This is a genomic window from Streptomyces roseoverticillatus, assembly GCF_000719265.1.
Lineage (GTDB): Bacteria > Actinomycetota > Actinomycetes > Streptomycetales > Streptomycetaceae > Streptomyces > Streptomyces roseoverticillatus.
Genome location: NZ_JOFL01000017.1, coordinates 1 through 114,615, shown reverse-complemented (window position 1 = coordinate 114,615; position 114,615 = coordinate 1). Strand labels below are relative to the sequence as shown.

Genomic DNA, 114,615 nt, shown 5'->3' with positions numbered 1-114,615 from the left:
CGCCCCTACCGGGCCGCGCTGCGCGGCGCCTACGACGACCTGGCCGCGCTCGGCCGGGCCGGGCGCACGTGGCGCGCCCAGCGCATCCACGGCGACCTCCACCTCGGGCAGGCCCTGCGCACGGCCGAGGACGGGCGCTGGGCGCTCATCGACTTCGAGGGCGAGCCCGCCCGCCCGCTGGCCGAGCGCACCCGCCCGCAGCCGACCGCCCGCGATGTCGCCGGGATGCTGCGCTCCTTCGACTACGCGGCGGCGGTCGGCCGGGCGGCCGGCACCAGCTGGCCGGAGCGCGCCCGCGCCGCGTTCTGCGAGGGCTACGGCGCGGTGCACGGCGACCCGCGCGAGGAGCCGCAGCTGCTGCGCGCCCACGAGACGGACAAGGCCGTCTACGAGGTCCTCTACGAGGCCCGCCACCGGCCGGACTGGCTGGTGGTCCCGATGGCGGCCATCCGCCGCCTGGCGGAACCGGCCGCCTCTGCCGAGGCGGCCGAGGCGTCCGAGGCGGCCGAGCCGGTGAACGCGGCCCCGCCCGCGCCGGAGGTTTCCGCCGGCACCACCGATTCCGCTCCCCGCGCCACCGGCCGGGAGCTCCCGAGGAGGACCGCACCGTGACCGCTCGACCGCCGTCCCGCCGAACGCCCCATGACGCCGAAGCCGGCCTTCCCGGTGCCGGGCCGGGCATCCCGGCCACGTTCCTGCCGGGGCGGGGCGGGAAGGCGGGCGGGGAGCCCGGAGCCGGGCCCGGAGCGGCGGCGCCCGGGCCCGCGGCGGCGGGGCGCGCGGAGCGCGTGCCCGGCCGGCGCGGGGTGCGGCCCGCGGAGCCGCTGGGGGCGGAGGACCGGGAGCGGCTGCTGCACGGCGCGCACCACGACCCGCACGGCCTGCTGGGGGCGCACCCGGTGCCCGGCGGCGTGCGCTTGCGCACCCTGCGCCCCTTCGCACGCTCCGTGGCGGTCAGCGCGAAGGGCCTGCGCGTGGAGCTGTACGACGAGGGGGACGGCTTCTTCGCGGCGGTGCTGCCGCTGAGCGAGCCGCCCGGCTACCGCCTGCTGGTGAACTACGAGGGCACGGAGCGGGAGACCCACGACCCGTACCGCTTCCTGCCCGCGCTCGGCGACCTGGACCTGCACCTCATCAGCGAGGGCCGCCACGAGCAGCTGTGGCGGGCGCTGGGGGCGCAGCCGATGGAGCACGAGGGCGTGGCGGGCACCCGCTTCACGGTGTGGGCGCCGAACGCCCGGGGCGTGCGCGTCGTCGGCGACTTCAACTACTGGGACGGCACGGGGTACCCGATGCGTTCGCTGGGCGCGTCCGGGGTGTGGGAGCTGTTCCTGCCGGGCATCGGCGAGGGCGCGCTGTACAAGTTCGAGATCACGCGCCCGGACGGCTCGCACACGATGCGCGCGGACCCCATGGCGCGGCGCACGGAGGCCCCTCCGGCGAACGCGTCCGTCGTGCACGCCTCGCACCACGCCTGGCAGGACGCGGAGTGGATGGCGGCACGCACGGGGCGGCCGGTGCACGAGCACCCGTTCTCGGTCTACGAGGTGCACCTGCCCTCCTGGCGGCCCGGGCTGACGTACCGGCAGCTGGCCGACCAGCTGCCCGCGTACGTCAAGGACCTCGGCTTCACGCACGTGGAGCTGATGCCGATCGCCGAGCACCCCTTCGGCGGTTCGTGGGGTTATCAGATCACCGGCTTCTACGCTCCCACCGCCCGTCTGGGCACCCCGGACGACTTCAAGCACTTGGTGGACGCGCTGCACGCGGCGGGCATCGGCGTCCTCATGGACTGGGTGCCCGCGCACTTCCCGCGCGACGACTGGGCGCTGGCCGAGTTCGACGGTCGCCCGCTGTACGAGCACGCGGACCCGCTGCGCGCCGCGCACCCCGACTGGGGCACGCTGGAGTTCGACTACGGACGTACGGAAGTGCGCAACTTCCTGGTGGCCAACGCCGTGTACTGGTGCGAGGAGTTCCACATCGACGGCCTGCGCGTGGACGCCGTCGCCTCCATGCTCTACCTCGACTACTCCCGCGAGGAGGGCCAGTGGACGCCGAACGTCCACGGCGGCCGGGAGAACCTGGACGCGGTGGCGTTCCTCCAGGAGATGAACGCGACCGTCTACCGCCGCTGCCCCGGCGTCGTCACGGTGGCGGAGGAGTCCACGGCCTGGGACGGCGTCACCCGCGCCACGCACCACGTCGGCGCGGGCGGCTTCGGCGGCCTCGGCTTCGGCCTGAAGTGGAACATGGGCTGGATGCACGACTCCCTGGTCTACGTCTCCAAGGAGCCGGTGCACCGCAAGTACCACCACGGCGAGATGACGTTCTCGATGATCTACGCGTACAGCGAGAACTACGTGCTGCCGATCTCGCACGACGAGGTCGTCCACGGCAAGCGGTCGCTGGTCTCGAAGATGCCGGGCGACTGGTGGCAGCAGCGCGCGAACCACCGCGCGTACCTGGGCTTCATGTGGGCGCACCCGGGCAAGCAGCTGCTCTTCATGGGGCAGGAGTTCGCTCAGGGCGCCGAGTGGTCCGAGGCGCACGGCCCGGACTGGTGGCTGCTGGACCCCTCGTACTCCGCCGAGGCGGACCACCGCGGCGTCCGCGACCTGGTCCGCGACCTGAACGCGGCCTACCTGTCGACGCCCGCCCTGTGGCAGCGGGACACGGCGCCCGAGGGCTTCGAGTGGGTGGTGAGCGACGCCTCGGAGGACAACGTCTTCGCGTTCCTGCGCTTCGACGCCCAGGGCGCGCCCCTGCTGGCCGTCAGCAACTTCTCCCCCGTGGTGCGGCACGGCTACGCGCTGGGCGTGCCCGGCCGGTTCACGGCGTGGCAGGAGATCCTCAACACGGACGGCGGCCGCTACGGAGGGAGCGGCGTCACCACGCCCGACCCGGTCAAAACGGAGGCCGCGCGCCACCACGGGCGGCCGGCGAGCATCACGGTGACGCTGCCGCCGCTGGCGACGGTGTGGTGGCGGGCGGTGTAGGGCGCGGCGCCCGGCGGCGCGGGTGAGGGAGCCGGCGGGGCTCCCCGGGCTGCCGCGTGAGCGCCGGGGAACGACGGTGCCCCGCACCTCGTGGAGAGGGTGCGGGGCACCGGTGCGTGTGCGCCGTGCGGCGGCGGGCAGGTCCCGCGCCGTGCGGCTGCGTCAGACCTTCTCGCCCACGCGCTCCTGGGAGCCCGCCTCCGCAGGGGCGGACGCGGCGGCCGCCTGCGCCTTGCGGCCCGGCAGCAGGAGGGCGACCAGCACCGTGCCGACGCCGAGCACGATCGCGCCGACGACGCTGGTGTGGGCGACGGCGTCCGCGAACGACTTGTGCACGGCCTCGGCCACGGACTGCGCCTGCTGCGCGCCCAGGACGGCGGCCTTCTCCGGCCCGACCTTCGGCGCGGCGCCGGCCGCGACCTGCTTGCCGACCTCCTTGGCCACGGCCAGGCCCGCGCCGACCGAGTCCTGCGCGACGCCGAGCGCCTTCTCCGGCAGCTTCGGGCCGCCGGCGGCGGCGGCCTCGGCCGCGGCGTCACCGAGGTTGGACGAGTAGGTCTTGGCGAGCACGGTGCCGAGGATGGCGATGCCCAGGGAGCCGCCCATCTCGATGGAGGTGCTGTTGACGGCGCCGCCGACGCCCAGCTGGTCCTCCGGGAAGGAGCCCATGATGGCGTTGGTGCACGGCGACAGGGACAGGCCGATGGCCAGACCCAGGATGATCAGCGGCAGGACGAAGTCGTCGTACGTGGAGGACTCGTCGACGCGGGCGAGCAGCGCTATGGCGACCGTGCCGACGGTCATGCCGCACGCCACGGTGACCTTCATGCCCACCTTGGGGGTGAGGATCGCGGTCAGGGCACCGCCCACGAACACCGCGCCGGCCAGCGGCAGCATCCGCACGCCGGTGTCCAGCGGCGAGTAGCCGAGGACGAACTGCAGGTGCTGGGTGAGGTAGTAGAAGGCGCCGAAGACGGCGAGGAAGAACAGCGCTACGGCCATGGTCGAGCCGGCGAACGCGCGCTTGGCGAAGCGGCGGACGTCCAGGACCGGGTGCGGGTGACGCAGCTCCCAGAAGACGAAGAGGACCAGGCCGGCGCCCGCGATGACGGCGGCGGCGATCGCCTTGGCGCCCCAGCCGAAGTGCGGGCCCTCGATGATCATGTAGATGAGGGAGCCGACCCAGACGACGGACAGCAGGCCGCCCACGTAGTCGATCTTGTCGACACCGGTGGCCTTGGACGGCGGGACGAGCGCCAGCGCGCCGATGATGCCGAGGGCGGCGATCGGCACGTTGATGAGGAAGGTGGAGGCCCAGCCGTGGTCCTCCAGCAGCGCACCGGCCACGAGCGGGCCGACGGCGATGGCGAGGCCGGCGGTGGCCGTCCAGATGGTGATGGCCTTGGCGCGCTCCTCGCGCGGGAAGGTCGCGGCGAGCAGCGACAGCGTGGCCGGCATGATCATGGCTGCGCCGATGCCCATGACGGCGCGCGCGGCGATGACGCCGGCCGAGCTGTCGACCAGCGAGCCCGCGACGGAGGCCGCGCCGAAGACGAAGAGGCCGAGCACGAGCGCGCCGCGGCGGCTGTACTTGTCGCCGACGGCGCCGAGGATCAGCATCAGCGCGGCGTACGGGACGGTGTAGCCGTCGATGACCCACTGCAGGTCGGAGCTGCCGAGGCCGAGGTCCTTGACCATGTCGGGGGCGGCGACCGTCAGGGACGTGTTCGCCATGACGATGATCAGCAGGCTGATGCAGAGCACGCCCAGCGCGGCCCAGCGCCTCTTGTACGGACCGTCCATCTCGTCGACCGGTGTCGACATCGCGAGGCCCATCGGCCACTCCTTCCAGACACTTGCACACAGTTGTGCAATTACACAGCAGTGTGCAAATTACGGGATGGCGCGGCCGCGTGCAAAATGAGGGGCGGGATGTCGGCCACGGAGGGCCGCGCCCGCAGCCCCCTCCTCAGCACGGTCCCCGTCCGGAGTCGTTCAGGGACCCGGGCCACAGACCCGACAGACAGAGAAGAGACCAATGGCCGGCAGAGCGGACGCCAATCGCCGCCGCATCATGGACATCGCGCTCGTGGAGCTGCTGCGCGACGCGGACGCGAGCATGGACCAGATCGCGCGGGCCGCGGGCGTCGTCCGGCGCACGGTCTACGGCCACTTCCCGAGCCGCGAGGCGCTGATGAGCGCCCTCGTCGACGACGCCGCGAGCGCGGTGGAGGTCGCCCAGGCCGAAGCCCTGCGCGACGTCGCCGACCCCGCCGAGGCGCTCGCCCTCTCCATGCTCGCCGCCTGGGAGATCGCCGACGGCTACCGGCTCCTGATCTCCATGGCCCAGCGCAGCGTCACGGTCGAGGGCATCCACCGCCGCCTGGAGCCGGTGCGCCGCGAGTGCGCGGCGATGCTGCAACGCGGCCTGGACGAGGGCCGCTTCGTCTCGCCGCTGCCCGCGATCGCCCTCGCGTACGTCCGGGAACAGGTCCTCTTCGGCCTCATGCAGGCGGTCAACGACGGCGTCCTCGCCCCGGCGGACGCCGGCCGCTCGGCCGCCGTGACCGCGCTCACCGCGGCAGGAGTCCCTGCGGTGGAGGCTGAGGAACTGGTGGCCGGCCTGACAGCAGCGCCATAGAGCCGGGCGGTGCCATAGAGCCGGGCGGTGCCATGTGCGGCTCCGGCGACTTCCCGTCGCCACGTCCACCGTCGACGCCCTCGCCGTCGCCGTCGTGGCCGGAACCGGGGCTGCTCCGGCCTGGGCGGCGGATGATGGGGCCCTTGCTACGGCTCGGGCTGGTGCTGACGCTGGGGCTCTTGCTGACGCTGGGGCTCCTACTGGCGCTGGGGCTCTTGCTGACGCTGGGACTCCTGCTGCTGCAGCAGGGACTGGAGCTGGAACTTGAGCTGGAGCTGGAACTTGAGCCTGGAATGATCACGACGCTGCGGCCGGGGCTCGGACCGGTCCGAGAGCTCGTCACCCCGCTGGGGCTGGTGACGGGTCCGGGGCCGGGGCTGAAACTGCGCCGAGGGCCGCTCGCCCCGCCCGAAGGGCCGTCGGGGGCCGGGCTGCCGCCGGCCACGGGCCCCGAGGAAACCGGCTGCGGCCCCGGGGACGGATCGTCGCCGCCTCTGCCTGCAACCGCCGCACGCACGGCAGCGATCACCACGACGAGGGCCGCCAGCCCGGCGAGCCAGAGCAGCCCGCGCCGGAGCAGGTTCGGCCGGGCCGGATCGGGGCCGTCTCCCCGGCCCGGGCCGGAGGCCTCCACGTAGGCGAGGTTCGCCCTGGTCAGCTCAGCCCCGGCGGTGTCGCCCAGGGCCACCCGCAGCTGCAGCGCGTGCCGCAGCCGGGCGGCGGCCTCCTCGGGCCGGTCCTCGGTGTAGGCCACGGTGCCCAGCTGGTGGGAGAACAGCGCCTCCGAGGCCCGGTCGCCGATCCGCCGGGCCGCGTCCTCGCCCTGCTCCAGCACGTCCTTCCACTGCTGCCAGCGGCGTCCGGCGAACAGCGCGGCCTCGGCGATCTTCGCCAGCCGGATCACGGCCCGCCATTCGGCCCGCTCGGCGGCGAAGGCGAGCAGCCCGACGATGCCCTCCGCGCCTTCGAGCGCGCCCGTGAGGCCGTGCGCTCCTCCGTCGAGGGCGTCGTCCAGCCAGTCGGCGAGCCCGTTGACGGTCGCGCTCAGCGAGACCGCGTCGAGCAGCAGGTCCCGGACGCTGTCCTGCAGGCACACCGGCAGCCCGAAGCGGTCGTCCTCCGGCCGCTCGACGAGCCCCCGCTCGTGCAGGGACAGCAGGGTCTGGGCCGCGTAGGCGATGTCGCCGGCGGCCGCCACCCAGCTCCCCGGCACCAGGGCCCCGGCCACGATCGCCAGGACCGCGAGGGCCTTGCGCTCCTGCCCCGACAGCCGTCCCGCACTCATCCGTTCCAGCTCGCGCACGCCCCGTGCGGCGCGCTCCGCCACCGCCTCGACCGGGTATCCGGCCCGCACCAGTGCCGCGGCCTGCCGGACGGACAGCGGCCGCCCCCGTACGACCTCCAGCAGCCTCCGCACGACGGGCAGTTCGGCGTCCCGCACGGTGCGGCCGAGGGACTGGACGAACAGCTCGAACGCCGCGTCCTGCGGCAGCCCCGTCAGCAACCGCGACGCCGCCGCGCCGCCGCCCAGCACCGGCTGCTCCCCGCCCACGAGCAGGACGCAGCCGGGCAGGGCGTCCGCCAGTTGACGCGGGATCCGCGAACCGGGCGGCACCTCGTCCAGCACGATCAGCGCGCGGGCGTGCCGGACGAGTTGCCGGCACACCGGCCCGGAGTACTTCACCGGTTCCGCTCCCGCGGACACGTACAACTCGTCCACGAGCAGCTGGAGAACGTCCTCCCGCGGGTTCCGGCCCACGCGCACGAACGCGCTGCGCCTCCCGCCCGAGGCGATGTTCCGGAGCAGGCTGCTCTTCCCGAACCCGCAAGGGCCGTGGAATTCCACCGACCGCCCGTCCAGGATCTCCCGCCAGGCGCCGGCCAGCACCTCCTCCCGGCCGAGCAGCACGGGCGCCGGCGCGGTCCACCGGTGCCGCGGCCCGGGATCGCGGAGAAGCAGTTCCGACCGCTGGAGCCGGGTACCGCTGCGGGAAGTGAGGGTGATGCGGGAACTGCCGTAGAGAACGCTGTACACATATCCCCCTGGGCACGAAGGACGCGCCGTCGAACGGCAGCGTCTGCCTCGCACGGGCCCTCGTCCAGCACCCGGTACGCCCCATGCACCCGCGCGCCCCCTGGATGCACTGCGCGCCCTCACGGAGCGCGGACTCGTACACCCGGCGTACCGCGCGGTGGCCGTCTCCGGGCGCTGGGGGGCAGCACTGTCCGGAGGGGGCGTCCGCAGTGCGGCGTAGACAACCGAGTAGCGCCGCGCAGGCCCTCCTCCGGTAAAATGTAGGGGCCTTAATGGCCCAATATTTCCCTGAATGTCATGGTGGCACACGGCGAGCGGAGAGAGGGAGAGGCGCCCCGGCGGGATCCGCCGGGGGGCGGGGTGCCGCGGTCGGCGAGCCGGGCGGACGGGGTGCTGACGTGCGCCGGGGACGACGGATCGGCCCGGTGGCGGGACGGCGAGCGGCTGGAGTGCCTGTTCGAGGAGCGGTGCGACCGGCTGCGGGCGCAGGGGCGGGAGGACCGGCTCGCGGTGGACGCCGGTGAGGTCACGCTGACCTACGCGCAGCTGGACGACAGGGCGAATCAGCTCGCCCGCTTCCTGCTGGCGCGGGGCACGCGCCCCGGCGACCGGGTAGGGCTGCTCCTCGACGACGCGGTGGACGCCTACACCGGCATGCTGGGCGTGCTGAAGGCGCACGCCGTGTACGTGCCACTGGACGCGGGTTTCCCGGCGGACCGGTTGTCGTACATCGTCTCCGACGCCTCCGTGCGGACGGTCCTGTCGCTCTCCCGCCTCGCCGGCCGGGCGGGGCATCTCGCCGCCGGCGCCGACCTGTTGTACCTGGACCGGCTGCGGGCCGAGGTGGCGGTGCAGCCCCGCCGGCGCCCGGGCACCGCCGCCGGGCAGCAGCCCGACGACCTCTGCTACGTCATCTACACCTCGGGCACCACCGGCCGCCCCAAGGGAGTGGCGATCGGCCACCCGGCCATCTGCAACTTCGTCCGCGTGGCGGCGGAGGTCTACGGCATCACCGGCGAGGACCGGGTGTACCAGGGGATGACGCTCGCCTTCGACTTCTCCGTCGAGGAGACGTGGGTGCCGTGGATGGCCGGTGCGACGCTGGTGCCCCGGCCGGCCGGGCCGGGCCTGCTCGGGGCGGAGCTGGACGCGTTCCTGCGGGAGCGGCGGGTCACCGCGCTGTGCTGCGTTCCCACGCTGCTGGCCACGCTGGACGAGGAGCGGTCCGGGCTGCGGTTCCTGCTGGTGTCCGGGGAGTCGTGCCCGCAGGACCTGATCAGCCGCTGGCACCGGCCGGGCCGGCGGTTCCTCAACGTCTACGGCCCGACGGAGGCGACCGTCACCGCGACCTGGACCCTGCTGGACCCGGACCGTCCGGTGACAATCGGCGTCCCGCTGCCGACGTACGCGGTGGTCCTGCTCGATCCCCAGGAGGACGCGGCCCTCCCGCCGGGCACGATGGGCGAGATCGGCATCGCCGGCATGGGGCTCGCCAGTGGCTACGTCAACAGGCCGGACCTGACCGACCGCGCCTTCGTCCCGGACTTCCTCGGCGTCCCCGGCAACCCGTCCGGCAGGATCTACCGCACCGGGGACCTGGGCAGGGTCAACCCCCGCGGCGAGATCGAGCACCACGGCCGCATCGACACCCAGGTCAAGATCCGCGGCTACCGCGTGGAACCGGCCGAAATCGAATCCGTGCTGCTCCGCGTCCCCGGCATCGCCCAGGCCGTGGTCACCCGGCACGAGCCCGCCCCGGGCACCGCGGAACTGTGCGCCTTCTACACGACCCGCGAAGGCGCCGCCGTGGACCCCGACCGCGTCGTCGCGCAGCTGCGGGAGCGGCTGCCCGCCTACATGGTCCCCGCCTATCTCGAACCCGTCGCGTCGATACCGGTGCTGCCCAGCGGCAAGGCGGACCGCAGCCGTCTGCCCGCGCCGGGCGGGCCGCGCCGGCTCGCCGCGCGGCACGGCTACGCGGCGCCGGAGACCGGCACCGAACGGGCGCTGGCCGAGCTGCTGGCGGGCGTCCTGCAGGTCGAACGGGTCTCCGTGGACAGCCACTTCTTCGACGAGCTCGGCGCCAACTCCCTGCTGATGGCGCACTTCAACGCGGCCGTCCGCGGCCGCCCCGACCTGCCCGGCGTGTCGATGAAGGACGTCTACCTGCATCCCACCGTCCGCGACCTCGCCACGGCCTTGGACCGGACGGCGCCGGCCGCACCGGAGCGCGTACGGGGCCGCGTACCCGCACAGCGCCCGGCACCGCCGCGAACGCCGGCGGTGAGCACTCCGCGGTACGTCCTGTGCGCGGCGATGCAACTCCTGGTGTTCCTGGTGTACGTGTCCCTCGGATCGGTGGCGCTGGACGCCGGCACCGCCTGGGTGATGCAGGCGAGCGGATGGGAAGCCGTCTACGGGCGCGCGGTCGCCTTCGCCGCCGCCCTGCTGGGCGGGATGGCCCTGGTACCGATCGCCGCGAAGTGGGCCCTGGTCGGCCGGTGGCCGGCGCGGCGCATCCCCCTGTGGAGCATGGCCTACGTCCGCTTCTGGTGCGTCAAGACCCTGGTCGTCGCCAACCCGCTCGTCCGGATGTGCGTCGGTACGCCGCTGTACCCGCTGTACCTGCGGGCGCTGGGCGCCAAGGTCGGCCCCCGCGCCCTGATCCTGACCACCCATGTGCCGGTGTGCACCGACCTGCTCGCCATCGGCGCCGACAGCGTGATCCGCAAGGACACCTACCTCAACGGCTACCGGGCCCACGACGGAGCCGTCGAAACGGGCGCCGTCACCATCGGCGACCGCGCCTTCGCCGGGGAGCACAGCACCCTCGACATCGGCGCGCGCCTCGGTGACGGCGCCGAGCTCGGCCACGCCTCCTCGCTGCACTCCGGCCAGTCCGTACCGGCCGGGCAGTGCTGGCACGGCTCACCGGCCGTCCCGGCACCGGCCGGCTGCCGGTACCTCACGGTCCCGCCGGCCCGCTGCGGCACCCTGCGCCGCGCCTGCCACAGCGCCTTCCGGCTGCTGATCGCGGTCGCCACCGTCGGGGCGGCCGACGTGGCCGTCGCCGCGCTGCTGGAGTCCAGGCCCTCCCTCCTGGCCCGTACGGTCACGGGGGAGACGGGCCCGGACAGCTGGGCGTACTACGCCGGCGGCCTGCAGATCTCGGCGGCCGCGGTGTTCGGCCTCGCGATCGCCGGGCCGGTCCTGATCACATGCCTGTCGCGGGCGCTGTGCCGCCTCGTGCGGCCGGGCGCGGTCCATCCGCTGTACGGGGTGCAGTTCGCGCTGCAGCGCGCCGCCGCCCGGCTCACCAACATCGTCTTCTGCAACGCGCTGTTCGGCGACACCTCGGCCGTCGTGCACTACCTGCACGCCCTCGGCTACCGGCTGAGGCCGGTCGAGCAGACCGGCTCCAACTTCGGCATGACCCTCAAGCACGAGGTCCCCACGCTCAGCCGCATCGGCACCGGGACCATGGTCTCGGACGGGCTGTCCCTGATGAACGCCGAGTTCTCCAGCACGTCCTTCCGTGCCGTCCCCGCCACGATCGGCCGGCGCAACTTCCTGGGCAACGACATCGCCTACCCGGCCGGGGGCCGGACCGGCGACGACTGCCTGCTGGCGACCAAGGTCATGATCCCGGTCAGCGGCCCGCTCAAGGAGGCCACCGGCCTGCTCGGCTCGCCGCCCTTCGAGATCCCCCGCTCGGTGGAGCGCGACCAGGACTTCGGCGCCCTGGGCACGGGGGCCGAACGCCGGCGGCGGCTCGCGGCCAAGAACCGCCACAACGCGGTCACCGTCACCCTGTTCCTGACCGTCCGCTGCCTGTACGTCTTCGGACTGGTGCTGATCGCCATGCTCCCCCTGGGAGAGGACGCCACGCTGCACTGGCTGGAGACGGCCTGCTCCATCGTCGCCGGGCTCGCCTTCACCGTCGTCTGGTTCGCGCTGGTCGAACGGGCCGTGGTCGGCCCGCACGGGCTGCGGCCCCGCTTCTGCTCCCTCTACGACAAGGCGTTCTGGAGACACGAGCGGTACTGGAAGGTGCCCTCCACGGCCTACCACGCCGTCTTCAACGGCACCCCGTTCAAGCCGGCCGTCTGGCGGCTCCTCGGCGTCCGCATGGGCCGCCGGGTCTACGACGACGGCTGCGGCATCATCGAACGCACCCTCACCCGGGTCGGCGACGGCTGCGCCCTCAACGCGGGCAGCACCCTCCAGGCCCACTCCCTGGAGGACGGGGTCTTCAAGTCCCGCCCCATCGCCATCGGCAACGGCTGCACCATCGGCCCCAGCGCGTTCGTGCACTACGGCGTCGTCATCGACGACGGCGCCCGCATCGACGCCGACTCCTTCCTGATGAAGGGCGAACACGTACCGGCCCGTACGGCCTGGCGGGGAAACCCCGCGGCCGAGCTGCCCGCCGGCGGCTGCTAGGCGCCGGGCACGGTCACCCGGCGGGCTCCAGCCGCCACCACTGCCCGGCACTGTCCGTGTCCTCGCCCTGCTGGACGTTGCCCCCCGGCTCCTTCGACCCGCCGGCGACCTCCAGCACGAGGCCGCTGATGTGGGCGACGAGGGTGACGGTGCCCGGGGCGTCGAGGTGCTGCTCGATGAGCCATTCCTGGGCGCCGAAGTTGTTGGCCTTCCACTGCTGGACGTTCGCGCCGTTCTCGGTGCTGGCGTTGGCGACGTCGAGCCGCTTGCCGCTGGCGGCGTTCACGAAGTGGTGGAGGCCGCTGCCCTCGTGGACCGGGCTCACGTGCCACAGCTGGGCCTCGCCGCCGCCCTCCGCGCCCTGCTGGACGTTGGCACCGCTGCCCTTGCGGCCGCCCTCGACCTCCAGCAGCAAACAGCTGCCGGCGTTGCGTACGCGGTACGTGCCTTCCATGCCCGGAACCCCAGCCGTAGTCGATCATGCGTTCGAGATGTGATCGTAATGCGCGCCGGCTGTCCGGCGGTGGGAAAGATATTGAACTTTTTACCTGCTCATGACTATATGTGGGGTTGCTTGTCGATCCAGTCAGAGGAAAACGTTTCATGCGCCGCACCACCGTCCGCCGTACCGCCGTCGCCGCCTCCGCGGTCTCCCTCGCTCTGCTCATGAGCGCCTGCGGCGGCTCGGGCAAGTCCGAGGCGAAGAAGGACGAGCCCAAGGACAAGGCGTCCTCCAGCGCTCCGGCGCAGTCCGCCGCGGGCGGTGCGGGCGCGCTGCCGAAGGAGCAGCTGACCAAGCTCCTGCTCGCCGACGGCGAGCTCGCCGACCACAAGGTCTCCGAGATCGGCGCGTCCGACCTGGCCATGGCCAAGACGATGACCAGCGACAAGGCCGAGTGCAAGCCGCTGTCCGACGTGATGATGCTGCAGGGTGCCGGATCGCCCGCCGCGACCGCCGCCCGCAAGATCATGGCGAAGCCGAAGGGCCCGGCCGTGGGCGCGGACGCCTCGCCCGAGGAGAAGACCGCGGCCGCCATGAAGGGGCTGGGTGCCCTGATCACCAGTGACACGCTGGCCTCGTACGCCGGCCAGGGCGCCACGGAGGCGTTCGCCGCGATCAAGAAGGCGGGCGCCGACTGCGCCGGCGGCTTCGCCATGGGCGGCGGCAGCGACAAGACGAAGATCAAGAAGGTCGCGCCGGCCACGTACAGCGCGGGTGACGAGGCGGTCGCCTTCACCCTCTCCATGGAGGTCGAGGGCGGCAGCGACAACCCCACCCACCTGGTGGTCGTCCGCAAGGGCAACACGGTCGCCGGCTTCTACGCCATCAGCCTCACGGGTCAGAGCGAGCAGCCGAAGGCGATCGCCGACGCCCAGGTGAAGAAGCTCGGCTGACGAGCCGGCACCGGCTTCCGGTGCGGGAGGAGACGGGCGACAGCCTCACACCTCCTCCCTCATCAGCCGCAGGTACACCACCGAGAACAACGCCCCCACCAGCAGCAGAAGCAGCGCGACGGCCGTCCCGTAGCCGATCAGCGACTTCTGGAACGCCTGGTCGTACATGAACACCGGGAGCGTCGTGCTCCGGTCTCCCGGTCCACCGCGCGTCATCGCCCAGATCAGGCCGAACACCGACAGTGTTTGCAGGGTGTTGAGCATGAGGTTGGTGGCGATCGAGCGGCGGATCATGGGCAGGGTGACGTGCCACAGGCGGCGCGGCCCGCTCACGCCGTCCACCTCCGCCGCCTCGGTGATCTCCTGCGGGATCCCGGCGAGCGCCGCGGAGTAGACGAGCATGGAGAAGGCCGTGCCGCGCCACACGTTGGCGAAGGAGACGGCCAGGATCGGCAGGCTGAACAGCCAGTTCTGGGTGGGCAGGTGGAGCCACTCCAGGACGGCGTTCAGCGTGCCGCGCCGGTTGAAGAACGTGTAGAGCAGAAAGCCCGCCACGATCTCCGGCAAGACCCACGCGGCGATCACGACCGCGCCCGTGAGCGTCCGTACGGGCCGGGAGGCGCGCCGCATGAGGCCGGCGAGGGCCAGGCCGAGGGTGTTCTGGCCGACGAGCGACGACAGCACCGTGAAGACGAGCGTCAGCACCACCGCGTTGCGGAAGCCGTCGTCGGCGAAGGCGCGGCGGAAGTTGGCGAGGCCGACGAACGAGGCGGACGCCTGGCCGGTCAGCTGCGTGTCGGTGAAGGCGATCGCCACGCAGTACGCGACCGGCCCCGCGAGGAAGAGCAGCAGGAGGGCGGTCGCGGGCGCGAGGGGCAGCAGGCGCACGGCCTTCCCCTCGGGCCGCCGCCGGCGCCGGGCCGCGTGCCGGCCGGCCACCGTCACCGCTCCCGCGCCGTCACACCCGAAGCCCCGGCCACGGACTTGAGCTCCTCGTCGTAGCGCTTCGCCGCCTGCACCACGGTCGCGTCACCCGTCGTCACCGCCTCCATCGCGTCCCTGATGGCGCTGGAGACCTGCGGGTAGAGCGGCAGGGCCGGCCGGTAGTGGGTGTACGGGACGAGCCCGGTGAAGAAGTCGACGCCGGGCATCGACGACAAGTACTTGTGCGAGGCCACCACGTCGTCCCGTACCGCGATCTGCCCGTCGCTCACCGTCCACCGGGTGGCGTTCTCCGTCGTCTGCAGCGTCTCGATCACCTGCCACGCCAGGCCGGCCTTCCCGGACCGGGCGCTCACCGCCCACGCCCAGCCGCCGGACATGCTGACCGCTCCGGGCGCCGCGCCGCTCTGCGTGGGGAAGGGCACCCGGCCCATCACGGACGTCCACCGCGGCCAGGGCCTCGTGCCGTCCGGCTGCCAGTACTTGCCCATCCAGGAGCCGTCGAGGTCGATCGCGAGCTTGCCGGACGGCAGCCAGTCCGTGGCGACGCGGCCGTCCACGTTGGGGGCGAGGGCGTCCGCCGGATCCGGGCCGAGCTTCTCCGCGTAGACGGTCCGCACGAACTCCAGCGCGTCGCGGAAGCCGCGGCTCGACGTCACCCACTTGCGCGCCGCCGGGTCGTACAGCGGGTCCTTCCCCGTGCCGTACAGCAGCATCTCGAAGCCCTGCATGGCGGCGGCCTCGCCGGGCGCCTTGCCGGTGTAGACGTTGAGCGGCGTGACGCCGGGGACCTTCTTCCTGACCGTGCGGGCGGCGTCCAGGACGTCGTTCCAGGTGCGCGGGTGCCAGTCGGCGGGCAGCCCGGCCCGCGCGAAGACCTCCTTGTTGAACCACAGGGCGCGGGTGTCGGTGCCGTCCGGCACCCCGTACGTCTTCCCGTCCTCGCCCTGCGCCGACGCCTTCGCGGCCGGCGCGAACCGCGCCCAGTCCTTCCAGCCCGCCAGTTCGTCGTCCAGCGGGCGCAGGTAGCCCGCCTTGATGTCGGACTTGATGAGGAAGGTGTCCTCGCGGACGACGTCCGGCGCGGTCTTCGTCGACCGCATCATCTGCTGCAGCTTGGCGTAGTAGTCCGCCTGGGCGGCCTGGATCGGCACCAATTCCAGCTTCTTGCCCTCGTGCGCGCGCTCGAACTGTCTCTTGATCCCGGCCAGGTAGTCGTCCACGATCCGGTTCTTGTTGTCGGTGTTGCGCTGGTAGGCGATCCGGACGGTGTCCGGATCACCGCCGCCGGAGCCCTCGCCGCAGGCGGTGAGGGAGGCCGCCGCGAGGGCGGCGACGGCGAGCAGAGCAGCAGGCGTGGCAGGGCGCACGGACGACCTCCTGGGGGCGGGCCTTAAGCGCCGTGGCCGGCGCTTCGGCGGGTGCTGCGCCTTCCTGCAGTCGTACGTTCCCGTTCCGTGCGGACCGCACGCGTCGTGCCGCCTGCGGGCGGCGGCCGCGGGGGCCGGGTCAGGCCCTGCGCTGCCAGTGGTAGCGCAGTTCGGGGCGGCCGATCTGGCCGTAGCGGGGCGAACGGGCCGCGCGCCCCGTCGTCACCAGGTGCTCGAGGTAGCGGCGGGCGGTGATGCGGGAGATGCCGACGGCGCCGGCCGCCGAGCCGGACGACAGGCCGTCGTCCCCGGCGCCCCGCAGGGCCTCGGTGATCGACTGGAGGGTGGCCTGGCTCAGCCCCTTGGGGAGCGCGGCCGGCTGGGGGGCGCGCAGGGCGGCGAACGCGCGGTCCACCTCCTCCTGCCCGCTGGCCTCGCCCGCGACCGAGCGGAACTCGGCGTAGCGCGTGAGCCGGTCCCGCAGGGTGGCGAACGTGAACGGCTTCAGGACGTACTGCACGACGCCCAGCGACACCCCTTCCCGTACGACCGTGAGGTCGCGCGCCGAGGTCACGGCTATGACGTCGGCGGTGTGCCCGGCCGTGCGCAGGGAGCGCAGCAGCTGCAGGCCGTGCCCGTCGGGGAGGAAGAGGTCGAGCAGCAGCAGGTCGACGGGCGTGCGCTTGAGGAAGTGCGAGGCGTCGCCCAGGGAGTGCGCGATCCCGGCCACGGCGAAGCCGGGCACGCGGCCGACGTAGAGGGCGTGCGCGTCGGCGGCGACGGGGTCGTCCTCGACGACGAGGACGCGGATGGGCCGCGGGGCGGTGTCGGGTCTGCTCATGAGGGCGCTCCGGTCCGTACGGCGGGGGTCGGCGGCGGGTCCGCGGAATGGGCGGGGTGGGTGGCGTGCAGGGGGAGCCGTACGGTGAACTCCGCGCCGCCGCCCTGCGAGCCGGTGACGGAGACCGTACCGCCGTTGCGGCGCACGGCCTGCCGGACGAGCGCGAGCCCGAGCCCGCGGCCGTGGGGCGCGCTGCCGGGCGACTTGGTCGACCAGCCGCGCCGGAACACCTCCTCCATGGCCTCGGGCGCCACGCCCGCCCCGGTGTCCGTGACACGCAGCAGCAGCTCGCCGCGGCCGCCGGGTGCGTCGTCCGTGCGCAGGGTGACGGTGACCTGCGCGTGCCGGATCTCCGCCGCGCTGCGGTTGGCCTCCTCGGCGGCGGCGTCGACGGCGTTGTCGACGAGGTTGCCGAGGATGGTGACGAGGTCGCGGGCGGGCAGGCGGGGCGGCAGCAGGCCGTCGTCCACGTGCGTGTCGGGCGCGAGGACGAGCTCGACGCCGCGCTCGTTGGCCTGGGCGGCCTTGCCGAGCAGCAGGGCCGCGAGGACGGGTTCCGCGACGGCGCCGACCACCTCGTCGGTGAGGGCCTGGGCGAGTTCGAGCTCGGCGGTGACGAACTCGACGGCCTCGTCCGCGCGCCCCAGCTCGATCAGGGACACCACGGCGTGCAGCCGGTTCGCCGCCTCGTGCGCCTGCGAGCGCAGCGCCTCGGCGAAGCCGCGCACGGAGTCCAGCTCGCCGGAGAGCGCCTGGAGTTCGGTGTGGTCGCGCAAGGTGACGACGGTGCCGTGGCGCTCGCCGCCGGAGACGGGCGAGGTGTTGAGGACGACGATGCGGTCGGCGGTCGCGTGGACCTCGTCGACGCGCGGCTCGGCGGCCAGCAGGGCGTCCGTGAGGGTGGGCGGCAGACCCAGGGCGTCGATCCGACGGCCCATCACCTCCTCGGTGAGGCCGAGGAGTTCGCGTCCTCCGTCGTTGATGAGGGCGATACGGTGCTGCCCGTCGAGCATCAGCAGGCCCTCACGGACGGCATGGAGCGTCGCCTCGTGGTAATCGTGCATCCGGCTCAGCTCGGTGGCGTTCATGCCGTGGGTGTGGCGGCGCAGCCGGGCGTTGAGGAGGTACGTGCCCGCGCCGCCGAGGCCGAGCGCGCCCAGGGCGACGAGCAGCAGACCGAGCAGCTGGCGGCGTATCTCGGCGCTGATCGCGTCGACGGTGATGCCCGCGCTGACGAGAGCGACGCTCCGGCCGCCGTCCATGACCGGCACGACCACCCGGACCGACGGGCCGAGGGTGCCCGTGTACGTCTCGGAGAACGTCTCGCCGCGCAGGGCCGGACCGGTGTGGCCGAGGTAGCGCTCGCCTATGCGGGCGGGGTCCGGGTGGGTCCAGCGGATGCCGTCCGGATTCATGATCGTCACGAAGTCGACGCCGGTGTCGCGGCGGACGCGCTCGGCGTACGGCTGGAGGCCGGCGGCCGGGTCGGGCGAGCGGACCGCGTCCCGGACGGAGGAGGACGCGGCCACGGCGACGGCCGCCGTGGTCACCTCGCGGCGCGCGGCCTCCTCGGCCTGGCCGCGGTCGGCGACGTACGCGAAGGCCGCGCAGCCGGCCACCACGACGGTGACCAGCACGATCTGCATCGCGAAGAGCTGGCCGGCCAGACTGCGGGGGCGGCGGAGGCGGGGTCTGCGCATGGCGGACAGTGTGCACCGGGCCGCTCCCGTGAACGTAATGCACATAAGGGTGACCACGGTCACAGAGCCGTGCATAGTCGCCGGAGCCCCACTCGTCGGGAGAGCGGGGCACCCGGAACACACCTGGACGCATCCAGACCTCTCCGGACCTATGTGGACAAACCATCCAGGCCTGTTCAGACCTGAGCAGGCGCACTCAGGCGTACCCAGCCGTACCCAGAGCCGCGACGACGAGGAGACCCCCGTGACGGCACAGGCAGCACCACCACCGGCCCGGCGGGCGCCCCGGCGACCGGACCGGACCCACTACCTCTACCTGGCCGTGATCGCGGCCGTCATCGTCGGCATCGTCGTCGGCCTCGCGGCGCCGGGCGTCGCGGTCGAGCTCAAGCCGCTCGGCACCGGCTTCGTCAACCTGATCAAGATGATGATCTCGCCGGTCATCTTCTGCACGATCGTGCTCGGCATCGGCTCCGTGCGGAAGGCCGCGAAGGTCGGCGCGGTCGGTGGCCTGGCGCTCGGCTACTTCCTGGTCATGTCGACCGTCGCGCTGGCCATCGGCCTCGTCGTGGGCAACATCCTGGAGCCCGGCAGCGGGCTGCACCTGACGGACGCGGTGCGCCACGCGGGGGAGGCGCAGGCGAAGGGCGGCAGCGAGTCCACGACCCAGTTCCTGCTCGGCATCATCCCCACCACGATGATCTCCGCCTTCACCGGCGGCCAGGTGCTGCAGACCCTGCTGGTCGCCCTGCTCGCGGGCTTCGCGCTGCAGGCGATGGGCACGGCGGGCGAGCCGGTGCTGCGCGGCATCGGGCACATCCAGAAGCTGGTCTTCCGCATCCTCGCCATGATCATGTGGGCGGCGCCGGTGGGCGCGTTCGGCGCCATGGCGGCGGTCGTCGGCGCGACGGGCACCGACGCCCTGAAGTCCCTCGCCGTCATCATGATCGGCTTCTACGTGACGTGCCTGCTGTTCGTGATCGTGGTGCTGGGCACGCTGCTGCGGCTGGTGGCCGGGGTCAGCATCTTCGCGCTGCTGAAGTACCTGGGCCGGGAGTTCCTGCTGATCCTCTCGACGTCGTCGTCGGAGTCGGCCCTGCCGCGGCTGATCGCCAAGATGGAGCACCTGGGGGTCAGCAAGCCGGTCGTCGGCATCACCGTGCCCACCGGCTACTCCTTCAACCTCGACGGCACGGCGATCTACCTGACGATGTCGTCGCTGTTCATCGCCGAGGCGATGGGCGAGCCGCTCGCCCTGGGCCAGCAGATCTCCCTGCTCCTGTTCATGATCGTCGCCTCCAAGGGCGCGGCCGGCGTCACCGGCGCGGGCCTCGCCACGCTCGCGGGCGGCCTGCAGTCCCACCGCCCCGAACTCGTCGACGGCGTCGGCCTGATCGTCGGCATCGACCGCTTCATGAGCGAGGCGCGGGCGCTGACGAACTTCGCGGGCAACGCGGTCGCGACCGTCCTCGTCGGCACGTGGACGAAGGAGATCGACAAGGAGCGGGTGAGCGAAGTCCTTGCCGGGCGGGCACCGTTCGACGAGACGACGCTGACGGCGGACGGGCACGGGGGCGCGGACGGAGACGGGGACAGTTCTCTGCCGGAGCCGCCGAAGGAGGCGGCGGGGGTGGCGGCCTGAGGGCGGTGCGGGCGCGGGACAGGGCCGGGGCGGATCCCCGTCCGTCCGGCGCCCGGCAGCCCGGCCCCGTGGCGGTGCCCGGAGCCGGCTGCGGCCCCGGGCACGCGGGCGCTCCCTCTACGGGAGCCGGCCCGGCCTGAGGGAAACCGGCCGGCCTGAGGGAAACGGCCCGGCCTGAGGGAGACCGGCCGGTCCGCCTCCCGCTCGGCCGGTGCGGCCCCACCCGGCGGGCCGGGGAGGCCCCAGGCAGGGCCGGGCCCGGTGGGCCCGGTGGGGCCCTACCCCGCCGGGTCGATGGCGAGAGCCGCCTTGCACGCCGAGGTGAGGAAGGACTCCGTGCCGAACCCCGCGACCGCGCCGCCCGCGACCGCCCCGGGGCCCGTCTCCGACAGGAGCAGGGTGACCGCCGCCCCGGCAAGAGCCCCCGCGCCCTTGCCGGTGGTGTCGCAGGCGCCGTTCTTGACCTTGTCGTAGAGGTTCGGCGCCCGGTTCTCCTTCGCCGGCGGCTCGATGACCCACACCCGCTGCTGCACGACGGGCGGCGGGGCCTCGGCGACCAGCGACGCCCGGGTCCTGGGGCCCGCGATCCCGTCGACGGCGAGTCCGTGGGCCCGCTGGTAGTCCTGGATCGCCGCCTTGGTCTTCGGGCCGACGATGCCGTCGACGACCAGGCCCGCGCCGTGGTCGTTCAGCTGCTTCTGCAGGACGGCCGCGCAGACCCCGGCCGACCCGTACGCCAGGTCGGGGCACTGGACGTCCGCGCCCGGCGCCGTCCCGGCCCCCGCCGGCTGCTCCGCGCGGGCTGTGGCCGCGCCGCCCACGGCGATCCCGCCCGCCAGCAGGGCAGCGGCGGCCGTTCGTATCAGCTTGCGTATGTGCACGGTTGCCCCCCGTACGGCGGTCGTGAGCCCCCGACGGGCTTGCCCGGACGCCGCCACGCGCTATGCCTACCCGCCTCGCGCACCGGGCAGCGCCCCGGCGCGAACCCCTCTGAGCAGCCCGGACCCCCGTGTCCCGGAGGCCCCTCCCAGTCAGGCCGCAGGCCTCTGTCAGGCTGCGGGGCATGGAGCCGACACTGCAGCTGACGATCGACTGCGCGGACCCGCGCAGGATGGTGGACTTCTGGACGCAGGCGCTGGGTTACGTCCCCGAGCCCCCGCCGGAGGGCCACGCCACGTGGCGGGAGTACTGGTCGGCCATGGGCGTGCCGGAGGCCGAGCCGGCGGACGGCGCCGGGGAGACCCCGGAGTCGATCGTCGACCCCGCGGGGCGCGGACGGTGATCCGCGTGCTGGACGAGCCGGGAACGGACCACTACGCGGTGGTCCTGCAGGACCCGGAGGGCAACGAATTCTGCGTGGCATGAGCGCGGTCGTGGCTTGAGCGCGGTCGTGACGTGACATGCTCACCGCGCGGCAAAGCCCCGGTCGGCGCTCGGAGGAAAGCGCCGACCGGGACTGACGGAGGACGCGGCTACGCGCTCCGGTGCGGTACCGGGTTGTCCGGGGAGTCGAGCCAGACCCGTTCGCCGTCGCCGTCCACGGTGAGCCCGAAGCGGTCGAAGCCGGGGCGGCCGTTCTCCTCCCACCAGCGGTACGCGGCTTCCGCTTCGTGCCAGAGCCGGCGCGGCCCGGACTGCTGAACAGGGAACGCCGCTCCCTCCGGCATGTACCGGACCGAGGCGACGGATTCCCCGTCCGTGAGCCACAGCGTGCAGTCGGCCCCGTCCGGGTCGTCTCCCCAGTCCACGCTGTACCGGCATCCGGAGACACCCAGCCCGACCGCGAATCGCGCTTCGTTCGGGGTGAACACTCGTGGATCCGTACCCGTCGAAGACTTCTCGTCCTCGGGCTCCTCGGGCCATTCGGGCCATTCGGCCGGCGCGTGGCCGCTCATCCACATGAACGACGACTCTTCGACGACCTTGCCCGTCGCTGTGCGTCCGTCGGATTCGAGCCGGAGCAACGCACCGTTGCACATGCCGTTGCCCCAGGGGACGACGATCACGCCTTCGGTCTGCGCCACCCAGGGGTAGGGCACGTGCTGTACGGCGCACGTGGCAATGAGCCGCTGATAGGGGGCATCGGCCTCCCACCCCTTGGCTCCGTCGCCCCAAACGACGCGCGGAGTGAAGCCGGCCGCCTTGAGGCGTGTTGCCGCGCGCTCTGCGAAGCGGGCGTTCACCTCGATGGTCGTCACGCTGCCGGAACCGAGCCGGTGCGATGCCAGAGCGAAGTTCCAGCCCGTGCCGGTCCCGATCTCCAGCAGCGTGTCTCCGTCCTGCACGTCGAGTTCGCGCAGCATCATGGCCACCATGCGCGGCATGGACGCTGACGTGGTGGGCTTGCCGTCCTCCTTGGCAAGGACCAACGCCACGTCGGAGGTGACGGCGTCCTCCCACTCGCGCGGTCCGGTCTCTCGATCCACTTCCACCACGGTGCCGTCCTCCCCATGCGCCCAGCACCGGGCCGGGATGAACGGATGGCGCGGCACTGCGGCAAATGAGGGCTCCCAACTTGCCGTCAGATAGCCGTCTTTGACCAAGGACGCCACGAGATCGCTCCAGGCCATGCGCGCCTCTACTTCTTCTTGGGGTCGGAGATGATCGGCGGCACCTGCGGCGGCTTCTCCCGGTGCCCGTCATGCGGTGCGGTGTCCGGCTTCCCCGAGTGATCGCCACCCTTGCCCATGCCCATGCCCATGGTCTCCTCGCTTCCCGTTCCACTGCGACCAGCACGTATGACCCGCCCGGCGCCCGTCTCCGCTCCACCTCGCCGTTCAGGCGCCGGCGCCGGCGGTCCGACGGCAACCACGCTAGGGACAGCGGAATCCCGAAACCCAGCCGATTGCGCGAGATTGCACGGCAATCACCCGAGCCGGTCCATGGCGTCGGTGATCAGCGCGCGGGCTCTCGCCCCGTAGACGGCCAGAGCGGCCAGTTCCGCGAACGTCTCGGCGTACATGGCCACCTCACTGGGCTGCGTGATCGTGAGGTAGCCGGAGACCAACTCGATGTTGACCTGTGCCGTGTCGTAGATCCAGAACCCTTCGACCGGCCAGCGCTCCCGATCCGGCCGCATGGGCACAACCCCCACGCTGACATGGGGAAGAGAGGCGACGGCCACGAGGTGGCCGAGCTGCCCGATCATGACCTCAGCACCGCCGATGCCGGTCCTGATCACGGATTCCTCAACGAGGAACGCGAACCTCCGGTCGCCCTCGTGCAGCACTCGCTGACGTTCCATGCGGGCGGCCACCGCTGCGGCCACGTCGTCCACCAGACCACGCCGCCGCTGGATCGCTTGCAGCGCTGCCGCTGTGTACGGCTGCGTCTGGATCAGACCGGGCACGAGCCACGAGGAGTACGACCGGAAACGACGGGTCCGCTGGTACAACGGCAGGCGGGCCTCCTGCGCCTGTTTGAGTCCGGCCCGCTCCATGCGCCGCCAGCCCACCCACATGCCCTCGGCCGTGCGCAACGAGGCAATCAGATCCCCGATCTGGTCCTCGGCCCCGCACGCCCCGCACCACGCCCGAATGTCATCAGCGGACGGGGGCGTACGGGCGTTCATGATCCGTGACGACTTTGAACGGCTCCACCCACAGCGCTCGGCGATATCGGCACCGGTCAGGCCGGCGTCCCGGCAGATCTCCGCGAGACGATCCGCAAGAGCCTGCCGGGCCTGCTGAGCACTGGAAGACGGAGAAACAGCCATGGCTCGACCGTCAGGCAGGCCGGTATTCTGCGTGGGGAACGGCCCGTTCCCACGCTGCCTCGTACACCCTGACGTATTGCGCGGCCAAAGCGGGTTCGTGGCACAGCTCCATGCGGGGGCCGGTCCACTGCCCCTCGCCACTGAAGTGGTGCAGGATCACGGTTTCCTCGTCCATGACCCACCCGTCCAGCGCGGGCAGCAGCAAGTCACGTGCCAGCGATCGAGGCAACCACCGCACGTCCTCGCCCGCCGCGACGTTCGTGAACGTGCCGTCGTACTCATACCGGATGTAGTCGCTGAGCGGCTCGGAAACCACCCGCAACCGCCGCATGACCACGCCCCGGCCGGTCGCCTCGGCCACGACGTCGAGCCAAGGACGCCACCACGACTCGCGGTCGGCCGGGTCGTACCGGTGCCCCTCCTGCCAGCGGATGAACTCCGGGTCATCCCGCATGTAGCCGTCTCGCATCTCCAGGTGAATCGCTGATCGCTGCGCCTTCGCGAGGGCTTCACGTACCGCTGTTGCCACCGTTGACCTCACTGTCCGGGCGGGGAATGAACCGGAGCATATTGGCGGGCAACCGGATCACGGTCTCGTGCTCCGGGATCTCCGTGGAGTGACCGGGCACCGACCCGGCCTCCTGGGCCTCACGGACGGTCGCCTCGTCGGCCTTCCATGACTGGATGATCAAGTCTCCCGTCGTGTCGTCCAGCCAGATCGTGGGCGAGCCGTCGTCCGGGGTGTTCGGCCAGATCCCCAGGAACTTGAGAGCCATTGCGCACTCCTCTACCGAGTCCGTTGCGCCGACGTGCACGAGCCTCATGCCCACGCGTGATCAGCGTCGGTGATCCGCGTGCTGGACGAGCCGGGAACGGACCACTACGCGGTGGTCCTGCAGGACCCGGAGGGCAACGAATTCTGCGTGGCATGAGCGCGGTCGTGACGTGACATGCTCGCAGCATGATCACACCGCCCGACGGCCTGCCCGTCTACCGCGTCCTGACCGGCCCGGACGATGCCGCGTTCTGCCACCGCGTGAGCGAGGCGCTGGCCATGGGCTACCGGCTCCACGGGGGCCCTTCGGTGACGTTCAACGGGGAACGCGTCATCGTCGCCCAGGCCGTCGTCTGGGGCGAGCAGCCGTAGCCGGTGCTGCCCCGCTCGCTCGGAACGACGGCGGGCCCGGCCGGATGCCGGGCCCGCGTCGCGCGTCCTGCCGGTGACGCGTCCTACCGGTGACGCGTCCTACCGGTGGCGCGTTTTACCGATCGTGCGTCTTACCGGTGGGCCGAGACGACCTGGTAGTCGCTCCAGCTCTGGTTCTGGTTCACCCAGACCGACCGGCTGTAGAAGTAGCCGGCGTTGCAGTTGGACCCGGAGGACACGGAGATGTACGTGTTCCCCTTCCACCACCAGCCGCTGAGCGGGGTGGACGAGCCCGGGGTGACGTTGAAGCAATGGTCCGTCCACTGGCCGTTCTGGTTCTCGCCGCTGACCATCACCGAGCGGGCGATGCCCGAGGCGTCGTCGAGCTGCAGCTGCTGGCCGTTGGTCCCGGCCCACGCCGACCCGGTCCCGGCGACGAGGCCGGCCCCGGCCACGGCCATCGTCACGGCGGCAGTGGCGATCTTCCTGCGCATCTTCATAGGTTTCCCCCGAAATATTTGGGTACGCGGTCCGCACCGAATCCAAATGATCTTGACGCAGGAGAACTCTGCCCGACGGTCCTCGACGGATCCGTCCCGGAACGGTCCCTACCGCGTAACCGGGAAAATCCCGGCTTTCAGGGATCGACAGGGGTCCGATGGGGCCCGGGCGGGAATTCACGAAATGAGGGGCCCGTTTCCCTGCCCGCTCGCTGCGCAACCCAGCACTCCCCCGCCCCGCCCGGAGGTGCCATGCGCCCGCTCCTCGCCCGCCGCACCCGCCGGCGGCTGGCCGCCGACGCCGCGCTGCTCGCCGTCCTCGCGGCCTTCGCCGTGCCGCTCGTCTGGCTGCTGCTCGCGTCCGTGGACGAGGGGGCGGGGCTCGCCGTGCAGGTACCTGAGAGGGCGACGACGGAGAACTTCTCCGCGGTGCTGACGGACGAGATCACCTTCACGCCCATGCTCAACAGCCTGCTGCTCTGCGGGGGCGCGACGGCCGTGACGATCGTGTGCGCGGCGTTCGCGGCGTACCCGCTGTCGCGGTTCCGGTCCCGGCTGAACCGGCCGTATCTGCTGGGGGTGCTGTTCACGACCTGCCTGCCCGTGACGGCCGTCATGGTGCCGGTCTACGGGCTCTTCGTACGCGTCGAGCTCGTCGACACCCTGTACGGCACGGCCCTCTTCATGGCCGCCGCCCAACTCCCCTTTGCCATCTGGCTCATGAAGAACTTCATGGACGACATCCCGGCCGTACTGGAGGAGGCGGCCTGGACGGACGGCGCGAGCCGGATGCAGGCGCTGGTGCGGGTGATCCTGCCGCTGATGGGGCCGGGCGTCGGGGTCGTCGCGATCTACTGCTTCGCCCTGTCGTGGGGCAACTTCTTCGTCCCCTTCATGCTGCTGCTCTCCCCCGAGCGGCTCCCGGCGTCCGTCAGCATCTTCACGTTCTTCGGCAACTTCGGGCAGGTGGCGTACGGGCAGCTCGCGGCGTTCTCGATCCTGTATTCGACGCCGGTGGTCCTGATGTACGCCCTGATCGCCCGCCGCCTCGGCGGCGGCTTCGCCCTCGGTGCAGCCGTCAAGGGCTGACCGCCGGATTCCCGCGGCGGGCCGTTACCTCACCATTCGACGGGAGTTGTTCCCTGGGAATGTGTTGGTCAGGCAGCAGGGAGGTACCGGTGTTATCGGAAGCGCTGGAGAGTCTGGCGGCCGCGGGCGGCTCCGCGGTGGTGGGGGCGGCGGCGACGGACGCCTGGCACACGGCACGGGCGGGCGTCGCACGCCTGCTCGGCCGCGGGGACGACCACCAGGAGCGGTACGCGGCCGAGCGGCTCGACCGCACCGCCGCCGAGCTCGAACAGGCCGCCGACGGCACCCGGCAGCAACTGCGTGACAAGCTGCAGAACCGCTGGACGGGCCGGCTGGAAATCCTCCTCGAAGAAAATCCCGAGGCAGCGCACGAGCTCCGCGAACTGATCGAACGCGTACGGGCGGAGTTGCCTGCGGCGCAGCAATCGTGGGTGCAGAACAACACCGCGCAGGCGGGCGCGATCCAGTACATCACCCAAGGCGGCGACATCAATGTCGGCCACGGCCGGAGTGGTAACTGAGGGCCGGGATGAGCGACAAACCTCCTGGTGCGCAAGACAACACCGCTCGCGAGAGCGGGGTTCAATACATCACGCAGAGCGGCGACATCAATGTCTATCCGCCCGGCGGACCGGCGCAGGAATCCGGCGAACAGGAGACGGCCGAACAGCGCGGCAAAGGGCGGTTCGCGAAACGGCCGGTCCTTCTCTCGGCCGCCGCGGTCGTCACGGCCGCGGCCACGGCGATCACTCTGGCTCTGCTGCCGTCATCGCCGGCCCGGACGAGCGCGGCCGGGGGCTCCACGCGTGCCGCCGCGGGGGCGCCCGCGCATTCCGCGCCGCCTGTACCGGCTGCGTCCCCCAAGGCGTCGGCGGACAGCGTGGCCTCTTCCGCGCCGGAACGGCCTGAATCCGGGGTTGCGCCGAGCGTGATCGAGGCCCCGGGCCGCCCTGACCCGAATCTGAAGGAGGAGGCGGCTCCCCAGCCCCGTACCGCAGTGCGCCAGAAGTCGTGGAGCGACGAGTCCTGGCCGGACGGCACGGTATGCGCCGTCAAGGACCTCTGGACGCCAGTGCCCGGGATGACGGGCATCGAATTCCAGGCCTGCACCTACGCGAAGAGCTACTCCGGTAAGGCACTGTTCGGCGTCAAAGTGCGCAACACCAGCAACCGCCAAGTGGCTGTTGCCGCGTTGGCCAGGTACCGGATGACCGAACAGGAACATGACTGTTCGCCGCCGTTCCTTCAGGACCATGTCGTGATCGATCCGGGGCAGACCTGGTCCAGCCAACTGACGAAGTGCATCGAGACCATCAAGGGAGCGCACCGCGTCCAGGCCCGTGCGGGGGTGTCGGAGGAGGGCGGAAAACCAAGCGATTCCCGGCTTGAGTATTCCGGCGGAATCGACATTCTCGCGGACGGCCGGGCAGTCCCCGTCCGCTACCCCAACTGAGGGGCGGCCTCATCAGCCCCTGGTCGCGCCCTCCGGCCAGAGAACCCGCACCGGCACGCCCGTACGCCGGGCATACGCGACGACGTCAGCGGTGCCCCCGTACCCACGTGCGGGCTGGCCGTCCCACACGGCGAACACCTCATCGACCAGGCCTACGAGCAGTTCACTGCCCACCATGTGCGCCTGCGCATCGGACTCGGCAAGGCCGGTGCGGTGAATATCGGAGGCCCGGTGGAAAAGGTGGTCGTAGACCTCGTGGTGCCAGTCGGGCAGGCCGTCCCGGTACGCCTCCGCAGGCACGACGACTTCGAGCCGGCCACCGTGGTCGAGCACGGTCTGGGCGAACCAGGCGTCAGGGCCGTCGGCGATGCAGCTCACCCCGACGAGGTCACTGGGCCTGCAGCCCTTCACGGCCTCGGCGAGCGCCAGCCGTACGCGCCCTTCGACGTGGTCGGGCAAACCCCTGTGTCCAGTGATCCCGATCCGCATGGTTCCCCTCGCTCACAGGTAAGCGTCACGTAGCAGTCCATCGAACTCGCGGACGACGGCTGGCGGCGTCGCAGACGAGTAGTTTCGCCGGAAGGCGCGGGCCCGCTCAGCCACACGCCCGGAGCGTAGTCGCAAACCGGTCCGCAGCGCCTGCGAAGCGAGAGCGAAAGCCGCTTCCAGTTGGCCAGAAGCCAAGTGGCCGCTTGCCACGTCCAGCATCAGCAGCGCGCGCTGCTTCTCATGACAGGACGACAAAGCAGCCGTCGCGTCGGACAACGAGGAGAGCACCCACCGGGGGCGTCCCAGCCGAGCACCGCAGGTCACTCGAGCCGCAGCCACTTTCCTCTCGTCGAAGGAGAAGACCCAAGGCCAGGGTGGTGCATCCGTCGTAGCCAACCGGGCTGCTTCAACACCGCTTGCCGAGAGCGCGCGATCCGCAGCCCGCTCGTCACCAGCTGTCGCGTGCGCAACCGCTTCAAGGGAGGAAAGCCAAGCAGCAGCAATGGGCGGGCATGCGTCTCCGAGCTGACGTCTTGCTGATCGAATCAGGGAAAGCCCCTGAGCACAGTTGCCGTACTCGACCTCGAACTGGGCGAGACTTCCTTGCTGGTAGGAGATCAACAGCGGTTCCGCGGCGCGCCGGGCTGCCTTGATCGCCGCGCCGTACCAGGTGCGCGCTGATCCTTGATCGGCCATGTCCCAGCTCAACCAGCCGGCGAGGCTTGCCACCTCGCTCCCTACAGCCGCCAAGCGGGTACGCACAGACTGATCGTTCGTCTGATTGGCCACTGTCTGAACAAGGCGCATGTGACCCGCTACGGTATCGGCAAGTTGCCGCGCCGGTACAGTCGCGTCCATCCGCCGGTACGCGGTCGTCGCCATCCGGAGTACGGCCGCTTGTCCCCCGTCCCACTCTGCGCGTGGGGCCGAATCTGCGCCGATCACTGGCGCTGCTGCGACTGCAGCAACGCCGGCTAAGAATTCGCGCCGCTCCACTTCTTCGCTTCCGTCTTTGTACCTGCCCGGCACTGTCCCCTTCTCGGCGAGTCCAACCAACTGGGGCGGGATGCCGAGATGATGAGAGATCCGGGCAAGGGTGGTCATGTGGTACTCGCCTGCGCCGCGCTGCTCCATGCGGGAGACCGCGGACTGGGACAGACCGCAGGCAACGCCGAGCTGCCCCTGAGTCATACGAACCGACTCGCGCACGAGCCGGATCACCCGCCCGTAATCGCCCTGCGCCGCGGCCGCCCGTAAGGCGCTGTCGGACCAGCTCATTTCCGCCCGTTCCTCTCACAGTAGGTGCCGGATGACGGGCAAACGAGCCTGCGTACCCGCTGATCGCATACCCGCATGCGCAGTGTGCATGAACGCTGGAGACCCCGCTGCGAGAGCGGTTCCCTCATCCCACGTACTGATGGAACCGAGGAGCAGAACATGACCAGCAGCCAAGAGTGTGCTCAAGCACAGCTCGCCGACGCCCCTCAGAATGCCGCCCCGGAAGCCGAGGCGGGGCAGCACGATGAGCTGTCGCAGTGGTGCCTCCGCTGTGCCCAACTGCGGGTCCGCTTCCACGGTGCCGTGCGGCTGGGCCGCATCACGGAGGCCCAGGCCTTGAACGCCGAGTTCGTGCGGCATCAGCAGGTGGTGCACTCGTGACCACGCTCTTGCGCGATGCCGCCGCGGCGACCCGTACGGCGGCCGGCCGCCTCATCCCCCGGCGGTGCACTCACCCCGCGGGCTGGAGCCGCTCCCGAGGTGTCGAGCGGTGCCACCGGTGCGGCACAGAGCGCCACACGGACTACGCGACGCTGAGGATGCCGACGCCCGGCAGGGCGCCCGGCCCGGCATGGGACTGGGGCTGCCCCCGGCTCGGCGCACCCGGCGCGCGGCCGGCACCCGGCCCGTAGGCCAAACGGCACACGCGAAGACCCCGCCGTCCGTCCGCGAGACGGCGGGGCGCCCCCGCGACGGGACCGGCCCTGGATGTCCCCCGTGAACCCAGGGCCTTACCCGCTCTCCCCCCGGCGGGGTCCTGTCCCGAAACAGCTGTGGGGACCGGCCCTCGCCTTGACTGCGGACAGGGGCAACGGTACTAACGGGGCCATCCACCGGCTACTCGCCGAACGCGGCTCCTGTCCCCGATACGCGGACATCCGAGGGAAGCCTGATGACCGAACCACGGGTGGGCCCCGAGGCCCCCGGCAACATGCGCACGCTCGTCCTCAGCAATGATCTCGACGAGACCAGGGAGATCATCAGCTCTGCCTACAGCCCCTATCAACTCAGCGTGCTCGGCGACCCCAAGGAGTTCTCCGCGTGGTACGCGGAGGGCGGCTTTCCGGGGATCACGGTGTCGGGGCTGCAGTACGGGGCGGAGACGCTCGTCGCGCCGCAGCCCCTCGACTCGTACCTGCTGGTGTGCCAGCTGGTACGGGGCCGGGTGCGGGTGATGTCGCCCGGGCGGGAGGAGCGGGTCGTCGGGCCGGGGCAGACGTACGTGCTCGACCCGTACCGCTCCTTCCAGGTGCACTGGTCGCCCGGCGCCCGTATGACGACGCTCCGGCTCGACCGGGAGACCGTGGAGCAGGCGGCGGCCGACGCACTCGGCCTTGAGGAGCCGTTACGGGCCCGCTTCTCGCTCAACGGGACCGTCTCCGCTGCTGCTGCCCGTAGCTGGGCCGGGATCTCGGCCGCGGTGCACCGGGAGGTGCTCGGCGAGGGCGTGGCCCGCAGCAGCCCCCTCGTGGCCGGGCACCTGACGCAGTCGACGGCGGCGATCCTCATGCAGACCCACGAGCTGGTCACCCGGGGCGTGGACGCGCAGCGGCCGGGCGAGGTCGCGCACCCCGCCGTGCGGCGGGCGATGGCGCTGGCCGAGGAGCGCGCGGACCAGCCGCTGACGCTGGCCGACCTCGCCGCTGCTGCCCGGGTGAGCCCGCGCGCGCTGCAGGAGGCGTTCCGCCGGCACGTGGACACCACGCCGCTGGGCTACCTGCGGGAGGTCCGGCTGGGCCGGGCGCACCAGGAGCTGGCGACGGCCCGCGGGGACGGCGACGTCACCGTGGCCGAAGTCGCCTACCGCTGGGGTTTCAACAACCTCGGCCGCTTCGCCGGGTACTACCAGCAGCGCTACGGGCGCCCGCCGTCCCGCACCCTGCGCTCGTAGTCCCGAGAGGGACGTGTGGGCCCTGAGACGGACGGTGTCCGTCTCAGGGACTACGCGGACTCCCTCTCGACGGCCCTCCGGGTGTACGGACTTTCCGGCCGTACGGCTGACGCTCGGCGCAGGCCGCGCGCCGAGAATTGGAGGAGTTGATTCCGGCCATTGCGTCCCCGGGTGTTCCCGGCGCGGAGCGAGGGCCGGACGCCCCTTCCCGCTACCTCCCGGAGGAGACCCGTGTCCTACGCGGCTGCCTTTCCCACGACCCCCGGCGCTCCCGCCGGCCCGCGCGGCGGCATCGCCGTCGCCGCCCGCGCCACCGGCCTGAGCAAGGTCTACGGGCAGGGCGACACCCGCGTGACGGCGCTGGACGCGGTCTCCGTGGAGTTCCGCCGCGCCGAGTTCACCGCGATCATGGGGCCCTCCGGCTCCGGCAAGTCCACGCTGATGCACTGCATGGCGGGGCTGGACACGATCTCCTCCGGCTCGACCCGGATCGGTGACACCGAGCTGGGCACGCTGAACGACAAGAACCTCACGCGGCTCCGCCGGGACAAGATCGGCTTCGTCTTCCAGGCGTTCAACCTCCTGCCGACCCTGACCGCGCTGGAGAACATCACCCTCCCCATGGACATCGCGGGCCGCAAGCCGGACCAGGAGTGGCTGGACATGGTGGTGAACACGGTGGGCCTCTCCGGCCGTCTCTCGCACCGGCCGAGCCAGCTCTCGGGCGGCCAGCAGCAGCGCGTGGCCGTGGCCCGCGCGCTCACCGCCAAGCCCGAGATCATCTTCGCGGACGAGCCGACCGGCAACCTCGACTCCCGCTCCGGCGCCGAACTCCTGGGCTTCCTGCGCGAGTCCGTCCAGGCCCTGCAGCAGACGATCGTCATGGTCACGCACGACCCCGTCGCCGCCTCCTACGCGGACCGCGTCGTGTTCCTCGCCGACGGCCGGATCGTCGACGAGATGCGCGAGCCGACCGCCGACGCGGTCCTCGACCGCATGCGCCTCCTTCCCGGGGGGAACCCCCGGACCCCCGCGTTCGACGCCAAGGGCCGTACGAGCTGACGGCAAGGCCCGAGGGCCGTACGGGCTGACGCCACGCCCCCGCGAGCTCACGCCACGCGGCCCCACGAGCCGACGCCCGGCCCCCACGAGCTGACAGCCACGGCCCTACGAGCTGACGACCGCCGGACACGACGACCTCCAGGACTGACGCCACCACCATGTTCCGTACCGCTCTGCGCAACCTCCTCGCGCATAAAACCAGGCTGATGATGACCGCCCTCGCGGTCCTCCTCGGCACCGCCTTCGTCTCCGGCACCCTGATCTTCAGCGACTCCGTCGGCAGCGCCTTCCGCAACAAGATGTCCCGGAGCCTGGACGACGTCGCCGTCTCCGTGACCGCGGGCGGCCGCCCCAGCACCGACCCCGCGGAGCAGAGGAAACTCGACGACCGCGCCGTCGAGACCGTGCGCGCCCTGCCCGGCGTGGCCACCGTGCGCCCCTCCGTCGAGGGCGTCGCCATGATCGCCGACAGGCACAACAACCCCACCGGCGGCGAGTGGGGCAGCGCCGGCGTCAACTACGCGCCCGGCAAGGACGGCAAGGACAGCCGCTACCCGCTGGTCAAGGGCCGTGCGCCCGCCGCCGAGGGCGAGATCGCGCTCGACGAGAGCACGGCGGAGAAGACCGGCACGAAGATCGGCGGCACCGTCCGCATGGCCGTCGACGGCCCCGTCCTGAAGAAGAAGCTCGTCGGCGTCGTCCGGACGGACAACCCGCGCGTGAGCGCCGGCGGCAGCCTCGCCGTCTTCGACACCGCGACGGCGCAGAAGCTCTTCGGCAAGCCGGGCGAGTTCAGCGAGCTCGTGGTGTCCGCGACGCCCGGCACCGACAAGGACAAGCTGACCGCGGAGGTCCGCAAGGCCCTGCCGGAGAGCTTCGAGGCGCAGAGCGGCGCCAAGCTGGCGGCCGACCAGTCCGAGATGATCGACGAGCAGACCCGGTCGATCCGCACCACCTTCCTGGTCTTCGCCGGCATCTCCCTCTTCGTCGGCGTCTTCATCATCGCCAACACCTTCACCATGCTCATCGCCCAGCGCACCCGTGAGATCGCGCTGCTGCGGGCCGTGGGCGCCTCCCGCCGCCAGGTGGTGCGCTCGGTGCTCGTCGAGGCCGGGCTGCTGGGGCTGATCGCCTCGGCGCTGGGCCTGGGGCTGGGTCTCGGGGTCGCCGTCCTCCTGCCGGAGTTCCTCAACGCCAACGGGGCGAACCTGCCCGACGGGCCGCTCGTGATCAAGGCTCCGGCCGTGCTGAGCGCCCTCGCGGTCGGCGTCGTCGTGACCGTGCTCGCCGCCTGGTTGCCCTCCCGCAAGGCCGCGCGGATCGCCCCGGTCGAGGCGCTGTCCTCCGGGGAAGCGCCTCCGGCGCCGCGCAGCCTGGTCGTCCGCAACTCCATCGGCGGCGTGCTCACGGCGCTGGGCGTGGCCGCCCTGCTCTACACGACCACGTTCCGCGACCGCAGCGGCCTGACCTATGCCATGGCGGGCTCGGCCCTCACGCTCACGGGCGTCATCGTCCTGGCCCCGCTGCTCTCGCGGCCGTTCGTCCGGCTCTTCGGCAAGCTCGCCGCCCGCGTCTCCGGCGTCAGCGGCAAGCTCGCCAAGGAGAACGCCCTGCGCAACCCGCGCCGTACGGCCGCCACGGCGTCCGCGCTGATGATCGGCCTGACGCTGATCACCGGCCTGACGGTGGGCGCGGTCTCGGCGAACGAGGGCGTGGGCCGGATGGGCAAGCAGGACCTGACCGCCGACTACCAGGTCAAGTCCGCCAGCTACCTGGGCCTCGCGCCGGAGGTCGGCAAGAAGCTCGCCGGCCGGCCCGGCATCGCCGCGGCCGTCCCGCTGCGGACGTCCGGCTTCCAGTCGGACGGGCAGCCGTCCCTGGCCGTCGCCACCGACCTGTCGTCGATCACCAAGGTGACCTACCTGCGCGTCACTTCCGGCTCGCTCGCCGACGTGCGCGGCACCGGGGCCGTCGCCGTGTCCGAGTCGTACGCGAAGAAGCGGGGCCTGAAGGCCGGCTCCACGCTGCCCATGGAGTTCTACGACGGCAAGCGGGCCGCGCCGAAGGTCGTGGCCGTCCACGCCGACAACGACGTGCTCGGCGACGTCCTCACCGCGCCCGCCCTCGTCGATCCGCACATGGAGAAGGTGCGCGACGACTCGGTGCTGGTGAAGGCGGAGCGCGGCGAGGCCGCCGGCCTCCGCGAGAAGATCAAGGACGCGTTCGGCGGCAACCCGCTCATCAAGGTGGAGTCCCCGGAGGACCTGCGCCGCGCCGAGTCCGGGAACATCGACCCGATCCTCAACCTCGCCTACGGCCTGCTCGGCATGGCCGTCGTCATCGCGGTCCTCGGCGTCGTCAACACGCTCGCCATGTCCGTATTCGAGCGGACCCGCGAGATCGGGATGCTGCGCGCGATCGGCCTGGCCCGCCGCGAGGTCAAGCTGATGGTCCGGCTGGAGTCTGTGATGATCGCGATGTTCGGCGCGGTGCTGGGCGTCGGCACCGGCATCTTCGTCGCCTGGTCCGGGGGCCACCTGCTGCGGTCGGCCTTCCCGCAGTACGAGATGGTCGTGCCGTGGGCACGGATCGGGGTCTTCCTGCTGCTGGCCCTGGCGGTCGGCGTGCTGGCCGCGGTCTGGCCGGCCCGCCGGGCGGCGAAGCTCAACATGCTGGAGTCGATCGGGGCGCAGTAGCGCGCCGGGCCGCCTCCGCCGTGGGGCGGAACCCGCACCCGTCCCGCCCCTGGCGGGCCGGGTCAGGTTTCGAGGTCCTCGCCCGGAAGGCCGGTGACGAAGGCGGGCCGGCCCTGCACCGAGCCGGCCGGCCGGAGGCCGTGCGCCGCGACGGTCACGGCGCGCTCGACGATGGTGTAGGTGAGACCGACGTCCATGCCACCGGCCCCCAGCCCGGCCAGGGGGACACGGACCTCCACCACGTCGCCGCGCGAGGTGCGCCCCACGGCGACGTCCGTGGTCCGGCGGCCGTCGGTCTCCACCCGGAGCAGCTCGACCGGTTCGGCGAGATACGCGTACCAGGCGTCGCTTCGCCGCCCGAGTTCGTCGAGCAGCCAGCCGTGGCTGGTGAGCGGTGAGGACGTGGAGTCCACCGGCTCGTCGTCGGCGAGCCGAGCGGGGCCGGCCGCGGCGATCAACCGCAGGAGCGCGTCGCGGCCGGCCTCGGGGTCGGGCAGGAGAGTCGTGGCGGGGATGCCGGGCCATTGCACGGTCACCCGCGCGCGGCCGGAGGTGAGGTCAGCATTCCGGACGCACAGGCCCAGTTCGGCACTCCCGCACTGAACGGCACCCAGATCGACGAGCAACGGCGCCCACCACTCGGCCGCAGGCAGTGTGCGGGACGGCCGGACCGGATGTCGGCTCATCGAGTGGACCCTCCTGGCGCGGGCGGATCAGATGTTGATGGCGTTCTTGACCCAGTCGGGGCAACGCCCCTGAACGCCCTCGCAGTAGGCGGTGATGACGCCCTTGGGCAGCTGCGGGATTTTGACGCTGAAGTCTACTCCCGCACGGACGGCCTGGACCTTGTCGACGCGGCAGGTCCTGAAGATCCACCAGCCGCTGCACTTCACGTGCAGCACATCGGTGAAGTAGTTCCAGGTGTCCGGATACCCGGCGAACCTCTGTTTCCCCGCGGCTCCCGGGCGCGGGTACTGCGTGGTGGCCTGTACGGCCTTCATGGTGAGGTTGTGCTTCTGCTCTATCTTGGTGAGCCCGAAGCCCTTGTCCCTGACGGGGTCGTAGTACCCGCGCCGCATGTAGACGGTCCAGCCGTCACGGTCCTTCCACTGCCCCACCAGGTCGTCGGGGCCGCTGAGCGTCGCGCTCTCCGTCCCGGCGGTACGGGGCGCCTTCCCGGCGCCGAGCTGATTCACTGCGGAATCCGGTATCCCGTGCCGGCCGAGGTCGGCCAGCCGGAACGACGAATCTCTCGGAATTCCGGATCCGTTGTCGAAGACGGAGAACTCCACGTCTCCGGACGAGCGCTGGGCCGTGGGCGTTGCTGCCATTGCGGACGCCGGCGCCGCCGCGAACAGCCCGGCCGCGAGGCCGAGGGCCGCCGAGGTGACGGCGTACCGACGTGCATTCACCTTACGCATGGTCCCCCTTGAGGTGACTGCCGTGAACTTCCGTTGCCGGACCCTCACGGTGCGATCCGGCCACCAGCAAGCTAGGGAGACCACGCGTGACGCGTCGACCCCTGCAGGGGCGAATCGGCCAGCCATTATTGGCGTCGACAGCAACCACCATGTGCACCACGGGAGTTGCGCGCCGCACAGCTCACGCCCCTGGGGTCACGGCCCGGGGGCAGGTTCCGTTTTCAGCAGGCCCGGGTCTGCAATGTGGCCCAAAAGTTTCGGGGGTACGCCGGCGGCGGACAACAGTGTCCGGGCCGCGGCGGCCGCGCGGATGCGCGAGCCGGACGATCAGCCGTCCTCGGTGCGCAACGGGGGCACTCACCTCCGGGTAAGTAGCCACTTTTTTGTGCGTTCTTGAGGCGCCGGCGTCCGTCCCGCAGTCTGATCAGGGCGCGCCGGACCCGAGAAGACGATCACTGCACATCTGGAGCACGTATGAACAGCACCCCCTCCCCCGTCGCCGTTCTCGGTCTGGGTGCCATGGGCTCGGCACTGGCCACCGCGTTCCTGACCGCCGGCCACCGGACCACCGTATGGAACCGCACCCCCTCCCGGGCCGACGCCCTGATCCCCCTCGGCGCGGTGCGTGCCGGCGGCGTCGCGGAGGCGGTGGAGGCGAGCGAGCTGGTGGTCGTGTGCCTGCTCGACCACGCCTCCGTGCGCGAGGTCCTGGCCCCCGTGGCCGGCCGGCTGAAGGGCCGCACCCTGGTCAACCTCACCAACGGCACGCCGGCGCAGGCCCGCGAGACGGCCGCGTGGGCGGCCGGGCACGGGATCACGTATCTGGACGGCGGCATCATGGCCGTGCCCCCGGGCATCGGCACGGAGCAGGCGTTCGTCCTCTACAGCGGGCCGAGGGAGGCGTTCGACGCGCACCGGCCGGTGCTGGAGCGCCTGGGCGCGGCGCACTTCGCCGGCGCCGACCCGGGGCTGGCGGCGCTGCTCGACATCGCGTTGCTGAGCGCGATGTACGGGATGTTCGCGGGCGTCTTCCACGCGCTGGCGCTGGTGGGCACGGAGGAGGTGCCGGCGGAGGAGTTCGCGCCGATGCTGAGCGCCTGGATCGGGGCGATGGCGGCGGGCATCCCGCACTACGCCCGGCAGATCGGGTCCCGCGAGTACGCGGACGGCGTGGTGTCCAACCTGGCGATGCAGTCCGCCGCCTTCGGCAACCTCCTGCAGGCCGCGGAGGACCAGGGCCTCAGCCCGGAGCTGATCGCCCCGCTGCAGTCGCTGATGGCCCGCCGGGTGGCCGGGGGCCACGGCCACGAGGACGTCACGGGCATCGTGGAGCTGCTGCGGAAAAGCGCGTGAGGGAGTGCCCGTGAGGGAGTGCCCGTGAGGCCTTCACCGGGCGAAGCCGCAGACCGGTGGTGCCGCCATGCCGGCTCCGGCAGCCACGCGCCCCGCCCGGCGCGGCACCAGCCACCCCGGCGGACACGGCGAGGCCCCCGCCGACCACAGTCGGCGGGGGCCTCGTAAGCCTCGTAAGAGAAAAGCCAGGGCCTAGAAGACCGACTCCGCCTCGTCCATCCGGCTCTCCGGCACCCGCTTGAGCTCCGTGACCGCGTCGGCGATCGGCACCATCTTGATGTCCGTGCCCTTCAGCGCGGTCATCTTGCCGAAGTCGCCGCGGTGGGCGGCCTCGACCGCGTGCCAGCCGAAGCGGGTGGCGAGGACGCGGTCGTACGCGGTGGGCGTGCCGCCGCGCTGGACGTGGCCGAGGATGACCGGGCGGGCCTCCTTGCCCAGGCGCCGCTCCAGCTCGGTGGCGAGCTTGGTGCCGATGCCGGCGAAGCGCTCGTGGCCGAACTGGTCTATGGCGCCCTTGGCGTACTCCATCGACCCCTCGGCGGGGTGGGCGCCCTCGGCGACGCAGATGACGGCGAACTTCTTGCCGCGGGCGAAGCGCTCCTCGACCATCTTCACGAGGTCGTCGACCTCGAAGGAGCGCTCGGGGAGGCAGATGCCGTGGGCGCCGCCGGCCATGCCGGACTCCAGGGCGATCCAGCCGGCGTGCCGGCCCATGACCTCGACGACCATCACCCGCTGGTGGGACTCGGCGGTGGTCTTCAGCCGGTCGATGGCCTCCGTCGCGACGCCGACGGCGGTGTCGAAGCCGAAGGTGCGGTCCGTGGAGGAGATGTCGTTGTCGATGGTCTTGGGGACGCCGACGACGGGCAGGCCCGCGTCCGACAGCATCCGGGCCGCGGTCAGCGTGCCCTCGCCGCCGATCGGGATGAGCACGTCGATGCCGTACTCGCGGGCGAGCTCCTTGGAGCTCTCGCAGGCCTCGCGGAGGCGGGCGCGCTCCAGGCGGGAGGAGCCGAGGATGGTGCCGCCGCGGGCCAGGATGCCGCTGACCGCCTCCAGGTCGAGCTTGCGGTGCCGGCCGTCGAGCAGGCCCTTGAAGCCGTCTTCGAAGCCGATGACCTCGTCGCCGTGGCCGACGACCGCGCGGTGCACCACCGAGCGGATGACAGCGTTCAGGCCGGGGCAGTCGCCGCCTGCGGTGAGAACTCCGATGCGCATCGCGTGCTGTGTCTCCTGCTCTGGGGTCCCCCCTACCGAGGGTAAGGGGATGGTACATGTGAGCCGGGCCGATTGTTTCACGGCCCGATGGGTACCGGCACACCCCTGGGTGGCGCCGGGCCCCGACCTCCGCCCCTGCGGTGCGCTCCCGCCTGCTGACGCGCGCCTTATCCAGGGGCGCAGGTATTGTCAAGAGGTCAAGCCCACCATAACGGGTAATTTTTAAGGCGTAGAACACGGCGTGGAACACGCCGGAGCACACCGAAGAACACGGCGATGGAGCAAGGAGAGCACGCGTGACGCGCAGCGTGTACGTGACCGGTACCGACCGGGGCGACGGCCGCCAGGTCATCGAGCTGGGAGTCATGGAGCTCCTCACCCGGCAGGTGGACCGGGTGGGCGTCTTCCGCCCGCTCGTGCACGGCGACGGACCCGACCGCCTCTTCGACCTGCTGCGGTCCCGCTACCGGCTCGGCCAGTCCGCCGAGTCGGTGTACGGCATGAGCTACGGCGAGGCCTCCGCGCTGCAGGCCGAGCGCGGCACGGACGAGCTGGTCTCGCGGCTGGTCGAGCGCTTCCACGCGGTCGCCCGCGATTACGAGTACGTGCTGGTGCTCGGCACCGACTACGTCGGCTCGACGCTCCCCGACGAGCTGGCCCTCAACGCCCGCCTCGCCAACGAGTTCGGCGCCTCGGTGATCACGGTCGTCGGCGGTCAGGACCAGACGGCCGAGTCCGTACGGGCCGAGGCCCGCAACGCCTACCGCGCCTACGAGGCCCTGGGCTGCGACGTCGTCGCCCTGGTCGTGAACCGGGTGGCCCCCGCCGACCGCGAGGCCGTCGGCGAGCGCCTCTCGGCGAGCCTTCCCGTCCCCTGCTACACGCTCCCCGAGGAGGCCGGGCTCTCCGCGCCGACCGTGGCGCAGATCGTCCGCAAGCTGGGCGCCGAGGTGCTGCTCGGCGACGACGCCGGGCTCGCCCGCGACGCCAAGGACTTCGTCTTCGGCGGTGCCATGCTGCCGGCCTTCCTGCCCGCCCTGACCGAGGGCTGCCTGGTCGTGACCCCGGGCGACCGCGTGGACCTGATCGTCGGCGCCCTCGCCGCGCACAGCGCCGGCGCCCCGCCGATAGCCGGCGTGCTGCTGACCCTGGACGAGAAGCCGGGCCCGGACATCCTGGCCCTCGCGGACCGGCTGGCCCCGGGCACCCCGGTCGTCTCGGTGCCGGGCGGCTCCTTCCCGACCGCGGCCGAGCTGTTCGCGGTCGAGGGCAAGCTGGACGCGTTCTCGCCGCGCAAGGCGGAGACCGCCCTCGGCCTGTTCGAGCGGCACGTCGACACCGCCGAGCTCACCAACCGCATCGCCGTGGCCCGCTCCAGCCGCGTCACCCCGATGATGTTCGAGCACGAGCTGATCGAGCGCTCCCGCTCGGCCCGCCGCCGCATCGTCCTGCCCGAGGGCACCGAGGAGCGCGTGCTGCGCGCCGCCGACGTGGTGCTGCGCCGCGACATCTGCGACCTCACGCTGCTCGGCGAGGAGGGCGCGATCCGCAAGCGCGCCGGCGAGCTGGGCATCGACCTGGCCGCGGCGCAGATCATCGACCCGCAGACCTCCCCGCTGCGCGAGCGCTTCGCCGAGATCTACGCCAAGGCCCGCGCCCACAAGGGCATGACCGTCGAGCTCGCGCACGACGTGGTCACCGACGTCTCCTACTTCGGCACGCTGATGGTCCAGGAGGGCCTGGCCGACGGCATGGTGTCCGGCGCGGTGCACTCCACCGCCGCCACCATCCGCCCCGCCTTCGAGATCATCAAGACGGCGCCGGGCGCCCAGATCGTCTCGTCCGTCTTCTTCATGTGCCTGGCCGACCGGGTGCTGGTCTACGGCGACTGCGCGGTCAACCCCGACCCGAACGCCGAGCAGCTCGCGGACATCGCCATCCAGTCCGCCACGACCGCCGCGCAGTTCGGCGTGGAGCCGCGGATCGCGATGCTGTCGTACTCCACCGGCACCTCCGGCTCCGGCGCGGACGTCGACAAGGTCCGCAAGGCCACCGAGATCGTCCGTGAGCGCCGCCCCGACCTCAAGGTCGAGGGCCCGATCCAGTACGACGCCGCCGTGGACGCCGCGGTCGCCAAGACCAAGCTGCCCGGCTCGGAGGTGGCGGGCAAGGCCACCGTGCTGATCTTCCCCGACCTCAACACCGGCAACAACACCTACAAGGCCGTCCAGCGCTCGGCCGGCGCCGTGGCCGTCGGCCCGGTCCTGCAGGGCCTGCGCAAGCCCGTCAACGACCTCTCCCGCGGCGCCCTGGTGCAGGACATCGTGACCACGGTCGCGATCTCCGCGATCCAGGCCCAGGGCGAGCGCCGCGACGGAACCGCGCCGGACGTGCCCGCCGTCTGACGCCCGTACGGCCGTACGGGACCACCGCCCGGTCCCGTACGGCCGGCCCACCGCCCCCCACCCCCGACGTCGAGACCCCCACACACCGGAAAGCGTTCATGACTGCCAACCCCACCCGAGTCCTCGTCCTCAACTCCGGCTCCTCCTCGGTCAAGTACCAGCTGCTCGACATGGCCGACGGCGCCCGGCTGGCCGCGGGCCTGGTCGAGCGCATCGGCGAGGAGACCTCCCGCCTCGTGCACTCCCCGCTCGCCACGGGCGGCGACAAGCGCGAGACGGAGGCGCCGATCGCCGACCACGAGGCCGCGCTGCAGGCGGTCGCCGCGGAGCTGGCCGCGGACGGGCTGGGCCTCGACTCGCCGGAGCTCGCCGCGATCGGCCACCGGGTGGTGCACGGCGGCCAGAAGTTCACCGCCCCCACCGTGATCACCGACGAGGTGCTCGCCGAGATCGAGCGGCTCGTGCCGGTCGCCCCGCTGCACAACCCGGCCAACATCACCGGCATCCGCACCGCGCAGGCGCTCCGCCCCGACCTGCCGCAGGTCGCCGTCTTCGACACCGCCTTCCACACCACGATGCCGGAGGCCGCGGCCCGCTACGCCATCGACACGGCCACGGCCGACGCCCACATGGTGCGCCGCTACGGCTTCCACGGCACCTCGCACGCCTACGTCTCGCGCGAGACCGCGAAGCTGCTCGGCAAGGACCCGTCCGAGGTCAACGTGATCGTGCTGCACCTGGGCAACGGCGCCTCGGCCTCCGCGGTCGAGCGCGGCCGGTGCGTCGACACCTCCATGGGCCTGACCCCGCTGGAGGGGCTGGTCATGGGCACCCGCTCCGGTGACCTGGACCCGGCGGTCCTGCTCCACCTGTCCCGCAACGCCGGGATGTCCACCGACGAGATCGACGCGCTGCTCAACAAGAAGAGCGGCCTGATCGGCCTGTGCGGCGACAACGACATGCGCGAGATCCGCCGCCGCATCGACGAGGGCGACGAGCAGGCGAAGCTCGCGTTCGACATCTACGTGCACCGGCTGAAGAAGTACATAGGCGCCTACTACGCCGTCCTCGGCAAGGTCGACGCCGTGGCCTTCACCGCCGGCGTCGGCGAGAACGCGGCCCCGGTCCGCGAGGCCGCCGTGGCGGGCCTTGCGGAGCTCGGCCTGGCCGTGGACGCCGGCCTGAACGCCGTGCGCTCCGGCGAGCCGCGCCTGATCTCCCCCGAGTACGCCCGGGTCGCGGTCGCCGTCGTGCCCACCGACGAGGAGCTGGAGATCGCCACCCAGACGTACGACCTGGTCAGCGCTTGATCGTCGGCCGTTACTAGGTCGTTCCCACAGCTCGAATATTCCGCTCCGAAACAAACCGATAGGATCTGCCCCATGCGCCGTTCCAAAATCGTCTGCACCCTGGGCCCCGCCGTCGACTCCTTCGAGCAGCTGAAGACGCTGATCGAGGCCGGCATGAACGTGGCCCGCTTCAACATGAGCCACGGGACCCACGCGGAGCACGAGGAGCGGTACCACCGTCTCCGCAAGGCCGCCGCGGAGACCGGCCGGGCGGTCGGCGTCCTCGCCGACCTGCAGGGCCCGAAGATCCGTCTGGAGACCTTCGCGGACGGCCCGGTGGAGCTGGTGCGCGGTGACGAGTTCACCATCACCACCGAGGACGTCCCCGGCGACAAGACGATCTGCGGCACGACCTACAAGGGCCTGCCCGGCGACGTCTCCAAGGGCGACCAGGTCCTGATCAACGACGGCAACGTCGAGCTGCGCGTCACCGAGGTCGAGGGCCCGCGCGTGCGGACCATCGTCATCGAGGGCGGCGTCATCTCCGACCACAAGGGCATCAACCTGCCCGGCGCGGCGGTGAACGTCCCGGCGCTGTCCGAGAAGGACGTCGAGGACCTGAAGTTCGCCCTCGCCATGGGCTGCGACATGGTCGCCCTGTCCTTCGTCCGCGACGCCAAGGACGTCCTCGACGTCCACCGCGTCATGGACGAGGTCGGCCGCCGGGTCCCGGTCATCGCCAAGGTCGAGAAGCCGCAGGCCGTCGCCAACATGCAGGACGTCGTCATGGCGTTCGACGGCGTGATGGTGGCCCGTGGCGACCTGGCGGTGGAGTACCCGCTGGAGAAGGTCCCGATGGTGCAGAAGCGCCTCATCGAGATGTGCCGCCGCAACGCCAAGCCGGTGATCGTCGCGACCCAGATGATGGAATCGATGATCACCAACTCGCGGCCGACCCGCGCCGAGGCCTCCGACGTCGCCAACGCCATCCTCGACGGCGCCGACGCGGTCATGCTCTCCGCCGAGTCCAGCGTCGGCGCGTACCCGATCGAGACCGTCAAGACGATGTCCCGCATCGTCGAGGCGGCCGAGGAGGAGCTGCTCTCCAAGGGCCTGCAGCCGCTGGTCCCGGGCAAGAAGCCGCGCACCCAGGGCGGCTCGGTCGCCCGCGCCGCCTGCGAGATCGCCGACTTCCTCGATGCGAAGTCGCTGGTCGCCTTCACCAAGTCCGGTGACACGGCCCGCCGCCTGTCCCGCTACCGCGCGAAGCAGCCGATCCTGGCCTTCACCACGGACGCCTCCACCTGCAACCAGCTCACGCTGAGCTGGGGCGTCGAGACGTTCGTCGTCCCGCACGTGGAGAACACGGACGCGATGGTCGACCTGGTCGACGCGGAGCTGCTGAAGCTCAAGCGCTACAACGACGGCGACACCATGATCATCACGGCGGGTTCCCCGCCCGGCGTCCCCGGCACGACGAACATGGTGCGGGTGCACCACCTGGGCGGCGAGAGCCGCTAGGTTCCCCGCTTCCCCGACGGCCGTGGCCGCCGTCCCCTCGCGGGGGCGGCGGCCACGGCCGTGTCTGCGTGTGCCGGCTCTACGGGTACGTGCCGTCGGTCATGTACTGGTGCAGGTTCGGGATGTGCAGCGTGCCGCCGAACTGCCCGGCCTGACGGATCTTGACGTTGGTGTAGAAGACCGGGATCGGCAGCTTCAGCCCGGGTATCAGCGGCGGCGGGATGCCCGGCGAGTGGGTCGCCGGGATGATCCCGAGGAGGTTGCCCTTCAGCTCCTCGGTGTACATGGTGATCTTCCCGCCGGTGACGGTGGACTCGGTGCCGATGCCCGCCACGTGGTACTGCTTGCCCTGGCTGTTGACGATCTGGTGCAGGTCCTTGATCGCCAGGGAGTCGGCGGTGAACTTGAGGACGTCCTTCTTCTGCCCGTTCACCATGGTGATCTTCTTTACGCCCTCGTAGGTCAGCCCGGTGAGGGTGAGCTTGCTCGCCTCCAGGTACCAGGGCTGGTTGGGGAAGGCGCGGTGCTCGTTCTCGTCCACGACGGTGCCTTTGGGGCAGGGCGGCAGCGAGCCGTCCCCTGCTTCCGGCACCGCCGAGGGCGAGGTGGAGCCGGAGGGGTCCGGGCTCGGCGACGTGGACGGCCCCGCGGACGGGGCGTCCTTGCCCTCGTCCCCGGCCTTGGCCGCGCCCTTGTCCCCGTCCTTCCCGGAGGGCTTCTCCGCCGGGTCCTTCCCTGCCTTGCCGGGATCCGCCGAGGGCTTGGGCGCGGGCGCCGAGGACGCCGGGCCGGGGGAAGCCGCCGGAGGAGCCGGCTTTCCGCCGCCGGTCAGGATGTCGTGCAGCTTGTCCCCGAGGCCCAGCGGGTCGAGGGGGTTGGCGGCCTTCGACGCGGAGGGGGAAGGGGAGGGAGCCGGGGACGGCGAGCCGGACGGTGCGGCGGGCTTCGGAGAAGCGGACTTCTCAGGAGCCGCCGGCTTCTCGGGCTTCTTCTGCTTCTCGGCAGGCGCGGAGGCACCCGCGCTCGGCGCCGTGCTCGGGCCGCTGCCGGGCTTTCCGCTCGGCTTCTCGCTCGGCCTGCCGCTCGGGTCGGCCGGCTTCCCCGCGTCCGGGCTCCCGCTCTCCGCCACCGTGTCCGGCGCCGTGGCGCAGGCGCCGTCGAACAGCTTCTTGGGCGCGGGCTTGGCGGCGGCCAGCGTCGGGGTGAGCCCCATGCCCATGAGCACGGCGCTCGGCATCGCCACGAGGGCGACGGCCTTGCCCGCCGGCATGTGCAGCCGGGCGAGCAGCGGCTTTCTCGGCGCGGCGTGGCGCGGCCCGTCAGTCGGCACGGTGACCTCCGTCCGTTGCGCCGGCGTCCCCGGCGTCCCCGGCCGCCCCAGCCGCCCCGTCATCGTGCTTGCTGAGCGAGACGGCCGGCTCCGGCTGCGGCCGTGCCGCGGCGGCGGCCGGCCTGCCGGGCGCCCAGGAGACGCCGAGGGCTCCGCCGATGAGAGCGAGCAGGAAGCCGACGAGGAACGCGCCGAAGTTGGAGACCACGAGCGAGACCAGCGCGAGCAGGATGGCCGCGACCCCGGCGAAGATCCGCGACTGCTGCTGGAACCAGAGCGTCAGGCCGAGGACGACCAGCAGCACCCCTATGATCAGCGAGCCGGCGCCCGCCGTGGTGGCCATGCGGATGTGCAGATCGCCCAGCGTCATGGTCTGGTAGGGGATGTACATGATCGGGAATCCGGCCAGCAGGGTCCACAGACCGCCCCAGAAGGGGCGTTGCCAGCGCCATTCCCGGAACGAACGGCGGGCGCGGCCGACTGGACTGATCTGCTGGGGTCGCGTGTCGACGCTCATGTCGTACAGCTCCTCGGGGGCATGTTCTTCGGTACGGCGCGGACGCGGTACGGGTGCGGGAACTCCCGTCCCGTACCGGCCCGTTCAGCGTGTCAACCCTTGGGCACGTTGCACTGGGCCTTGCCCCAGTTGATGCCCATGTGCAGACCGGGGAGCGTGAACGTTCCGGCCGAGGTGGCCCAGGCCTTCTGGTCGACGCTGTCGAACCAGACCTCGTCCGCCTGCTGGGCGAACGAGCCGGGCACGTGCGCGCCCTCGCCGTTCTTGCCCGCACCGGCCGGGCCCGGGCCCTTGGTCGTGTTGTCCACGGACACGCCGATGTCGACGTTCTTGAACGTGGCGTTGGCCTTCATGTCCTCGGCGTCGATGTACAGCTTCGACGCCGTGACCTGCTTGTCGCCGCCCGCCTCCAGCTTCATCGTCACCTCTTTGCCGATGAGCGGGATGGGGACGGTGACGGCCTGGCAGAGGTTGTTGATCTGCGCCTCTTCGATGCCGACGACGGCGACGGGCTTGGCGCCGGCCTTCGTCTGGTCCAAGGCGCCGTACTGGACGAACCCGGTGCCGTGCAGCTTCCCTGCGGTCACCTGGAACTGCTGGCCCGACACGCTGAACGACGCCGCCAGCGCACCCTGTGCGATGGCGACCCCGATCGCGGCCGTCGCCGCGACGCTCGGCACCATGACGACGGCGAACCGCCGCCATCTGGTCCCACCGCGAGTCAAAGACTCCATGACTTGCCTCCTTCTCGGACGTACATCTCCGGCTCGGGCTCCGCGTCGCGGATCCGCGCCCGGGGATGGGAGACGTGCTACGTCCTCGGGAAGGAGAGCGCCGTCCGGCGACGCCGAACGCCTCCGGGAACACCGGCGATCACCCCCGAGCGACAACCACTTGGCCACGCCTTTCGCGCAACCTCCGGGACAGGCCCTGCCGGAGTGCGGCGGGGACCCCCCTGCCCCTGAACCGGCCCGCACGGGGCCGGTCCGCCCGGCGGGGACCCGCTCCCCCGACACCGACCGGCTGTCAGGTTGGGGAAATGGACCGAGCGTGGCCGATCGTGGTGCATTCGCGGCTGCCGCACAAGAGGTTCATTACTAGCGAGTAACGAGCCGATAACCGCGGGGCGTCCGGTGTGCATCGGCGGGCGGGGCGAGGTCGCCCCACCGTGTCCGGAGAGAAGGGGAGATACGCGAAAAACCCGGGCGAAAGCCCGGGCTTTTCTTACTCGCAGTAACGGAGGCCGCTTTCACCAAGTTTTGGTAAAGCGATGCCGTTGAGTCATGTGGGTCAGAACAGCGCGCGAGAGAGCGCGGTCCGCGCGGCACTCACCCGCGGGTCGTCCGCCCCGATCACCTCGAAGAGCTCCAGCAGCCGCACGCGGGCCGCGTTCCGGTCCTCGCCCGCCGTGCGCCGGACCGTATCGATCAGCCGGCCGAAGGCGTCCTCGACATGGCCGCCGACCAGGTCCAGATCGGCCGCGGCGATCTGCGCCCGCACATCACCGGGGGCGTCCGCCGCGGCCCTGCGGACCGCCTGCGGGTCGACGCCCTGGACACGCTGGAGGAGCTCGGCCTGCGCGAGGCCCAGCTTCGCCTCCGGGTGGGCCGGGTCCTCGGCCAGCACGTTCTTGTACGCCTGGACGGCGCCGCTCAGATCGCCCTTGTCCAGCGCCTCGTGCGCGAGGCTCAGCACGCCGTCGTACGGGCCGACGGGCTGCTCCGGCTCCGGAGCGCCCTCCTCGGCGGCCCCGGCGGAGACGGGCGCGCCGATGATGCCGAAGCGCTCCTCGGCCACCTGCACGAGCTGGTCCAGCACCTGACGGATCTGCGCCTCCGGCGCGGCGCCCTGGAACAGCGGCAGGGCCTGGCCCGCCACCACCGCGAAGACCGCGGGGATCGACTGCACGCCGAACTGCTGGAAGAGCATCTGATTGGCTTCGACGTCGACCTTGGCGAGCACGACACGGCCCGCGTACTCGGCCGCCAGCCGCTCCAGCAGCGGGCCGAGCTGCTTGCACGGCTCGCACCAGTCGGCCCAGAAGTCGATGACGACGGGCACCTCGGCGGAGCGCTGCAGGACCTGCGTCTCGAAGCCGGCCTCGTCGACGTCGAAGACGAGGCGCCCCGCGGCGGCGGGCGGCGCACCCCTGCGGGCGGCCTCGGCGCGCGCCTGCTCCGCCTTCTGCTTGGCTTCCCCGGCCGCCTTCACCGCGGCGAGGTCGACCACTCCACTCATGGACATGTTCCGTGGCTGCATGGGCCTATCCTCCCCCCTCCGCGCGCGAACCGGAAAAATAGCGGTGGCGTGCGACACCGGGTCCCCACCCGGCGTCCGTGGTTGTCGCTCTTACGCTACGAGCCGTAGCGTAACTCGATCCGCCCGGCCGACGGGAGGCCCGCGCCGATCTTTTCGGCGATCTGCCTCATATGCGTCCGTGATCTGCCTCATACGCGCGGGACTTCCTCGCCACGGGCGGACGGCGCCCCGCGGCTTCCTCGCCGCCCGGCTACTCAGCGGTAAGGTCGGGGGGTGACTCCCGCCCCATCAGTCGGGCGCCGCGCCACGAGCGGTGGCCGCACCGGCCGCCCGCGCAGCCCCGAGGCCGACCGCGCGATCCTCGACGCGACGCGCGCCGCGCTGGTCGAGCTGGGCTGGGGAAAGCTGACGATGGGCGACGTGGCCGCCCGCGCGGGCGTCGCCAAGACCACGCTCTACCGGCGCTGGGCGGGCAAGAGCGAGCTCGTCGTGGACGCGGTGGCGGCGCTCTTCGACGAGCACCTCGAACTCCCGGACCGGGGCAGCCTCCAAGCCGACATCGAGGGCGTGGTGCTGCAGTTCGCCGCGCTGCTGGAGCGGCCGGAGACGAAGACGGCGCTGATGGCGGTGGTGGCGGAGTCGACGCGGGATGAAGCGCTGAGGCAGCGCATCCGCTCAGCGATCGTGGACCGCCAGAAGCGGTTGGTTCTGCTGGGCCGCGAACGGGCGCAGGCCCGCGGCGAGCTGCCGGGCGAGGAGGATTCTGCCGCGGCAGCCCGCAACGCGGACCTGATCTTCGATGTGATCGCGGGTGCGGTCGTGCACCGCACGCTGGTCAGCGCGGAACCGGTGGACACGGCGTGGGCGCGAGAGTTCGCGGCACTGCTGGTGGCGGGCCTGAAAAATCTTTAGCCCGTCCGGGGGCACCTCCCAGCGGTAGCTGGGGGAGATTGGGGACCGGGGTCCGGGGCGGGGCCCCGGGACGCTCAGAAGCCCGCCGGCTCCACGTAGATCCCCCACTCGTCCCGCAGGGCGTCGCAGATCTCGCCGAGCGTGGCCTCGGCCCGGACCGCCTCCAGCATCGGCCCGATCATGTTCGAGCCGTCCCGCGCGGCGGCCAGCATGGCCTCCAGGCAGGCCCGTACGCGGGCGTCGTCCCGGCCGGACTTGCGGCCGGCGAGGACGCGGACCTGCTCGCGCTCCACCTCGTGGCTGACGCGCAGGATCTCCAGGTCGCCCGTCACCGAACCGTGGTGGCAGTTGACGCCGACGACCCGCTTGTCGCCCTTCTCCAGGGCCTGCTGGTAGCGGAAGGCGCTCTCGGCGATCTCGCCGGTGAACCAGCCGTCCTCGATGCCGCGCAGGATGCCGGAGGTGATGGGACCGATGGGGTGCTTGCCGTCGGGGTGGGCCCGTGTGCCCCGCTCCCTTATCTGCTCGAAGATCTTCTCGGCGTCGGCCTCGATCCGGTCGGTGAGCTGCTCGACGTACCAGGCGCCGCCGAGCGGGTCGGCGACGTTGGCGACGCCGGTCTCCTCCATCAGCACCTGCTGGGTGCGCAGCGCGATCTCCGCGGCCTGCTCGCTGGGCAGGGCGAGGGTCTCGTCGAGGGCGTTGGTGTGCAGGGAGTTCGTACCGCCGAGGACGGCGGCGAGGGCCTCCACGGCCGTCCGCACGACGTTGTTGTACGGCTGCTGGGCGGTCAGGGAGACGCCCGCGGTCTGGGTGTGGAAGCGCAGCCACTGCGCCTTCTCCGACGTCGCGCCGTAGACCTCCTTCATCCAGCGGGCCCAGATGCGGCGGGCCGCGCGGAACTTGGCGATCTCCTCGAAGAAGTCGACGTGGGCGTCGAAGAAGAAGGACAGGCCGGGCGCGAAGGTGTCCACGTCGAGGCCGCGGCTGAGGCCCAGCTCCACGTACCCGAAGCCGTCGGCGAGGGTGTACGCGAGCTCCTGCGCGGCCGTGGCCCCGGCCTCCCGGATGTGATAGCCGGAGACGGACAGGGGCTTGTAGGCGGGGATGGTGCGGCTGCAGTGCTCCATCAGGTCGCCGATGAGGCGCAGGTGGGGCTCGGGCGGGAAGAGCCACTCCTTCTGCGCGATGTACTCCTTGAAGATGTCCGTCTGGAGCGTGCCGTTGAGCACGGCGGGGTCGACGCCCTGCCGCTCGGCGGCCACGAGGTACATGCAGAAGACGGGCACGGCGGGCCCGCTGATGGTCATCGACGTCGTGACGCCGCCGAGGGGGATGTCCTTGAAGAGGACCTCCATGTCGGCGGCGGAGTCGATGGCGACGCCGCAGTGGCCGACCTCGCCGAGCGAGCGCGGGTCGTCGGAGTCGCGGCCCATGAGGGTGGGCATGTCGAAGGCCACGCTGAGCCCGCCGCCGCCGTTGGCGAGGATCATCTTGTAGCGCTCGTTGGTCTGCTCGGCGTTGCCGAAGCCCGCGAACTGGCGGATGGTCCAGGTGCGGCCGCGGTAGCCCGTGGCGTACAGGCCGCGGGTGAAGGGGTACTCCCCCGGCCAGCCGATGCGCTCGAAGCCCTCGTAGGCGTCGCCGGGGCGGGGGCCGTAGACGGGGGCGACCTCGTCGCCGGAGAGGGTGGTGAAGTCGGCCTCGCGCTTGCGCGCGGCGTCGAACCGGGCCTGCCAGCGGCTGCGCCCCGCCTCGATTGCGCTTGCGTCCATGGTGGTCTCGTCTGCCTCTCCGTGCCCCGTTGCGCGAAATTTAGTAGGACGTCCTAGTAAATTTTCGCGCAAGAGCGCCCCGAACACAAGGGGTGTCCGGGGCGCGGCGCGGTTCCGGCGTTCGCCGGGGTGGCGTCAGGCGGTCGCCTGCGCGGGCGCACCCTCCAGCAGGGGCTCGACCTCGCGCACGACCTGCCGCTCGACGAAGAACGCGGCGGTCGGGATGGTGCCGGAGACCAGCACCCACAGCAGCTTGCCGAACTTCCAGCGCGCCTTCGAGCCGAGGTCGAAGGCGAAGACCAGATAGATGATGAAGAGCACGCCGTGGATCTGCGAGATCACGAGGGTGGCGTTCGCGCCGGTGTCGAAGCCGTACTTGAGGACCATGCTCGCGCAGAGCACCAGCAGCATCACGGCAGTGGCGTAGGCCATCACGCGGTATCGGGTCAGGACGCTCTTCTTCATGGCAACGAGCGTAACCGGCCGATCCGGGGCGATCTTCGCCGCCCCGCCCGCGTGGGGCTAAGCGCCTCCGCCGTCCCTCTCGCCGCCCTTCTCTCCGTCCTTCTCGTCGTCCTCGAAATCACCCGCCGCCACCCGCAGGGGCCGCAGCATGTCGAAGATCTCCCCGCACTCGTCCGCCCCGTACGTCCCGAGGCCGAAGTCCATCGCCATCAGGTCGCGCGTGGCTGCGTCGACCGCCTCGCGCCCCTTCTCCGTGATCGACGCGAGCGTGCCGCGGCCGTCCTTGGGATTGGGCCGCTTGGCGACGAGCCCGGACGCCACCAGCCGGTCGACGGTGTTGGTCACCGACGTCGGATGCACCATGAGCCGCTCGCCGATCTTCGACATCGGCAGCTCCCCGGCCTTGCTGAACGTGAGCAGCACCAGCGCCTCGTAGCGCGCGAACGTCAGCCCGTACGGCTTGACCACCGCGTCGACCTGGCCCAGCAGGATCTGATGCGCCCGCATGATCGACGTGATCGCGGCCATCGACGGCACGGAACCCCAGCGCTGCTTCCAGAGCTCATCGGCTCGGGCGATGGGGTCGAAGGGGAGGCTGAGCGGCTTGGGCACGGTCACGAGCCTACAGTTCGGTCACTGCGCGGACGGGCGTATCTCAGATCCCGGACGCCGCGGAACGGCCCGGCTCCGCGGCCACGGCGGCGGCCTCGCGCACCAGCCGCACCGCCGTCGCGAGGCTCAGCCCGCGCTCCGCCTTGCGCAGCGCCTTGATGGCGTGGAGCTCCTGGCTACGCGCGTCGACCCCGGCCTCGGCGAGGATGCCGCGCACCCACTCCGCCCGGACCTCGCGCTCCGGCCGGGCCGCGTGCGCGGCGATCAGCGCGGCCGCGCGCTCCAGGCCGGGCCGCTCCTCGGCGCCGGCGGTCGCCAGCGCCTCGCGTATCGCCTCGGCGGCCGCGTGCGAATCGCGCAGCACCACGACCTCGAAGTCGGCGCCGGACTTCTTCGTCCCGCCGGTGAACACGTCGAGCATGGCAACTCCCCCTGCAGACCTTGATCGTGGATCACCGAGAGCCTACGACAAGCCGCACGACGCTCCCGACCACGAGGGTTCCGATCAGGCCGCTGCCCGCCACGACCCAGTGCACCGGGATGTACTCCGCGGCCGCCCCCGCCAGCGCCATGCCCAGCCCCTGCACGGTCATCGTCCCCGCCGTCTGCAGCGTCAGCGCCCGCCCGCGCAGCTCCTCCGGGACCGCGGCGACGAACCACTGGTCGAGGCCGAGCGTGTACGCGGCTCCCAGGCCCGCCAGCGCCACGGCGAACAGGGCCCGGCCGAGCGACGGCCTCAGTGCGTAGAGCAGGAACGGCAGCAGCAGCACGGCCGCCGCGGGCAAGGTGATGCGCTCCCGGCCGCGCGGGCCCAGCAGCGACCCCGCCAGCACCTCACCGAGGATCGTCCCCACGGGCATCCCGCACATCAGCAGACCCACGCCGACCGTGCCGGCGCCGATCGCGTCCGCGTACGGGGCCGCCAGGGACTCCGGCGCCACGAGGAAGAACGGCGGGCACCAGGAGAGGAGCAGCAGGGCGCGGATGCGGCGGTCCGCGAGGAGCTGCCGCGCGCCGGACAGCGAGGCGCCCACGACGTCCGCTCCCCCGGCCGCCCGGCCCGGGCGGCGCCGCGTCCCGAAACGCAGCAGCAGCGCGGAGGCGAGGAAGCCCGCGACCGTGCAGAGGAGGGCCGTGCGCGGAGGAACGGCCGTCAGCAGCAGCCCGCCCGCCGCGAACCCCGCGAGCTGCGCGCCCTGCGTCACGATACGGATCAGCGACCGGCCGAGGACGAACAGCTCGCCCTCGCCCAGCACGTCCCCGAGCGTCGCCGACCTCGTCCCCGCCAGGACGGGCCCGATCAGGGCGCTGAAACACCGCATCGCGAGCAGCACCGCCACCGGCGCGCCCGGCAGCGCCGTCACCACCGCGCTCGCCGCGCAGAGCAGGTTGCAGACGACGAGCACACGGCGGGCCGGATAGCGGTCGGCGACCCCGGCGAACAGGGTCCCGCCGAGCAGGTACGGCAGAAACCCGAGCGCGAACGCCAGCGCGCTGAGCAGCGGCGACCCGGTCACCCGGTAGACGAGCACGGACAGGGCGAGCTCCCCGGTGACGAGCCCGAGGAGCGAGAGCAGGTGCGCCGCGAACACGGCACGGAACTCGCGCACGGCGAGAACGGCGCGGTAGCCGGCGGGGCCGCCGGATAGGGACTCTGCAGCGGATGTCATGCGCGGAAGCGTGCGCGGGCGGCCGCCGCGGACCGTACTCTTTCGGCTCCAGCCGAAGGAATGGGCGCCGGCCGGGGCGGCCGGAAAGGGTGGCCGGCATGCCGCTGCACATGCACTTCGCCCCCGACGACCTGCTGCGCTGCCGGTTCGGGATCTCCCCGCTGTGGGAGACCCACCAGTGCCTCTACACCCTGCTGCGCCCCGAGCGGCACGGCTACCACCTGCCGTGGGTGCGGCGCGGGCGGGAGGCCGCGGCCGGGCTCGACCTGACGCTACTGTCCCTGCTGATGCCCGGCAGGGGCCACCATCCGGACTTCCTCTGCCCGCCGCCCGAGGGCCCGCTGGAGTCGATCGAAGACGAACTGGCGCGCGTACGGGCCACGGACCCGGCGGTGGCCCGGGACGACTTCGCCCGGTCACTGGCTTGCACCCCGGGCGCGGCCGGCTCACCGGCGGGCCGGGCGATCCTCGCCGACCCGGAAGGCGCCGTCCGGCAGCTGACGGCGCTCTTCGAACGCGCCTGGCACCTGCTGCTCGTGCCGGACTGGCCGCGGCTGCGCGCGCTACTGGAAGCCGACGTGGCGTTCCACGCGCGCCGCCTGGCGGACGGCGGCCTGGAGCGGCTCTTCGCGGACCTGCACCCGTCACTGGCGTGGGCCGACAACACGCTGACGGTCAGGCACCGCACCGACCACACCCGGTCGCTGGGCGGGCGCGGCCTGATGCTCGTCCCGAGCGTGTTCGCCTGGCCCGACGTGATCGGGGGCTTCGCGCCGCCCTGGCAGGCGACGGTGGTCTACCCGGCGCGCGGCATAGGCGGACTGTGGGCGGAGCGGGATCCGCGGGCCGCGGACGCGCTGGTCCGCCTCCTGGGCCCCAACCGCGCGGCCCTCCTGGCGGGCCTGACGGAACCGGCCTCGACGACGACCCTGGCCGGCCGCCACGGCCTGGCCCCGTCCTCGGTCTCCGCCCACCTCTCGGTACTCCGCGCGGCAGGCCTCCTGACCTCCCACCGGCAGAGCCACCAGGTCCTGTACGAGCGCACGCCGCTGGGGGCGGCCCTGGCGGCCAACGCACATGCGTAAGCCTTCAGACCCGCGCCTCCTATAGCACGGACCTCAGCCCGCCGGGGCGCGTTTCCCGGAACCACCGACCCTGAAGCCGTGTGAAGAGTACGGTTCTGTACATGAGTGAGACCTTGTCGATCACTGAGGCGCGCGCCCGTTTCGGCTCTCTGGTCCGACGGGCCTCGCACGCCCGCGAACGCATCACGATCACCGACCACGGTCAGCCCGCAGCCGTGCTGATCAACCCCGAAGAGCTCGCCGACATCGAGGACGCTCTCGCACTGGCTCAGTACCGGGAGCGGCAGGCCGCCGGCACGACAGCCGGCATCCCGCACGAGGAAGTGCGCGCACTGCTCGGCCTGGAGCGTGAGTGACCTTTCAGATCATCTGGGAGCCGCCCGCAATCGACGCCTCGGCCGGATCGGCTGACACACACCGGTAACGGCGAACGGCCCGGTCCGGGCGCGTAAACGCGCTCCGGACCGGGCCGTTTCCCGCTCGCTGAGGTCAGCCCTCGGCGAGGTACCGCTCGACCGTCTCCACCTTCGACGTCAGGCCGTCCGTCACGCCCGGGCGGATGTCCGCCTTCAGGACCAGGGAGACCCGTCCCGCCCGCGCCTCGACCGCCGCGACGGCGCGCTTGACGACGTCCATGACCTCGTCCCACTCGCCCTCGATGGACGTGAACATCGCGTCCGTACGGTTCGGCAGGCCGGACTCGCGGACCACGCGCACCGCGTCCGCCACGTACTCGCCGACGTCCTCGCCCACGCCCAGGGGCGACACCGAAAAGGCGACGATCATGCGTTGACCACACCCTCCTTGCGGGCGCGGGCGGCGATGACGCTCGCCTCGGCCTCGCGGCGCAGCATGCGCTCGGCGAAGAAGCCGCCGGTCGGCAGGACGGAGAGGACGAAGTAGAGGGCCGCGGTCTTCAGGGGCCACTTGGTCTTGTTCCAGGCGTCCAGCCAGAAGAGGACGTAGATGACGAAGAGGATGCCGTGGACGGCGCCCATCACCGGTACGGCGTTGAAGTCCGTCGTGCGCTTGAGCACGGAGCAGACGATCAGCAGCAGGAAGGAAACGGCCTCCGGGGCGGAGACCAGGCGGAGCCGGCGCAGGGCGGAGGCGGTCTTGATGTCCACGGGGGTACGCACCTTCGTGAGTCAGTGGCTGGGCAGTGGCGGTACGACTACAGCTTGTGAGGGCATTCACAAGCTGGTCCATTGTTGCAGCCTCGTCCCGGATGCCTGAATCCGGGGCCGTTCCGGGTCCGAGGCCCTGTCGGACCGGCGAGTCCGCCCTATAGCTTCGTCCCGTGGCACAGTTTCGGCTCCAGGGGAGCAAAGTCCTCGCCGTCGACCTGACGGGCGACGCGGTCAAGGCCAAGAACGGGTCGATGGTCGCGTACGAGGGCGACATGACGTTCAAGAAGATGACCGGCGGCGGTGACGGCCTCCGCGGCATGGTCACGCGCCGGCTCACCGGCGAGCAGATGGAAGTGATGGAGGTGAAGGGGCACGGCACCTGCTACTTCGCCGACCGGGCGACCGAGGTCAACCTGGTCTCCCTCCGCGGCGAGACGCTCTACGTGGAGGCGAGCAACCTCCTCGCCGCCGACGCTTCCCTGCGCACCGGCACGACGTTCACGGGCCTGCGCGGCGCCTCCCAGGGCAACGGCCTCTTCACGACGACCGTGGAGGGCACGGGCCAGGCGGCGATCATGTCGGACGGCACGGCGATCGTCCTGCGCGTGACCCCGTCCACCCCCCTGCAGGTCGACCCGGGGGCGTACATAGCCCACACCGGCAAGCTCAAGCAGCACTTCCAGTCCGGGGTCAACTTCCGCACGTTCATCGGCGAGGGCTCCGGCGAGGCCTTCCAGATCCGCTTCGAGGGCGAGGGCCTCGTCTACGTCCAGCCCAGCGAGCGCACGACGTTCGGAGGTGACGTTTAATGCCGTTCCGGCCTCTGAACTCCCGCATGGTCGAGGCGACGATCATGCCCGGCCAGCGCCTCTTCAGCCAGCGCGGCGCCATGCTCGCCTACAAGGGCGACGTCTCCTTCACTCCGTCCATCACCGGCGGCCAGGGCGGCGTGCTGGGCATGATCGGCCGCCGCGTCGCCAATGAGGCCACTCCGCTGATGACCGTGGAGGGCAGCGGCACGGTGATGTTCGGCCACGGCGGCCACCACGTGCACGTGGTGGAGCTGTCGGGCGAGACGCTCTACGTGGAGGCGGACCGCCTGCTCGCCTTCGACGGCTCCCTGCAGCAGGGCACCATGTTCATGGGGTCGCAGGGCGGCGTGATGGGCATGGTCCGCGGGCAGGTCACCGGCCAGGGCCTGTTCACGACCACGCTCAAGGGCCACGGCGCGGTCGCCGTGATGGCCCACGGCGGCGTCATCGAGCTGCCGATCCGCTCCGGCCGCCCCGTGCACGTGGACCCGCAGGCGTACGTCGCGCACCGCGGTGACGTCCGCAGCAAGCTCTCCGCGGCCCTCGGCTGGCGCGAGATGGTGGGGCGCGGCTCCGGGGAGGCCTTCCAGCTGGAGCTGTCGGGCGAGGGCACGGTGTACGTACAGGCCAGCGAGGAGAAGCTGTGAGCACGGTGAACGGTCCGGTCGTCTTCGACGCGCACACCCTCCCGGCCGACGACAACGTCAATCCGTACGCCTTCAGCGTGGACCTGGACGGCCAGTGGTTCCTGCAGAAGGGCAAGATGATCGCCTATTACGGGCACATCGACTTCCACGGCATCGGCCACGGCCGCCTCGACCGCCTCATCGCCCACAGCTTCCACTCCCCGCTGCACGCCGCGGACTGGGTGGTCGCCGAGGGCAAGGGCAAGATGCTGCTCGCCGACCGCAGCTTCGACGTCAACTCCTACGACCTGGAGGACGGCAACCTGACGGTGCGCTCGGGCAATCTGCTGGCGTTCCAGCCGTCGCTGTCGCTCAAGCAGTCGATCGTGCCGGGCTTCCTGACGCTGATCGGCACGGGCAAGTTCGTGGCGGCCTCCAACGGCCCGGTCGTCTTCGTCGAGCCGCCCATCCGGGTGGACCCGCAGGCCCTCGTCGGCTGGGCGGACTGCCCCTCCCCCTGTCACCACTACGACCACCACTACCTGCGGGGCGTGCTGGGCGGCGTGCGGGCGTTCACGGGGCTGGGCGGCACCTCGGGCGAGGAGCACCAGTTCGAGTTCGTGGGTGCCGGTACGGTGCTGCTGCAGTCCACCGAGCAGCTGATGGCCGAGATCCCCACCGGCGAGACCCCGGACCAGGCGGGGGTCCCGCACGCAACCCCGTCGAATCAGCCATCTATGCCCCGGATGCCGGGCCAGCTCGGAGACCTCCAGCGCCGCTTCGGGCTGTGAGCGGTACTCTGCGGAGTGTGACGTCGAACATGTGACCTCGCGCTCCGCACCTACAGTGGTTAATCTTTCAACTTTCTTAGGTAGAATTCCTCTATGTCTATGGACACCGAGAACGGCACCCGCTGGCTCAGCGAAGAGGAACAGCGCGCCTGGCGCGCCCACCTGGACGTCAGCCGCCTGCTGATGCACCAGCTCGAACGGGACCTGCAGCCGTTCGGCCTCACCAACAACGACTACGAGATCCTGGTCAACCTCTCGGAGTCCGAGGACCACCGGATGCGGATGAGCGACCTCGCCACCGCCACCCTGCAGTCGAAGAGCCGTCTCTCGCACCAGATCACCCGCATGGAGAACGCGGGCCTGGTCCGCCGCGAGAACTGCGAGTCGGACCGCCGGGGCCTGTACGCCGTCCTCACGGAGCACGGCTGGGACACGATGCGCCAGGTGGCCCCGCACCACGTCGCCTCGGTGCGCGAGCACTTCATCGACCTCCTGGGCGAGGCCGACCTCAAGTCGCTGTACGCCTCGCTGACCCCGGTGGCCCAGCACCTCCGCTCGCTCCGCGGCCGCGCCTGAGCCCGGGCCGGGGGCCGCGCCCGAGCCCGGCCCCCGCCCGGTCCGCCCGCGTCAGGGGCGGTCCGCCGCCCCTGTGTAACCGGCCCAGATGCGGGCCGGGAAGACGGTGCCGCGCCGGGAGTCCTCACCTCCCACCGCGGTCATCGGCAGGAGCGGCCCCCCGTCCGGCTTCGTGCGGAACATGGTGACGGCCGTGGACATGCTGTCCGTGTAGCCCACGTACCAGGCCGAGTTCATCCGGTCCTGGTCGCCGGTGCGGGCCGCCGCGTGGCCCTCCGGGGTGCGCAGTGCCTCCGTGACCTCCTCCGCGGTCTCCTTCGACAGGGCCCGCCTCGCCTTGGCACGGCTCTCGAACCCCCCTACCGAATGGCCGTCCTTGACGACCTTGGTCACCGAGTAGGGGTCGTTCTGCAGGCCCCGGCCGGCGAACGTGCCGTACGCGGCGGCCATGCGCACGGCGCTCGGCGTGGACGAGCCGATGGGGAAGGACTCGTCCAGGGCGGCCATGCTGCCCTTGAGGAGTCCGGTGCGGACGGCCGTGTCCCGGACCTGTGCCGTCCCGGTCTCCTTGCCCAGGCGGACGTACGTGGCGTTGCCGCCGGACGTCAGCGCCCGGCGCAGGGTCGGGTGGTTCTCGTCGGGGCCCGCTCCGGAGCCGGACTGCAGCTTGCCGGCGTCGTCGTAGTAACTGTCCGCGTCCTTTCCGCCCTCCAGGGCGGCGGCCAGGACGAACGGCTTGAACGCCGAGCCCACGGGGACGCCCGAGGTGTCGGCGTTGTTGGCGAAGTGCTTCGTGGCGTCGGGCCCGCCGTAGAGGGCGAGGACGGCGCCGTCCGAGGGGCGCACGGAGGCCGCTCCGACCTGGACGTCCGTGTCGGTCTCCGGGCGCTTGCCGGGGTCGATGTCCTTGGTGACGACGTCGTCCACGGCCTGCTTCAGCCGCTGCGTCCGGTTCTTGTCGAAGGTGGTGTGGATCCGGTAGCCGCCGTGGGCCAGGTCCTGCTCGGTGAGCATGGCCCGCTGCTTGATGTACTTGTTGGCGACGTCGACGAGGTAGCCGGTCTGGCCGCGGAGCCCGCCGGCCATGGACGGCTTGCGGGGCTCGGGGAAGTCCCGGTACGTGTCCCGTTCGGCGCGGGACATGCGGCCGGTCCGCACCTCCCGGTCGAGGATCCACTTCCAGCGGTCCACCGCCCGCTCGTGGTTGCCCGCACTGACCGACGGGTCGTAGAGCTCGGCCCCCTTCAACAGGGCCGCCAGCATGGCACTCTGACTGGGATTCAGTTTCTTTGCGGGAATGCCGTAGTAGGACTGGGCCGCGGCCTCGATCCCGTACGCCCCGCGCCCGAACCAGCTGGTGTTGAGGTAGCCCTGCAGGACCTCCTGCTTGCTCTTGGTCCGGTCCACCTTCAGGGCGATGACGAGTTCCCTGACCTTCCGGGTGGCCGTCTGCTCCTGGGAGAGGTAGGTGTTCTTCACGTACTGCTGGGTGATCGTGGAGCCGCCCTGGGTCTCCTCGCCGCCCGCCGTGCTGGCGAAGGCCCGCAGGATGCCCTTGAACGACACTCCGCGGTCACGGTAGAAGCTCTCGTTCTCGGCGGCTATCACCGCGTTCTGCGCGGACTCCGGCACATCGGACAGGCGGACGATGGTGCGGTTGACCTCGCCGACGCTCGCGAGCTGCGAACCGTCCGACCAGTAGTAGGTGTTGGCCTCCTGGCGGGCCGCCGCGTTCTCGTCGGGGATGTCGACGGTGGCGTAGACGTACGCGAACAGGCCCGTCGCGCACGCGAGGAAGAACAGCACCGTGCCCAGCCACTGCCGCCACGACGGCAGCCAGCGGCGCACGCCGCGTCTCCCCTGACGCGGGTAGTCGACGAAGCGCTTGCGGGCTGCAGGCTCCTCCGTCCTGCGGCGGCGGGGACGCAGCTTGTGCCGGTTCTTGCTCAAGGGCTGATCGCTCTCGACGGGAACGGGGTACGTCGGTGGAGACGATCCCGGAGCAAGATCCGTTTCAGTTATTCGTGTGAGCGTTCTATGACGGGACGGGGTGCGGTGCGCGAACCCCGGCCGCCACCGGGCGCTCAGCCGTTCGTGATCCCCGCCACCAGTTCGTCCGCGGCCGCGTACGGATCCAGCGAGCCGCCCACGATGCGTTCCGCCAGGGCGGTCAGGCGGCGGTCGCCGTGGAGGTCGGCGATGCGTTCGCGCAGCGCCGTGACGGCGATGGTCTCGACCTCGCGGGCGGCCCGGGCCGTGCGGCGGTCCGCGAGGACGCCCCGCTCCTCCATCCAGGCCCGGTGCTTCTCCAGCGCCTCGACGAGCTCGTCCGTGCCCTCGCCGCGCGCGGCCACGGTCTTGACGATGGGCGGCCGCCAGTCGCCGGGGGCGCGGGCCTCGCCCAGGCCCAGCATGTGGTTGAGCTCGCGGGCCGTGGCGTCGGCGCCGTCGCGGTCGGCCTTGTTGACGACGTAGACGTCGCCGATCTCCAGGATTCCGGCCTTCGCGGCCTGGATGCCGTCGCCCATGCCGGGGGCGAGGAGCACCACGCTCGTGTCGGCCTGGGAGGCGATCTCCACCTCGGACTGGCCGACGCCGACCGTCTCGACGAGGATCACGTCGCACCCGGCCGCGTCCAGCACGCGGATGGCCTGCGGGGCGGCCCAAGCCAGGCCGCCCAGGTGGCCGCGCGTGGCCATGGAGCGGATGTACACGCCGGGGTCGGAGGCATGGTCGGACATCCGTACGCGGTCGCCGAGGAGGGCGCCGCCCGAGAACGGCGAGGACGGGTCGACGGCCAGCACGCCGACCCGCTTGCCCATCCGGCGGTACGCGCTGACCAGCGCCGACGTGGACGTGGACTTGCCGACGCCGGGCGAGCCGGTGAGGCCGACGACGTACGCGCCGCCGGTCAGCGGGGCCAGCGCGGCCATGACGTCGCGCAGGTGCGGGGACGCCCCCTCCACCAGGGAGATCAGCCTGGCCACGGCGCGCGGCCGGCCCTCGCGGGCCTGCTCCACCAGTGCGGGGACGTCCACCATCACGGCTCCGTTCTCGTAAAGGGCTCTCCGCCGGAGCGGTTACTTGCCGGGCACCCGGATGATCAGGGCGTCGCCCTGGCCGCCGCCGCCGCACAGGGCCGCCGCGCCGATGCCGCCGCCGCGCCGCTTGAGCTCCAGCGCGAGGTGGAGGACGGTGCGGGCGCCGGACATGCCGATCGGGTGGCCGAGCGCGATGGCACCGCCGTTGACGTTCACCTTTTCCGGGGACACGCCGAGGTCCTTGATTGACTGCACGAGGACCGCGGCGAACGCCTCGTTGATCTCGATGAGATCGAGGTCCTCGACGGTCAGGCCCTCGCGGCTCACCGCGTGCTTGATGGCGTTGGAGGGCTGGGAGTGCAGGGAGTTGTCGGGACCGGCGACGTTGCCGTGGGCGCCGATCTCGGCGATCCACTCAAGGCCCAGCTCCTCGGCCTTGGCCTTGCTCATCACGACGACGGCGGCGGCGCCGTCGGAGATCTGCGAGGAGGTGCCGGCGGTGATCGTGCCGTCCTTGCGGAAGGACGGGCGCAGCCTGCCGAGGACCTCGGTGGTGGTGTCGCCGCGGACGCCCTCGTCCTGGGCGAAGACGACCGGGTCGCCCTTGCGCTGCGGGACCTCGACGGGGGTGATCTCGGCCTCGAAGACGCCGTTCTTCTGGGCGGCGGCGGCGCGCTGGTGGGAGCGGGCGCCGATCTCGTCCTGCTCGGCGCGGCCGATGCCGAGGCGGGTGTTGTGGTTCTCGGTGGAGGCGCCCATGGCGATGGACTCGAAGGAGTCGGTGAGGCCGTCGTGGTCCATCGAGTCGAGCATCTCGATGGCGCCGTACTTGTAGCCCTCGCGGGACTTGGGCAGCAGGTGCGGGGCGTTGGTCATGGACTCCTGGCCGCCGGCCACCACGATGTCGAACTCGCCCGCGCGGATGAGCTGGTCGGCCAGCGCGATGGCGTCCAGGCCGGAGAGGCAGACCTTGTTGATGGTGAGGGCGGGGACGCTCATGGGGATGCCGCCCTTGACCGCCGCCTGGCGGGCCGGGATCTGCCCGGCGCCGGCCTGCAGCACCTGACCCATGATCACGTACTGCACCTGGTCGCCGCCGATGCCGGCCCGGTCGAGGGCCGCCTTGATGGCGAAGCCGCCCAGCTCGGCCGCGGAGAAGCTGCGCAGGGAGCCGAGCAGCTTGCCCATGGGCGTACGGGCACCCGCGACGATCACGGAAGTGGTGCTGGTCGAACCGTTCGTACCGGACATGAGGCGCGGCCCCTTCAGGTGATGAGGATGGACGGCGGAGCACCCCGGTCTTCCGGCCGGGGGTCCGGGGGTTGCCCCCCGAGGAGTGCAGCACGAGGGTTTCCGTCAATGTACTGAGCGGTACCCCCGCGGTCACCGGGCAGCGGGTGTGATCGCAAGCACGTTGCGTACACGTTGCGTGACCAAGCCGTACGGCGGTGCACTGGTTCCATGCTGACGCGTATCGACCACATCGGGATCGCCTGCTTCGACCTCGACCGGACTGTCGAGTTCTACCGTGCCACGTACGGCTTCGAGGTGTTCCACACCGAGGTCAACGAGGAGCAGGGCGTTCGTGAGGCCATGCTCAAAATCAATGACACCTCGGACGGCGGGGCCTCCTATCTGCAGCTGCTGGAGCCGACGCGGGAGGACTCCGCGGTAGGCAAGTGGCTGGCGAAGAACGGTGAGGGCGTTCACCACATCGCGTTCGGCACGGCGGACGTGGACGCGGACGCGGAAGCCGTCCGGGACAAGGGCGTCCGGGTGCTCTACGACGAGCCGCGGCGCGGTTCGATGGGCTCGCGGATCACCTTCCTGCACCCCAAGGACTGCCACGGCGTGCTGACGGAACTGGTCACCTCGGCGCCCCCGGCGGACCAGGAGCACTGACCCGCACTCCCCCCGGCCGGTAGAGTGCGGGTTCGGCCGGGGTCCTGGGGTGGGGGCCCGGACCGGGCTGTACCGATGATCTGACACCATTTCTTCGGAAGGGCGGGCTCCGGATTCCAACCCATACACGCGGGAACGGGCCGGCCGCCAAGGCGACCAGGGGACGGATGGGACCGCGCAGTGCGGGGCAACGACCGCTACGAGGCTGACGACCACCTCTCGCAATTCGAAGCCGAGATGGAGCGGCTGAAGAAGGAGCGGGAGAAGGCGGTCCAGCACGCCGACGACCTCGGCTACCAGGTCGAGGTGCTGCGCGCCAAGCTCCACGAGGCGCGCCGCAATCTCGCCCACCGCCCGGCGTACGACACCGCCGACATGGGTTACCAGGCGGAGCAGTTGCTCCGCAATGCCCAGATTCAGGCGGATCAGATGCGTACGGACGCCGAGCGCGAGCTGCGCGAGGCCCGGGCGCAGACGCAGCGGCTGCTGCAGGAGCAGGCCGAGCGCCAGGCGCGGATGGAGGCCGAGCTCCACGCGGAGGCCGTCGCCCGCCGCCAGCGCCTGGACGAGGAGCTCAACGAGCGCCGCCAGACCGTCGAGTCGCACGTCAACGAGAACGTCGCCTGGGCCGAGCAGCTGCGGGCGCGTACGGAGTCGCAGGCCCGCCGGCTGCTGGAGGAGTCCCGGGCGGAGGCCGAGCAGGCCCTGGCCGCGGCCCGCGCCGAGGCCCAGCGGCTGGCCGAGCAGGCCCGGTCCCGCCTCAGCTCCGCCGCCGACGAGGCCCGCGCCGAGGCCGAGGCGCTGCTGCGCCGTGCCCGTACGGACGCCGAGCGGCTGCTGACCGCCGCGTCCGCGCAGGCGCAGGAGGCCACCGACCACGCCGAGCAGCTGCGGGCCGCCGCGGGCACGGAGAGCGAGCAGGCGCGCACGGCCGCGGCCGAGCTGAGCCGTACCGCCGATGCCCGCCTGCAGGAGGCCGACGCGGCGCTGCGCGAGGCGCGCGCCGAGGCCGAGAAGCTGGTCACCGAGGCGAAGGAGAGCGCGGCCCGCAGCCTGTCCGGCGCCGAGTCGGAGAACGAGCAGCGCACCCGTACCGCCCGGGCCGAGGTCGCCCGGCTGGTCAGCGAGGCCACGAAGGAGGCCGAGGCGCTCAAGGCCGAGGCCGGGCAGCTGCGGGCGGACGCCGCCGCGGAGGCCGAGCGGCTGGTCGCCGAGGCCGCGGAGAACGCCCGCAGCGCCGCCGCGGAGGACTCCGCGGCCCAGCTCGCCAAGGCCGCGCGGACGGCCGAGGAGGTCCTGTCCAAGGCCTCCGAGGACGCCCGCGCCACCACGAAGGCCGCGGCCGCCGAGGCGGAACGCATCCGCAAGGAGGCCGAGACCGAGGCCGAGCGGCTGCGCGAGCAGGCCGCGGACACCGCCGAGCAGCTCAAGGGCGCGGCGAAGGACGACACCAAGGAGTACCGCGCCAAGACCGTCGAGCTCCAGGAGGAGGCGCGGCGGCTGCGCGGCGAGGCCGAGCAGCTGCGCGCCGACGCCGTCGCCGAGGGCGAGCGGCTGCGGGGCGAGGCCCGGCGCGAGGCGCTGCAGCAGATCGAGGAGGCGGCGAAGACCGCCGAGGAGCTGCTGGCCAAGGCCAAGGCCGACGCGGAGGAGACGCGCGGGTCCGCGGCAGCGGACGGCGAGCGGGTCCGGTCGGAGGCCGCCGAGCGGGCCGCCTCCCTGCGCAAGCAGGCCGAGGAGGCCCTGGAGCGGGCGCGCACCGAGGCCGAGGAGATGGCCGAGGAGGCCGAGGACCACGCCGAGCGCACCCGCACCGAGGCCGAGGAGGCCGCGCGGAAGCTGCGCGAGGAGTCCGAGAAGGCGGCGGAGGCGCGCCGCGCCGAGGCCGACGCGGAGCTGACCCGCCTGCACACCGAGGCCGAGCAGCGCGTGGAGGCCGCCGAGAAGGCGCTGCGCGACGCCCGTACGGAGGCGGAGCGGCTGCGCCGCGAGGCCGCCGAGGAGACCGAGCGGCAGCGCACGGAGACCGCGGAGCGGGTGCGCACGCTGCAGTCGCAGGCCGAGACCGAGGCGGAGCGGCTGCGCGCCGAGGCCGCCGAGGAGGCCACCGCCGCCCGCAGCGAGGGCGAGTCCGCCGGTGCGCGGCTGCGCGCCGAGGCCAATGCGGAGGCCGAGCGGCTGCGCGGCGAGGCGCAGGAGACCGCCGACCGGGTGCGCGCCGAGGCGAACGCCGCCGCCGAGCGCACGGCCGCCGAGGCCGCCGAGGCGCTGGCCGCCGCGCAGGAGGAGGCCGCCCGCCGCCGGCGCGAGGCCGAGGAGCTGCTGGGCGACGCCCGTACGGAGGCGCAGGCCGAGCGCGAGGCCGCGCGCGAGCAGAGCGAGGAGCTGCTGGCTTCGGCGCGCAAGCGGGTCGCCGAGGCGCAGGAGGAGGCCCAGCGCCTGGTCGAGGAGGCCGAGGTGCGCGCCGCCGAGCTGGTGTCGGCCGCCGAGGCGACCGCCCAGCAGGTGCGGGACTCCGTCGCGGGGCTGCACGAGCAGGCCGAGGAGGAGATCGCCGGGCTGCGCTCGGCCGCCGAGCACAACGCGGAGCGCACCCGCACCGAGGCCCAGGAGGAGGCCGACCGGGTCCGGACCGACGCGTACGCCGAGCGCGAGCGCGCCGGTGAGGACGCGGCCCGGATCCGCGCCGAGGCCCAGGCCGCTTCGGAAGCTGCCGCCGCCGAGGCGGAGCGCACGCTCGCGGACGCGGTCACGGAGGGCCAGCGTCTGGAGGCGGAGGCCGCCCGCACGCTGGAGGAGGCCACCGACAGCGCCCACGCCAAGCTCGCCGAGGCGGGCGTGCAGGCCGACGAGCTGCTCTCCGAGGCCATGGCCGAGGCGGAGAAGCTGATCGCGGAGGCCGAGGAGACCGCCGAGGCGGCCCGGCGCGACGCCGCCGCCACGGCCGACGAGGCGCGGGCCGCGGCCGCGGCGCGCCGCTCCGAGGCCGCCGAGCAGGCCGACGCCCTGATGGCGGAGGCCACGGCGGAGGCGGAGCGGCTGGTCGCCGAGGCCACGTCCGTCCTGGACGAGGCCCGCGAGTCGGCGGAGGCGCAGCAGGCGGAGGCGGCCGCGGAGGCCGCCCGGCTGCGCGCCGAGGCCGAGCGGACGGTCACGGAGGCCCGCAAGGACGCCGAGAAGCACCGCGGCGAGGCCGCGGAGGCCGCCGAGGCGCTGCTCGCCAAGGCGAAGGCCGACGCGGAGCGCACGGTCGCGGAGGCGTCCGCCAGGTCCAAGCAGCTGCGGACCGACGCGTCCGACGCCCTGGCGTCGGCCGAGCAGGACGCGTCCCGGGCGCGCGCCGAGGCCCGCGAGGACGCGAACAAGATGCGTTCGGAGGGCCACGCCGAGGCCGCGCGGATCGTCCGCGAGGCCGAGGAGCTCACCTCCGGGGCGCAGGCCGAGGCCGACCGCATCGTCGACGAGGCCCGCGAGGCCGCGGGCCGGCGCCGCACGGAGGCGGCCGGGCAGGCCGACGAGCTGATCTCCGAGGCCACGGCCGAGGCGGAGAAGCTGCGGGCCGAGGCCGCCGCGACGGTGGAGGCCGCGCGCCGCGAGGCCGCCCGCACGACCGAGGAGGCCGCGGAGGCCGCCGAGGCCGTCCGCACGGAGGCGGCCGGGCAGGCCGAGCGGACGCTCGCCGAGGCGGACGCCGAGTCCGAGCGGCTGCGCGGCGACGCCGCCCGCGTCCTCGACGAGGCCCGCGAGGCGGCGAACACCCGCCGCGCGGAGGCCGCCGAGCAGGCGGACACCCTCGTCGCCGAGGCGACGTCGGAGGCCGAGCGGATGGCCGCGGAGGCCGCCGAGGCGCTGGCCGCCGCGCAGGAGAACGCCAACAGCACGCGCGCGGACTCCGCGCGGATCAAGGCCGACGCCGTCCAGGAGGCGGAGCGGCTGCGTGCGGAGGCGCGCGCCGAGAGCGAGCGGACCGTCGACGACGCCCGCGAGGCCGGCGCGAAGCGGCTGGCCGACGCCGGCGAGCAGGCGGACGCCCTGATCGCCAAGGCGCAGGAGGAGGCGCTGAGTACGGCCGCGGCCGCCGAGGAGCAGGCCGACACGATGGTGGGCGTAGCCCGCCGCGAGGCCGAGCGGATCGTCGCCGAGGCCACCGGCGAGGGCAACGCCCTGGTGGAGCAGGCCCGTACGGACGCGGACACGCTGCTGGCCGAGGCCCGTGGCGACGCCACCGCGATAAGGGAGCGCGCCGACGAGCTGCGCACCCGGGTCGAGGGCGAGGTCGAGGAGCTGCACGGCCGGGCGCGCCGCGAGGCGGCCGAGGCCATGCAGTCCGCGGGCGAGCGCTGCGACAAGCTCGTCGCGGCCGCGACGGAGCAGCTCGCGGAGGCCGAGGAGAAGGCGAAGAAGCTGCTGTCGGACGCCAGCAGCGAGGCGAGCAAGGTCCGCATCGCCGCGGTGAAGAAGGCGGAGGGCCTGCTCAAGGAGGCCGAGCAGAAGAAGGCCGCCGCCGTACGCGAGTCGGAGCGCCTGCGCACCGAGGGTGCGGAGGAGGCAAAGCGCCTTGTCGAGGAGGGAAAGCGGGAGTTGGAGGTCCTGGTGCGCCGTCGCGAGGACATTCAGGCCGAGATTTCCCGTGTCCAGGACGTGTTGGAGGCGTTGGAATCTTTTGAGGCCCCGGGGGCCGGAAGCGCCAAGGATGGCGGGGTGAAGGCAGCGGCCGGTGCCGGTGCTACACGTTCGGGTGGCAAGCAGTCACAGAAGTAGCCACTCAAACGGGGGGACATTCTCCAGATCTGCCGACCATTCACCTGATGACACGCCGCTCGCACCCCTAGGATTCCCTCTATCACCTCACCGGTCTCTTATGACAGGAACCCCATGAGTGACACTTCCTCCCCCTTCGGCTTCGAGCTTGTGCGGCGTGGATACGACCGCGGCCAGGTGGACGACCGCATTACCAAGCTCGTCGCCGACCGAGACAGCGCACTGGCACGCATCACCTCTCTGGAAAAGCGCATCGAGGAGCTGCACCTCGAGACGCAGAATGCTCAGGCCCAGGTCAACGACGCCGAGCCGTCCTATGCGGGGCTGGGGGCGAGGGTCGAGAAGATCCTTCGGCTGGCCGAGGAAGAGGCCAAGGATCTGCGTGAGGAGGCCCGGCGCGCCGCCGAGCAGCACCGCGAGCTCGCCGAGTCCGCCGCCCAGCAGGTGCGCAACGACGCCGAGTCGTTCGCCGCCGACCGCAAGGCCAAGGCGGAGGACGAGGGCGCGCGCATCGTCGAGAAGGCCAAGGGCGACTCCGCCCAGCTGCGGGCCGAGGCCCAGAAGGACGCCCAGTCCAAGCGTGAGGAGGCGGACGCCCTCTTCGAGGAGACCCGCGCCAAGGCGGCCCAGGCCGCCGCCGACTTCGAGACCAACCTGGCCAAGCGGCGCGAGCAGTCCGAGCGCGACCTGGCCTCCCGTCAGGCCAAGGCGGAGAAGCGGCTGGCGGAGATCGAGCACCGCGCCGAGCAGCTGCGCCTGGAGGCGGAGAAGCTGCGCACGGACGCCGAGCGGCGCGCCCGGCAGACGGTGGAGACGGCGCAGCGCCAGGCCGAGGACATCGTGGCCGACGCCAACGCCAAGGCGGACCGCATCCGCAGCGAGTCCGAGCGCGAGCTGGCGGCGCTCACCAACCGCCGCGACAGCATCAACGCCCAGCTGACGAACGTCCGCGAGATGCTGGCCACGCTGACCGGCGCCGCCGTCGCCGCGGCCGGCGTCCCCGGTGACGACGAGCCGATGTCGCGCGGCGTCCCGGCGCAGCAGAGCCGCTGATCCGACCGGACCGCCGGCAGCGCTCTGGTCCGTGCCCTGTGCGCCGCTCGTGCGAGCGCGCAGGGCGGTGGTCCGGGGGCCGCCCCGCCGTCCAGTGCGGCCGAACGGGTGTCCTCCGCACACGGACGGGCCGCTACCGCTGGCAGGACCCGTCGGTCACCCTTACCGTGGCGGAATGATCGAGCTGCAGGGCCTGACCAAACGCTACGGCGAGAAGCTCGCCGTCGACGGCCTCACCTGCACCGTCCGGCCCGGAATCGTCACCGGCTTCCTGGGGCCCAACGGGGCGGGCAAGTCCACGACGATGCGGATGATGCTCGACCTCGACCGGCCCACCCACGGCACGGTCCTCATCGACGGGCAGCACTACCGGCAGCTGCGGGACCCGCTGCGGACCGTCGGCGCCCTGCTGGACGCCAAGGCGATGCACGGCGGTCGCAGCGCCCACAACCACCTCCTGTGCCTGGCGCAGAGCAACGGCATCCCGCGGGCCCGCGTCCGCGAGGTTCTGGACACGGTCGGCCTCGCCTCGGTGGCCGGAAAGCGCTCCAAGGGCTTCTCGCTCGGCATGGGGCAGCGCCTGGGCATCGCGGGCGCGCTGCTGGGCGACCCGCAGATCCTGATGTTCGACGAGCCCGTCAACGGGCTGGACCCCGAGGGCATCCACTGGATCCGCAATCTGATGAAGAACCTCGCCGCCCAGGGGCGCACGGTCTTCGTCTCCTCGCACCTGATGAGCGAGATGGCCCTGACCGCCGACCACCTGATCGTCATCGGCCAGGGCCGGCTGCTCGCCGACACCTCGATGGCGGACTTCATCAAGCAGAACTCGCGGTCGTACGTACGGCTGCGCTCGCCCGAGGTGGAGCGGCTGCTGGACGTGCTGGCGGGGGCCGGGGTCACGGCGGTGACCACCGAGGACGGCCATCTGGAGGTCGACGGCACGGAGGCGGCGGAGCTGGGCGAGCTCGCCGCGCGCCACCGGCTCGTGCTGCACGAGCTGAGCCCCCAGCAGGCGTCCCTGGAAGAGGCCTTCATGCAGCTCACCGCCGAGTCGGTGGAGTACCACGCGCACAGCGCGCCGCCGGGTGCGGACGCCCCGCCGGATGCGGCGGGCCCGCCGGGCGTCGCCGCGGCACCGCCCGGCGGCGGGTGGGGAGCCGACTGGCAGAAGAAGAAGGGATCCTGACGGTGGCGGTGGTGGCGCAGGTCCTGCAATCGGAATGGACAAAGATCAAATCCGTCCGGTCGACGGTGTGGACGCTCGGTCTCGCACTCGTGGTGACCGTGGCGCTCGGCGCCCTGATCAGTGCTTTCACCAGCAGCAACTTCAATCAAATGCCGCTGAAGGAGCGGGTGAATTTCGACCCGACCTTTACGAGTTTCGCGGGAATGGGACTCGGCCAGCTCGCCATGATCGTGTTCGGGGTGCTGGTGGTGTCCAATGAATACAGCACCGGAATGATCCGGACTTCCCTGGCGGCGGTTCCGCAACGCGGCACGTTCCTCTTCAGCAAGATCACCGTTGCGGCGCTCGTCGCGTTCGTGATCGCGATGGCGACGAGCTTTGTCTCCTTCTTCATCGGCCAGGCGATGCTCGCCGACCACCGGACCTCGATCGGCGATGCGCACGTCCTGCGCGCGGTGATCGGTGGCGGCCTCTATATGACGCTGATCGCGGTGTTCTCGATGGGCATCGCGGCGATGCTGCGCAGCCCCATGCTCTCGCTCGGCATTCTCATGCCGTTCTTCTTCATCATCTCCAACATCCTCGGCGCGGTGAGCGCCACGAAGAAGGTCGCGCAGTACCTGCCCGACCAGGCCGGCCGCAAGGTCATGCAGGTGGTGACGATCGCGGACGACGCCCCGTACGGGCCGTGGGGCGGCTTCGCGATCATGGCGCTGTGGGTGGTGGCGGCGCTGGCGGGCGGGTACGCGGTGCTGAAGCGGCGCGACGCGTAGCGCCTGGCCGGCGGACTCTTTTGTACACGGGAGCTCCGGTTCCTCCGGATTCCGCCGGACTCTCGCCGCGGGGGTGGATCGCCGTGGCGGCGGGCATTCTTTGCGGGGTGACGGTCGTGTCCCGGCGGTGGGCGTTCCTTCCCGGGCGATGCCGCGCCCGTCGGCAGGGCCGTCGCCCGGCCGGCCGTGCCGCCCCGGCGGGGCTCGACGAGCCCGTCAGCGGGCTTGTTCTTCCGCCGCGGCGAGACACCACCGCGAGCCTGACCGGCGGTGCCGAGCCGGGCCGAGCCGTACGCGACGGACGACCGGTGGTGCCGCGCCGCCACCCGTGATCGAGGAGCCGCCTTGACCGACCGGAGTCTGCGGGCCCTCGGGCTCGACGGGGCGCCCGCCGAGCTGCCGCTGACGTACCCCGGCCGCCCCGTCGAGGAGCCGGCTCTGCTGACGGACGGGCGGCTGCTGCCCCTGCGGCCGGCACCCGGGCCGCTGGGCGAGTGGCGGGTGGTGACGGGGATGGCGAGCGGGCCGGCTGCGGACCCGGCGCGTTCGCCGGACGGCGCCGGTCCGGCGCCCGCCGCCTTGCCCAGCGGCGGGCAGCCGGGTGCCGAGGGCCGTGCGCCGTCCGGCGCACCACCGCCGGACGGAACCCCCGCCGCCGAGCCCGCGCTCGACGAGCTCCTCGACCGGCTCGGCGCCGCGCGCAGCGGCACGCGCCGCCCCGTCCTCGCCGTCGGCTCCAACGCCTCCCCCGCCCAGCTGCACCACAAGCTCACCCTGCGCGGCGCGGGCGCCACCGTGCCGATGGTGCCCGTCCAGGTGCGCGGCATCGGCATCGGCTGCTCCGCACACATCGGGCTGCACGGCTACGTGGCGGCGGCGCCCTACGCCGAGCCCGCGGCCCGGCACACGCTCGTCGCGGGCTGGCTGGACCCCGCGCAGCTGGCCGCCGTCGACGAGACCGAATTCAACTACCGCCGCGTATGGGTGCCGGGCGGCGCCTTCCCCATGACGCTGCCGTCCGGGGAGCCGCTCGGCGGCGCGTATCTGTACGTGAGCGTGCACGGCGTCCTCGCCGACCCCGCCACCGGCCGCCCCCGGCCCGGCGGCGGCGACCAGGGCGCCCTCCTGACCGCCCTGCTGGCGGCCTCGGCGGAGCTGCGCGCGCTGCTCGGCCCCGGCCCGGAGCGCTGGGTGGAGCGGGCGCGGGCGGACGAGGCGGTGCGGGCCGAGGGGAGGGCGGTCTTCCACCGGGCGGGCTGGGCCCGGCCCGAGGGCCTCCCCGAGCTTCACCACGAGTAACGGGAACCGTCAGCTCCTCGTTATGCTCCTAACCCTTACGGGGCCTTACGCCCAAAAGAGCTCGCGAGGGGCGGAGAATGATCGAGGCAGTCGGTCTGACAAAGCGCTACGGCGCCAAGACGGCCGTACACAATCTGTCGTTCCAGGTGCGGCCCGGAGCCGTCACCGGCTTCCTGGGTCCGAACGGATCCGGCAAGTCGACGACCATGCGCATGATCCTGGGTCTGGACCAGCCCACGTCCGGGCACGTCACGATCGGCGGCCACCCCTTCCGCAGCCTGCCCAACGCTCCGCGCCAGGTCGGCGCGCTGCTCGACGCGAAGGCCGTGCACGGCGGCCGCAGCGCCCGCATGCACCTGCTCTCGCTCGCCCAGCTCGGCGGCATCCCGGCCCGCCGGGTGGACGAGGTCCTCGGCGTCGTGGGCCTGCAGGACGTCGCGAAGCGCCGCTCCAAGGGCTTCTCGCTGGGCATGGGCCAGCGCCTCGGCATCGCCGCCGCCCTCCTGGGCGACCCCCAGGTGCTGCTCTTCGACGAGCCGGTCAACGGCCTCGACCCCGAGGGCATCCTCTGGGTGCGCAACCTGATGAAGCAGCTCGCGGCCGAGGGCCGTACGGTCTTCGTCTCCTCGCACCTGATGAGCGAGATGGCCCTGACCGCCGACCACCTGATCGTGATCGGCCGCGGCCAGCTCATGGCCGACATGAGCGTCAAGGACTTCATCTCCGCGAACTCCGCGGACTTCGCGCGCGTGCGCACCCCGGAGACCGAGCCGGAGAGCCGCGAGAAGCTCACGGCCGCGCTCGTCGAGGCCGGCGGCCAGGTGCTGGCCGAGCCGGACGGCGGGATGCGCGTCACCGGCCTGCCGCTCCCCCGGATCAGCGACATCGCCCACGGGGCGGACGTCCGGCTGTGGGAGCTCTCGCCGCACCAGGCCTCCCTGGAGGAGGCGTACATGCGCATGACGCAGGGCGCGGTCGACTACCGCTCGACGGCCGACCAGCTCGCGGCCCTCGCCCCGCCGCCCCCGGGCCACGGCTACGGCCACCCCGGCGCCGGCGCCCCGCAGGGCTGGGCCCCGCCGCAGGGCAACCCCTACCCCGTCCTGCCGGGCGAGCAGCCCAACCCGTACGCGCAGCCCCAGGCCGCCGCCCCGCAGCCGCCCCAGGCGGCTCCGCAGCCCCCGGCGGCCGCGCCCGCCCCCGCCCCCGCCCCTGCCGACCTCACCAAGCGCGACAGCGAGGACGCCCGATGACCACCCCCCAGCCCCAGGCGGCCCACCCGGCGGCTCCGCAGAGCGCCCCGCAGGCCGCGCCGCACGCCGCGCCCGGCTACTGGCCCGGCACCGCGCCCGCGGGCGGCGCGCCCGGCCCCGCCGGTTACGTGTCGCCGATCCCGGTGCGCAAGGCGACGCTCATGGACGCCGTCGCGGCCGAGTGGACCAAGATCCGTTCGGTGCGCTCCACGGTCTGGACGCTCAGCGTCATGGTGGCGATCGTCGTCGGCGTCGGCCTGCTGATCGCGTTGGCCGTCAACGCCTCCAACAGCACGATGAACGGCACCACGCCGCTCGCCGCCGGCTTCTTCAGCCTGATGCTCGGCATGATCTGCGTGATCACGCTCGGCGTGCTGACGATCTCCACCGAGTACGGCACGGGCATGATCCGCACAACGCTGACGGCCTGCCCGGACCGGGTCCGCGTGCTGGCGGCCAAGGCGATCGTCTTCTTCGCCCTGGCCTTCGTCGTCACCCTGGTCTCCACCGTGGTGGTGGGGATGGCCGACGTCGCCCTGCTGGACGACCAGACGGAGTTCGCCGCCGGCGGCAGTGAGTGGCTCAAGACCACGGTCGGCACGAGCCTGTTCGTCGGGTTCCTCGGCCTTGTGTCGCTCGGCGTGGGCACGCTGCTGCGCCACTCCGCGGGCGCGATCACGGTGATGCTCGGCGTCGTCCTGCTGCCGCTGGTCGTCGGGATGTTCATGTTCACCGAGAGCCTGATGAAGGTCCGCGAGGTCCTCTTCGAGTACTCGATCCCGATGATGCTGTCGGTCTTCTACGGCGCCTCCGGCAACGACTCCAACGCCAGCCTGACCGGCTGGGATCCGCTGTGGGTCATGGCGATCGCCGCGGCCGTCGCCCTCGGCGGCGCCTTCGCCGCGCTGCTCAAGCGCGACGCGTAGCGCCTCCGGCGGCCCGGCGACCGGGGCGCCGGGCCCTGCCCGGCGCACACGACTCAATAGCGCGGTGCGTTACGGGACCGCTGGAGCCTCACGCTCCGGCGGTCCCTCGCGTTCCAGCAGGACTTGTGCCAGTGCCGCCGGTCCTCGATGCCGGCCCCGTACTGCGGCCAGGCCACCAAGTGCGGTACGCCCGGCGGGATCTCCTGGTCGCAGCCGGGGCAGCGGTAGTGCTTCGTGGCTCCGCCGCCGCCGATCGTGCGGACCACCCACTCCTCGCCCTGCCAGTCCTCTGTGCGCTCCAGGCCGTAGCGGTCGCCGCCCTCCGCGCGCGGAGCGTCGGACTGCTTGTCTGCGCCGCCTCGCGGGCGGTTTCGGCGCGGAGACACGGGGCACCTCGGATGGTCGGAGAGCTACGGGCCGTGACCAGGTTACGCGTCAGAGTCACCGTGGTGGACAGGCGTCTCCCCCCGCCCTCACCGGACGCTCTCCCGATCATCATGAAAACTTAACGCGGAGCCGTGCCTCCGGCACGTGTCCCCCGTTATTTCCGGTGGGGGATGCCGCGTCGGTCGCTAGGAGGAGCAAGAGCGATGCGCGTTGGAGCATTCGTCCTGGCCGCCCAGTTCCCGGGCCAGGGGCACGCCGAGGCCCTGCACCGGGCCGTGCGGACGGCAGTGGTCGCCGAAGAGGCGGGGCTGGATGCGGTCTGGTTCGCCGAACACCACTTCGTGCCGTACGGCGTCTGCCCGTCGGCGGTCACCCTCGCGGCGCTGGCCCTCGGCCGCACCCGCCGGATCCGGGTGGGCACAGCCGTCAGCGTGCTGCCCACGGTCCACCCGGTGGCCCTGGGCGAGCAGGCCGCCATGCTGCACCTCGCCTCGGAGGGCCGGTTCACCCTCGGGGTGGGCCGCGGCGGCCCCTGGGTCGATCTGGAGGTCTTCAACTCCGGTGTGGCGGCGTACGAGGAGGGGTTCCCCGAGTCCCTGGGCCTGCTGATGCGGTGGCTGCGCGAACCCCGCGTGGGCGCCGACGGGCCCCGGTTCCGCTTCCGTGAAGTGCCGGTCGTCCCCCGCCCCGACGATCTGGAGGATCGTTCCGGCCCTCCCGTAGTCGTGGCCTGCACCTCGCCGTCGAGCGTGCGTCTCGCGGCCGCACAGGGGCTGCCCATGCTGCTCGGGATGCACAGCGGGGACGCGGAGAAGGCGGAGATGGTCGCCCTGTGGCGCAAGTGCTCACTGGAGGCGGGGCGTTCGCCCGAGGAGGTCGCCGCGGCCGGTCACGTCGCGGCCGGCGTCGTGCAGGTCGGGGACCGCCGCCAGGAGGCCGCGGAGACGCTCACCAAGGCCATGCCGGGCTGGCTGCACCAGGGGCTCTCCGCCCATGTGACGGTCGACGGCAGGGCCCGCGCGATGCGTGATCCCGTCGAGTACACCCGGCTGCTGTGCGAGCTGCACCCCGTCGGCCCGCCGCAGCTGTGCGCCGACCGCCTCGCCGCCACCGCGGAGCGCACGGGCATCACGCGCTTCGCCCTGCTGGCCGAGGGCTCCGGGGACCTCGCCGCCACCGAGGACAACCTCCGCCGGCTCGGCAGCGAAGTGCTGCCGCTGCTCGACTGAGCCGCCGGCCCTCCCGCCGGCCTTGCCTTTCCGGGGCTGCTGCCGCTCCCGCACCGCACTCGACACCTCCCGCATGCGGAGCGGCAGCACGAACGGCTCAGCAGTCCCGGAGTTCCGGGGACTGGTTCAGCAGCTGGCCCCGGACCGACGTGAAGCGGGCGAGGCGCTCGTCCGCCTCCGCGGCGAGCGGGAAGACCGCCACCCGGTGGCAGTTCTGGAAGGCCAGCCGCACGGCGAAGTGCCGTTCCAGCGCACCGCGTATGGCGTCACTGGCCAGTGCGCGCAGCAACTGGCCGCGGGCCTGCTCGTCCGGCGGAGGCGTCTGGTTGTCGGCGAACTCGCCACCGTCGATCCTGAGCCGGGCCACCAGGGAGCTGATCATCTCCCACGCGTACGGCAGGGAGGTCCGGACGCAGTCGACGAATTCCGCTTCATCGACCTCGCCTCGCTCGGCCTGTTCAAGGAGGGCCGGTGAGACGTCGAGCGACATGGGTTCTCCTCTCGCGACCCCGCGAGCGGGGTCTCACGGATGGGCGAGCGGACGACGACGCCCCGTGCCCGTACGACGACCGCCCGCTTCCACGGTAATTCGGCCACTGCGGGCGCACCAGGAGAACGCACCGACAACCAGCCAACGGCGAAGGGGCCCATCAGGGGCGAATCGCGTCAGGGGGCAGGAGTCGAGTAGCGTTGCGCACCATGCGTCTCGTCATCGCCCGTTGCTCCGTGGACTACGCGGGCCGGCTCACCGCCCACCTCCCCTCCGCCCCGCGGCTGATCCTCGTCAAGGCGGACGGCAGCGTCTCGATCCATGCGGACGACCGCGCCTACAAACCGCTCAACTGGATGTCCCCGCCGTGCACCCTCAAGGAGGGCGACGGGAGCGTATGGACCGTGGTCAACAAGGCGGGCGAGAAGCTGATCATCACGATGGAGGAAGTGCTGCACGACTCCTCCCACGAGCTCGGCGTGGACCCCGGCCTCATCAAGGACGGCGTGGAAGCGCACCTTCAGGAGCTCCTCGCGGACCGCATCGAGACGCTCGGCGACGGCTACACCCTGATCCGCCGCGAGTACCCCACGGCGATCGGCCCGGTGGACATCCTCTGCCGCGACGCCGACGGCGCGACGGTGGCCGTGGAGATCAAGCGACGTGGCGAGATCGACGGTGTGGAGCAGCTCACACGCTATCTGGAACTCCTCAACCGCGACCCGCACCTGGCGCCCGTGCGCGGCGTCTTCGCGGCCCAGGAGATCAAGCCGCAGGCGCGCGTGCTGGCCACGGACCGCGGCATCGGCTGCGTCGTCCTGGACTACAACGCGCTGCGCGGCATCGAGGACGACAAGCTGCGGCTGTTCTGAGCCGCGCTGCGGGAGCATCACCGAACGCCGGACGGGCTGTGCCAGCCGTCCGGCGTTCGCGTTCCCGCGCCGGGCCCCGGGCGGGCCCACATCCCTCCGCCCGGGAAGGGGACACGCTCAGGCGCCTGGGGCGGGCCCGGGCTTCCTCCGCCCGGGCGGGCTCGCATGCCCCGCCCGGGACGTGCCCGTGCTCAGGCGCCGGGAGCGGGGTCGTGCCTACGCGCCCGAGGTCGACGGGCTCCCGCTGCCGCTGACACTGCCGTCCGCCGGCTTGCTGCCCGACGGGCCGCTCGCGGCCGACTGGCTGCTGCCGCCGACGGGGCCGCTCGCCGAGCTCGAACCGCCGCCGACGGGCGAGGACGGCACGGAGGGCGAGGACGGCGACGCCGGGGGCTTCGACGAGGGCTCGGTGCCGCCGCTGCTGCTCCTGCTCGGCGAGGGCGACTGCGAGGGCTTGCCGCCGCCCTGCGAGCGCGACGGGCTCGGCGACGTGCCGCCGGAGGAGGGCGGGGCGGAGGGCTCGCCGCTCGCGCTCGGGGCGCCGCTCGGCGACGTGCTGCCGGAGGCGCCCGGGGAGGCCGGGCCGGAGCTGCCCGCGCCGGGCGAGTGGCCCGGCTTGCCGGGCTTGCCCGGCACCTGGGCGTGCCCGGCCTCGCCGGGGTCCCGCTGGTCGGCGGTGAGGCCGTTGTCGCCGTCCTGCTGCGAGGCGGACTGTCCCGGCTTCACCCGTTCGGGCGACTTGCCGTCCTGGCCGCCGGAGGTGATCCCCAGGGTGACGACGGTGCCGAGGACGGCGGCGAGCAGGGCGCCCGCACCGGCCGCGACGAGGTTGCGGCGGGCGCCGCCCATCATCATCTGCCGGGCCCAGGGCTGCCGCGCGGGGCCGCGCTGCTTCCGGTCGCGCTCGGCCGCGAGGCGGGCGATGACCGTGGTCGCGACCTGGTCCGGGTCGGCGCCGGGGACCGCCGGGGAAGCGGAGGCGGGCGCGGACGGCGGCGCCGCGGACTGCTCGCTGCGGGCGGCCGGGATCTCCTCGCCGGCGGGTGTGCGCCCGGCGGACCCGCCGGGGGGCCGGGGCACGGCCGGCGGCGCCACGGGCGGCACGGCGCCGGGGCGGCCGGCGCCGGGCCGGGGCGCGGCGGCGGACGGGCCTCCCGCGGGGCTGCCCGCCGGGCCGGCCGGGGTGAACCCGGAGCGGTCGGCGACCAGCGCGAGCGCCCGGCGGCCCGCTATGGCGCCGCGCTTGTCGGCCATGACCCCGCGCATGCCGACGGAGGCCTCCAGCTCGGCGCGGGCCCGCTGCAGATTGCCGGTGCAGAGCGCCAGGACGCCCAACTCGTGGTGGAAGTAGGCCTCTTCGCCGACCTCGCCGGCGCGCCGGGCGGCCTCCTGGCCGTAGCGCAGCACGCGCTCCCAGGCGCTCCAGTGCAGGGCGGCGGCGAAGGCGGGCGCGGCGGTGCGGGCGAGGAGGACGGCGGCGGCGCGGTGGCCGGGGTCGCCCCCGGCCGCCAGGGCCGAGAGGGCGGCGAGGATCGCGTCGGCCTCGGCGGCGGCCCGCTCGGGGGTGACGGAGGGGTGGCCGGACCACCAGGCGTAGTGCTGGGCGGCGGCGTGGGCGCGCTCGGCGGCGCCGCTGCCGTACCCCTCGGCGGTGAGCTGGGCGGCGACGCCCGCGGCGAGGCGGTAGTGCCCGGCGACGGCGGTGATCAGGCCGGCGGCGAGCAGCTCGCCGACGGCCGAGTCGGCGTGGGTGTCGCCGGCGAGGGCGGGCAGGTGGGCCTGGTGCGGGACCTCGCCGCCGAGGGCGACGGCGAAGCGCAGGGTGTCGCGGGCGGCGTCGCCGAGCCGGGAGGCGAGCGGGACGGCCGGGCGGCAGGCGTCGGCGAGGGAGGGCAGCGGCGTGCCGCCGTGGTCGGCGCCCGCCTCGGCGGCGGCGACGTAGGGCCGCTCGGCGACGACGCCGAACTCGTCGGCGGCGGAGTCGGCGGCGGGCGCCTCGCTCCCCCGGCCGTCGGCGGGCGGCGCCCCGAGCCGCAGCAGCGCGCCGGCCTGGACGAAGCGCAGCGGCAGGCCCTCGGACTCGAACCACAGGTCGGCCGCCCAGCCGGCCTCCTCGTCGGTGAGGGGCCGGTCGACGCAGAGCTCCAGGAGCTCCAGGCAGGCGGTGCGGTCGAGGCCGCCGAGGAAGACCTCCTCGAGGTGCGAGTCGGCGGAGGGCGCGGCGACGTCGGGGGTGGCGGAGAAGAGGAAGGCGCACTCGGGGGTGGCGTCGAGGAGCTCGTCCAGGGCGGCGCCGCCGAATTCGAGGTCGTCCAGGACGACGACGGCGCCGATCTCGCGGACGAAGCCGAGCAGCGCGGCCCGGTCGGGGCGGTGCTGGGGCGCGTGGTGGACGGCGGCGAACAGGTCGTACAGGACGTCGGTGACGGTGCGGTGGTAGCCGGTGAGGCGGACGACGCCGTCGGGGGCGAGGCCGGCGCAGTCGTCGGCGACGGCGTCCAGCAGGGCGCTGCGGCCGGAGCCGGCGGGGCCGGTCAGCCGGACGGAGCGGCCGCGCGAGAGCAGCCGGGTGAGCCGCTCGCGCTCCTCCTGGCGGTGCAGCAGGGGCAGTTCGGGGCCGGCCTGGCGGGCGGGCGGCGGGGGTGCGGCGGCGCGGAGCAGCTCGGCGCGCTCGTCGGGGGTGTGCCGGCCGGGGGGCGGGGGCACGTCGGCGGGCAGGCAGGGCTCGATCTCGCTGCCGTCGACGGGGTTGACGGTGACGGCGTAGTCACCGGCGACGAGGCGGACGACGCGGGCGAGCCCGGGGGCGCCCTGTGCAGCATCCCCGGCGGCTCCGTCGGTGCCCGGCAGGTCGCGCGGGCCGCGGTCGTCCGCGGGCTCGTGGGCGCCCTCGCCGAATGCCTCGGGTCGGTTCGTCGGGTCCATGGTGAAAGCCCCCCAATTGCGTGGCGTGCCGTCTGCCCTCCCGGCCTGCCCCACTCCTTCAACCCTCGGCCGGGCGTGCCGGCCGGCGCTTCATCGGTGCCCGCCGTGGGCTCTGTTATGCGGCCTATCGCGGCGGGAAAACCGAACCTCAGACCTGGGCACAGTATCCATGAAGTGACGGGCGCCCCGCTGCCCGGGGCACGTCACAGTCTCATGACGCGGCGCCGATGCCGCCTTCGATGGCGAGAATGCGGTGCAGCCGGGTGGCGACGAGGAGCCGCTGCATCCGGTCGGGCACGCCGCGCAGGACGAGGCGGCGGCCGGTGCGGCCGGCCCGGCGGTGGGCGCCCATGATGACGCCGAGGCCGGTGGCGTCCCACGAGTCCAGCTCGGTGAGGTCGAGCACGAGGTCGCCGCGGCCCGAGTCGAGGGCGGAGTGCAGGACCGTACGGGCGTCCGCCGCGCTGCGGACGTCGAGGCGGCCCCCGACGACCAGTTCGGCGTGATCGCCCCTGATGTGCATGTGCGCTCCCGGAGTGATGTCCGATGGTGCGTGATGACGGTGTCGCCCTGCGGCTCTTGTGGCACTTGCGGTTCTCAAGAACTGACTGGCTCTCACACGACAAGGTTGCCGTTCATGGGCGAACCGATACCTAATTCACCCGGGTGGGTGAACTAGATATCGGCTACCCGGTCGGCGGCGGTTCAGTGCTGGTAGAAGCCCTGGCCGCTCTTGCGGCCGAGGTCGCCCGCGTCGACCATGCGGCGCATGACCTCCGGCGGCGCGAACTTCTCGTCCTGGCACTCGGTGTAGATGTTCCCCGTGGCGTGCATGAGGATGTCGATGCCGGTGAGGTCGGCGGTGGCCAGCGGGCCCATCGCGTGGCCGAAGCCCAGCTTGCAGGCGATGTCGATGTCCTCGGCGGTGGCCACGCCCGACTCGTACAGCTTGGCGGCCTCGACGACGAGGGCGGAGATCAGACGGGTGGTGACGAAGCCGGCGACGTCGCGGTTGACGACGATGCAGGTCTTGCCGACGCCCTCGGCGAACTCCCGGGCCTTCGCCAGCGTCTCGTCGCTGGTCTTGTAGCCGCGGACCAGCTCGCACAGCTGCATCATCGGCACCGGCGAGAAGAAGTGCGCGCCGACGACGCGCTCGGGGCGCCGCGTGGCCGCGGCGATCTTGGTGATCGGGATGGCGGAGGTGTTCGAGGCGAGGACCGTCTCCTCCTTCACCAGGCCGTCCAGGGTGCGGAAGATGTCGCGCTTGGTGTCGATATCCTCGAAGACGGCTTCGACCACGATGTCCGCGTCGGCGGCCGCGTCCAGATCCGTGGTGGTGGTGATCCGGGCCAGCGCCCGCTCGGCCGCGGCGGCCTCCAGCTTGCCCTTCGCGACGAACTTCTCGTACGAGGCCTTGATGCCGTCCGTGCCCCGCTGCAGCGCCGCGTCGGTGACGTCGCGCAGCACGACGTCCCACCCGGCCTGGGCGGACACCTGCGCGATCCCGGACCCCATCAGTCCGGCCCCGATGACGGCGAGCTTCTTGGCCACGGCTGTCCCCTTACTCCCTGTGCTCAGAGCTGTTCTGTACGCACTCTCTCGGCCGGAGATTAGCGCCCGTCGCGGCGCGGTTGGGCGGTAAGAGATGCGCGTCACGTCCCCCATGACGGACATCACACCGAAGCGCCCACTGGCCCGTCCCCACAGTGCAGTTGAGCCCCTTGAGTCCCGGGCGTCACAGGGGTGGTCCGGTTGCGCGTCGGCCTCGGCGGGGCGGCGGGCAGTGGATACGCTCGTCCCCATGGTCAACCTGACGCGCATTTACACCCGCACCGGTGACACCGGCACGACGGCCCTCGGCGACATGAGCCGCACCGTGAAGACCGACACCAGGATCGCGGCCTACGCCGACGCCAACGAGGCCAACGCCGCGATCGGCGTGGCCATCGCGCTCGGGCAGCTGCCCGCGGAGATCGTCCAGGTCCTCGTCCGCATCCAGAACGACCTCTTCGACGTGGGCGCCGACCTGGCCACGCCGGTGGCCGAGAACCCCAAGTACCCGCCGCTGCGCGTCGAGCAGTCCTACATCGACAAGCTGGAGGCGGACTGCGACCGCTTCCTGGAGGACCTGGAGAAGCTGCGCAGCTTCATCCTTCCCGGGGGAACACCGGGGGCGGCGCTGCTGCACCAGGCCTGCACGGTCGTCCGCCGCGCGGAGCGGTCCACCTGGGCGGCGATGGAGCTCCACGCGGACATCATGAACCCCCTGACGGCGACGTACCTCAACCGCCTCTCCGACCTGCTGTTCATCCTGGCGCGGGCGGCGAACAAGGAGGTCGGGGACGTGCTGTGGGTCCCCGGCGAGAACCGCTGACGGGTCAGCGCTTCAGCTCCTCCGGGCTCGGCGCCTGCCGCTCCGCCCCGCTCGGCGCCTGCTTCGGCCAGATCGTGTAGCTCGCCGCGATGGCCAGGTTGATGCCGGCCACGATGAGCGCCTTCGTCTGCCAGGCCCGCAGCGAGCTGATGTCGCCTCCGTCGCCGACGTACCAGACCGCCGCCTGCAGCAGGCCGAGGGCGACCGCGCAGGACAGGATCCAGCGGGCGGCGGTCTTCCACTCGTGGACGGTGCGCTCCCGGCCGTACTTCGGCGGCTTCACCGGCGGCGGGCCGCCCGCGAAGCGGTGGGCGAAGCGGGCGTCGACCCACTTGATCGTGGAGTGGCCGAGGCCGACGGAGTAGCCGATGTAGACGGCGGCCAGGCCGTGCTTCCAGTCGGCCTCCGCGCCGTTCTTCAGGTCGACCGCGGTGGCGATGAGCAGGACCAGCTCCAGCACGGGCTCCAGCAGCAGCACGGCGATCCCCGCCCGCGGCATCTTCGCCAGGTACCGCAGGCTCAGGCCGCCGGCCAGCAGCACCCAGAAGCCGACCTCGCAGACGACGATCAGCGTGACGATCACGGTTCTCTCCCTTCCCTCCCTCCCAGGCTCCCTGCCGTGACCAGCGGTTTCGTCGTCGCCTGCGACGATTCCGGACTGCATCCTTCGATGTAGTGCGCGCTCCGCCACCCCCTCCCGCAGCCCGTCCCCGCGGCCCCCGCCGCGTGCTGTGATGTACGCATGCCCGTCCGCCTGCCCCGCCGCCCCGACCGCGACGCCGTCCTCATCGCGGCGACAGGCCTGCTGGGCGGCCTGGCGCTGTGGTTCCTGGGCCTGCACAACAACCCACCGCTGTCCGAGCTGCCCGGCTGGCTGTCCTTGGTCGCGCTGGCCGTCATGTGCGGCGCCGAGCTGCTGCGGCGCAGCGCCCCGCTGACGGCCCTGGCCGTCGGCACGCTCACGCTCGGCCTCGACATCTGCACGGGCTCGCTCGTCGCGACGATCGCCATGTACACAGACGTCGTCTACGCGGCGGTGCTCTACGGCCGTCCGTCCGTCGCCGGGCGCATCCCGCGCGTCGCCGAGGTGCTGACCTTGCTGGGGACGCTGCTGGCCGTGGCGGTGCTCCGCAAGCCGGAGGCGCTGCTGATCGGCTTCGGCTTCGGGGTGCTGATCGTGGCGCCGGCGTGGACGGGCGCGGGCATCCGCCGGCACCGCGACGCCGCGCGCGCGGCCCGGCTGGAGGCCGAGCGGACGGCGCTGCTGGCCGAGCTGGACCGCCGCGAGGCCGTGGGCGCCGAGCGTGCCCGGATGGCGCGGGAGCTGCACGACATGGTCGCGGGCCACCTGTCGGCGATCGCGATCCACTCCACCGCGGCGCTGTCGATCGGGGAGCCGAAGGCCTCGGAGGAGGCGCTCGTCGTGATCCGGGAGAACAGCGTGCAGGGCCTCGCCGAGATGCGCCGGCTCATCGGGCTGCTGCGGCAGGCGGGCGGCGAGGAGGAGCCCGCGGCCACGCCGCGGCTCGACGGCGTGGACGCCCTCCTCGCGCACGCCCGCAAGGCCGTCCGCGACGACCGGTTCCGCTTCGCCCTGGACGATGCCCGGGGGCCGGGCCCGCTGCCGGCGCCGATCGAGCTCGCCGCGTACCGCATCGTCCAGGAGTCGCTCACCAACGCGGTCAAGCACGCGGCCCCGGGCCCGGTGACGGTGCGTCTGGCGCGCGAGGGCGGCGGGCACCTGGCGGTGGAGGTCAGCAGCGTGTACGGCGGCGGGCCGGTGCCGCGCGCGCCCGGCTCGGGGGCGGGGCTGGTCGGCATGGGCGAGCGGGTGGCCCTGCTGGACGGGGAGTTCGAGGCGGGCCCGGAGGCCGGCCCGGACGGAAAGCAATGGCGCGTGCGGGCGGTGCTGCCCGTACCGGAGGAGGTATCGCTGTGACCACCGCATCCACCGCAGGGGCGGGCATCCGCGTGCTCGTGGCCGAGGACCAGGCGTCCGTGCGCTCCGGGCTGGTCCTCATCCTGCGCTCGGCGCCCGGCGTCGAGGTCGTCGGGGAGGCCGCCGACGGCGAGGAGGCCGTCCGGCTGGCCCGCGAGCTGCGCCCGGACCTGGTGCTGATGGACGTGCAGATGCCGCGCCTGGACGGGGTGTCGGCGACCCGGCAGGTCGTCGCCGAGCAGCTGGCGGACGTCCTGGTGCTGACCACCTTCGACCTGGACGAGTACGTGTTCGGGGCGCTGCGCGCGGGTGCGGCGGGGTTCCTGCTCAAGGACAGCGACGCCGCGGAGCTCATCGCGGCCGTGCGGACCGTGGGGCGCGGCGAGGGGCTGATCTCCCCCGCGGTGACGCGCCGCCTGATCGCCGAGTTCGCGCGCCCGGCGCGCGGGCCGCGGGCGGGCGCGGCGGAGCCGGCGGGGCTGGAGTCGCTGACCCGGCGCGAGCGCGAGGTGCTGGGGGCGCTGGGCGAGGGGCTGTCGAACGCGGAGATCGCGGGCCGGCTGGGGATGGCGGAGGCGACGGTGAAGACCCACGTCAGCAGGCTGCTCGGGAAGCTGGAGCTGCGCAGCAGGGTGCAGGCGGCGGTGCTGGCGCAGGAGTGGGGACTGGTCCAGTCCTCTTGACCATTGGTACGGACCTTTCTACGCTCCCCGAGCAACTGTGCACCCCCCACCTGTCCGCACCTCTCATCGAGGAGCACCCCCTTGAGCACAGGAACCTCAGGAAGCATCGGCCGCACCTTACGAAGAGCCGTGGTCGCCCTGGCCACGCTGGCCCTCCCCGCCGCCGCCCTCGTCGGCCTGGCGGCCCCCGCCCACGCGGCCCCCTCCGCCACGGCGTCGTTCGCCAAGACCTCCGACTGGGGGACGGGCTTCCAGGCGGAGTGGACCGTCAAGAACACCGGCACGACCACCATCAGCGCCTGGACCGTGGAGTGGGACTTCCCCGCCGCCACCACGGTCGGCGCCTACTGGGACGCCCTGCTCACCAGCTCGGGCTCGCGCTACACCGCGAAGAACCGCGAGTACAACGGCACCATCGCGCCCGGCGCGAGCGTCACCTTCGGCTTCGTCGCCTCCGGCGACGGCGCCCCGGCGGCCTGCAAGCTCGACGGCGGGCCCTGCGACGGCTCCTCCGCCGACACCCCGCCCAGCGCCCCCGGACAGCCCTCCTCCACCGGGGTCACCGCGAACAGCATCGCGCTGACCTGGGCCCCCGCCACGGACGACAAGGGCGTCAAGAACTACGACGTCTACCGCGGCGACAGCGTCGCCGGCACGGTCTCCGGCACCGCCTTCACCGACACCGGCCTCAGCCCGGACACCGGCTACACCTACAAGGTCGTCGCCCGCGACTCGGCCGGCCAGACCGGCCCGGCGAGCCCGTCCGCCACTCTCCGCACGGGCAGCGGCGGCGGCACCGACACACCGCCGACCGCCCCCGGCACCCCGCAGGCCACCGCGGTCACCGACACCTCCGTCTCCCTGAAGTGGCCTGCCGCCACCGACGACAAGGGCATCAAGAACTACGACGTCTACCGCGGCACGGTGAAGGCCGCCACGGTCGCCAAGCTCGCCTACACCGACACCGGCCTGACCCCCGGCACCGACTACACGTACACCGTCGTCGCCCGGGACACCGCCGGCCAGACGAGTAAGGCCGGCCCGCCGCTGACCGTACGCACGAAGGGCGGCGGAGAGCCGCAGCCCGGCACCGGATACGCCAAGGTCGGCTACTTCGTGCAGTGGGGCATCTACGGCCGCGGCTACACCGTGAAGTCACTGGAGAGCACGGGCGCCGCCGCCAAGCTCACCCACATCAACTACTCCTTCTCCAACATCCACCCCACCGACCTCACCTGCCTCAACGGCGTCACGAAGGCCACCACGCCCAACCCGCAGGACCCCGGCCAGGGCGACGGTGCGGGTGACTCCTGGGCCGACTACGAGAAGGGCTTCGGGGCCGGTGAGTCCGTCGACGGCGTCGGCGACACCTGGGACCAGAAGCTGGCCGGCAACTTCAACCAGCTGAAGAAGCTCAAGGCCAAGCACCCCGACCTCAAGATCAATATGTCGATCGGCGGCTGGACCTACAGCAAGTACTTCTCGGACGTCGCCAAGACGGACGCCTCCCGGCAGGAGTTCGTCAAGTCCTGCATCGACATGTACATCAAGGGCGACCTGCCCGTCACCAACGGCCGCGGCGGACCCGGCACCGCCGCCGGCATCTTCGACGGCTTCGACATCGACTGGGAGTGGCCGGGCTCCGACGGCCACGCCGGCAACCACGTCTCGAAGGACGACAAGGCGAACAACACCCTGCTGTTCGCCGAGTTCCGCCGCCAGCTCGACGCCCTGAGCGCGACGACCGGCAAGAAGTACCTGCTCACGGCCTTCACCCCGGCCGACCCGGCGAAGATCGAGGCCGGCTGGGACATCACCACCAAGGACGGCACGCCCAGCGTCTTCGACTACATGGACTTCGCCAACGTCCAGGGCTACGACTTCCACGGCTCCGGCAGCGACAACAGCTGGGAGCCGGGCCGCACGGGCCACCAGGGGAACCTGTACCAGGACGCCAAGGACCCGTACGCCACGAAGTTCAGCGTCGACAAGACCGTGCAGACCTACCTCGACGCGGGCGTCGACCCGAAGAAGGTCGTGCTCGGGCTCGCCTTCTACGGGCGCGGCTGGCAGCAGGTCGCCGACGGCGGCGAACGGGGCGTCTGGCAGACGGCGAACGGGGCGGCGCCCGGCCAGTTCCCGGAGGAGGCGGGGACGCGCGGCTACGACAACCTGCTCGCGTCCGTCGCGGGCCTCACGGTCTACCACGACGAACAGTCCGTCGCCACGTACGGGTACACCGGCAACGCCGGGCAGTGGTGGACGTTCGACGACGCGTGGTCGATCGGCAAGAAGACGGCCTGGCTCAAGCCGAAGGGCCTGGGCGGCGTGATGATCTGGGAGATGTCGGGCGACAGCGGCACGCTGATGACGGCAGTCGACAACGGTCTCCGGTAGTCCCGTCACCGATAGCCTCAAACGCCGGCCAGGCTGAAAACAGCCTGGCCGGCGTTTGAGGCCACGGGAAGCTAAGCCACATTCACCCGCTGGCCGGGAGGCGCGGCCTCCAGCCAGGCGAGAAAGCCCGTGAGGGCGTCCTCGCTCATCGCGAGCTCAAGCCGCGTCCCCTGGTGGAGACAGATCAGCACGACCGCGTCGGACAGCAGGGCCAGCTCCTCGTCGCCGAGAGGCGACCTCCGCTCCAGCACCTCGATGGAGGCGCGCTCCAGCAGCCTCCGCGGCCGCGGCGCGTACGAGAAGACCCGGAACCACTCGATCCGGTCACTGTTGTAGCGGGCGACGCCGTAGACCCACCCCTTGCCGTCCGGCGCGGGGTCCTTCTCCGGGACGTTCCAGCGCAGACTGCAGTCGAACGTACCGCCGGAGCGCTGGATCAGCCGTCTCCGCAGCCCGAAGACGAAGAGCCCCACCAGCACCAGCAGGACGACGACGCCGCTCACGAGCAGAGCGAGGACCATCTCCACCGACCTCCTCGCATCATCTAGAGCAACGGGCTTGTATTGCCTCAGCCGCGGACCGCCCTGGAATGTTCCAGTGCGGTCCGCGGCTGAGGGACGAACTCATCGGGCCGTGGGCTAGTGCCCCGCGACCGCTCGCAGCCGGACGTCGGCGCGCCGCTCGGCGGCGGCGTCCGCCGCCGACTTGGCGCGCTCCAGCGCCCGCTCCGCGCGCTTGACGTCGATCTCGTCGGCGAGCTCCGCGATCTCGGCGAGCAGCGAGAGCTTGTCATCCGCGAACGAGATGAAACCGCCGTGTACCGCGGCGACGACATTGCCGTCGGCGGTCCGGATCGTGACCGGACCGGACTCCAGCACACCGAGCAGCGGCTGGTGGCCGGGCATGACGCCGATGTCACCCGATGTGGTACGCGCGATGACCAGAGTGGCCTCGCCGGACCAGACGCTTCGGTCCGCCGCGACCAGCTCGACGTGCAGCTCAGCAGCCAACGTGGCTCCTCGGGTCTTCACCTGCCGGGCACGACAGGTGTTGGGTCAAAGAATAGGGGACGTGGCTGCCGGGGGCGGGAGCGCCCCGCCCCCGGCAGCTTAGAGCCACGGGGCTCAGGAGACGCCCAGCTCCTTGGCGTTCTTCTTCAGGTCCTCGAGACCACCGCACATGAAGAAGGCCTGCTCGGGGAAGTGGTCGTACTCACCGTCGCAGATGGCGTTGAACGCCGCGATGGACTCGTCCAGCGGGACGTCGGAGCCGTCGACACCGGTGAACTGCTTCGCCGCGTGGGTGTTCTGCGACAGGAAGCGCTCGACACGACGGGCGCGGTGGACAACGAGCTTGTCCTCCTCGCCGAGCTCGTCGATGCCGAGGATCGCGATGATGTCCTGGAGGTCCTTGTACTTCTGCAGGATGCCTCGGACCCGCATGGCGGTGTCGTAGTGGTCCTGCGCGACGTAGCGCGGGTCCAGGATGCGGGACGTCGAGTCCAGCGGGTCGACCGCCGGGTAGATGCCCTTCTCCGAGATCGGACGCGACAGAACGGTCGTGGCGTCCAGGTGGGCGAAGGTCGTCGCCGGGGCCGGGTCGGTCAGGTCGTCCGCGGGGACGTAGATCGCCTGCATCGAGGTGATCGAGTGACCACGGGTCGAGGTGATGCGCTCCTGCAGGATGCCCATCTCGTCCGCGAGGTTCGGCTGGTAACCCACCGCGGAGGGCATGCGGCCCAGCAGGGTGGAGACCTCGGAACCGGCCTGGGTGAAGCGGAAGATGTTGTCGATGAAGAACAGCACGTCCTGCTTCTGCACATCGCGGAAGTACTCCGCCATGGTCAGACCGGCCAGGGCCACGCGCAGACGGGTGCCCGGGGGCTCGTCCATCTGGCCGAAGACCAGCGCGGTCTTGTCGAGAACGCCGGCCTCCTCCATCTCCACCATGAGGTCGTTGCCCTCACGGGTGCGCTCACCGACGCCGGCGAAGACGGAAACGCCCTCGTGCAGCTTCGCCACACGCATGATCATTTCCTGGATCAGCACGGTCTTGCCGACACCGGCACCACCGAACAGACCGATCTTGCCGCCCTTGACGTACGGGGTGAGGAGGTCGACGACCTTCAGACCCGTCTCGAACATCTCGGTCTTCGACTCGAGCTGGTCGAACGCCGGGGCCTTGCGGTGGATGGACCAGCGCTCGGCGTCGGCGACCGTGGACGGGTCCTCGTTGAGGACCTGGCCCAGGGTGTTGAACACCTTGCCCTTGGTCACGTCACCGACGGGGACGGTGATGCCCGCGCCGGTGTTGGTCACCGTGGCCTGGCGGACCAGACCGTCGGTGGGCTGCATGGAGATCGCGCGGACCAGGCCCTCGCCCAGGTGCTGGGCGACCTCGAGGGTCAGCGTCTTGCGAGCGCCCTCCTCGGCCGGGTCGTCGACCTCGACGTGCAGGGCGTTGTAGATCTCCGGCATCGCGTCGACGGGGAACTCCACGTCGACGACGGGGCCGATGACCCGCGCGACGCGGCCCGTGGCGGCGGCCGTCTCAACAGTGGTCGTCATTAGTTGTCACTCCCCGCGGTCGCGTCGGCCAGAGCGCTGGCGCCACCGACGATCTCGCTGATTTCCTGGGTGATTTCGGCCTGGCGGGCCGCATTGGCAAGCCGCGAGAGCGACTTGATGAGCTCTTCTGCGTTGTCGGTCGCGGACTTCATCGCACGGCGGCGGGCCGCGTGCTCGGAAGCCGCTGCCTGCAGCAGCGCGTTGTAGATCCGGGACTCCACGTACCGCGGCAGCAGTGCGTCGAGGACCCCTTCAGCCGACGGCTCGAAGTCGAACAGCGGAAGGATCCGGCCGGGTGCGGCAGCCTCCTGCTCCACCGGGGCCTTCTCCAGGCTCAGCGGCAGCAGACGGTTGTCGACCGGCGTCTGCGTCATCATCGAGGCGAACTCGGTGAAGACGATGTGCAGCTCGTCCACGCCGCCCTCGGCCGTGTCCCGCTGAACGGCCTCGATCAGCGGACCCGCGATGCGCTTGGCATCGGCGTAGGCCGGGCTGTCCGTGAAGCCGGTCCAGGACTCCGCCACCGGACGCTCGCGGAAGCCGTAGTACGAGACGCCCTTGCGGCCGACGATGTACGTGACGACGTCCTTGCCCTCGGCCCGGAGGCGCTCGGTGAGCGCCTCCGCCGCCTTGATGGCGTTCGAGGAGTAGCCGCCGGCCAGACCGCGGTCGCTCGTGACGAGCAGCACCGCGGCCCGGACCGGGTTCTCCGCCTCGGTGGTCAGGGCGTGCCTGGTGGTGGACCCGGTGGCAACCGCGGTCACTGCCCGGGTGAGCTCACTGGCGTACGGAGTCGATGCGGCCACCTGGCGCTGCGCCTTGACGATGCGCGAGGCGGCGATCATCTCCATCGCCTTGGTGATCTTCTTGGTCGCAGTGACGGACTTGATCCGTCGCTTGTAGACCCGGAGCTGGGCACCCATGCTCAGCCCTCGCCCAGCAGCTTGCCGTCCGCGGTCTCGAACTGCTGCTTGAAGGACGCGATCGCGTCGCCCACGGCCTGCAGCGTGTCGTCCGACATCTTGCCGCCCTCACGGATGGAGGTCATGAGGCCCTTGTGCTCGCGGTGCAGGAAGTCCAGCAGCTCGCGCTCGAAGCGGCGGATGTCCTCGACCGGGACGTCGTCCATCTTGCCGGTGGTGCCGGCCCAGATGGAGACGACCTGGTCCTCGGTGGAGTACGGGGCGTACTGGGCCTGCTTCAGCAGCTCGACCATGCGCTTGCCGCGCTCCAGCGAGGCCTTGGAGGCCGCGTCCAGGTCGGAACCGAAGGCGGCGAACGCCTCCAGCTCGCGGAACTGGGCGAGGTCCACGCGAAGCCGGCCGGAGACCTGCTTCATGGCCTTGTGCTGGGCGGAGCCACCGACACGCGAGACCGAGATACCGACGTTCAGGGCCGGGCGCTGGCCGGCGTTGAACAGGTCGGACTCCAGGAAGCACTGGCCGTCGGTGATGGAGATGACGTTGGTCGGGATGAACGCCGAGACGTCGTTGGCCTTGGTCTCGACGATCGGCAGACCGGTCATCGAGCCGGCGCCCATCTCGTCGGAGAGCTTGGCGCAGCGCTCCAGCAGACGCGAGTGCAGGTAGAAGACGTCACCCGGGTAGGCCTCGCGGCCCGGCGGGCGGCGCAGCAGCAGCGACACGGCGCGGTAGGCGTCGGCCTGCTTCGACAGGTCGTCGAAGACGATCAGGACGTGCTTGCCCTGGTACATCCAGTGCTGACCGATGGCCGAGCCGGTGTAGGGGGCGAGGAACTTGAAGCCCGCCGGGTCGGACGCGGGGGCCGCGACGATCGTCGTGTACTCCAGCGCACCGGCCTCCTCCAGCGCGGCGCGCACGGAGGCGATGGTCGAGCCCTTCTGGCCGATGGCGACGTAGATGCAGCGGACCTGCTTCTTCGGGTCGCCGGTGCGCCAGTTGTCGCGCTGGTTGATGATCGTGTCGACGGCCAGCGCGGTCTTGCCGGTCTGGCGGTCGCCGATGACCAGCTGACGCTGACCGCGGCCGACCGGGGTCATCGCGTCGACGGCCTTGTAGCCGGTCTCCATCGGCTCGTGGACCGACTTGCGCTGCATGACCGTGGGGGCCTGCAGCTCGAGGGCGCGGCGGCCCTCGATGCCGGCGATCTCGCCGAGGCCGTCGATCGGGTTGCCCAGCGGGTCGACGACGCGGCCGAGGTAGCCCTCGCCGACCGCGACGGAGAGCACCTCACCGGTGCGCTGCACCGGCTGGCCCTCCTCGATGCCGCTGAACTCGCCGAGGACGACCGCACCGATCTCGCGCTCCTCGAGGTTGAGGGCGAGACCGAGGGTTCCGTCCTCGAACCGCAGCAGCTCGTTCGCCATGGCCGAGGGAAGGCCCTCGACCTTAGCGATGCCGTCGCCGGCAACGCTGACCGTACCGACCTCCTCGCGCGAGGCCGCGTCCGGCTTGTACGCCTGGACAAAGTTCTCCAGCGCGTCCCGGATCTCCTCCGGCCGGATCGTGAGCTCCGCCATCTGGGTTCCCTGCTCTCCTTGTTGGGCCCGAAGTATTTCTTCTCCGGGGGCCGGTTCCGCAGCTTGTCGCTGCTGGCCCCCGGAGGACACCGTCGGCCCAACTCGGGCCGTCAGTCATGCTCTTGAGTTGGTGGCTGTCAGCCGGCCATCCGCCGGTCCGCCTCCGCGAGACGGTCCGCGATGCTGCCGTTGATGACCTCGTCGCCGATCCGCACCTGCACACCGCCGAGCATCTCGGGGTCGATGTCCAGGTTCAGGTGGACACGGCGCCCGTACAGCTTGGCGAGCGCGTCGCCGAGCCGCTGCTTCTGCGCGTCGCTCATCGGCACCGCGGACGTGACCACCGCGACCACACGGTCCCGGCGATCCGCGGCCAGCTTGGAGAGGGCATTGAGCCCCGCCTCCAGGCTACGGCCCCGCGGCTGTGCCACAAGACGGACGACGAGTCGCTCGGTGACCGGGTTGGCCCGGCCCCCCAGCAGCTCCCGCACCAGCGCGGCCTTGGCCGAGCGGTTCGCGACCTTGTCCGTCAGCGCGGCCCGCAGCTCGGAGCTGGAGGCGACGATCCGGCCGAAGCGGAACAGCTCGTCCTCGACGTCGTCCAGGACACCGGCGCGCTGGGCGGCGATGAACTCGGCGCCGGAGGCCAGCTCCTCGATGGCGTCCACGAGGTCGCGCGAGCGCGACCAGCGGGAGCGGACCATCCCGGAGACCAGGTCGGCGCACTCGCCGCCCACCTGGCCGCCGAGCAGCCGCTGGGCCAGCTGGGACTTCGCCTCGCCGGCCTGCGCCGGGTCGGTCAGGACCCGGCGCAGCGACACCTCGCGGTCCAGCAGCGCGGTGACCGCGGCAAGGTCCTCGGCGAGCTTCGCCGCGTCCACGGACGTGTTGTCCGCCAGCGCGTCGAGGCGCTCACGTGCGGAGGCCAGCGCCTCCCGGCTCGCTCCGCTCATCGGTTCGCCTCTGCCTTCGTCGCACCGGCCGCCGCCTTGGCCTCGAGGTCGTCGAGGAAGCGGTCGATGGTCCGGCTCTGCCGGGCCGCGTCGGCGAGGGACTCGCCGACGATCCGGCCGGCCAGGTCGCCGGCGAGCTTGCCCACGTCCTGGCGGAGCGAGGCCGAAGCGGCCTTGCGGTCGGCCTCGATCTGGGCGTGGCCGGCAGCGATGATGTCCTCGCGCTGACGCTCACCCTCGGACCGCATCTCTGCGATCATCGACGCACCCTGCTCCTGCGCCTCCTGGCGCATGCGGGCGGCCTCATGGCGGGCGTCGGCGAGCTGTGCCCGGTAGTCCTCGAGCACCTGCTGCGCCTCGGCCTGGGCGGCCTCGGCCTTCTCCATGCCGCCTTCGATGGCCTCGCGGCGCTCGTCCAGAGTCTGGTTGATCTTCGGGAGGAGCTTCTTGCCGAGGAAGATGAAGACGATGGCGAAGGCGATCAGGCCGATGACGAGCTCTGGGAGCGGGGGCAGGAGCGGGTTCTCCAGCTCCCCCTCGCTCGCCAGGACTGCCAGGGGATTCACATCAATGCCTTCCGTCGAAAACAGTGGTCGTCAGGCTGTGATCAGGAGGACGGGTAGACGAACGGCATGACCAGACCGATCAGGGCGAGCGCCTCACAGAAGGCGAAGCCGAGGATCTGGTTGGCGCGGATCAGGCCGGCGGCCTCGGGCTGGCGGGCCAGGGCCTGGGTGCCGTTACCGAACACGATGCCGACGCCGACGCCGGGGCCGATCGCGGCCAGGCCGTAGCCGATCGAGCCCAGGTTGCCCTTGATCTCGACACCAGCGGCGATGGTCTGGAGAGCAGCAGACATGCTCGTTCTTCCTTCTCTTTCACGGACCGGTGGGGGTTGGCCACCGGACGACTGTTGGTCTGGGGAGCTGGGGTGCTCAGTGGTGCTCTGCGAGCGCGCCCTGGACGTAGTTGGTGGCAAGCAGCACGAAGACGTACGCCTGGACGGCCTGGATGAAGAGCTCGAAGGCGGTCATCACGACCGTCATCACGAAGGAGACGCCCGCGTACGCGATCCCGATCCCGTTCAGCAGGTACCAGCTGGCGATGGTGAACATCAGGATCAGCAGGTGACCGGCGAACATGTTGGCGAAGAGCCGCACCGCGTGGGTGAAGGGGCGGATGATCACGTTCGAGAAGAACTCGAGGATCACCGCGAGGGGGAGGATCGGGCCGAGCGACTTGTCGTAGCCCGTGATGTTCTTCAGGCCGCCGACGAAACCGTGCTTCTTGAACGTCAGGTACATCCACAGGACGTAGACGATCAGGGCGAGCGCCGCCGGGAAAGCGATGATCGACGTCACCGGGAACTGGGCGACCGGAATGATCGACCAGAGGTTCATGATCCAGACGAAGAAGAACAGCGAGACCATGAAGGGGACGTACTTCTCGCCCTCCTTCTTGCCGAGCGAGTCGTAGACGATGCCGCGGCGCACGAAGTCGTAGCCCGCCTCACCGACCATCTGCAGCTTGCCGGGAACCACCTTGGCCCGGCCGAACGCCGCCCAGAAGAAGCCGATGACGATGACCGTGGTCAGCACGGCCAGCAGCATGGGCTTGTTGAACTCGATCCCACCGACGGTGAAGAGCGGCTCGAACAGGAAGGAGTTGAGGCCTGGAGCCGGGAAGCCGCACCCGTCGAAGATGTGGCAGTTGGTCTCGAAGGCGAGCATCTCGTTAGCACTCACCGCGAGCTCCTTCAGCGTGGCGCATAGGTACGGCAACCTCGTTGTGTCGGCACGGCTCGAAGCCGCGGAACGGCACTGGACTGGTCTTGCGGATGGGGGGGCGGGTGATCGGCGCGGGGCCGGTCGCGGGCATCAGCTGCATGGACTGCCGATTCCGTCCCGGAAAACTCGGGTGTTCAGCTGCCTGCGCACACTGTGCCTCAGATGGCACCGGACGATAGCAGGTGAGCACCGGCACCTTTATCGCGGCCCTACCGGTCACGTCGGAGACCCGGCGGGCGCGGACTTCTTCGCCTCGGCGGATTCCGGATCGACGTAAAGGATCTTGGCCTTCAGATACGCCCGGGTCTGCGCGGCGGTCCACACGAGGACCGCGCCGAGCAGCGCGAAGGCGAACGCCCGGGTGTTGAACAGCGACGTGTCCCGGAAGACCGCGAGAACGACCGCGGCGATCAGGAACTGCGTCACGTAGAGCACCAGACCCATGGCCTGGAACAGGTGCGGGAAGGACTTGGCCGTGCGCTGGAGAACGAAGAGGCCCATGGCCATGACGCCGCCCGCCACGAGGGTGCCGACGACGGCGCCGATCGCACCCTTGCCGCCGGCGAGCACACCGCTGACGGCGGCGGCGACGATGCCTGCCACGGCGGTCGGGACGGCGCACTGCAGGAGTGTTCGGGCGTCGTTGGACTGCATGAAGGGTTTCTCCGGCGATGAGGTCGGAAGCAACGATTCGTCGTGGACGAGCGTATCCCCGGAAATGCTCACGGCTTACGACGAAGGACCGCCGCACTACGGTCCATCGGCTCTAGCACCGGGTTTCGTGAACGGTATCACAAACTATTTGATGAGGTCTTTACCTACATCGTGTGCCGGACGTCACACGCAAGGGTCACGTCGCTGGTCAAGGCGCTGACGAGGGGTGCGTTCTCTGCTAGAGAACCCGCCTCAGCTGTTGCTGCTGATCCTGCTGAAACGCGAGCGGTCGCCGATGGCGGTGGCGCCGTGGATGCCTGCGGGCACGGGCTCGCGCTGCTCCCCGGCCTCCGCCGGCTCCGTCTCGGCGACCTCCGCCGCCCCGGCCGCCTCCGGCGCCACGACCGCGACCTTGCGCCGGCGGTAGCGCGGCGGAACGAACGCCTCGGCCCAGCGCGGGGCGCGCGGCTTGAAGCGCGGCAGCAGCAGGAGCACCAGGCCCGCCGCGCTCAGCGCGACGATCAGCAGCAGGATCCAGGTGCTCGCCGAGTGCACGGAGTAGGCGACCGTGCCGAAGGCGATGAGCCCCGACCAGAAGTACATGATCAGCACCGCACGGCTGTGCGAGTGCCCGATCTCCAGCAGCCGGTGGTGCAGGTGGCCGCGGTCCGCGGCGAACGGCGACTGGCCGTTCCAGGTGCGCCGCACGATGGCGAGCAGCAGGTCGGCCACCGGCACCGCGATCACCGTCAGCGGCAGCAGCAGCGGGATGTAGACCGGCACCGTGGCGTGCACGACGGCGCGCTCCGAGCCGCCCGTGAACGCGTTGAGCACATCGGGGTCGACCTGGCCGGTGATGGAAATGGCGCCCGCCGCCAGCACCAGGCCGATGAGCATCGAGCCGGAATCGCCCATAAAGATTCGTGCAGGGTGCATGTTGTGCGGGAGGAATCCCAGGCACATGCCCATCAGGATCGCGGCGAACAGCGTCGCGGGGGCGGCCGCCTCCACGTTGTGCCCGAACCAGAGCCGGTACGCGTAGAGGAAGAACGCGGCCGCGGCGATGCACACCATCCCGGAGGCCAGGCCGTCCAGGCCGTCGACGAAATTGACCGCGTTGATGGTGATGACCACGAGCGCGACGGTCAGCAGCGTGCCCTGCATCGGGGTGAGCCCGACCGTGCCCACGCCGGGCACGGGGATCCACAGGATCGTCAGCCCCTGGAGCACCATCACACCGGCGGCGATCATCTGGCCGCCCAGCTTGACCAGGGCGTCCACGCCCCACTTGTCGTCCAGCACGCCGAGGATCCAGATCAGCCCGGCGCCCGAGAGCAGCGCCCGCGGCTCGCTGTGCAGCTCGAAGACCTTGCCGAGGTTGGACAGGTGGGCCGCCACCAGCAGCCCCGCGCACAGCCCGCCGAACATCGCGATCCCGCCCAGCCGCGGCGTCGGCTCCCGGTGCACGTCGCGCGCGCGGATCTCCGGCATCGCGCCGGCCACGATCGCGAACTTCCGCACCGGTCCCGTCAGCAGATAGGTGACTGCCGCGGTGACGCACAGCGTCAGCAGGTATTCACGCACGGGCTGCCCCAGAGGTCGCGCTGGACATCACAGCCCCACACCATATTCGCGTCCGCCCCCGATCCGTGAATACAGCTGTAGACGTACGGCCACGCGCGATGGTTGCAGCCGTCACATGTGGCCGGGATAAGGAGCGTAGACCGGGAAGCTCCCCGCGAGCCGGGCGACCTCCCCGCGCAGGCCGCCGTCCCGCCCCGCGCCCCGCAGCGCCGCCCCGATGAGCATCCCGATCCGCGCCATCTCCGGCTCCCGCATGCCCTGCGTGGTGACCGCGGCGGTGCCCAGCCGCAGGCCGTGGGCCGCCTCGTGCGGCAGCCCGCAGACGTCCAGGACGATGCCGGCGGCCGCGAGCCTGCCGCGGGCCGTGGCAGCCTCCAGGGCGAGCCCGGAGACGTCGGCGGTGATGAGATGCGTGTCGGTGCCGCCCGTGGTCACAGAGAGGCCCTCAGCGGCCAGGACGGCGGCAAGGGCGCGCGCGTTGGCCACCACCTGATGGGCGTACGCGGCGAAGGCCGGCGCCGCGGCCTCCCCGAACGCCACCGCCTTGGCCGCGACGGTGTGCATCTGGGCGCCGCCCTGGGTGAACGGGAAGACCGCCCGGTCGATCCGGCCGGCCAGCTCCGCGCGGCAGAGGATCATCCCGCCGCGCGGGCCGCGCAGCACCTTGTGGGTGGTCGCGCACACCACGTCGGCGTACGGGACGGGGTTCGGCGCCGCTCCCCCGGCGACCAGCCCGATCGGGTGGGCGGCGTCCACGATCAGGTGGGCGCCCACGTCGTCGGCGATCTCGCGGAAGGCCGCGTAGTCCGGGTGGCGCGGGTACGAGATCGACCCGCAGACGATCGCCGCCGGCCGGTGCTCGCGGGCCAGGGCCTGCACCTGGTCGTAGTCGATGAGGCCGGTGTCGCGGCGGACGCCGTAGCCCGTGAAGTCGAACCAGCGGCCGGAGAAGTTGGCCGGCGAGCCGTGGGTGAGGTGGCCGCCGTGCCGCAGGTCCATGGCCAGCACCGTGTCGCCCGGGCGGAGCAGCGCGGCGTAGGCGGCGAGCATCGCGGAGGAGCCCGAGTGGGGCTGCACGTTGGCGTGCTCGGCGCCGAACAGGGCCTTGGCGCGGCCTGTGGCGATGCGCTCGGCCACGTCGACCAGCTCGCAGCCGCCGTGGTGGCGGGCGCCGGGATAGCCCTCGGCGTACTTGTTGGCCAGCGGGGAGCCGAGGGCCGCGAGGACGGCGGGCGAGGTGAAGTTCTCGGCGGCGATCAGCTGAAGGCCGTCCGCCTGGCGGCGGGCCTCACCGAAGAGCAGATCGGCGAGTTCCGGGTCCTGCCGCCGCAGCGCGTCCAGGCCATGGCTCCAGCCGTCGTACGGGGGCGACTCCTGCGCGGTGGTGCGCGCGGCCCGGCTGGTCGGTGGGGTGACGGACATCGCGGGCTCCGGGCGATAGGTTCACCACCCAATGTAGGCCCGCGGCGCCACGGACGCCCGGTCTGCCCGGCCCCTGCCGGGGCGCCTCTCGCGCTCGCGCGCGGCTGCGGGTTGCGTCGTGGCCGGCCGCTCCCCCAAGTTCTCGACTCCGCTCGAACAGGGGGGACCCCCATCGCGGCGGATCCGCAGACCGGCACTGCCCCGCCCCCCTTACGGGGCGGAGTCTCCTCCGGTCAGTGGCGGGCGGGGACGCCGGTGAGGGCGGTCACCACCGGGTCCAGGGCCTGGTCGATCTCCTCGCCGATGGAGCGGAAGAAGGTGATGGGCGCTCCGTACGGATCGTGGACCTCGTCCGCCTCGGCGTTCGGCGCGAGCAGCCAGCCGCGCAGCGCGGCCGCGGCCTGCACCAGGGCGCGGGCGCGCTCGACCACGCCGCCGGCCCGCTCGGGGTCCGGGAGCGTCGCCGGGTCTATGGCCCGCACCAGCCGGGTGAACTCCTTCAGCGTGAAGGTGCGCAGCCCCGCCGAGTGCCCCATGGAGATGACCTGGGCGCGGTGGTCGCGGGTGGCGGTCAGGACCAGGTCGGCGCGGATGACGTGCTCGTCCAGCAGCTCCCGGCCGGTGAACCCGGCGGGGTCGGCGCCGAGGTCCGCGAGGACGGTGGCGGCGTGCGCCTCCATCGGGGCGCCCTCGTGGCCCCAGGTCCCCGCGCTCTCCACCACCAGGCCGCCCGCGGAGGGGTCGCCGAGGCGGTCGGTGAGCGCATGGCGGCTCAGCCGCTCGGTGATGGGCGAGCGGCAGACGTTGCCGGTGCTGACGTGGAGGATGCGGAAGGTGCCGGCTTCGGCCGACGTGCCCGGTCCCGCTATGCCACGCCCCTGCGGGGCGATCAATTCGCCACCTCGAGGTCGGGTACCACCTCGCGGAGCTGCTCGGCGCTGATCGCGCCGGCGCGCAGCAGGACGGGGACCTTACCGGTGACATCCACGATGGAGGACGGCACGTCGGCGGGGGTGGGGCCGCCGTCGAGGTAGACGGAGACGGAGTCGCCGAGCATCTCCTGGGCGGCGTCGCAGTCCTGCGGCGCCGGGTGGCCGGTGAGGTTGGCGCTGGAGACGGCCATCGGGCCGAACTCGGTGAGCAGCTCGATGGCGACCGGGTGCAGCGGCATCCGGACGGCGACGGTGCCGCGGGTCTCGCCCAGGTCCCAGGTCAGGGAGGGCTGGTGGGTGGCGACGAGGGTGAGCGCGCCGGGCCAGAAGGCGTCGACGAGCTCCCAGGCCTGCTCGGAGAAGTCGGTGACGAGCCCGTGCAGGGTGTTCGGGGAGCCGACGAGGACGGGCGAGGGCATGCCGCGGCCGCGGCCCTTGGCCTGCAGGAGATCGCCGACGGCCGCGCTGCTGAAGGCGTCCGCACCGATGCCGTACACGGTGTCGGTGGGCAGCACGACCAGCTCGCCGCGGCGCACCGCGGCGACGGCCTCGCGCAGGCCGGTCTTGCGGTCTGTCGCATCGCTGCAGTCGTATCGCCGTGCCATCACATCTCCTTCGCGAAGCGCTTGCTGTACGTCGTGGGTGCCGCCGCGCCGGTCACGCCGTCGCCCTGCGGGCCGTCGCGAACCGGGGGCGCTTGTTGAGGTCGGGGTGGTCGGCCGCGTCGGCCCAGCCCTTCTCCTCGGTGAAGATCCACGGGACCTGGCCGCCCTGGGTGTCGGCGTGCTCGATGACGACGACGCCGCCCGGGCGCAGCAGCCGGTGGGCGGTGCGCTCGATGCCGCGGATGGCGTCGAGGCCGTCCTCGCCGGAGAACAGGGCGAGCTGCGGGTCGTGGTCGCGGGCCTCGGGGGCGACGTACTCCCACTCGGTGAGCGGGATGTACGGGGGGTTGCTGATGACGAGGTCGACCTGGCCGTCGAGCTCGGGCAGCGCGGAGAGGGCGTCGCCGTGGTGCAGGGTGACGCGGGAGCCCTCGACGTTCTTGGCGGCCCAGCTGTGCGCCGTCTCGTCGAGCTCGACGGCGTGCACGCGGGAGCGCGGCACCTCCTGGGCGAGGGCGAGGGCGATGGCCCCGGAGCCGGTGCACAGGTCGACGATCAGGGGCTCGACGACGTCCATGGCCCGGACGGCGTCTATGGCCCAGCCGACGACCGACTCGGTCTCGGGCCGGGGGACGAAGACGCCGGGCCCGACCTGGAGCTCCAGGTAGCGGAAGAAGGCGCGGCCGGTGATGTGCTGGAGCGGTTCGCGGGCCTCGCGGCGTGCGATCGCCTCCCAGTAGCGGGCGTCGAAGTCGGCGTCCGCCACGAGGTGCAGTTCACCCCGCTTGACGCCGTGCACGAAGGCCGCGAGCTCCTCCGCGTCGAAGCGCGGAGAAGGTACGCCGGCGTCGGCCAGCCGCTGAGTGGCTTGCGCCACTTCGGCGAGCAGCAGATTCACAGTGGTCCTCTCGCGTCTTCGTGTCGTCGTCCCCGGCCTGTGGCCGGCCCTGCGGGAGGGCCGGTCCGGCGGCCGCGGACGGGCTTCTCGGTCTTCGGTCAGCCCGCGGCGGCGAGCTTGGCGGCGGAGTCGGCGTCGACGCACGCCTGGATCACCGGGTCCAGCTCGCCGTCGAGCACCTGGTCCAAGTTGTACGCCTTGAAGCCGACCCGGTGGTCCGAGATGCGGTTTTCCGGGAAGTTGTACGTGCGGATCTTCTCGGAGCGGTCGACGGTGCGGACCTGGCTGCGGCGCGCGTCGGCGGCCTCGGCCTCGGCCTTCTCCTGAGCCGCGGCGAGCAGTCGCGAGCGCAGGATGCGCAGGGCCTGCTCCTTGTTCTGGAGCTGGCTCTTCTCGTTCTGGCAGGAGGCGACGACGCCGGTCGGCAGGTGGGTGATGCGGACCGCGGAGTCGGTGGTGTTGACGGACTGGCCGCCGGGGCCGGAGGAGCGGTAGACGTCGATGCGCAGGTCGTTCATGTTGATCTCGACGTCGACCTCCTCGGCCTCGGGCGTGACGAGCACGCCGGCGGCGGAGGTGTGGATGCGGCCCTGGGACTCGGTGGCCGGCACGCGCTGGACGCGGTGGACGCCGCCCTCGTACTTCAGCCGGGCCCACACGCCCTGGCCGGGCTCGGTGGCGCCGTTGCCGCCCTTGGTCTTCACCGCGACCTGGACGTCCTTGTAGCCGCCGAGCTCGGACTCCGTGGTGTCGATGATCTCGGTCTTCCAGCCCACGCGCTCGGCGTAGCGCAGGTACATCCGCAGGAGGTCACCGGCGAACAGGGCGGACTCGTCGCCGCCCGCACCGGCCTTGATCTCCAGGATGACGTCCTTGTCGTCGCTCGGGTCGCGCGGGACGAGGAGCAGGCGGAGCTTGTCGGTGAGCTCCTCGCGCTGCTTCTCCAAGTCCTTGACCTCGGCGGCGAAGTCGGGGTCCTCGGCGGCCAGCTCGCGAGCGGTCCCGATGTCGTCCCCGGCCTGCTTCCAGGAGCGGTAGGTCCCGACGATCGGCGTCAGCTCGGCGTAGCGCTTGTTGAGCTTGCGTGCATTGGCCTGGTCCGCGTGCACGGCGGGGTCGGCGAGCCGCTTCTCGAGGTCGGCGTGCTCGCCGAGCAGTTCCTCGACTGCCTCGAACATGGGGTTTCCCTAGCTGCTGGAAGTGACGGGCCTGCTGGACGACAAAGCGCCGGTCCGGTCGCCCTCGCTTATGGGAGGGCGACCGAGGACCGGCGCCTGCGGGTCGCTACTTCTTGGCAGCGGCGGCCTTGCCGAAGCGGGCCTCGAAGCGGGCCACGCGGCCACCGGTGTCGAGGATCTTCTGCTTGCCCGTGTAGAACGGGTGGCACTCGGAGCACACGTCGGCACGGATGGTGCCGTCGGCGACGGTGCTACGCGTGGTGAACGAGGCGCCACAGGTGCAGCTGACCTGGGTCTCGACGTACTCCGGGTGGATCTCGCGCTTCAAGGGGTTCTCCTAGGTTCGGGAGGGCTCCGGGTCGTAGAGGCGGGATTGCCTTACGTGAACCGGGGCCGACGGACCAGTTTGCCAGTACTGGCCGCATCCCCCAAAACGGGAGGTCGCGGCCGGTTATTCCCGGGGGTTTCCGGGCCTGGTCAGAACCGGTCGTACGGGGCGGCCGGGATCATTTGACCACGTCGTCGGCGCCGGTCTTCGTCCCTGCGCCGTCCTTGAGCGCTTCCTCCGGGATCGGCTGGTCGGCGCGGAGCGCGTCCCAGATCCTGGTGCTCGCCTCGGTGATCGGGATGACCCGGTTGTGGTCGGCGGGGTCGTCGCCCACCGGCAGGGTCACCATGTGCATGTCTCCCGAGCCGATGCCCTTGAGACCGCTCGCGAAGGAGTACAGCTTGTCGACGGAGGCCAGCTCGCGGTCGGTGGTGAGCGCCTTGGTGGCGGTGTCGGCGATCCCGTAGAGCTTGGTGGGGCTGGTGAACAGGCCGATCTGCTTGACCTGGTCGAGCAGGGCCTTGATGAAGGCCTGCTGCAGCTTGATGCGGCCGAGGTCGCTGCCGTCGCCGACGCCGTGCCGGGTGCGCACGAGGCCGAGGGACTGCTCGCCGCTCAGGGTGTGGGTGCCCGGCTCCAGGTTGAGGTGGCTCCACTTGTCCTTGATGGGCTTGGTCGTGGTGACCTCGACGCCGCCGAGCTTGTCGATCAGCTTCTGGAAGCCGGCGAAGTCGACCTCCATGTAGTGGTCCATCCGGATGTTGGTCATCGCCTCGACGGTCGCGACCGCGCAGGCCGCGCCGCCCACCGTGTACGCCTCGTTGAACTGGGCGGCCTTCACGGCGGGGCTGCTCTTGCCCCCGGAGGTGCGGCAGGCGGGGCGCGGGACGATGGTGTCCCGCGGGATGCTCACGACGCTCGCCTTCTTGTGACCCGCGTAGACGTGGACGATCATCGCGGTGTCGGAGCGGGAGCTGCCCTCGTCCCGGCCGTAGGCGCTGTTGGCGCCGGCCCGGGAGTCGGAGCCGAGGACGAGGATGTCCTGCGAGCCGTTGTCGATGTTCTCCGGCCGGTTCTTGCCCAGGGCGGCGTTGATGTCGACGCTGCTGAGGTTGCCGTTGAACTTGTAGTAGAGGATTCCCGCCCCGGCGCCGCCCGCGAGGACCACACCGGTGGCCGCCCAGGCGGCTATTCGCCAGCCCTTGCGGCGGGGGACGGGCTTGCGGCGCCGGCCGCGCGGCCCGCCGGCACGGCGGCGGCGCGAACCCGCGGACGTGCCCCTGCTCTCCTCGGCCATGCGTTTCCTCAGTCCTTCGCTGTCACCCGGTAATGACCCGGCTCGTCTCCCTGCGCTGATTGACGGGGAAGTCTGCGACAGGGTTGCACAGCGGTTTCTGAGGACCGTCTTAGAAAAGCTCCGGCCGCAGGCGCGGCCGGCGATCTCTACCACCCCTCGCCACCTGCGATTTCGGTCAATTGCGGGGCATTGATTCCGGCCATGCGGAAGGCGGGCGGCTGTGGTACATGTCTCAGAATGTCACGGGAAGATCACGGCGGGGGAAACGGAGAAGGCCCCCGTCACCGGGGTGACGGGGGCCTTCTCCGGGCTACTGGTGACAGATCAGTCGTTGCCGTTGCCCGAGGAGGGCGTGGTCTTCGCGATCTGCATCAGGAACTCGGCGTTCGACTTGGTCTGCTTCATCTTGTCGAGGAGCAGCTCGATCGCCTGCTGCGAGTCGAGGGCGTGCAGCACCCGGCGCAGCTTCCAGACGATCCCGAGCTCCTCGCCGCCCAGGAGGATCTCCTCCTTGCGCGTACCCGAGGGGTCCACGTCGACGGCCGGGAAGATGCGCTTGTCGGCGAGCTTCCGGTCGAGCTTGAGCTCCATGTTGCCGGTGCCCTTGAACTCCTCGAAGATCACCTCGTCCATGCGCGAGCCGGTCTCGACCAGCGCGGTGGCCAGGATGGTCAGCGAGCCGCCGTCCTCGATGTTGCGCGCGGCGCCGAAGAACTTCTTCGGCGGGTAGAGCGCGGTCGAGTCGACACCACCGGACAGGATGCGGCCCGAAGCCGGGGCGGCCAGGTTGTAGGCGCGGCCCAGACGGGTGATCGAGTCCAGCAGGACGACCACGTCGTGACCCAGCTCCACGAGGCGCTTGGCGCGCTCGATGGCCAGCTCGGCGACGGTGGTGTGGTCCTCGGCCGGGCGGTCGAAGGTCGAGGAGATGACCTCGCCCTTGACCGACCGCTGCATGTCGGTGACCTCTTCCGGACGCTCGTCGACCAGGACGACCATCAGGTGGCACTCGGGGTTGTTGGTGGTGATCGCGTTGGCGATCGCCTGCATGATCATGGTCTTGCCGGTCTTCGGCGGGGCCACGATCAGACCGCGCTGGCCCTTACCGATGGGGGCGACCAGATCGATGATACGGGTCGTCAGAACGCCCGGGTCGGTCTCCAACCGCAGGCGGTCCTGCGGGTAGAGCGGGGTGAGCTTGTTGAACTCGGGGCGGCCGCGGCCGGTTTCGGGCGCCATGCCGTTCACCGAGTCGAGGCGGACGAGGGCGTTGAACTTCTCGCGGCGCTCGCCGTCCTTCGGCTGCCGGACGGCACCGGTGACGTGGTCGCCCTTGCGCAGGCCGTTCTTGCGGACCTGGGCGAGGGAGACGTAGACGTCGTTCGGGCCGGGCAGGTAGCCGGAGGTGCGGATGAACGCGTAGTTGTCGAGGATGTCCAGAATGCCCGCGACGGGGATCAGGACGTCGTCCTCGGAGACCTGCGGCTCGTTGCCGAAGTCCTCGCGGCCGCGGCGGCCACGGCGGTCGCGGTAGCGGCCGCGGCGGCCACGGCGGCCACCCTCGAAGTCGTCCTCGTCCTGCGGGCCCGCCGGGGGGCCCTGCGGCGCGCCACGGCCGTCGCGCTGCTGACGGTCGCCCTTCTGGGCGTCGTCGCGCTGGCCGCGCTCACGGCGGTCGCGCTGACCGCGCTCGCCACGCTCGCCGCGGTCGCCACGCTCGCCGCGCTCACGGCGGTCGCCCTTCTGGCCGCGCTCGGCGCGGTCCTGGCGGTCGCCCTTGGCCTTGCCCTCGGCAGCGTCCAGCGCGGCCTCGGCCTTGGCCTCGGTGCGCTCCTCGACGCGGGCCTCGGCCTTGACCTCGGCGGCGTCGGGGCTGCCGGCGGGCGCGGTGGCCCGGCGGCGGCGGCGCTCGCCGGCCGGCTGCTCGTCGCTGCCCGGCTGGCCCGGGATCTCGATCTGCTGCTGGGCGGCGGCCTTCTCGGCGGGCTTGGTCTCGGCCTTCTCGGCCGCCTCACCCGTACGGGCCTTGGAGGTGGCGCGGCGCTTGGGCTTGGTCTCGGCGTCCGCGGCGGCCGCGGTCTCGGCCTTGGCGGGCGCGGCGGAGCCGCCGGCCTGCCTCTCCTTGATGACCTCGATCAGCTGGCCTTTGCGCATCCGCGCGGTGCCCTTGATGCCGAGGCTCGAGGCGAGCTGCTGGAGCTCGGCCAGGACCATGGCGTCGAGGCCGGTGCCCGAGCGGCGCCGCTTGGGGGCGGTGGCAGCACCGGTGGCAGGCGCGGCGGGAGCGTCCGTGGCGGGCGCGGAGGCATTGCCGGCGGCTCCGGCGTTCACGCCCATCAGATCGGTGGTGTCGCTCACGAAGGGGTCCTTCCCTGGAGCGGGCGTCGGCCTGTCTGGCTCGGCGACCGGTTGTGCTGTCCGGCTACGGTCTGGCGTTGCGGACCGGGCCGGGGCGGTGGTCCGCCGGTACGGCTGGTACGGCGGAAGAATCAGTTCATTGGTCCGGCGTGAAGAATGAGGTGAAGACATGGAGTATCGGCTTCACTCATGTCACCCACGCCGATTCCGGAGCGTGCTCGAAGCTGCTCAGGCAGGCTGCTCAGGCAGTTTGGGAGGCTCCCGGAAGAAAAGCGGCCCCTGATCGGGACACAGAGCACCGAGCCGATGTGGCTTCGAGTGCAGACTTGAGGTTAACACTACCGGATCCCACAAACATTCCCCCTCTCCAAGACCGGCAACCGCTATTTTTCGCGGAGCCGGGTTTCGCCCGGATTACCGCTGTCAGGCGAGCGGCAGCACGCTCGTCCCCCCGGCGTCGAGGGCCAGCCGGTTGGCCGCCCATCCCTCGCCCGCCAGTCGTGCGACCTGGTCGGCCGCACCGTTCTCGACCAGCGCGAGGACCGTGGGCCCCGCGCCGGAGATGACCGCGGGGACGCCGTCCGCGCGCAGTCGGTTGACCAGGGCCACGCTCTCCGGCATCGCCGGGGCGCGGTACTCCTGGTGGAGCCGGTCCTCGGTGGCCGCCAGCAGCAGTCCGGGGCGCCTGGTGAGCGCCTCGACCAGCAGGGCGGCCCGGCCGGCGTTGGCCGCCGCGTCCACATGGGGGACGCTGCGCGGCAGGAGCCCGCGGGCGGTCTCCGTGAGCACGGGCTTGGACGGCACGAAGACCACCGGAACGATGGAATCCGCTGGGTCCATCCGAATGGCCCGCGCCACTCCGGCGTCCATCCACGCCAGGGTGAAACCGCCCATCAGGCATGCGGCGACATTGTCGGGGTGTCCCTCGATCTCGGTGGCCAGCTCGAGCAGCGCCGCGTCGTCGAGCTTTTCGGCCCCGCCTATGGTCACGGCGCGGGCCGCGACTATGCCCGCGCAGATGGCCGCCGAGGACGAGCCGAGGCCGCGCCCGTGCGGGATGCGGTTGGCACAGACGACCTCCAGGCCGCGCGGCTGGCCGCCGAGCAGGTCGAAGGCGGTGCGCAGGGCGCGGACGAGGAGGTGGCTCTCGTCGCGCGGGAGGGTGTCGGCGCCCTCTCCGGCGATGTCGATGTGCAGCCCGGATTCGGCCACCCGTACCACGACGTCGTCGTAGAGCCCCAGCGCGAGGCCCAGGGCGTCGAAGCCGGGGCCGAGGTTTGCGCTGGTGGCGGGGGTGCGCACGCGGACAGCGGCGGCGCGGAACGCGGGACCGGCCATCGCTCGATGACTCTCCTTGGTCTGGCCTTGGTGGGGCGTGCAACGTCCGCAAGGGCCGCGACGGCGATGCCGTGGATGTCACGGCAGCGGTCTGCGACGGGGCGGAGTGAGTACAGCCTATCGAAGGAAGGTTCTGCGGCGACATAGGGCGCACGGGAGGCGCACGATGCGTGTCGCCTGCGGCAGGCTTGCGGCTTTGCTCTCGGGGCCGGACGGGCCGGGTAAGAAATCAGCCCGTCCGGCGTTTGAGGACCGGGGTCCGGGGCGGAGCCCCGGACCGGTTACGCGAGGCCCAGCCGCTGCGCGGCGACCCCGGCATCCACCGGAACGGTGATCGGCTGGGGCGCGCCCGCGACCGCCCAGTCGGGGTCCTTGAGGCCGTTGCCGGTGACCGTGCAGACGATGCGCTGGCCGGGGTCGACCAGGCCGAGCTCGGCGGCCTTGAGGAGACCGGCCACGCTCGCGGCCGAGGCCGGCTCGACGAAGACGCCCTCCTGCGAGGCCAACAGCCGGTACGCGGCGAGGATCTGTCGGTCGGTCACCTCGTCGATGAGACCGCCCGATTCGTCCCGCGCCTGCTCGGCGAACCGCCACGAGGCGGGGTTGCCGATGCGGATCGCGGTGGCGATGGTGTGCGGGTCCTTCACGGGCTCGCCACGCACGATCGGCGCCGAACCGGAGGCCTGGAAGCCCCACATCCGGGGGGTGCGGGAGGCGATCCCGTCGGCGGCGTACTCCCGGTAACCACGCCAGTAGGCGGTGATGTTGCCGGCGTTGCCGACGGGGAGGACATGGATGTCGGGCGCGTCGCCGAGCGCGTCGACGATCTCGAACGCGGCGGTCTTCTGGCCCTCGATGCGCACGGGGTTGACCGAGTTGACCAGCGCCACCGGGTACTGCTCGGACAGGCCGCGGGCCAGCGTCAGGCAGTCGTCGAAGTTGCCGTCGACCTGCAGGATGCGGGCGCCGTGGACGAGGGCCTGGCCCATCTTGCCGAGCGCGATCTTGCCCTGCGGGACGAGGACGGCGCAGACCATGCCGGCCCGTACGGCGTAGGCCGCGGCCGAGGCGGAGGTGTTGCCGGTGGAGGCGCAGATGACGGCCTTCGCGCCCTCCTCCTTCGCCCGGCTGATGGCCATGGTCATGCCGCGGTCCTTGAAGGAACCGGTGGGGTTCGCGCCCTCGACCTTGAGGTGGACCTCACAGCCCGTGCGCTCGGAGAGCACCTGGGCGGGGACGAGCGGCGTGCCGCCCTCCCGGAGCGTCACCACCGGGGTGTCGGCGGTGACGGGCAGCCGGTCGCGGTACTCCTCGATGATGCCGCGCCACTGGTGGGTTTGCTTGAACATTGCTTTTGTTACTCCCCTTCAACCCGCATGATGCTCGCGACACCGCGGACCGTGTCCAGCTTGCGGAGCGCCTCGACCGTCGCCGACAGGGCGGCGTCGGCGGCCCGGTGGGTGACCACGACGAGGGAGGCCTCGCCGTCCTTGCCCTGCTGGCGGACCGTGTCGATGGACACGCCGTGCTCGGCGAAGACCGTCGCCACCTGGGCCAGCACACCGGGCTTGTCGGCCACGTCGAGGCTGATGTGGTAGCGCGTGACCACCTCGCCCATCGTGCTCACCGGCAGCCGCGTGTAGGCGGACTCGCCGGGGCCGGTGGCCTCGGCGACCTTGTTCCGGCAGACGGCGACGAGGTCGCCGAGGACCGCGGAGGCGGTCGGCGAGCCGCCGGCGCCGGGACCGTAGAACATCAGCTGCCCGGCCGCGTCGGCCTCGATGAAGACCGCGTTGTACGCCTCGCGCACGGAGGCGAGCGGATGGGTCAGCGGGATCATCGCCGGGTGGACGCGGGCGGTCACCGAGCGGCCGTCGGCGGCGCGCTCGCAGATGGCCAGCAGCTTGATGGTGCAGCCCATCTGCTTTGCGGAAGCGAAGTCCGCGGCGGTGACCTCCGTCATGCCCTCGCGATAGACGTCGTCGAGCTTGACCCGGGTGTGGAAGGCGATCCCGGCGAGGATCGCGGCCTTCGCGGCGGCGTCGAAGCCCTCGACGTCGGCGGTCGGGTCCGCCTCCGCGTACCCCAGGGCGGTGGCCTCGTCCAGCGCCTCGGAGTAGCCCGCGCCGCTGGAGTCCATCTTGTCGAGGATGAAGTTGGTCGTGCCGTTGACGATGCCGAGCACCCGGTTGACCTTGTCACCGGCGAGCGACTCGCGCAGCGGCCGGACCAGCGGGATGGCGCCGGCCACCGCGGCCTCGTAGTAGAGGTCCACGCCGTGCTGCTCGGCGGCGGCGTGCAGGGCCGCGCCGTCCTGGGCGAGCAGGGCCTTGTTCGCCGAGACGACGCTGGCGCCGTGCTCGAAGGCGGTGGTGATCAGCGAGCGGGCCGGCTCGATGCCGCCGATGACCTCGACGACCACGTCGATGTCGTCGCGTTTGACGAGCGCGGTGGCATCGGTGGTGATCAGCTCGGCCGGCACCCCCTCGCGCACCCGGTCGGGACGGCGCACGGCGATGCCGACGAGCTCGACGGGCGCTCCGATGCGCTGCGTGAGGTCGTCCGCGTGCGTCGTCATGATGCGCGTCACCTCAGAGCCGACCACTCCACAGCCCAGCAGCGCCACCTTCAGCGGACGCGTACGCATCATCCGACCTCGTTTCTCATACATCTTGTTTTGTGCACCAGTCTCACTCACCGGACGGTGGTTTCCCTCCGCTGTCCAGTATCCGAGACCTATGTTTCCGTCAGCCGACGTCGAGACGAAGAAGGTCCTCTTCGGTCTCGCGCCGGACGATCACACGGGCCGCGCCGTCGGCCACCGCCACGACCGGCGGCCGCAGGGCGTGGTTGTAGTTGCTGGCCATCGAGCGGCAGTAGGCGCCGGTGGCCGGCACCGCGAGCAGGTCGCCCGGGGCCAGGTCGGCGGGGAGGAAGGCGTCACGGACGACGATGTCACCGGATTCGCAGTGCTTGCCGACGACGCGCGAGAGCATCGGGGCGGCCGTCGACGTCCGGGAGACCAGCGCGACGCTGTATTCGGCGTCGTAGAGCGCGGTGCGGATGTTGTCCGACATGCCGCCGTCGACGCTGACGTACGTGCGCAGGCCCGGCAGCTCCTTGACCGTGCCCACCTCGTAGAGCGTGAAGGCCGTGGGGCCGACGATGGCGCGCCCCGGTTCCACGGAGATGCGCGGCACGGCGAGCCCGGCGGACGCGCACTCGCGGGTGACGATCTCGCGCAGGGCCGTGGCGATCTCCTGCGGCTCGCGCGGGTCGTCGTCGGAGGTGTAGGCGATGCCGAGGCCGCCGCCGAGGTCGATCTCGGGGAGCTCGACGCCGTGCTCGTCGCGGATCTGCGCGAGCAGCCCGACGACCCGGTGGGCCGCGACCTCGAAGCCGGACGTGTCGAAGATCTGCGAGCCGATGTGGGAGTGGATGCCGACGAGTTCGAGCCCGTCGAGCTTGAGCGCGCGCCGCACCCCCTCGGCGGCCTGGCCGCCGGCCAGCGCGAGCCCGAACTTCTGGTCCTCGTGGGCGGTGGCGATGAACTCGTGGGTGTGCGCCTCGACGCCGACCGTGATCCGGATCTGGACGCGCTGCCGCTTGCCGAGCCGCTCGGCGATGTGCGCGACGCGCACGATCTCCTGGAAGGAGTCGAGGACGATCCGCCCGACGCCGGCCTCGACGGCGCGGGTGATCTCCTCGGTGCTCTTGTTGTTGCCGTGCAGGGCGATGCGCTCGGCGGGCATGCCGGCGTCGAGGGCGGTGGCGAGCTCGCCGGCGGAGCAGACGTCGAGGTTGAGCCCCTCCTCGTGCAGCCACCGCACGACGGCGCGCGACAGGAACGCCTTCCCGGCGTAGAACACGTCCGCGTCGGACCCGAAGGCGTCGCGCCAGGCGCGGCAGCGCGTCCGGAAGTCGGTCTCGTCGAGGAAGTAGGCGGGGGTGCCGAACTCCTCGGCGAGGCGGGTGACGGGGATGCCGCCGACGGTGACGACCCCGTTCTCGTCGCGGCTCACCGTGCGGGACCACACCTTCGGTTCGAGGGCGTTGAGGTCGGTCGGCGGCGCGGCGTAGTGCCCCTCGGGAAGGACGTCGGCGTAGCGGGGCCCGGCGGGGTGGGCGGAGCGGCTCATGGTGGCGATCCCCTTTTACAGATGTGCGGGTGCGGTGATGCCGAGCTGGTGGAGGCCGTCGGCCAGCACGTTGCCCGCGGCCTCGGCGAGGGCCAGGCGGGCGCGGTGGACGGCCGAGGGTTTCTCGTCACCGCGGGGCAGCACGGAGCGGGCGGCCTGCCAGGTCAGGAAGGCGCCGGCGGTGCGGTCGAGGTGCCGGGCGAGGCGCTCGGGGTCACGGGCGGCCGTGACGCGGGGGTGGTCGGCGAGGGCGGCGAGGAGCGGCGCGGCGGCCGTGTGCCCGTACTCGGCCGGCTCGGCCACCTCGGAGCGGAACCCCAGGTCACGAGCGTTACGCAGCAGCCCCTGCGTACGGGCGTGGGCGTAGCGCACCCGGAAGAGGGGATTGCGCTCGCGCTGGACGAGGAGCTCGGCGCGGCCTGCGCCGGCGGGCCACAGGAGGCTCCACCGGGCGGCGTCGGAACCGAGGCGGGCGAGGAGAGCGGGGTCCGGGACGGGGAGCGGGAGCGGGGCGGCGGCGGGCGGCGCGCTCAGCAGCTCCCGTACGAGCTGAACGTACGAGATCCCCTCAAGGGTGATGTTGAGGAACCCGGGCCCGGCGATCTCGACGCGGGCGATCCCCGGCTCCGCGGCCAGCCGCTTCCGCAGCACCTCGGCGACCTCGCGGGCGGGCCGGCCGGTGTCCTGGGCCACGCGCAGGGCGACGTTGGTGGCGAAGTCCCCGCAGCCCGGGCGGGGCGGGACCCGCACGGTGACCCGCGTGGGCACGGCGGCGGGCAGCTCGTCGGCCTCGACGGCGCACTGCACGGTGCGCAGCACGGTACGGGAGAGCTCGGCCGGGGTCACGGGGTCAAGCCTAGGGGAGAGGGGTGGGGCCGAGGCGAATGGGTTTCGCCGACCGAGACGGCGCTACTCCCCCCGGCTGAGGGACTCCACCCCGCACACGGGCTGCACGGACTGGGCCCCTCCCCCGTCCCCGGGGGCCGAGGCTCCCGGCAATCCGTCGCCCCGCTCCCCCTTGTGGCGCCGCATGAGCCTGCGGACCAGCCGGACCATCTCGGCCGGCTCGAACGGCTTCGCCAGGAACGCGTCGACCCCGGCGGAACGACCGCCCTCGACCTCCAGCTGGGTGCACGCGCTGATGATCGCGATCGGTATGTCGCACGTCCGGGCATCGGAGCGCAGCCGGGCAGCGGTGTTCAGCCCGTCCAGCCGGGGCATGACGACATCCAGCGTCACCACGTCAGGACGCACGCGGTGCACGATCTCCAGACACTCGGCACCATCGGCCGCGGTCACGACCTCGAAGCCTTCGAGCTCGAGGTTGACCCTGATCAGCTGCCGGATGACCTTGTTGTCGTCGACGACAAGGACCCGGCCGGACAAGCCAGGCACACCCCGAGAGTAAGCGCGCCCCCCGTGCTGCGTCCGGGTTTTCCCCACTTCCACCCCGTGCGGGCGAGCACCCCCCACCCACCCCGCCC

The 114,615-nt window shown here is 72.0% G+C and carries 105 protein-coding genes (1 of these 105 only partly in view); 42 read left to right on the top strand and 63 right to left on the bottom strand.

Annotation, left to right across the window (positions count from 1 at the left end):
- Both IF61_RS0121335 and glgB read left to right on the top strand, forming a co-directional pair.
- A protein-coding gene (locus tag IF61_RS0121335; protein ID WP_078660387.1) for a maltokinase N-terminal cap-like domain-containing protein crosses the window boundary here: on the top strand, window positions 1–612 show its 3' end. The gene continues 1,053 nt to the left of window position 1, outside the view; the window shows 612 of its 1,665 coding nt (coding positions 1,054–1,665); its start codon lies off the left edge, out of view; its stop codon occupies window positions 610–612.
- Window positions 613–788: 176 nt separating this feature from the next.
- The gene (gene glgB / locus IF61_RS0121330) at window positions 789–2,999 is read left to right on the top strand and encodes a 1,4-alpha-glucan branching enzyme (protein WP_043190068.1); all 2,211 of its coding nucleotides are present in this window, start codon (window positions 789–791) and stop codon (window positions 2,997–2,999) included.
- Window positions 3,000–3,161: 162 nt separating this feature from the next.
- On the opposite strand, the gene IF61_RS0121325 is transcribed toward glgB, so the two are convergent.
- A complete protein-coding gene (locus IF61_RS0121325; RefSeq protein ID WP_030368078.1) occupies window positions 3,162–4,835 on the bottom strand; it encodes an MFS transporter in 1,674 nt (557 codons plus the stop codon).
- Between the two features lie 202 nt (window positions 4,836–5,037).
- Here IF61_RS0121325 and IF61_RS0121320 point away from each other — a divergent pair, with 202 nt between their 5' ends.
- The gene (locus IF61_RS0121320; protein WP_030368077.1) at window positions 5,038–5,640 is read left to right on the top strand and encodes a TetR/AcrR family transcriptional regulator; all 603 of its coding nucleotides are present in this window, start codon (window positions 5,038–5,040) and stop codon (window positions 5,638–5,640) included.
- Here the strand turns inward: IF61_RS0121320 and IF61_RS0121315 are convergent.
- On the bottom strand, window positions 5,573–7,675 hold the full coding sequence (locus tag IF61_RS0121315) for a coiled-coil domain-containing protein (RefSeq protein WP_030368076.1): 2,103 nt from the start codon (window positions 7,673–7,675) through the stop codon (window positions 5,573–5,575). The genes IF61_RS0121320 and IF61_RS0121315 overlap by 68 nt on opposite strands.
- Before the next feature lie 297 nt (window positions 7,676–7,972).
- Here IF61_RS0121315 and IF61_RS0121310 point away from each other — a divergent pair, with 297 nt between their 5' ends.
- The gene (locus tag IF61_RS0121310) at window positions 7,973–12,118 is read left to right on the top strand and encodes a Pls/PosA family non-ribosomal peptide synthetase (RefSeq protein WP_078660386.1); all 4,146 of its coding nucleotides are present in this window, start codon (window positions 7,973–7,975) and stop codon (window positions 12,116–12,118) included.
- A gap of 13 nt (window positions 12,119–12,131) precedes the next feature.
- Here IF61_RS0121310 and IF61_RS0121305 read toward each other — a convergent pair whose 3' ends face one another.
- A complete protein-coding gene (locus IF61_RS0121305; RefSeq protein WP_030368074.1) occupies window positions 12,132–12,572 on the bottom strand; it encodes an RICIN domain-containing protein in 441 nt (146 codons plus the stop codon).
- 149 nt (window positions 12,573–12,721) lie between these two features.
- On the opposite strand from IF61_RS0121305, the gene IF61_RS0121300 reads away from it, so the two are divergent.
- On the top strand, window positions 12,722–13,513 hold the full coding sequence (locus IF61_RS0121300) for a hypothetical protein (protein WP_030368073.1): 792 nt from the start codon (window positions 12,722–12,724) through the stop codon (window positions 13,511–13,513).
- 45 nt (window positions 13,514–13,558) lie between these two features.
- Here the strand turns inward: IF61_RS0121300 and IF61_RS0121295 are convergent, their stop codons facing one another.
- The 4 genes from IF61_RS0121295 to IF61_RS0121280 form a co-directional block, all read right to left on the bottom strand.
- Window positions 13,559–14,401: a carbohydrate ABC transporter permease gene (locus IF61_RS0121295; RefSeq protein WP_342668013.1), complete on the bottom strand. Its 843-nt coding sequence runs from the start codon at window positions 14,399–14,401 to the stop codon at window positions 13,559–13,561.
- Window positions 14,402–14,454: 53 nt separating this feature from the next.
- The gene (locus IF61_RS0121290) at window positions 14,455–15,825 is read right to left on the bottom strand and encodes an extracellular solute-binding protein (RefSeq protein WP_030368071.1); all 1,371 of its coding nucleotides are present in this window, start codon (window positions 15,823–15,825) and stop codon (window positions 14,455–14,457) included.
- Window positions 15,826–15,964: 139 nt separating this feature from the next.
- Window positions 15,965–16,666: a response regulator gene (locus tag IF61_RS0121285; RefSeq protein ID WP_030368070.1), complete on the bottom strand. Its 702-nt coding sequence runs from the start codon at window positions 16,664–16,666 to the stop codon at window positions 15,965–15,967.
- Window positions 16,663–18,366: a sensor histidine kinase gene (locus IF61_RS0121280; protein WP_052392894.1), complete on the bottom strand. Its 1,704-nt coding sequence runs from the start codon at window positions 18,364–18,366 to the stop codon at window positions 16,663–16,665. Before IF61_RS0121280 ends, IF61_RS0121285 begins: the two co-directional genes overlap by 4 nt.
- Before the next feature lie 244 nt (window positions 18,367–18,610).
- On the opposite strand from IF61_RS0121280, the gene IF61_RS0121275 reads away from it, so the two are divergent.
- Complete coding sequence (locus IF61_RS0121275; RefSeq protein ID WP_052392893.1) at window positions 18,611–20,008, top strand: cation:dicarboxylate symporter family transporter; 1,398 nt, start codon at window positions 18,611–18,613, stop codon at window positions 20,006–20,008.
- A 278-nt stretch (window positions 20,009–20,286) separates the two neighbouring features.
- Here IF61_RS0121275 and IF61_RS36595 read toward each other — a convergent pair whose 3' ends face one another.
- Complete coding sequence (locus IF61_RS36595; RefSeq protein ID WP_030368067.1) at window positions 20,287–20,889, bottom strand: peptidoglycan-binding domain-containing protein; 603 nt, start codon at window positions 20,887–20,889, stop codon at window positions 20,287–20,289.
- Between the two features lie 182 nt (window positions 20,890–21,071).
- Between IF61_RS36595 and IF61_RS32520 the strand changes: the two genes are divergently transcribed.
- Window positions 21,072–21,290 (top strand): VOC family protein, encoded by a 219-nt coding sequence (locus IF61_RS32520; protein WP_425428230.1) that lies wholly within the window; start codon window positions 21,072–21,074, stop codon window positions 21,288–21,290.
- A 190-nt stretch (window positions 21,291–21,480) separates the two neighbouring features.
- On the opposite strand, the gene IF61_RS0121260 is transcribed toward IF61_RS32520, so the two are convergent.
- From IF61_RS0121260 to IF61_RS0121240, 4 genes are all read right to left on the bottom strand, one after another.
- Window positions 21,481–22,578 (bottom strand): methyltransferase domain-containing protein, encoded by a 1,098-nt coding sequence (locus tag IF61_RS0121260; protein ID WP_030368066.1) that lies wholly within the window; start codon window positions 22,576–22,578, stop codon window positions 21,481–21,483.
- Window positions 22,579–22,874: 296 nt separating this feature from the next.
- Window positions 22,875–23,723, bottom strand: coding sequence for a helix-turn-helix domain-containing protein (locus IF61_RS0121250; protein ID WP_030368065.1), 849 nt, complete (start codon window positions 23,721–23,723; stop codon window positions 22,875–22,877).
- Between the two features lie 10 nt (window positions 23,724–23,733).
- Entirely contained in the window at window positions 23,734–24,252 is a 519-nt protein-coding gene (locus IF61_RS0121245; RefSeq protein ID WP_342668012.1) for a DUF6879 family protein, read from the bottom strand.
- Window positions 24,233–24,499: a hypothetical protein gene (locus tag IF61_RS0121240; protein ID WP_030368063.1), complete on the bottom strand. Its 267-nt coding sequence runs from the start codon at window positions 24,497–24,499 to the stop codon at window positions 24,233–24,235. Before IF61_RS0121240 ends, IF61_RS0121245 begins: the two co-directional genes overlap by 20 nt.
- A gap of 69 nt (window positions 24,500–24,568) precedes the next feature.
- On the opposite strand from IF61_RS0121240, the gene IF61_RS37480 reads away from it, so the two are divergent.
- Window positions 24,569–24,655, top strand: a complete 87-nt coding sequence (locus tag IF61_RS37480; RefSeq protein WP_157848647.1) for a VOC family protein — start codon at window positions 24,569–24,571, stop codon at window positions 24,653–24,655.
- 29 nt (window positions 24,656–24,684) lie between these two features.
- On the top strand, window positions 24,685–24,870 hold the full coding sequence (locus IF61_RS0121230; protein WP_030368062.1) for a DUF1737 domain-containing protein: 186 nt from the start codon (window positions 24,685–24,687) through the stop codon (window positions 24,868–24,870).
- Between the two features lie 131 nt (window positions 24,871–25,001).
- Here the strand turns inward: IF61_RS0121230 and IF61_RS0121225 are convergent, their stop codons facing one another.
- Window positions 25,002–25,364, bottom strand: a complete 363-nt coding sequence (locus IF61_RS0121225; RefSeq protein WP_157848645.1) for a hypothetical protein — start codon at window positions 25,362–25,364, stop codon at window positions 25,002–25,004.
- A 258-nt stretch (window positions 25,365–25,622) separates the two neighbouring features.
- Between IF61_RS0121225 and IF61_RS0121220 the strand changes: the two genes are divergently transcribed.
- The 3 genes from IF61_RS0121220 to IF61_RS35950 all read left to right on the top strand — a co-directional run bounded on the left by IF61_RS0121220 (window position 25,623) and on the right by IF61_RS35950 (window position 27,912).
- Window positions 25,623–26,459 (top strand): carbohydrate ABC transporter permease, encoded by an 837-nt coding sequence (locus IF61_RS0121220; RefSeq protein ID WP_030368060.1) that lies wholly within the window; start codon window positions 25,623–25,625, stop codon window positions 26,457–26,459.
- Window positions 26,460–26,548: 89 nt separating this feature from the next.
- Complete coding sequence (locus IF61_RS0121215; RefSeq protein WP_052392890.1) at window positions 26,549–26,980, top strand: hypothetical protein; 432 nt, start codon at window positions 26,549–26,551, stop codon at window positions 26,978–26,980.
- 8 nt (window positions 26,981–26,988) lie between these two features.
- Window positions 26,989–27,912, top strand: a complete 924-nt coding sequence (locus IF61_RS35950) for a hypothetical protein (RefSeq protein ID WP_157848644.1) — start codon at window positions 26,989–26,991, stop codon at window positions 27,910–27,912.
- A gap of 12 nt (window positions 27,913–27,924) precedes the next feature.
- On the opposite strand, the gene IF61_RS0121205 is transcribed toward IF61_RS35950, so the two are convergent.
- Window positions 27,925–28,401: a hypothetical protein gene (locus IF61_RS0121205; RefSeq protein WP_030368057.1), complete on the bottom strand. Its 477-nt coding sequence runs from the start codon at window positions 28,399–28,401 to the stop codon at window positions 27,925–27,927.
- Window positions 28,402–28,413: 12 nt separating this feature from the next.
- Entirely contained in the window at window positions 28,414–29,679 is a 1,266-nt protein-coding gene (locus IF61_RS34405) for a helix-turn-helix domain-containing protein (RefSeq protein ID WP_078660383.1), read from the bottom strand.
- Window positions 29,680–29,838: 159 nt separating this feature from the next.
- Between IF61_RS34405 and IF61_RS0121200 the strand changes: the two genes are divergently transcribed.
- From IF61_RS0121200 to IF61_RS0121185, 5 genes are all read left to right on the top strand, one after another.
- On the top strand, window positions 29,839–30,060 hold the full coding sequence (locus IF61_RS0121200) for a hypothetical protein (protein ID WP_030368056.1): 222 nt from the start codon (window positions 29,839–29,841) through the stop codon (window positions 30,058–30,060).
- Complete coding sequence (locus IF61_RS37750) at window positions 30,057–30,311, top strand: DUF6255 family natural product biosynthesis protein (RefSeq protein WP_397945250.1); 255 nt, start codon at window positions 30,057–30,059, stop codon at window positions 30,309–30,311. Before IF61_RS0121200 ends, IF61_RS37750 begins: the two co-directional genes overlap by 4 nt.
- Window positions 30,312–30,571: 260 nt before the next feature.
- The gene (locus IF61_RS0121195; protein WP_052392889.1) at window positions 30,572–31,570 is read left to right on the top strand and encodes an AraC family transcriptional regulator; all 999 of its coding nucleotides are present in this window, start codon (window positions 30,572–30,574) and stop codon (window positions 31,568–31,570) included.
- 231 nt (window positions 31,571–31,801) lie between these two features.
- Window positions 31,802–32,632 carry an ABC transporter ATP-binding protein gene (locus IF61_RS0121190; protein ID WP_030368054.1) on the top strand — a complete coding sequence of 277 codons (831 nt, stop codon included), beginning with the start codon at window positions 31,802–31,804 and terminating at the stop codon, window positions 32,630–32,632.
- Between the two features lie 158 nt (window positions 32,633–32,790).
- A complete protein-coding gene (locus tag IF61_RS0121185) occupies window positions 32,791–35,328 on the top strand; it encodes an ABC transporter permease (protein ID WP_030368053.1) in 2,538 nt (845 codons plus the stop codon).
- 62 nt (window positions 35,329–35,390) lie between these two features.
- Here the strand turns inward: IF61_RS0121185 and IF61_RS0121180 are convergent, their stop codons facing one another.
- The gene (locus tag IF61_RS0121180; protein WP_157848643.1) at window positions 35,391–36,014 is read right to left on the bottom strand and encodes a hypothetical protein; all 624 of its coding nucleotides are present in this window, start codon (window positions 36,012–36,014) and stop codon (window positions 35,391–35,393) included.
- 27 nt (window positions 36,015–36,041) lie between these two features.
- The gene (locus IF61_RS0121175) at window positions 36,042–36,740 is read right to left on the bottom strand and encodes a hypothetical protein (protein ID WP_157848642.1); all 699 of its coding nucleotides are present in this window, start codon (window positions 36,738–36,740) and stop codon (window positions 36,042–36,044) included.
- Between the two features lie 483 nt (window positions 36,741–37,223).
- On the opposite strand from IF61_RS0121175, the gene IF61_RS0121170 reads away from it, so the two are divergent.
- Window positions 37,224–38,102, top strand: coding sequence for an NAD(P)-dependent oxidoreductase (locus tag IF61_RS0121170; protein ID WP_030368050.1), 879 nt, complete (start codon window positions 37,224–37,226; stop codon window positions 38,100–38,102).
- 192 nt (window positions 38,103–38,294) lie between these two features.
- Here IF61_RS0121170 and IF61_RS0121165 read toward each other — a convergent pair whose 3' ends face one another.
- Window positions 38,295–39,320 (bottom strand): ATP-dependent 6-phosphofructokinase, encoded by a 1,026-nt coding sequence (locus tag IF61_RS0121165; protein ID WP_030368049.1) that lies wholly within the window; start codon window positions 39,318–39,320, stop codon window positions 38,295–38,297.
- Between the two features lie 296 nt (window positions 39,321–39,616).
- On the opposite strand from IF61_RS0121165, the gene pta reads away from it, so the two are divergent.
- The 3 genes from pta to pyk all read left to right on the top strand — a co-directional run bounded on the left by pta (window position 39,617) and on the right by pyk (window position 44,535).
- A complete protein-coding gene (gene pta, locus IF61_RS0121160) occupies window positions 39,617–41,725 on the top strand; it encodes a phosphate acetyltransferase (protein ID WP_030368048.1) in 2,109 nt (702 codons plus the stop codon).
- Window positions 41,726–41,823: 98 nt separating this feature from the next.
- Window positions 41,824–43,035, top strand: coding sequence for an acetate kinase (locus tag IF61_RS0121155; protein ID WP_030368047.1), 1,212 nt, complete (start codon window positions 41,824–41,826; stop codon window positions 43,033–43,035).
- Window positions 43,036–43,107: 72 nt separating this feature from the next.
- Entirely contained in the window at window positions 43,108–44,535 is a 1,428-nt protein-coding gene (pyk, locus tag IF61_RS0121150) for a pyruvate kinase (protein ID WP_030368046.1), read from the top strand.
- 79 nt (window positions 44,536–44,614) lie between these two features.
- Here the strand turns inward: pyk and IF61_RS0121145 are convergent, their stop codons facing one another.
- The 4 genes from IF61_RS0121145 to IF61_RS0121130 form a co-directional block, all read right to left on the bottom strand.
- Window positions 44,615–45,865, bottom strand: a complete 1,251-nt coding sequence (locus tag IF61_RS0121145) for a hypothetical protein (protein ID WP_052392888.1) — start codon at window positions 45,863–45,865, stop codon at window positions 44,615–44,617.
- Complete coding sequence (locus tag IF61_RS36590; protein ID WP_078660382.1) at window positions 45,855–46,382, bottom strand: DUF6114 domain-containing protein; 528 nt, start codon at window positions 46,380–46,382, stop codon at window positions 45,855–45,857. The genes IF61_RS0121145 and IF61_RS36590 overlap by 11 nt, the downstream gene beginning before the upstream one ends.
- A gap of 92 nt (window positions 46,383–46,474) precedes the next feature.
- Complete coding sequence (locus IF61_RS0121135) at window positions 46,475–47,116, bottom strand: DUF6230 family protein (protein WP_030368043.1); 642 nt, start codon at window positions 47,114–47,116, stop codon at window positions 46,475–46,477.
- A gap of 556 nt (window positions 47,117–47,672) precedes the next feature.
- Entirely contained in the window at window positions 47,673–48,641 is a 969-nt protein-coding gene (locus IF61_RS0121130) for a tetratricopeptide repeat protein (protein ID WP_030368042.1), read from the bottom strand.
- Window positions 48,642–48,914: 273 nt separating this feature from the next.
- Here IF61_RS0121130 and IF61_RS0121125 point away from each other — a divergent pair, with 273 nt between their 5' ends.
- Window positions 48,915–49,553: a TetR/AcrR family transcriptional regulator gene (locus IF61_RS0121125; RefSeq protein ID WP_030368041.1), complete on the top strand. Its 639-nt coding sequence runs from the start codon at window positions 48,915–48,917 to the stop codon at window positions 49,551–49,553.
- 74 nt (window positions 49,554–49,627) lie between these two features.
- Here IF61_RS0121125 and icmA read toward each other — a convergent pair whose 3' ends face one another.
- The 5 genes from icmA to IF61_RS0121100 form a co-directional block, all read right to left on the bottom strand.
- Entirely contained in the window at window positions 49,628–51,328 is a 1,701-nt protein-coding gene (gene icmA / locus IF61_RS0121120) for a coenzyme B12-dependent isobutyryl-CoA mutase large subunit (protein ID WP_030368040.1), read from the bottom strand.
- 135 nt (window positions 51,329–51,463) lie between these two features.
- Entirely contained in the window at window positions 51,464–51,793 is a 330-nt protein-coding gene (locus IF61_RS0121115; protein ID WP_030368039.1) for a DUF3817 domain-containing protein, read from the bottom strand.
- A gap of 57 nt (window positions 51,794–51,850) precedes the next feature.
- Complete coding sequence (locus IF61_RS0121110) at window positions 51,851–52,405, bottom strand: MarR family winged helix-turn-helix transcriptional regulator (protein ID WP_052392904.1); 555 nt, start codon at window positions 52,403–52,405, stop codon at window positions 51,851–51,853.
- Between the two features lie 43 nt (window positions 52,406–52,448).
- A complete protein-coding gene (locus tag IF61_RS0121105; protein ID WP_030368037.1) occupies window positions 52,449–52,826 on the bottom strand; it encodes a hypothetical protein in 378 nt (125 codons plus the stop codon).
- Window positions 52,827–52,857: 31 nt separating this feature from the next.
- Entirely contained in the window at window positions 52,858–54,075 is a 1,218-nt protein-coding gene (locus tag IF61_RS0121100) for an MFS transporter (protein WP_052392887.1), read from the bottom strand.
- Window positions 54,076–54,173: 98 nt separating this feature from the next.
- Between IF61_RS0121100 and IF61_RS0121095 the strand changes: the two genes are divergently transcribed.
- Window positions 54,174–55,160 carry an ArsR/SmtB family transcription factor gene (locus IF61_RS0121095; protein ID WP_030368036.1) on the top strand — a complete coding sequence of 329 codons (987 nt, stop codon included), beginning with the start codon at window positions 54,174–54,176 and terminating at the stop codon, window positions 55,158–55,160.
- 101 nt (window positions 55,161–55,261) lie between these two features.
- Window positions 55,262–55,516, top strand: coding sequence for a type II toxin-antitoxin system Phd/YefM family antitoxin (locus IF61_RS0121090; RefSeq protein WP_030368035.1), 255 nt, complete (start codon window positions 55,262–55,264; stop codon window positions 55,514–55,516).
- A gap of 133 nt (window positions 55,517–55,649) precedes the next feature.
- On the opposite strand, the gene IF61_RS0121085 is transcribed toward IF61_RS0121090, so the two are convergent.
- Together IF61_RS0121085 and IF61_RS0121080 are read right to left on the bottom strand one after the other, a co-directional pair.
- The gene (locus tag IF61_RS0121085; protein ID WP_030368034.1) at window positions 55,650–55,946 is read right to left on the bottom strand and encodes an MTH1187 family thiamine-binding protein; all 297 of its coding nucleotides are present in this window, start codon (window positions 55,944–55,946) and stop codon (window positions 55,650–55,652) included.
- Window positions 55,943–56,287, bottom strand: a complete 345-nt coding sequence (locus IF61_RS0121080) for a DUF3817 domain-containing protein (protein ID WP_030368033.1) — start codon at window positions 56,285–56,287, stop codon at window positions 55,943–55,945. The genes IF61_RS0121085 and IF61_RS0121080 overlap by 4 nt, the downstream gene beginning before the upstream one ends.
- A gap of 173 nt (window positions 56,288–56,460) precedes the next feature.
- Between IF61_RS0121080 and IF61_RS0121075 the strand changes: the two genes are divergently transcribed.
- From IF61_RS0121075 to IF61_RS0121060, 4 genes are all read left to right on the top strand, one after another.
- Window positions 56,461–57,099 (top strand): AIM24 family protein, encoded by a 639-nt coding sequence (locus IF61_RS0121075; protein ID WP_030368032.1) that lies wholly within the window; start codon window positions 56,461–56,463, stop codon window positions 57,097–57,099.
- On the top strand, window positions 57,099–57,749 hold the full coding sequence (locus IF61_RS0121070; RefSeq protein WP_030368031.1) for an AIM24 family protein: 651 nt from the start codon (window positions 57,099–57,101) through the stop codon (window positions 57,747–57,749). The genes IF61_RS0121075 and IF61_RS0121070 overlap by 1 nt, the downstream gene beginning before the upstream one ends.
- 5 nt (window positions 57,750–57,754) lie before the next feature.
- A complete protein-coding gene (locus tag IF61_RS0121065; RefSeq protein WP_030368030.1) occupies window positions 57,755–58,519 on the top strand; it encodes an AIM24 family protein in 765 nt (254 codons plus the stop codon).
- A gap of 99 nt (window positions 58,520–58,618) precedes the next feature.
- Window positions 58,619–59,095 carry a MarR family winged helix-turn-helix transcriptional regulator gene (locus tag IF61_RS0121060; RefSeq protein ID WP_030368029.1) on the top strand — a complete coding sequence of 159 codons (477 nt, stop codon included), beginning with the start codon at window positions 58,619–58,621 and terminating at the stop codon, window positions 59,093–59,095.
- Window positions 59,096–59,146: 51 nt separating this feature from the next.
- Here IF61_RS0121060 and IF61_RS0121055 read toward each other — a convergent pair whose 3' ends face one another.
- The 3 genes from IF61_RS0121055 to IF61_RS0121045 all read right to left on the bottom strand — a co-directional run bounded on the left by IF61_RS0121055 (window position 59,147) and on the right by IF61_RS0121045 (window position 63,351).
- A complete protein-coding gene (locus tag IF61_RS0121055) occupies window positions 59,147–61,045 on the bottom strand; it encodes a transglycosylase domain-containing protein (protein WP_245684570.1) in 1,899 nt (632 codons plus the stop codon).
- Window positions 61,046–61,179: 134 nt separating this feature from the next.
- On the bottom strand, window positions 61,180–62,136 hold the full coding sequence (meaB, locus tag IF61_RS0121050) for a methylmalonyl Co-A mutase-associated GTPase MeaB (RefSeq protein WP_030368027.1): 957 nt from the start codon (window positions 62,134–62,136) through the stop codon (window positions 61,180–61,182).
- 39 nt (window positions 62,137–62,175) lie between these two features.
- Window positions 62,176–63,351, bottom strand: a complete 1,176-nt coding sequence (locus tag IF61_RS0121045; protein WP_030368026.1) for an acetyl-CoA C-acetyltransferase — start codon at window positions 63,349–63,351, stop codon at window positions 62,176–62,178.
- A 246-nt stretch (window positions 63,352–63,597) separates the two neighbouring features.
- Between IF61_RS0121045 and mce the strand changes: the two genes are divergently transcribed.
- The 8 genes from mce to IF61_RS0121005 all read left to right on the top strand — a co-directional run bounded on the left by mce (window position 63,598) and on the right by IF61_RS0121005 (window position 75,292).
- Entirely contained in the window at window positions 63,598–64,038 is a 441-nt protein-coding gene (mce, locus tag IF61_RS0121040) for a methylmalonyl-CoA epimerase (protein WP_030368025.1), read from the top strand.
- Window positions 64,039–64,218: 180 nt separating this feature from the next.
- Window positions 64,219–68,799, top strand: a complete 4,581-nt coding sequence (gene scy / locus IF61_RS0121035) for a polarized growth protein Scy (RefSeq protein ID WP_030368024.1) — start codon at window positions 64,219–64,221, stop codon at window positions 68,797–68,799.
- A 114-nt stretch (window positions 68,800–68,913) separates the two neighbouring features.
- Window positions 68,914–69,852 (top strand): coiled-coil domain-containing protein, encoded by a 939-nt coding sequence (locus tag IF61_RS0121030; protein ID WP_030368023.1) that lies wholly within the window; start codon window positions 68,914–68,916, stop codon window positions 69,850–69,852.
- A 175-nt stretch (window positions 69,853–70,027) separates the two neighbouring features.
- Window positions 70,028–71,041: an ATP-binding cassette domain-containing protein gene (locus tag IF61_RS0121025; RefSeq protein ID WP_030368022.1), complete on the top strand. Its 1,014-nt coding sequence runs from the start codon at window positions 70,028–70,030 to the stop codon at window positions 71,039–71,041.
- A gap of 2 nt (window positions 71,042–71,043) precedes the next feature.
- Window positions 71,044–71,814: an ABC transporter permease gene (locus tag IF61_RS0121020; RefSeq protein ID WP_397945249.1), complete on the top strand. Its 771-nt coding sequence runs from the start codon at window positions 71,044–71,046 to the stop codon at window positions 71,812–71,814.
- Window positions 71,815–72,159: 345 nt separating this feature from the next.
- Window positions 72,160–73,113, top strand: a complete 954-nt coding sequence (locus IF61_RS0121015; protein ID WP_030368020.1) for a hypothetical protein — start codon at window positions 72,160–72,162, stop codon at window positions 73,111–73,113.
- Between the two features lie 77 nt (window positions 73,114–73,190).
- Window positions 73,191–74,366, top strand: coding sequence for an ABC transporter ATP-binding protein (locus IF61_RS0121010; RefSeq protein WP_030368019.1), 1,176 nt, complete (start codon window positions 73,191–73,193; stop codon window positions 74,364–74,366).
- A complete protein-coding gene (locus IF61_RS0121005) occupies window positions 74,363–75,292 on the top strand; it encodes an ABC transporter permease (protein WP_030368018.1) in 930 nt (309 codons plus the stop codon). The genes IF61_RS0121010 and IF61_RS0121005 overlap by 4 nt, the downstream gene beginning before the upstream one ends.
- 53 nt (window positions 75,293–75,345) lie before the next feature.
- Here IF61_RS0121005 and IF61_RS0121000 read toward each other — a convergent pair whose 3' ends face one another.
- Window positions 75,346–75,678 carry a hypothetical protein gene (locus IF61_RS0121000; protein WP_030368017.1) on the bottom strand — a complete coding sequence of 111 codons (333 nt, stop codon included), beginning with the start codon at window positions 75,676–75,678 and terminating at the stop codon, window positions 75,346–75,348.
- A 204-nt stretch (window positions 75,679–75,882) separates the two neighbouring features.
- Here IF61_RS0121000 and IF61_RS0120995 point away from each other — a divergent pair, with 204 nt between their 5' ends.
- Window positions 75,883–76,908 (top strand): LLM class flavin-dependent oxidoreductase, encoded by a 1,026-nt coding sequence (locus IF61_RS0120995; RefSeq protein WP_030368016.1) that lies wholly within the window; start codon window positions 75,883–75,885, stop codon window positions 76,906–76,908.
- Between the two features lie 97 nt (window positions 76,909–77,005).
- Here the strand turns inward: IF61_RS0120995 and IF61_RS0120990 are convergent, their stop codons facing one another.
- A complete protein-coding gene (locus IF61_RS0120990) occupies window positions 77,006–77,398 on the bottom strand; it encodes an SCO5389 family protein (protein WP_030368015.1) in 393 nt (130 codons plus the stop codon).
- Between the two features lie 209 nt (window positions 77,399–77,607).
- Here IF61_RS0120990 and nucS point away from each other — a divergent pair, with 209 nt between their 5' ends.
- Window positions 77,608–78,270 (top strand): endonuclease NucS, encoded by a 663-nt coding sequence (gene nucS, locus IF61_RS0120985; RefSeq protein WP_030368014.1) that lies wholly within the window; start codon window positions 77,608–77,610, stop codon window positions 78,268–78,270.
- Between the two features lie 216 nt (window positions 78,271–78,486).
- On the opposite strand, the gene IF61_RS0120980 is transcribed toward nucS, so the two are convergent.
- From IF61_RS0120980 to IF61_RS0120970, 3 genes are all read right to left on the bottom strand, one after another.
- A complete protein-coding gene (locus IF61_RS0120980; RefSeq protein WP_030368013.1) occupies window positions 78,487–81,195 on the bottom strand; it encodes a P-loop NTPase family protein in 2,709 nt (902 codons plus the stop codon).
- A 211-nt stretch (window positions 81,196–81,406) separates the two neighbouring features.
- Window positions 81,407–81,718 (bottom strand): STAS domain-containing protein, encoded by a 312-nt coding sequence (locus IF61_RS0120975; RefSeq protein WP_030368012.1) that lies wholly within the window; start codon window positions 81,716–81,718, stop codon window positions 81,407–81,409.
- Between the two features lie 182 nt (window positions 81,719–81,900).
- The gene (locus IF61_RS0120970; protein ID WP_030368011.1) at window positions 81,901–82,749 is read right to left on the bottom strand and encodes a 3-hydroxyacyl-CoA dehydrogenase family protein; all 849 of its coding nucleotides are present in this window, start codon (window positions 82,747–82,749) and stop codon (window positions 81,901–81,903) included.
- A gap of 250 nt (window positions 82,750–82,999) precedes the next feature.
- On the opposite strand from IF61_RS0120970, the gene IF61_RS0120965 reads away from it, so the two are divergent.
- Window positions 83,000–83,572 (top strand): cob(I)yrinic acid a,c-diamide adenosyltransferase, encoded by a 573-nt coding sequence (locus IF61_RS0120965; RefSeq protein ID WP_030368010.1) that lies wholly within the window; start codon window positions 83,000–83,002, stop codon window positions 83,570–83,572.
- A gap of 4 nt (window positions 83,573–83,576) precedes the next feature.
- On the opposite strand, the gene IF61_RS0120960 is transcribed toward IF61_RS0120965, so the two are convergent.
- On the bottom strand, window positions 83,577–84,155 hold the full coding sequence (locus IF61_RS0120960; RefSeq protein ID WP_052392886.1) for a hypothetical protein: 579 nt from the start codon (window positions 84,153–84,155) through the stop codon (window positions 83,577–83,579).
- Between the two features lie 159 nt (window positions 84,156–84,314).
- On the opposite strand from IF61_RS0120960, the gene IF61_RS0120955 reads away from it, so the two are divergent.
- The 3 genes from IF61_RS0120955 to IF61_RS0120945 all read left to right on the top strand — a co-directional run bounded on the left by IF61_RS0120955 (window position 84,315) and on the right by IF61_RS0120945 (window position 88,591).
- The gene (locus tag IF61_RS0120955) at window positions 84,315–85,511 is read left to right on the top strand and encodes a sensor histidine kinase (protein WP_030368008.1); all 1,197 of its coding nucleotides are present in this window, start codon (window positions 84,315–84,317) and stop codon (window positions 85,509–85,511) included.
- Window positions 85,508–86,194, top strand: a complete 687-nt coding sequence (locus tag IF61_RS0120950; RefSeq protein ID WP_030368007.1) for a response regulator — start codon at window positions 85,508–85,510, stop codon at window positions 86,192–86,194. Before IF61_RS0120955 ends, IF61_RS0120950 begins: the two co-directional genes overlap by 4 nt.
- Window positions 86,195–86,275: 81 nt before the next feature.
- Window positions 86,276–88,591: a glycoside hydrolase family 18 chitinase gene (locus IF61_RS0120945; protein WP_078660379.1), complete on the top strand. Its 2,316-nt coding sequence runs from the start codon at window positions 86,276–86,278 to the stop codon at window positions 88,589–88,591.
- A gap of 71 nt (window positions 88,592–88,662) precedes the next feature.
- Here the strand turns inward: IF61_RS0120945 and IF61_RS0120940 are convergent, their stop codons facing one another.
- From IF61_RS0120940 to IF61_RS32515, 25 genes are all read right to left on the bottom strand, one after another.
- The gene (locus tag IF61_RS0120940; RefSeq protein WP_030368005.1) at window positions 88,663–89,112 is read right to left on the bottom strand and encodes a DUF2550 domain-containing protein; all 450 of its coding nucleotides are present in this window, start codon (window positions 89,110–89,112) and stop codon (window positions 88,663–88,665) included.
- A 117-nt stretch (window positions 89,113–89,229) separates the two neighbouring features.
- Window positions 89,230–89,601, bottom strand: a complete 372-nt coding sequence (locus IF61_RS0120935) for a F0F1 ATP synthase subunit epsilon (protein WP_030368004.1) — start codon at window positions 89,599–89,601, stop codon at window positions 89,230–89,232.
- 114 nt (window positions 89,602–89,715) lie between these two features.
- On the bottom strand, window positions 89,716–91,158 hold the full coding sequence (atpD, locus tag IF61_RS0120930; RefSeq protein ID WP_030368003.1) for a F0F1 ATP synthase subunit beta: 1,443 nt from the start codon (window positions 91,156–91,158) through the stop codon (window positions 89,716–89,718).
- Window positions 91,158–92,081 (bottom strand): F0F1 ATP synthase subunit gamma, encoded by a 924-nt coding sequence (locus tag IF61_RS0120925; RefSeq protein WP_030368002.1) that lies wholly within the window; start codon window positions 92,079–92,081, stop codon window positions 91,158–91,160. The genes atpD and IF61_RS0120925 overlap by 1 nt, the downstream gene beginning before the upstream one ends.
- Window positions 92,082–92,083: 2 nt before the next feature.
- On the bottom strand, window positions 92,084–93,658 hold the full coding sequence (gene atpA, locus IF61_RS0120920) for a F0F1 ATP synthase subunit alpha (protein ID WP_030368001.1): 1,575 nt from the start codon (window positions 93,656–93,658) through the stop codon (window positions 92,084–92,086).
- Between the two features lie 137 nt (window positions 93,659–93,795).
- On the bottom strand, window positions 93,796–94,611 hold the full coding sequence (locus IF61_RS0120915) for a F0F1 ATP synthase subunit delta (protein ID WP_030368000.1): 816 nt from the start codon (window positions 94,609–94,611) through the stop codon (window positions 93,796–93,798).
- Window positions 94,608–95,177: a F0F1 ATP synthase subunit B gene (locus tag IF61_RS0120910; RefSeq protein WP_030367999.1), complete on the bottom strand. Its 570-nt coding sequence runs from the start codon at window positions 95,175–95,177 to the stop codon at window positions 94,608–94,610. Before IF61_RS0120910 ends, IF61_RS0120915 begins: the two co-directional genes overlap by 4 nt.
- A 41-nt stretch (window positions 95,178–95,218) precedes the next feature.
- Window positions 95,219–95,470, bottom strand: a complete 252-nt coding sequence (atpE, locus tag IF61_RS0120905) for an ATP synthase F0 subunit C (protein WP_030367998.1) — start codon at window positions 95,468–95,470, stop codon at window positions 95,219–95,221.
- 76 nt (window positions 95,471–95,546) lie between these two features.
- Window positions 95,547–96,341, bottom strand: coding sequence for a F0F1 ATP synthase subunit A (gene atpB, locus IF61_RS0120900; protein ID WP_030367997.1), 795 nt, complete (start codon window positions 96,339–96,341; stop codon window positions 95,547–95,549).
- Between the two features lie 273 nt (window positions 96,342–96,614).
- Entirely contained in the window at window positions 96,615–97,052 is a 438-nt protein-coding gene (locus IF61_RS0120895) for a Cg1360 family ATP-synthase-associated protein (RefSeq protein ID WP_030367996.1), read from the bottom strand.
- Window positions 97,053–97,304: 252 nt separating this feature from the next.
- Entirely contained in the window at window positions 97,305–98,636 is a 1,332-nt protein-coding gene (locus tag IF61_RS0120890; protein WP_030367995.1) for an MraY family glycosyltransferase, read from the bottom strand.
- Window positions 98,637–98,747: 111 nt separating this feature from the next.
- On the bottom strand, window positions 98,748–100,058 hold the full coding sequence (locus tag IF61_RS0120885) for a serine hydroxymethyltransferase (RefSeq protein WP_078660377.1): 1,311 nt from the start codon (window positions 100,056–100,058) through the stop codon (window positions 98,748–98,750).
- Window positions 100,059–100,291: 233 nt separating this feature from the next.
- Entirely contained in the window at window positions 100,292–100,951 is a 660-nt protein-coding gene (locus IF61_RS0120880) for an arsenate reductase/protein-tyrosine-phosphatase family protein (RefSeq protein WP_030367993.1), read from the bottom strand.
- The gene (locus tag IF61_RS0120875; protein ID WP_030367992.1) at window positions 100,948–101,595 is read right to left on the bottom strand and encodes an L-threonylcarbamoyladenylate synthase; all 648 of its coding nucleotides are present in this window, start codon (window positions 101,593–101,595) and stop codon (window positions 100,948–100,950) included. Before IF61_RS0120875 ends, IF61_RS0120880 begins: the two co-directional genes overlap by 4 nt.
- Before the next feature lie 52 nt (window positions 101,596–101,647).
- Window positions 101,648–102,493 (bottom strand): peptide chain release factor N(5)-glutamine methyltransferase, encoded by an 846-nt coding sequence (gene prmC, locus IF61_RS0120870; protein WP_030367991.1) that lies wholly within the window; start codon window positions 102,491–102,493, stop codon window positions 101,648–101,650.
- 98 nt (window positions 102,494–102,591) lie between these two features.
- Complete coding sequence (prfA, locus tag IF61_RS0120865) at window positions 102,592–103,671, bottom strand: peptide chain release factor 1 (protein WP_030367990.1); 1,080 nt, start codon at window positions 103,669–103,671, stop codon at window positions 102,592–102,594.
- A 106-nt stretch (window positions 103,672–103,777) separates the two neighbouring features.
- Complete coding sequence (rpmE, locus tag IF61_RS0120860) at window positions 103,778–103,999, bottom strand: 50S ribosomal protein L31 (RefSeq protein ID WP_030367989.1); 222 nt, start codon at window positions 103,997–103,999, stop codon at window positions 103,778–103,780.
- 178 nt (window positions 104,000–104,177) lie between these two features.
- Entirely contained in the window at window positions 104,178–105,296 is a 1,119-nt protein-coding gene (locus IF61_RS0120855; protein ID WP_030367988.1) for an LCP family protein, read from the bottom strand.
- 324 nt (window positions 105,297–105,620) lie between these two features.
- Window positions 105,621–107,654, bottom strand: a complete 2,034-nt coding sequence (rho, locus tag IF61_RS0120850) for a transcription termination factor Rho (RefSeq protein WP_030367987.1) — start codon at window positions 107,652–107,654, stop codon at window positions 105,621–105,623.
- A gap of 423 nt (window positions 107,655–108,077) precedes the next feature.
- On the bottom strand, window positions 108,078–108,992 hold the full coding sequence (gene thrB / locus IF61_RS0120845; RefSeq protein ID WP_030367986.1) for a homoserine kinase: 915 nt from the start codon (window positions 108,990–108,992) through the stop codon (window positions 108,078–108,080).
- Window positions 108,993–109,273: 281 nt separating this feature from the next.
- Window positions 109,274–110,341 carry a threonine synthase gene (thrC, locus tag IF61_RS0120840; protein ID WP_030367985.1) on the bottom strand — a complete coding sequence of 356 codons (1,068 nt, stop codon included), beginning with the start codon at window positions 110,339–110,341 and terminating at the stop codon, window positions 109,274–109,276.
- 8 nt (window positions 110,342–110,349) lie between these two features.
- Entirely contained in the window at window positions 110,350–111,642 is a 1,293-nt protein-coding gene (locus tag IF61_RS0120835; RefSeq protein ID WP_030367984.1) for a homoserine dehydrogenase, read from the bottom strand.
- 97 nt (window positions 111,643–111,739) lie between these two features.
- The gene (gene lysA, locus IF61_RS0120830) at window positions 111,740–113,131 is read right to left on the bottom strand and encodes a diaminopimelate decarboxylase (protein WP_030367983.1); all 1,392 of its coding nucleotides are present in this window, start codon (window positions 113,129–113,131) and stop codon (window positions 111,740–111,742) included.
- A gap of 15 nt (window positions 113,132–113,146) precedes the next feature.
- Window positions 113,147–113,977, bottom strand: a complete 831-nt coding sequence (gene nrtL / locus IF61_RS0120825; RefSeq protein ID WP_030367982.1) for an ArgS-related anticodon-binding protein NrtL — start codon at window positions 113,975–113,977, stop codon at window positions 113,147–113,149.
- A gap of 63 nt (window positions 113,978–114,040) precedes the next feature.
- The gene (locus IF61_RS32515; protein ID WP_078660392.1) at window positions 114,041–114,574 is read right to left on the bottom strand and encodes a response regulator; all 534 of its coding nucleotides are present in this window, start codon (window positions 114,572–114,574) and stop codon (window positions 114,041–114,043) included.
- Between the last annotated feature and the right edge of the window lie 41 nt (window positions 114,575–114,615).

Coding starts and splice junctions, on each gene's coding strand:
- IF61_RS0121325 (WP_030368078.1), bottom strand. CDS start 4,835: ATGGGCCTCGCGATGTCGACACCGGTCGACGAGATGGACGGTCCGTAC.
- IF61_RS0121320 (WP_030368077.1), top strand. CDS start 5,038: ATGGCCGGCAGAGCGGACGCCAATCGCCGCCGCATCATGGACATCGCG.
- IF61_RS0121310 (WP_078660386.1), top strand. CDS start 7,973: ATGGTGGCACACGGCGAGCGGAGAGAGGGAGAGGCGCCCCGGCGGGAT.
- IF61_RS0121305 (WP_030368074.1), bottom strand. CDS start 12,572: ATGGAAGGCACGTACCGCGTACGCAACGCCGGCAGCTGTTTGCTGCTG.
- IF61_RS0121300 (WP_030368073.1), top strand. CDS start 12,722: ATGCGCCGCACCACCGTCCGCCGTACCGCCGTCGCCGCCTCCGCGGTC.
- IF61_RS0121285 (WP_030368070.1), bottom strand. CDS start 16,666: ATGAGCAGACCCGACACCGCCCCGCGGCCCATCCGCGTCCTCGTCGTC.
- IF61_RS0121280 (WP_052392894.1), bottom strand. CDS start 18,366: ATGCGCAGACCCCGCCTCCGCCGCCCCCGCAGTCTGGCCGGCCAGCTC.
- IF61_RS32520 (WP_425428230.1), top strand. CDS start 21,072: ATGGAGCCGACACTGCAGCTGACGATCGACTGCGCGGACCCGCGCAGG.
- IF61_RS0121260 (WP_030368066.1), bottom strand. CDS start 22,578: ATGGCCTGGAGCGATCTCGTGGCGTCCTTGGTCAAAGACGGCTATCTG.
- IF61_RS0121250 (WP_030368065.1), bottom strand. CDS start 23,723: ATGGCTGTTTCTCCGTCTTCCAGTGCTCAGCAGGCCCGGCAGGCTCTT.
- IF61_RS0121240 (WP_030368063.1), bottom strand. CDS start 24,499: ATGGCTCTCAAGTTCCTGGGGATCTGGCCGAACACCCCGGACGACGGC.
- IF61_RS0121230 (WP_030368062.1), top strand. CDS start 24,685: ATGATCACACCGCCCGACGGCCTGCCCGTCTACCGCGTCCTGACCGGC.
- IF61_RS0121225 (WP_157848645.1), bottom strand. CDS start 25,364: ATGCGCAGGAAGATCGCCACTGCCGCCGTGACGATGGCCGTGGCCGGG.
- IF61_RS0121220 (WP_030368060.1), top strand. CDS start 25,623: ATGCGCCCGCTCCTCGCCCGCCGCACCCGCCGGCGGCTGGCCGCCGAC.
- IF61_RS35950 (WP_157848644.1), top strand. CDS start 26,989: ATGAGCGACAAACCTCCTGGTGCGCAAGACAACACCGCTCGCGAGAGC.
- IF61_RS0121205 (WP_030368057.1), bottom strand. CDS start 28,401: ATGCGGATCGGGATCACTGGACACAGGGGTTTGCCCGACCACGTCGAA.
- IF61_RS34405 (WP_078660383.1), bottom strand. CDS start 29,679: ATGAGCTGGTCCGACAGCGCCTTACGGGCGGCCGCGGCGCAGGGCGAT.
- IF61_RS0121200 (WP_030368056.1), top strand. CDS start 29,839: ATGACCAGCAGCCAAGAGTGTGCTCAAGCACAGCTCGCCGACGCCCCT.
- IF61_RS0121195 (WP_052392889.1), top strand. CDS start 30,572: ATGACCGAACCACGGGTGGGCCCCGAGGCCCCCGGCAACATGCGCACG.
- IF61_RS0121185 (WP_030368053.1), top strand. CDS start 32,791: ATGTTCCGTACCGCTCTGCGCAACCTCCTCGCGCATAAAACCAGGCTG.
- IF61_RS0121180 (WP_157848643.1), bottom strand. CDS start 36,014: ATGAGCCGACATCCGGTCCGGCCGTCCCGCACACTGCCTGCGGCCGAG.
- IF61_RS0121170 (WP_030368050.1), top strand. CDS start 37,224: ATGAACAGCACCCCCTCCCCCGTCGCCGTTCTCGGTCTGGGTGCCATG.
- IF61_RS0121165 (WP_030368049.1), bottom strand. CDS start 39,320: ATGCGCATCGGAGTTCTCACCGCAGGCGGCGACTGCCCCGGCCTGAAC.
- IF61_RS0121155 (WP_030368047.1), top strand. CDS start 41,824: ATGACTGCCAACCCCACCCGAGTCCTCGTCCTCAACTCCGGCTCCTCC.
- pyk (WP_030368046.1), top strand. CDS start 43,108: ATGCGCCGTTCCAAAATCGTCTGCACCCTGGGCCCCGCCGTCGACTCC.
- IF61_RS36590 (WP_078660382.1), bottom strand. CDS start 46,382: ATGAGCGTCGACACGCGACCCCAGCAGATCAGTCCAGTCGGCCGCGCC.
- IF61_RS0121135 (WP_030368043.1), bottom strand. CDS start 47,116: ATGGAGTCTTTGACTCGCGGTGGGACCAGATGGCGGCGGTTCGCCGTC.
- IF61_RS0121130 (WP_030368042.1), bottom strand. CDS start 48,641: ATGCAGCCACGGAACATGTCCATGAGTGGAGTGGTCGACCTCGCCGCG.
- icmA (WP_030368040.1), bottom strand. CDS start 51,328: ATGGACGCAAGCGCAATCGAGGCGGGGCGCAGCCGCTGGCAGGCCCGG.
- IF61_RS0121115 (WP_030368039.1), bottom strand. CDS start 51,793: ATGAAGAAGAGCGTCCTGACCCGATACCGCGTGATGGCCTACGCCACT.
- IF61_RS0121105 (WP_030368037.1), bottom strand. CDS start 52,826: ATGCTCGACGTGTTCACCGGCGGGACGAAGAAGTCCGGCGCCGACTTC.
- IF61_RS0121100 (WP_052392887.1), bottom strand. CDS start 54,075: ATGACATCCGCTGCAGAGTCCCTATCCGGCGGCCCCGCCGGCTACCGC.
- IF61_RS0121095 (WP_030368036.1), top strand. CDS start 54,174: ATGCCGCTGCACATGCACTTCGCCCCCGACGACCTGCTGCGCTGCCGG.
- IF61_RS0121090 (WP_030368035.1), top strand. CDS start 55,262: ATGAGTGAGACCTTGTCGATCACTGAGGCGCGCGCCCGTTTCGGCTCT.
- IF61_RS0121085 (WP_030368034.1), bottom strand. CDS start 55,946: ATGATCGTCGCCTTTTCGGTGTCGCCCCTGGGCGTGGGCGAGGACGTC.
- IF61_RS0121070 (WP_030368031.1), top strand. CDS start 57,099: ATGCCGTTCCGGCCTCTGAACTCCCGCATGGTCGAGGCGACGATCATG.
- IF61_RS0121060 (WP_030368029.1), top strand. CDS start 58,619: ATGGACACCGAGAACGGCACCCGCTGGCTCAGCGAAGAGGAACAGCGC.
- meaB (WP_030368027.1), bottom strand. CDS start 62,136: ATGGTGGACGTCCCCGCACTGGTGGAGCAGGCCCGCGAGGGCCGGCCG.
- mce (WP_030368025.1), top strand. CDS start 63,598: ATGCTGACGCGTATCGACCACATCGGGATCGCCTGCTTCGACCTCGAC.
- IF61_RS0121030 (WP_030368023.1), top strand. CDS start 68,914: ATGAGTGACACTTCCTCCCCCTTCGGCTTCGAGCTTGTGCGGCGTGGA.
- IF61_RS0121025 (WP_030368022.1), top strand. CDS start 70,028: ATGATCGAGCTGCAGGGCCTGACCAAACGCTACGGCGAGAAGCTCGCC.
- IF61_RS0121010 (WP_030368019.1), top strand. CDS start 73,191: ATGATCGAGGCAGTCGGTCTGACAAAGCGCTACGGCGCCAAGACGGCC.
- IF61_RS0121005 (WP_030368018.1), top strand. CDS start 74,363: ATGACCACCCCCCAGCCCCAGGCGGCCCACCCGGCGGCTCCGCAGAGC.
- IF61_RS0120995 (WP_030368016.1), top strand. CDS start 75,883: ATGCGCGTTGGAGCATTCGTCCTGGCCGCCCAGTTCCCGGGCCAGGGG.
- IF61_RS0120990 (WP_030368015.1), bottom strand. CDS start 77,398: ATGTCGCTCGACGTCTCACCGGCCCTCCTTGAACAGGCCGAGCGAGGC.
- nucS (WP_030368014.1), top strand. CDS start 77,608: ATGCGTCTCGTCATCGCCCGTTGCTCCGTGGACTACGCGGGCCGGCTC.
- IF61_RS0120980 (WP_030368013.1), bottom strand. CDS start 81,195: ATGGACCCGACGAACCGACCCGAGGCATTCGGCGAGGGCGCCCACGAG.
- IF61_RS0120975 (WP_030368012.1), bottom strand. CDS start 81,718: ATGCACATCAGGGGCGATCACGCCGAACTGGTCGTCGGGGGCCGCCTC.
- IF61_RS0120965 (WP_030368010.1), top strand. CDS start 83,000: ATGGTCAACCTGACGCGCATTTACACCCGCACCGGTGACACCGGCACG.
- IF61_RS0120955 (WP_030368008.1), top strand. CDS start 84,315: ATGCCCGTCCGCCTGCCCCGCCGCCCCGACCGCGACGCCGTCCTCATC.
- IF61_RS0120940 (WP_030368005.1), bottom strand. CDS start 89,112: ATGGTCCTCGCTCTGCTCGTGAGCGGCGTCGTCGTCCTGCTGGTGCTG.
- atpD (WP_030368003.1), bottom strand. CDS start 91,158: ATGACGACCACTGTTGAGACGGCCGCCGCCACGGGCCGCGTCGCGCGG.
- IF61_RS0120925 (WP_030368002.1), bottom strand. CDS start 92,081: ATGGGTGCCCAGCTCCGGGTCTACAAGCGACGGATCAAGTCCGTCACT.
- atpA (WP_030368001.1), bottom strand. CDS start 93,658: ATGGCGGAGCTCACGATCCGGCCGGAGGAGATCCGGGACGCGCTGGAG.
- IF61_RS0120915 (WP_030368000.1), bottom strand. CDS start 94,611: ATGAGCGGAGCGAGCCGGGAGGCGCTGGCCTCCGCACGTGAGCGCCTC.
- atpE (WP_030367998.1), bottom strand. CDS start 95,470: ATGTCTGCTGCTCTCCAGACCATCGCCGCTGGTGTCGAGATCAAGGGC.
- atpB (WP_030367997.1), bottom strand. CDS start 96,341: ATGCTCGCCTTCGAGACCAACTGCCACATCTTCGACGGGTGCGGCTTC.
- IF61_RS0120895 (WP_030367996.1), bottom strand. CDS start 97,052: ATGCAGTCCAACGACGCCCGAACACTCCTGCAGTGCGCCGTCCCGACC.
- IF61_RS0120885 (WP_078660377.1), bottom strand. CDS start 100,058: ATGTCCGTCACCCCACCGACCAGCCGGGCCGCGCGCACCACCGCGCAG.
- IF61_RS0120875 (WP_030367992.1), bottom strand. CDS start 101,595: ATGGCACGGCGATACGACTGCAGCGATGCGACAGACCGCAAGACCGGC.
- prfA (WP_030367990.1), bottom strand. CDS start 103,671: ATGTTCGAGGCAGTCGAGGAACTGCTCGGCGAGCACGCCGACCTCGAG.
- IF61_RS0120855 (WP_030367988.1), bottom strand. CDS start 105,296: ATGGCCGAGGAGAGCAGGGGCACGTCCGCGGGTTCGCGCCGCCGCCGT.
- thrB (WP_030367986.1), bottom strand. CDS start 108,992: ATGGCCGGTCCCGCGTTCCGCGCCGCCGCTGTCCGCGTGCGCACCCCC.
- thrC (WP_030367985.1), bottom strand. CDS start 110,341: ATGTTCAAGCAAACCCACCAGTGGCGCGGCATCATCGAGGAGTACCGC.
- IF61_RS0120835 (WP_030367984.1), bottom strand. CDS start 111,642: ATGATGCGTACGCGTCCGCTGAAGGTGGCGCTGCTGGGCTGTGGAGTG.
- lysA (WP_030367983.1), bottom strand. CDS start 113,131: ATGAGCCGCTCCGCCCACCCCGCCGGGCCCCGCTACGCCGACGTCCTT.